A 113735-nucleotide genomic window follows, 5' to 3' on the forward strand; every position below is an offset into this window, starting at 1 on the left:
TCCCGACCCCTCGCAACTTCTCGAGGGGAGCCGCACATGATAGCGCGGATTTGGTTTCTGTCAACACCTCGTGAGGGTGACTTTTTCCGTTTCGCTTCCCATTCAGTCGGTGACCGTCCGGGGAGCGAGCCGCACATTCTAGCGCCGAATTGAAGAACGTCAACACCTCGTGGGATATCTCGGTTCCTCTCCCGCTCAGGTCCGCCGGGCTAGGCCGGCCGCTCTCCGTTGCGGGCCGCGCATTGTGCCCAAGTTCGCCGGAAGAAGGAAGGGGCTGTTGCCGATCTCCCGCTGTCGGGCGGCCCCGCGCTTGACCCCCGTTGCAGCCATGGTTGATCGTTCCCGACTCACCATGAAGGAGTACCCCCCATGTTTTCACCGCGCTCCCTGTTCACCAGGCTTCTGCCTGTACTGGCACTCCTGCTTTCCAGCGGCTGTGCGAGCGGGGGCAACTGGGTGGAGGTTGGCGGCAAGCGCTTCACGGTGGAGATTGCCGCCAACGATGAAGAGCGCGCACGGGGACTGATGTTTCGCGACCAGCTCCCGGCTGGCGCCGGAATGCTGTTCATCCATGACCGGGAAGAGCCCCAGGCGTACTGGATGAGGAACACGCTGATCGCGCTGGACATCCTGTATTTCGATCGCGACCGCCGGCTGGTGTCGCAGCAGCGCGATGTACCGCCGTGCTCGGCCGACTTGCGCTGCCCGTCCTACCCCAGCCGGGCGCCCGCGCTCTATGTGCTTGAACTCAACGCCGGCGAAGCCGCACGGCTGCAGCTGGAGGAGGGTGCGCACATGCGCTTTGGGCCGGGCATCCCGGTTGCGGACTGAACCGTTGCACCTCGCATCCTTGTGCGCGCCCAGCCGCGGTCCCAGTCTTTGATGCATGAGTACTGACCTTCTCCTGCCGGGCTGGAACGCGCTGGCCACGCTGGATGACGCCGACATCCCCCTGTTGGGCACGGCGCTGCTGATTGCGCGCGACGAGTATCCGGATCTTGAGCCGCAGTATTACGAACAGATGCTGGCGCACCACGTGGAGCAGCTGCGTCCACGGATCGAGCCGGTCGAACCCTGGCCGATGCGGATGCTGGCCATCAACGCGTACCTGTTCGACGAGCTTGGCTACAGCGGCAACCACGACGAGTACTACGACCCGCGCAACAGCTACCTCAACGAAGTGTTCGAGCGCCGACTGGGCATTCCGATCTCTCTGGCAGTGGTGCAGATCGAAGTGGCGCGGCGGCTGGACATGCCGCTGGAGGGCATCTCCTTCCCCGGTCACTTCCTGGTCCGCTTGCCGGTTGATGACGGCATGCTGGTCATGGACCCCTTCAACCGGGGTCGCCCCCTGGACGCGGAGGAGCTGCGCGAACGGATCCAGCCTCATCTTGCCGGAATGCAGATCGACGACCAGGCCCTGCACCAGGTCCTGAACCCGGCATCGCACAGGAGCATCCTGGTCCGCATGCTGCGCAACCTGCATGGCCTGTATGCGCAGGATGGCGACTGGGCGCGCGCGGTCCGAAGCGCCGATCGGATACTGAAGCTGACTCCGGACAATCCCCCGGCGCTGCGCGATCGCGGCATGGGATACCTGCACCTGGGCCATCGCCACGGTGCGCGTGCGGACCTGGGCCGCTATCTGCTGCTGGACCCGAACGCGGACGATGCCCGCCAGGTATATGAATCGCTGGCCGAGGCCAGCAGCGGCAGCGCCCGGCTGAATTGAGCCACCGGGCGGCCGCGGGAAGATTGGCGCGTCAGACCGCCATCATCTCGAAATCGTCCTTGGTCACGCCGCAGTCGGGGCAGGTCCAGTCCTCGGGCACGTCCTCCCAGCGCGTTCCTGCTGCGATGCCTTCTTCGGGCATGCCGACGGCCTCGTCATAGATGAATCCGCAAACCACGCACATCCAGGTCTGGTAGGCAGTCTGCGTGGCGGTGGCGTTCATCTGATAATGGGTCCTGTTGCGGCTGGAGAAGCGGACATTGTCCCACCGCTTGCCGCGCCACGGAAACCGCCACATGAATGACAAGTCAGCCGCCGCGCGCGGCCTTTACCTGATCACGCCGGATGAATGCGATACCCCGCGACTGCTGGAGCGCGTCCGCGAGGTGATCGACCTGGCCACTTGGCTGCAGTACCGCAACAAGGCAGCCGATGCCGGGTTGCGCGGTACCCAGGCCGCTGCGCTGAGAGTGCTGTGCACCGAAGCGGGCGTTCCGCTGATCATCAACGATGACCCCGAACTCGCCCGGGCGTGCGGCGCCGACGGTGTGCACCTGGGTGAAGACGATGGCGGAATCGCGGCCGCGCGGGCTCTGTTGGGGGACTCGTCCATCATCGGCATCTCCTGCTACGACGACCTGGAGCGGGCGCAGCGCATGGCCACTACGGGCGCCGATTACGTGGCATTTGGCGCATTTTTCCTCAGCACCAGCAAGACCACCAGCCGCCGCGCCACCCCGGAGCTGCTGCGTGAAGCCGGCGCGCTGGGCCTGCCGCGAGTGGCGATCGGCGGGATCAACGCCGACAATGCTCCAGCACTGGTGGCCGCCGGTGCGGACCTGATTGCGGTGATCGGCGCGGTTTTTGACGCCCCCGACCCGCGCGCTTCCGCGCAGTCCCTACGCCAGGCATTCGGTGCCTGACCACTCGCCGCTGCCGGCCACCCGATTCCGCCGCAAGGCGCCCTCCCCCATTACCCAGGAACCCTCTCCATGAAGCACGACAAATCCCAGGCCCTGTTCTCCCGTGCCAAGCGCCTGCTCCCGGGCGGCGTCAACTCGCCGGTGCGCGCATTCAACTCGGTGGGCGGCGAACCATTCTTCGTGGAACGTGCCGACGGTGCCTACCTGTATGACGTGGACGGCAACCGCTACATCGACTACGTAGGCTCGTGGGGGCCGATGATCGTTGGCCACAACCACCCGAAGGTGCGCGAGGCGGTGGCGGAAGCGATCGGCAACGGCCTTTCCTTCGGCACGCCCTGCCCGGCCGAGGTGACCATGGCCGAGACCATCACCCGGCTGGTGCCGTCCTGCGAGATGGTGCGGATGGTCAACTCCGGCACCGAGGCCACCCTGTCGGCGATCCGCCTGGCGCGCGGGGCCACCGGGCGCCAGCGCATCGTCAAGTTCGAAGGCTGCTACCACGGCCACGGCGACTCATTCCTGGTCAAGGCCGGCAGCGGCATGCTGACCCTGGGCGTACCCACTTCACCGGGCGTGCCTGCGGGACTGAGCGAACTGACCTCGACCATCAGTTACAACGATTTTGAAGGCGCGACGAAGCTGTTCGATGAAATTGGCAGCGAGGTGGCCGCGGTGATCATTGAGCCGGTCGTGGGCAACGCCAACTGCCTGCCGCCGCGGGAAGGCTACCTGCAGCACCTGCGCGAGCTGTGCACCAAGCACGGCGCACTGCTGATTTTCGACGAGGTGATGACCGGTTTCCGGGTGGCGCTGGGGGGCGCACAAGCGCGTTATGGGGTGACCCCGGACCTGTCGACCTTCGGCAAGATCATCGGCGGCGGCATGCCGGTGGGCGCCTATGGCGGCCGCCGCGACCTGATGGAGCAGATCTCACCGGCCGGGCCGATCTACCAGGCGGGTACGCTCAGCGGCAATCCGGTGGCGATGGCCGCAGGGCTGGCGATGCTGGAACTGGTGCAGGAGCCGGGTTTCCACGACCGCCTGGAAGCCACTGCCAACGCGCTGTGCGACGGTTTTGAAGCCGCCGCGCGCGAGGCCGGCGTGCCGCTGACCACCACCCGCGTTGGCGCGATGTACGGCCTGTTCTTCAGCAGCGAAAAGGTGGACACCTACGCCGGTGCGACCGCGTGTGACATCGATGCGTTCAAGCGCTTCTTCCACGCCATGCTGGAGCGCGGCGTATTTGTGGCGCCTTCGGCGTACGAGGCCGGCTTTATCTCGAGCGCCCACGATGCGGCCGTAGTGGAGGCCACGCTGGACGCCGCACGCGAGGCCTTCAAGGTGGTCGCGGCCGGGTGAAGCACCCCTTCAGGCGAGGGCGACCAACGCCTGGCGCAGCCGCGCCAGGCCATCGGCCAACTCGCCGTCGTTGATGGTCAGGGCCGGCACGAAGCGCAGCACGTCCGGCCCGGCCTGCAGCAGCAGCACGCCGCTGGCAGCTGCCAGATCCAGGATTTCGCCCGCGCGGCCGGCATGGGCCGGGGTCAGCTGGGCGCCGAGCATCAGCCCGCGCCCACGAACCTGCGAGAACAGCCCGAGATCCGCGTTGATCGCTTCCAGTCCCGCGCGCAGCGCCGCCGACTGGCGCGATACGTTGCTGGCGATCTCACGCGAGGCCAGCTTGCGCAACGCCACCCTGGCCACCGCGGCCGCCAGCGGGTTGCCACCGAACGTGCTGCCATGGGCACCGAACTGCATCGCCTCGGCCACTTTTGGGCCGGCCAGCATCGCGCCCACCGGGAAGCCGCCACCCAGCGCCTTGGCCAGGGTGACAACGTCGGGCACCACCTGGTCATGCCAGTGGGCGAACAGGGTGCCGGTGCGCCCCATCCCGCACTGGATTTCATCCAGCACCAGCAGCGCGCGGTGGTGGTCGCACAGCTCGCGCAGTCCGCGCAGGTACCCGGGCGCGGCCGGCGTGACTCCACCTTCGCCCTGCACCGGCTCCACCAGCACCGCGGCCACGTCGCCGGCGGCCATGGCGATCTCCGCCTGCACCAGGTCATTGAAATCAACGTAGCGGAAGCCTCCCGGCAGGGGCTCGAAACCGGCCTGGTAGGCGGGCTGGGCGGTAGCAGTCACCGTGGCCAGCGTGCGGCCATGGAAACCACCGCGGAAGGTGAGGATGACCCGCCGCTCCGGTGGACGGCCTTCGCCCGCGGCCCATTTGCGTACGAGCTTGATCGCAGCTTCGTTGGCCTCTGCGCCGGAGTTGCACAGGAACACCCGGGAGGCGAAACGGGAAGCCTCGACCAGTTCCTGCGCCAGCCGCAACGGCGGCTCACTGTGGAACACATTGCTGGTATGCCAGAGTTTGCCGGCCTGTTCGGTCAGCGCCCCAAGCAGGTCAGGATCACCGTGGCCCAGGCTGCACACGGCGATGCCGGCGGCCAGGTCGACATAGTCACGCCCCGCGTTGTCCCACAGCCTGGCTCCCTGCCCCCGCTCAAGCACCACTTCGCGCTGGCGATACACCGGCAGGTAGTAGCTGGACAGGGGCAGCAGATCATCAGGGGTCTGGTTCATGGCGCGATCGGGCAGGTGGGAACTGGCCACATTCTCGCCCATCCCGCACCGGTTGGTGCCAGCGGTTCAGGGGTCGAGGAAGAGGTCCGGCAGCAACGGCTGGGTCGGGTCAACCGCGTAGCCGGAGAGGTCCGTCACGCCGGCTTCGGCCAACACCTCGTCATCGATCAGGAACCGTCCTGAGAATCCTGCGGCTTCGCGCACCAGCACCGCGTGTGCAGCGTCGGCAAGAATGTCGGGAGTGCGGCAGCGGGCCGCATCCACGCCCGGAATCATGCGGATGGCATCGGTAGCGATCACCGTGCGCGGCCACAGCGCGTTGACTGCCACGCCGCGCTGACCGAATTCGGCCGCCAGCCCGATGGTCACGAAGCTCATGCCCATCTTGGCCAGGGTGTAGCCGGTGTGCGGACCCCACCACTTGGGGTCCAGCGATGGCGGCGGGGCCAAGGTGAGGATGTGCGGATTGGCGGCCTCCAGCAGGTGCGGCAGGCAGGCCTGGGCGCACAGGAAGGTGCCTCGCGAGTTGACCTGTTGCATCAGGTCGAACCGCTTCATCGGTGTATCCAGCGTGCCGCGCAGCCAGATCGCGCTGGCGTTGTTGACCAGGACGTCCAGCCCGCCGAATTCGGCCACGGTGGCTGCAACCGCCTCGCGGACCTGGTCTTCCTCGCGGATATCGCACTGGATCGCCAGCGCGCGGCCGCCCACGGCCTGCACTTCCGCAGCCACGGTATGAATGGTGCCGGGCAGCTTGGGATTGGGCACCCCGGACTTGGCCACGATGGCGACGTTGGCGCCATCGCGCGCGGCGCGCAGGGCAATGGCCCGGCCGATGCCGCGCGAGGCGCCGGTGATGAACAGCGTTTTGCCCTTGAGCGTGGTCATGTTGCGTTCTCCTGCCCGCTGCGGGCTGTCATGGCAGACGGTCATGGCTTGGGGCCCTGGCCCTCGTTGTCTTCCCACTTGAGGATCCGGCGGGTGATGAAGCGGTACACCGGCTTGCCGGTGCGGAACCACAGGTCACGCACCCAGGAATGCCGCTTGAGTACGCGCTTCTCCACCGGCGTCAGGTGCTCGCGGCAATACATGCGTTTGTGCTTGAGCAGATGGCGCAGGTCTTCGCGGGCCAGCAGCCGCATCCAGCGCGAGCGCGGTTTGCCGACCACCGCCAGCTGGAAGTCGATGATCCCCGGACCGCCGTCTTCCAGCACCAGCCAGTTGGCCTCCTTGGCCAGGTCGTTGTGGGCCAAGCCGCGGCGGTGCAGCTCCTGCAGCTTGCGGCGGGCAGCGCGGAAATATGCCAGGTCGCCACGCGGCGGGCGTTGGTACATGGCCGCACCGGCCATGTAGCTGCGGTCCAACCGCCGTCCATCCCATTCCAGCAGCTGGGGCACATCAGCCATGCCGCGCACCTGCTCCAGCCCGCGCGCCTCGCGCCGGGCCAGCCACCACGCGGGCAGCCGCAGCCACAGCGGCACGTGACGCAGGTCGCGCCGCACGAATACGCCGTGCGATCCGCGCATCAGCGAAATACGGCCGAAGCTGTCGGCTTTGAGCGCCTGGATTTCGATCGCGGCTTCTTCCTTCATCCAATCATTGTAAGGTCGCGCTGCGGGTAGCGCGGCGTTGCAAGTAGCGCTGCCATAATTGCGCGATGAATGAAGCCTGGCTCGACAGCCTGCTGACCTGGATCAGCGCCCACCCCGTGGCTGCAGGCGCGGTGATCTTCCTCATCGCCTTCCTGGATTCACTGGTGATCGTGGGCATCGTGGTGCCGGCCATGCCGCTGCTGTTTGCGGTGGGCACGTTGATCGGGCTCGGCCATATCGATGGCTCCTACGCGATCGCCTGCGCCGCGGCCGGGGCGTTCAGTGCCGACGCACTCAGCTACTGGGTCGGTCGCCGCTGGGGACCGCAGATGCGGGAGCTGTGGGCATTCCGACGCTACCCGCAGCTGCTCGACCGCGGTGAGAACCTGTTCCGCCGCCACGATGTCAAAAGCATCCTGGTGGCGCGGTTCGTGGGTGCGGTGCGGCCGTTCGTTCCGGCCATTGCCGGCATGCTGCGGATGCAGCTGCGGCGCTTTGTTCCATTCAGCGCGCTTGCCGCGGTGGCATGGGCAGCGGTGTTCCTGGCGCCGGGCTGGATCTTTGGGGCTTCCTACGAGGCCGTGGCCGCAGTCGCAGACCGCCTGGCGCTGGTACTGGTGGCCCTGCTGGCAGCGTTGGCGCTGGTATGGGCCTGCGTGCTCTACACCTGGCGCTGGTTCGATGGCCGCACCAGTGAACTGCTGGCGCGTGCGCTGCGCTGGAGCCGTTCGCGCCCGCGGCTGGGCCGCTACGCCGAGGCCTTGATCGACCCGCGCCGGCCAGAATCACCCTCGCTGGCGATCCTGGCGGTGCTGCTGATCGGCATCGGCTGGGCGTGGTTCGCACTGCTCACCACCGTGTTGATGAAGGGCGAGCCGCTGGCGATCGACCAGAGCGTGCACGCCTTCATGACCACGCTGCGCAACCCGTTGGCCGACCGCCTGATGGCCGGCCTGGCCTCGATCGGAAATGCAGAAGTACTGGTGCCCGCGGCGGCGCTGGCCATGATCTGGCTGGCATGGCGGCGGCGCTGGATGGCGATGGCGCACTGGACGGCGGCCATCGGCTTCGGCGTTGTATTGACCGGGCTGTTGGAGGCGGCCATCAGCATGCCGCCACCGCCAAGGGCCCACGGCAGCTTCGGCTTTCCGTCCATGAGCGTGACCATGACCACCATCACCTTCGGCTTCTTCGCCGTGCTCATTGCGCGGGAACTGCCGGGGCGTTCACGGGTGTGGCCCTACCTGGTCTCGGGAATCGTCGCCACGCTGCTTGGCTTCGCCCGCATCTACCTGGGCGCGCACTGGTTGAGTGACGTTGTCGGCGGGATGCTGCTGGGAATCGTGTGGCTGCTGGTGCTGGGCCTGGCCTATCGCAGCCATGTGAACCGCTCGTTCTGGATGCGCCCGCTGGCGGCCATCTTCTATATGACCTTCGCCGTGGCCGCGCTCTGGCACGCCCCGCGCGCCATCGACCCGATGTTGGCCAGCCTGTCCCCACCACCGCCGGCCGCGACGATGTCCGCGCAACAGTGGTGGCAGGAAGGTTGGCGTACGCTTCCGCCGCAGCGCAACGAGCGTGACCATGAGCTCCGCTGGCCCTTGGACGTGCAGATAGCCGGGCCACTGCAGCCATTGCAGGCAGAGCTGGAAACCCGGGGCTGGGTGGCCCAGCCACAGGCGGACTGGATCGCGACGCTCGGCCTGCTTGACGATGATCTGGCCCCGGCCGAACAGCCGGTCCTGCCCGCCACCCTGGATACCGAAGCCGAAACCCTGCTTCTGCGCAGGGACGCCGGCCCGGATCGGGCCCAGGTGTTGCGCCTCTGGCGTGCTCCGGCCGCGCTGACCGATGGCACGCCGCTTTGGGTGGGCACGGTGCAGACGCTGCACTACACGCGCCCTTTCAACCTGTTCGGACTGTGGCAGCCCCGTGCTGATGAACATGGCGCCTGGGATCAACTGCGCGAAGCGGTGGAAGGTCTCGACACCCGGGTGGAACCGCACCCGCAATCACAGCTGCCGGTGCTGCGTATCCGGATTGCCCCGGACTGATCAGGGCTCGGCTTCGGAGACGAACTCCAGGATCCACTGCAGCCGCGCGTGCGGGTCCCGCTCCTGCAGAAGACCCTGCCGCTGGTCGTCAACCAGCGGCAGCAACTCAGCCAGTCGCCAGCCGATCCATGCGGCTTCCTGCAGCCGCGGCTTGGCGATGGCGTTCAGATCGGAGCCTATCTGCTCCAGGATCCGCACCAGCAATTCGCCCAGCAATGCGTGCTCGGGGCGCAAGGGGGCCGACGCGTCCTCTTCGACCCAGGCGATGTCGGCCATGACCAGACCGTTGTCGCGCACCCGGGTACGTTGCACCTGAAACCGCCGCGCCCCGCGGACCCGCAGCGCCAGCAGGCCGTCCGGCCCCTGGTCGAAATCTTCGATCAGCGCCTCGGTGCCCCATGCCGCTGGCGTGGCCGCGACGCCGGCCTCGCTACCCTCCACGATCATGCACACACCGAAACCGCCACCGCTGCGCCCGACCTCGCGCACCAGGTCCAGGTAGCGGGGTTCAAACACCCGTATCCCCAGCGCCGCGCCCGGCACCAGCACCGTATGCAGCGGAAACAACGGCAGGCTTGCCTGTGTCGTCATCACCAACCTCCGGATCCGCCGCTGCGGTACTCCGGCGGCGCCGCCGCGCCGGACACGGGCGCCGACATCAACAGGTCCAGGCCCAGCCGCCGCGACAGGAACTGGGTGGCCAGCTGTCCGCGCACGCTGTTGCCCGCCTCATCCAGCGGCGGGGCGAAAGTGCCCATGCCACCCTTGCCTGGCGAAATGGTCACGATGCCGCCACCGATGCCGCTCTTGCCCGGCAGCCCGACTTCGTAGAACCAGTCGCCCGAGGTTTCGTACAGCCCGGCGGTCACCATCACCGCCAGCGCGTAGTGGCAGGTGCGCGGCTTGACCACCTGCTCGTTGGTCAACGGATTCATGCCGCCGGCGGCCAGGGTGGCGCCCATCACGGCCATATCGCGAGCGGTCACGTCCAGGCAGCATTGGCGGGTATACAGCTCCACCGCCTCTGTCGGGTCGCAATAGATAGCGCCCTTGCTGCGCAGCAGCCAGGCAATGCTGCGATTGCGGTAATTGGTGTCGCTGGCAGATGCATAGACTTCCTGGTTCAGCGTCAGCTCGCGGCCCGCAAAGCGCGACATCCCCTGCTGGATGAAGCGCCACTTCTCCTCGATGCCGCCGCCCGGCACCAGGCTGGTGGTGGCAATCGCGCCGGCGTTGACCATGGGATTGGAGCGACCGTCCACACCGCGCTCTATCGGTGCAAGCGAGTCAAATGCCTGTCCGGTGGCGTTTGCCCCCAGTCTCCTGCGCGCGGCCTTGGGGCCGATCAGATCGCAGATCAGTGCAAACACGAACGGCTTGGACACGCTCATGGCGGTGAACGGGCGTTCCGCATCCCCCACCGCAATCACCCGCCCGTTCGCGCTCACCACGCAAATCCCGAACAGGTCATGCGGCATCTGCGCCAAGGCGGGATAGACCTGGGACATCCCGCCGCGATCAACCCGTGAGAAACGCCGGTGCGCCTGCTGCAGCAGATGGGTGACGCGATCAACCGGCGGCAGATTGCCGGTTGAAACAAACATGTCATCGCGCTCGAGAATCCCGGTATCCATCATCCAGTTCCTGCACGGGCCCCCTGCAGGACGGTGAAGAACCGCCGGGGCGCATCGTCAAAACCACCGTTGGACATGAACACCACACGGTCGCCCGGGCCCACCAGATCCAGCAGGTTGGCGATCAGCGCATCCACATCGGCCACTGCGACAGCCTGCCCGCGCACGGCCGCCACTACCCTGGCGGCATCCCAGGCCAGTTCCGGCCGGTGCAGGAACACCACCGCGTCGGCATCATCAAATGCGGGGGCCAAGGCATCGGCGTGCGCCCCCAGGCGCATCGAATTGCTGCGCGGCTCCATCGCCACCACGATCCGTCCCGCGGGAGCACTGGCCCGCAGCCCGGCGAGGGTGGTGGCGATCGCCGTCGGGTGATGGGCGAAGTCGTCGTACACCACGATGTCGTCTACTTCGCCAATCCGCTCCATGCGCCGCTTGACGCTGTTGAAGCGAGCCAGCGCGGGGATCACCAGGGCCGGCTCCACGCCCACGGCCGCACACGCGGCGATCGCGCCGAGCGCGTTCATGACGTTGTGCCGCCCAAGCAGCGGCCAGCGCACCGTGCCCTGCGGGACACCATCGCGCAGGACCTCAAACACGCTGCCATCGGCTTCCACCAGGCGCGCATTCCAGTCGAACCCGCCGTCTATCCCGAACCGCTCCACCGGCGTCCAGCAGCCCATGTCCAGCACCCGCGCGAGGTTGGCGTCTTCACCGTTGACCACCAGCCGGCCGCCGCCGGGGACGGTCCGCACCAGATGGTGGAACTGGCGTTCGATCGCGGCCAGGTCCGGAAAGATATCGGCGTGGTCGAATTCCAGGTTGTTCAGCACCGCCACCCTGGGCCGGTAATGCACGAACTTGCTGCGCTTGTCGAAGAAGGCCGTGTCGTATTCATCGGCTTCCACCACAAACACCGGGTCGCTGCCCAGACGGGCGGAGACCCCGAAGTCATCCGGAACGCCACCGATCAGGAACCCCGCATCGCGCCCGGCTGCCTGCAGCAGCCATGCCAGGATGGTGCTGGTGGTGGTCTTGCCGTGGGTGCCGGCCACCGCGATGGTGGTGCGACCGGGCAGCACGTGCTCGGCCAGCCACTGCGCGCCGGAGGTGTAGTCGCGGCCGGAATCAAGCAGGGCCTCCACCGCCGGATTGCCGCGCGACAGGGCGTTGCCGACGATTACCTGGTCGGCATCGGCGCTGATGTGTTCCGACCGGTAGCCCTGGCGCAGGGCGATGCCCAGGCGTTCGAGCTGGGTGGACATGGGCGGATAGACCGCCTGGTCACTGCCTTCGACTTCAGTGCCGGATTCGCGCGCCAGCGCGGCAACGCCACCCATGAAAGTCCCGGCAATGCCGAGGATGTGGATCTTCAAGAGATTAGGTTTCCTTGGAACTTGGGAGCCGGAATTCACTCTACCCGAGACGTATCGTGGCATCGGCGCCACTGTTTACCTCAGCCACCGGAGGGGAGTCCGCGACGGCCCGCGCCAGCACGGCTTCGGCCAGCAGCAGCGCCAGCGCCAGGCCAAGGAGCAGGGCGCCTGCCACGGCAGGCGTGGTCCGAAGCGCCTGTTGCCACAGGGCAAGGTAACACCGCACCAGCCAGGCCATGGCCACCACCGTAGCGAGCCCCAACGGAACAAACAGCGCCAGGATCATGCCGGCCCCTGCCCGTTCCCCGCTCAGAAAAAGCAGTGCCACCACGGGGGCCAGCACCAGGTTGCGCAGCCCGGCCAATACGCCGGTTGCCTGCAGTGCCTGGGACAGCAGGTGGCGCCTTCGGGCAACCAGCATGACCGCAGCTACCAGTAGCGCCTCTATCGCCAGAGCGGACACGAACGCAGCCGGCGCCTGGCCAGGCGGTACGCCTACCGACACGCTCCAGGTCAGGCCCAGCGCAAACAGCCAGGCCAGCACCGCAGGAAGCGACCGGCCCGGCAGGATTTCAAGCGGTCCAGCCCCCCGCAGCCAGCGCCACCAGCGACTGGCCACCGGGCCCGGCACGACTCAGGCGGCGGTCTTGCCGGCGCCGATCGCGGCCATGATGCGGTCGAACACCTCATCCAGCCCGCCCACGCCATCGACCACGGTCAGCTGCCCGTGCTCGCGGTAGAACTCGATCACCGGCGCGGTCTGCTCGTCATACACCGTCAGGCGCTTGCGCACCGATTCGGGATTGTCGTCAGAACGACCCTCGGCCTTGGCCCGGCCGGCCAGGCGATCGATCAGCAGTTCGTTGTCCACTTCCAGCTGCACGGCGGCATCAAACGGCTGGCCCAGCCGCTCCAGCAGGTCGCCCAGCGCCGCGGCCTGGGCCAGATTGCGCGGGTAGCCATCCAGGATGAAGCCGTTGCGCACATCGTCGCGCGCCAGGCGGTCTTCCAGCATGCCCAGCAGGATGTCATCAGACACCAGATCGCCCCGGGCCATCACCTCCTTGGCCTGCAGTCCCAGCGTGCTGCCGGCGGCTACTTCGGCCCGCAGCAGGTCGCCAGTGGAGATGTGCGGAACACCCAGCTGCTCCTTGAGGCGCGCAGCCTGCGTTCCCTTGCCCGACCCCGGGGCTCCCAAAAGTACCAGTCGCATCTTGTCGCTCCTCGATCTGTTCGAATGCGTGAATTCCGACGGCACGACGGTAGCGATAAACTGCTTCCGGGCGCCTGCGGGCGCCAGTTTACTGCATCGGCCGGACCTCTCCGGCCGCTCTCACCATGGATACTGACTTCATATGCCCAAGGGAACGCTGCTTTACGCCCAATCGGGCGGCGTCACCGCCGTCATCAACGCCACTGCCTCGGCCGTCATTTCCACGGCCCGCTCACACCGGATCAAGGTGCTCGCCGGCCGCAACGGCATCCTGGGCGTGCTGCGTGAGGAACTGATCGATACCGGGCGTGAAAGCGCAGCGGCGATCCGCGCCCTGGCTCATACCCCGGGCGGTGCGTTCGGATCCTGTCGCTACAAGCTCGGCAGCCTGGAAGACCACCGCGCGAATTACGAGCGTCTGATCGACGTGCTGCGCGCCCATGACGTGCGCTGGTTCCTCTACAACGGCGGCAACGACTCGGCAGATACCGCACTCAAGCTGTCGCAGCTGGCCGCCGAATTCGACTATCCGCTCACCTGTGTTGGCGTGCCCAAGACCGTCGACAACGACCTGGCGCTGACCGACTGCTGCCCCGGCTTCGGCTCCGCCGCCAAATACACCGCCGTCTCCGTGCGCGAAGCCGCCCTGGACGTCGCCGCCATGGCCGACACCTCCACCAAGGTATTCGTATACGAAGCCATGGGCCGACACGCCGGCTGGCTGGCCGCCGCCGCCGGCCTGGCCGGCAACGGCCCCGACCAGGCCCCGCACATCATCCTTTTCCCCGAACGTACCTACGACGAAGCCGACTTCCTCGCCCGCGTGCAGCAGGTGGTGGACCGCGTGGGCTGGTGCGTCGTGGTAGCCAGCGAAGGTATCCGCACCGCCGACGGCAGCTTCGTCGCCGATGCCGGCGGTGGCAAGGATTCCTTCGGCCACACGCAGCTCGGCGGCGTCGCTCCGTACCTTGCCGGCCGGGTCCAAAACAAGCTGGGGTTGAAAGTCCACTGGGCCATGCCCGACTACCTGCAGCGCTCCGCCCGCCACATCGCCTCGCAGACCGACCTGGATCAGGCCATGGCAGTCGGCAAGGCTGCGGTGGAGATGGCGCTGGCTGGCCAGAATGCCGCCATGCCGGTGATCAAGCGCACCTCCGACAGCCCCTATCGCTGGAAGATCGAAGCGGCGCCGCTCAGCCGGATCGCCAACCGTGAGAAAAAGGTGCCTGCGCGGTTTGTGAGCAAGGACGGGTACGGCATTACCGCGGCTGCGCGCAGGTATCTCGAGCCGCTGATACGGGGGGAGGCGTATCCGCCGTATGGGCGAGATGGGGTGCCGAAGTACGTGGAGCTGAAGAATGTGCTGGTGGAGAAGAGGCTGGAGGGTTGGGACGGCTGAGGTTGCGGTTGCGGTTGCGGTTGCGCATCTCAGCCAACCAGCCCAAACGCTCCTCAGCGCAGCTCGGGGGGGTTGATCCACGAGTCGATGCTGTAGGGATCGTCAGGGGAAACTTTGTTGACGTCCTCGATCTCCGCTGGCCAGCGCGGCATCCTGCTGGTGCGCATGACCACCCAGCGGACCAGCGATTGCAGGAAGAAGAAGGGCCACAGGATGGCTCTGAACATATCGGCGACCGGATGGTCATAACGGAGCTCCGACATGATCACCTCGTACCCGGACCGGAACGACTCACGCTTCCCGTCCACCGGCATCGCGTGGCGAACATAGCCCGCCACCGACTCAGGACCTTCGGCCATGTAGCGGCGGAAGAACTCCCAGTGCGCATGAAGCAGGCGGAGTCCACCGGCACTCACATCCCCGCTCATGCCGAGCGCGAACGTCTCCAGCACCGTTTCCCGATCCTCGGCCAAGACGTGGCCGTGAATATGCCAGAAACGGAAATAGCTGAAATCGTAATCAAGGGTGAAATAAAGATCGGCCCAAGGCACGCTCAACACGCTGCCGTCCTTGCGGAATACGTGCACCATCTGGGTCTTGTAATTGAGACGAATGGGGTAATGCGTGTAGCCACGCCATTCGACACGGCCAAACCAGATTACCCCTATTCCGAACAAAATCGACGCCCCCCCCATGCCGACCCCAAAATTAATATGAGCCTGATCTGGCTCAATCTGGACGATCTCGTCCACCACAGTTGAAAAAACCGCCCCCCCAAACACAAAGACCATGATAGAGAACGCCAACACCATCAAAGATAGAAATCCTTTTCCCTGAAAATACTTGTCCACAACTTCTACATAGGTCGAGTTGAGCTTGATCACCATCAGGTCCGGATAGGGCTTTACATCCAAGCGTCTGTCCTGATCCAGATGAAAATTACGATCCTGATTGTTCAGCGGCCGATTGACGGCGAACTTCTTTATCAACCCGGTGTACCCAGACATCAAACAGCCCTCAGCGCGATTTCATAATTTTCCATCTCAACGCCGATGTCTAGATAGCGCTGACGCTCAAGCCCACCCCACAAACAACGCTCGAGCCAATCATGGCCCGGAGTGTCCTGGTGCCAGAGAATAAATACGGATGCCAATATTAGAAATACAAATGCAATGATTCCGATGAAGATCGCACTCGCGACGATGGCAAAAGCTAGGACGAGCCCAGAAAAACCCGAGACAGTGTAGGCGGCCGAGATGGAGTGGTTCTTCTCCTTAAACTCACTCCAGCCTCTAATAAAATCAAACATTGCCATCACCACACCCGCCACCACACCCACAGCCCTTCCGCCTATTTTCATAAACCTCCACAGAGTAGAGTGCCTCGCGTACCGCGGACTGAGATCACTCAAGTTATCAAGCGCGGTCCCGGCGGCCTCAACCGCCGCCGCCACTGAGCCGGTCGCAGTGGCAGCAAGGCGAGCCCATGACTCCACCCGCTGATGTCGCATGCCGGTCGTGGCATCCCGGTACAGCTGAAACAGAGCCATCGATGACAACAGGCTTGCGCCGACACCGGTCCTCACGCTGGTATCCATCGTAGTGCGCCAATTGAGCAGCTTTGCCTCCAAGAAATTACTCCGTTTGGCGCTCAATTGGGCACGAGTGATCAGCGTCCCATCTGTCTGCAGGCCAATGAATCCCGTAGTGATCTTCTGTCTGGAGTCGACCCCGTAGATCTGCAGCCGACGCAGCTCGGAGCGCACCGCACTGGACCCTTGCCGAAAACCAAGTTCGCGCTGAAATGCGAGCATCACCGAGCGCACGATCTTGTCGCTCGTTCCCTCTATCGGTACCCACTCCAGCGGCAAGTCTGCCGCCATCCCCCAAGCTGCAAGGCCGTACAGCCTGGGCTGGCCATCGACGACCTTGGACATCGCTTTCGCGGCCGGCGCCAACGTCTCCCGCACCAGGACCGCCATGAACGCGTCCAGCGTATCTGCACCAAGCTGCTTGGATGCCTCTCTGTACAACGAGAACAGCTTGTCCCACGGCAGCGTCGCGGCTTTCAGATTGCCGGTGGTTTCAGCCGCCGCAGCCACCTCGTCTGCGATCCTGTCCTGATTGAGAGAGAGTGCCCGTAGCAGCATATTGTTGCGATTTTTAGGCGTCCCTTCGAACCATTCCTCGTACAGCTTCGCCTGCGGCTCCTTGTCCGTGGTGCTGACGATGCATGACAACACTGCCCCCAGATACCCGGCACCACTTTGAATGTCATCAGGATCGTAGTTGCAGTTCAGATGAACCTGCAGTTTTTCGCTCTTCAGCAGGGCGACATGGGCGTCCGCCAAAGGCTTGATCACTGCCTGGTCCAGCGCCCTGAGCTCGCTCTCGTTTGTCTGTTGCCATTTCTTGCGCTGATCTTCGTCATATTTCGCAAGGTACCCGCCGTTCTCCCACGCATCCTGCCGCACCCGATCCAGGTCGGCAGGCGTCAACTCCAGCCCAGCTGTCGCAAGAGCGCCTGCCCCGGCCCCCCCGCGCATGTCCGCATAAGCCGAAATTCTGTCACTGGTGCGGCTCGCCGCATCCGAGGCAGCCAGGGCCGCCTGATGCTCAACGGTGTCACGAAGCTGTTGAATCGCCGCAGAAACCGCCATCGGGCGAATGCGATCCGGCTCGTGCAGGAAATCTTCCAAGCGCCAGTTCATCATTGCAGTGAGTTCAGCCGTGACGCCCACCGGGTCATCCAGCGCCACCATCAGCGGCGGCGGACCCGACACCGGCACCGGCACCGGATCATCCGGGCCCCTGCCCCAGAGCACGCCAGTGAAGTCTGAGCGCGCCCCGTACTCCAGGCTGTAAGGAGTAAATTCGAACGCAATGGAAGCTCGCACCGCCCGCACGGCGGCCATCGCACCCGACCCTATCCAGGTTTTGGCTACTTGGGCCGCTTCATGGTCACGATAGTGCGCCTCCGGTGCCTTCAGCGAATACTCCGGCAGCTGGCTCAGAATATCGGTGAGTGGACGCACATGGGCCTGCGCTGTCTTGCCGCTGCTCTGCACCCAGTCGGAGACATCAATGCAGCGCATATGTTTGCGCCGGTATATTTCGTTGTCATGTCGAGCCTTGACCGCACGCGTCCATCGGGTGTCACTGAACGCTATCCAGACCCGGGTTGCGCTCCCCGCATTTCGGATCTGGATGCAATTGGCCAGTGAGAGCGGTGCATTGCGGCTGCACATGGCCGGAGCATCCGGGCTTTCGCTGTCCAGCGGACCGTCGTCGATGTCGAATCGATCAAGCCGGCCAGCTCCATTGACCATGTACGCCGACCACTGCTGGCTCGCCTCTTCGTATACGTACAGATAACCACCTCGCAATCTACGAAGTGTGTAAGACGCATTATTGGTCCCCAGCTCTGGATAACTCGATGCGTCAAAAGGGGCCACGATCTGCGGAGCACGCTCGCTTTCCGGCACATCGTCTTCTGCCCACGCCACACCGTAGCGCAGCGGCATGATGGGCAATCCGATTACTGTGCAGACAGGACAGCGATGTTGCTTCTCCGACCCTTCGGACTGTTCTGACGAAGTGTTCATGCGTGCTCCTCCATGTGCTCTGCGCCGGCGCGCATACGTTGTTGCAATCCGGCGTCCTCCAATTCCTTCAGCCCGGCAGCCAGTGTCTGAATACCCTCCGCCGCGGCGCTCACCGCTCGTATGGCGAGCGGGTGCCTGACCCAGGCATCACCATGGCGCTCGGCCATCACCGCAAACCGGGACAGGTCGGCGGAGTCAGTCAGGCCGGCGGCAGCTGCCCGACACAGGTGGGCGTCAATACGTTCAACCAGATTTTTCAATGGATCATCCAGCGGCGGACGAAGATCCAGCTCCTTCATGCAACGGTTGACCAACAGCTGGCGATCAAGACGACCCCACTGACTCGCGCTCAGCGTAAGCCGCCGCGGTTCCATCACGAGCGGACATTCCAGCACGTGCCAGCTTGCATCTCTGGATTCGTACCACGCCCAGCTCTGAACGTGTCCCAGCAGGCACGCACGCTGATCCGGGTCCAGCCACCACGCCAGCGCGCTGAATACCCTCGGGTCGTGAAAACGAAGCCACACGGTTTCCCCTCTGCGCTTGGCAAGCAGCATTTTGGCACCAAGATGGCATGCCAGTGAGGGGGCACTCGCCTGGCTCTTAAGCAGCGCTGCGAACATCGGCTGCCCGGTTTCCACGGACTGGCAATCGTTGCGCTCGAGCAGTTCAACCTGTTGCTTATCGTCGACTGCTGCCAGCGGCAGCAGTCGGGGCACAAGGTGTGGCTGAGCGTCGAATTTCGGTTCTCGCAGCGGCAGGACCGGCAGATCCCGCCACCAGTCCTGGCGCACCCGCATTGGATTGATCAGTGCGAAGTCGTGATCGAACAGCTCTCGGTGACCCAGATCGTGGAGTTGCTCCAGCGCCATAATCAATTCATCGGCACAGTGGCGGCGCCGTCAGCCTCGGCCTGACGGGCGGTGTAGTCACAGAACTTGGGCTCCGCCTCACCGAATGCTGACGCCTGTCCGTTGGCCGTGACCGGCGTCGTCAACTCCCGCCTCGCAGCCTTGAACTCGATCGTCCCCGGCGCCCCCAGCTCGATATCCCCACCCTCCAACTTCAGATAAGCACCCTGCGCCGTCAGCAGCACATGCTTGCTCGGCGCCGCGATTTCCACATCCGCCTGGGTGCTGGCAATGGTGACGCTCTGTTTGGCAGCAACCTTCGCCTCGTTCCTGTGCGCCCGCGCGCTCACCTTGCCCTGCGCCGCGTGCAGGGCGATGCCCGTCTCCTGGTTCGGCTTGCCCGCCGGGCCGTCGCTGCCCTGGGTGAACAGGGCGATGCCGCCGCCGGCGGCAATCACCGTCTCGCCCTGACTCGCCCAGTCCAGGTCCGCGCCGGCCAGCAGGCTGGTCTGCGTGCCGGATACCCATGTCTGGTCGGCCGGGGTCAGGCTCATCAAACCGTCGGGACTGGAGGCCACCAGATGCGGGGCGCTCCAAGCAGACACTTCACCCTCACCGCCGCCGATGGCCGCTTCACCACCGCCCCCGGCTGCGCTGCCCTGTCGGGTCGCCTTCAAATGCTCTTGCACCTGCTGCAGAGACTGCTGGGCAGGCAGGGTTTCGGGATCGGCGGGCAAGGCGGCCTCTTGACTCCTTGCGGTATCCGCCAAGACCTGCAGCAGCTGCTCACCCTCGACCAGCTGGGACAGCGCCCCGCCCGCCTCCAGCTGTTGCTGGCCATGTTCAGTGGTCAAGAACAGGCCGCTGCCGGCGCGGATGGCGCCGCTGGCCTGGGTACCCAGTTCCGCACCAAAGCCGCGCTCGGCACCGCGCACGTTGTCCTGTCCACCCTTCAGGTGCCCCAGGGTCAGGGTGGTGGCGTGTTGGGTTGTAGCGGCCTGGGCGCGTCCCTGTCCCGGCGTGTCGTCCAGCCGCAGCAGCTGGTAGCCGCCGCTGCCGTCCTGACTGTTGGCGAGTGCCTGGCTCTTGAAGCCGGTGTAGACCGCGGCATGGTCGTTGCCGTCGAACCAGGCCGCTGCGTTGCCGGTCGCACCCACTCCGCCGCCGGCCACCTGGTTGTGCTGGGCATCGTCCTGCCCGCGACCGTTGTAGACGGTGCCGATCACCACCGGCCGGTCGATATCGCCTTCAAGGAAGGCCACCATTACTTCCTGTCCCCGCCGCGGAACCGCCACGCCACCCCAGTTGTCGCCGGCCCATGGCGTGGCTACCCGGACCCAGGTCCATGCGCCGCCATCTCCGGGCGCGTTGTCGTCCCCGCCCGGATGTGCGGTGCCGCTGCTCGCATCCGCACCGCGCTGCCAGGGGAACTGCACCTTGATCCGGTGGTCGCGATCAGTCAGTAGCGGACCGCCGTCGCTCACCACGACGGCGCTCTGGGTGCCATGCACGGTGGGTTTTGGATGCAGCCGGATGCCATGACCGTCAGCGGTGGTGGGCCGGTAGGACACCTCAGCCGGAATCACCGTGAAGCGGTTGCGATAGAAATCCGTATCCACCCCTGCTTCCAACCGTCGACGCACAGGATCCATGCTGTCCGCTGACAGCTCCGCCGGAAGCTCGGCCCCGGCCTTGGCTGCCGGACCCAACGTCTGCTCCAGCGCATCAAGCACTTCGGCGCCTAGGTTGTTGCGGGCCTGGTGGATGACTTCCAGGCACACGAACTCCCGGTCGTCGCTGTCACGCAAGGCGTGATGCTGGGTCAGTTCGAACGCCAGCCCCGGGGCCAGCCGGCGCCACGTGCCCTGTCCGCTGACTACGTGCGACCGCACCTGCAGCGCCTCCATCTGCCGCCGCGCGCGCAGTTCGCCCTGCGCGCCGTCCACCCAGGCACAGGGGCCGGCGGCATCCTGGTCGCCGGGCACCACGTTTCCGTGTGCCTGGCCCTCGGCCGAAGCCGGGCGCAGTCCACGGCTGCGGTAATCCCAACTCGCCCGCTCAATGCGTCCGGTCTGCAACCGGCGCGTGCGCATCCACTGCTGGATAGAATCCTCGCGCTCGGTGGCGTCGGCACGGTGGAAACGCACCGCCCCGCCATCGGCAAACGAATCGGAGTGATCACACAGCACCAGGGTGTGGCCGCCCAGCGTGGCGTCATCCGCGGCACCGGCGTGTTCGAACCAGTAGAAAATTCCTTCGTCCGCCAGCAGCCGGTGCAGGAAAGCGAAGTCGCTCTCTTCGTACTGGGTGGTCAGGCTGCGCTTGCGATACAGCGCGCGGTCGGCCAGTTCCCAGCGCCACGCTGGGGCGAGCGCACCGGCCTGCGCATAGTCAGCGAACAGGTCCTCGACGATCTCGATGACCGTCATGTCCTGGAAGGCGTAGCTGTCAAAGCGCTGGCCAAGGAACGCCAGCCACGGCTCGACCACCAGCCGGTAGCGCGCCAGGCCGCCGTTGCCGCCAAGCAGTTCGCAGTCGGTGACGTGGCCGTGGAAGGGGCGTAGATCGACGCCGGAATCAGCCGTCAGCAACTCCACCAGCACCGGCTGGCCGATCAGGTCGTCAAGAGACAGGTGCGCATCAACCGACAGCGCGGTCAGCTCAAGGCGGAAGCCGCCCTGATCGAAAGATTCGCGTGCCCCCAGGGTCTCGGCAACCAGAACGTCGCCGCCCAGCGGGGTGTGCAGCCGCAACAGCCGGTCATGCTGGCCCGGGGCGGCCAGCGCCGCCATCGCGATGGCGAGTACGTCCATGTCGTGCTCCTTGATGATCCATCATCAAACGCGCGGACAGCCGAGTATGCCGCAAGGGCGGCCGGGCTCAAAGTACCGTCATTGCTGTTCGAGCATGGGCGGCAGCGGGCAGTGCAGTACGCCGCAGATCATGCGCAGCAGCTCGGCTTCGGCCACCGTGACCCGGCCGTCGTGCATGGCGGCGGCGGTGAGCGCCTCCACCATCAGCTGCTTGGCCAGTGGATCCAGCCGGTCCAGCGGACCCCACACCTCGTCCAGCGCCAGCACGCCGCGCACCGGGGGCTCGTAGGGCATGTGATCGCGCGGCAGCACCCGCTGCAGGCCGGCAAGGTAGGCGCGCCGGGCCTCGTCCGGATCGCGGTGGCCGGCCTGGGCCACCACCGCCAGCAGGATCGAGAACTCGCGCTTCACCGCCACAGGCTTGCGCCGGCCGAAGCGCGCATGCGCGGCGGGGTTGAGCGATTCACGCACCTGGGTTTCCAGCAGCTGCCCCAGGCAGTACTCGAACAGGGACACGTGGTTATCGGTGTGGACCACCGCGTGCACCGTATCTAGGAACGACTCCAGCTCCGGCCGCGGCCGCAGGCGCAGCACCGGGAAGGCCAGCGAAGCCAGCGGCAGCCGGTGCATCGGGTGCAGGGCCAACAATGGGCCGGCGCGCAGCGACTCGGCCGCGTCGGCCATGGGCGCGCCTAGCCGGGCCCCGATTTCATCGTGCTGATGGCCGCGCACCGTGGCGTCCTCATCGTCCAGCAGCAGGCCCAGCAGCAGCGCCATCACCGAATCACGGTGCCGGGCCAGCTCACGCAGCTCGGTGGGCATGGTCGAAACGATGGTGTCCGCCCGCCGGTAGTCGTCATCGCGCGGGTTGGCTACCTGGGCCGCGACCATCGGCGGGGTCACGTCGAGCTCGATACGTGCATCCGGCAGCAGCGATTCCCCGGTCGGGGCCAGGCCCATCTGCAGGTCTTCCTGCAGGCCGTTGGGCGGCGCGCTGAGCCACTGCTTCTGCAGCCGCTCCAGCTGCTCGGAACGGAACCCGGGCTCCAGCACCTGGATGCGCTGCAGGATCGGCGGATGGGTGGCGAACAGCCCGGACAGCCCCACGCCGTCGCCGAACAGCATGTGACTGACTTCCTCCACCTCGCCCCGCTGGGCGAACTGCGAACCTTCCTGCACGCCGGCAATCTTCTTCAGCGCGCCGGCGATGCCGCTGGTCTGGCGGGTGAACTGCACCGCCGAAGCGTCGGCCAGCACCTCGCGCGAGCGGCTCACCCCGGCCTTGATCATGCGCCCGAAGAAGATCCCGATGTAGCCGATCACGATGGCCGCCAGCGCCGCGACCAGGATCGCTGCGGCACCGCGCTCGCGCGAGCGACCGCCGTACAGCATGATCTTGCGGCCGATCAGGCCCAGCATGAGGATGCCGAACAACACGCCCATCAGACGGATATTCAGGCGCATGTCGCCGTTGAGGATATGGCTGTACTCGTGGGCGATCACGCCCTGCAGCTCATCGCGGTTGAGCTTGTCCAGCGCACCGCGGGTTACCGCCACCGCCGCGTCCGAAGGCGAGTAGCCGGCGGCGAAGGCGTTGATCGCCGCCTCGTTTTCCATCACGTAGATCTGTGGCACGGGTACGCCGGAGGCGATCGACATCTCCTCCACCACGTTGCGCAGCCGCCGCAGGTGCGGATCCAGCGTGTCCTCGGGTACCAGCACGCCGCCCATCTGGGTGGCCACCGCGCCACCGCCGCTGCCGAGCGAGGAGATCCGGTACAGCGATCCCAGCCCGATGATGCCGCCGGTGATGATCGCCGTGCCGGCCAGTACGCCCGGATCGGGCCCAACGACTATGGCAACGGCCACGCAGGCCGCCACCACCATTCCGACCACTGCCAGTGCGAACAGCACGATCAGCCGCGTGGTGTTGCGGCGTGCCTGGTTCTGGCGTTCGAAGAAGTTCATGGGTGAGCCACGACCCCGGCTCGTCAGAACTGCACCTTGGGCGCCTCACGCACCTCGGCGCGATCGGCCGGGATATCAAGCAACGCCGCCGCGGCGAAATTGAACATACCGGCGACCACACTGGAGGGAAACACTTCGCGCTTGTTGTTGTAGGCCATCACCGAATCGTTATAGGCCTGACGCGCAAACGCGACCCGGTTCTCGGTGCTGGTCAGCTCTTCGGTCAGCTGCATCATGTTCTGGTTGGCCTTCAGGTCCGGGTAGGCCTCGGCCACCATCATCAGCCGGCCAAGCACGCCGTTGAGCTGGCCCTGGGTGGCGGCCAGGGTAGCCATGGCTTCCGGATCGCCCGGGTTCGCCTTGGCTGCGGCCAGGCCCGACTGCGCCGCGGTGCGGGCGGCGGTCACCGCCTCCAGCGTCTCGCGCTCATGACCCATGTAGGCGCGCGCGGTTTCCACCAGGTTGGGGATCAGGTCAAACCGGCGCTGCAGCTGCACATCAATCTGGGCGAAGGCGTTCTTAAATGCGTTGCGGGCGGTCACCAGGCCGTTGTAGATGCCCACACCCCACAGGACAACCACTGCGATCGCGCCAAGTAATACCAGGATAATCAATGTGCTACCCATCAAAGCTCCCCTTATTCATGCAAATGGATTTTGACGCGCTTATGATCGTTCTGCAGGCAAGCATACGCAGGGGATAGACCCGATGAAAGTGAAGACACGCCGGAACCGCTGGTCCGCCCATTCGGCCTGGCAGCTGGGACTGATCGGCATGTTGATGCCGCTCGCGCTTGGCACCGCCGCGCAGACGCCGGTGGAGAGCGTCGCGCCATTTCCGGAAACCATGTCGGCCTTCCCGGCTCCGACCGATGGCCGGCCCGCGCAGATGCCGCCGCCTGAAGAGCGCCTGCCACTGGCGGAAGGTTTCGACGTACGCGAGTTCGAAGCCATGGCCGACGCCCTGGTCGAGGGCCAGCGCGTACCCGGTCTGGCGATGGCCATCGTCCACAACGGGCAAGTATTGAGCGCGCGCGGCTACGGCATTACCGATGTCAAGGCGGCCGAGCCTGTGGATTCACACACCGTATTCCGCCTGGCTTCGCTGTCCAAGTCCTTTGCCGGCACCATCGCCGGCATGCTGGTGTCCGAGGGCGCGATGCGCTGGGACAGCCGGGTGGTGGACTACCTGCCCGGCCTGCGCATGTCCAACCCCGGCGCGGCCGAGAAGATCACCGTGGCCGATGTGCTCAGCCACCGGGTCGGCCTCGGCCGGCATACCTATGATCGCGACATCGAACGCGGCGCCGAATACAACGCCCTGGTACAGAAGCTGTCGCAGGCTCCGATGACCTGCGAGCCCGGCGACTGCTATGGCTATCAGAACGTCGCCTTCAGCCTGGTGGGCGATGTGGTGTTTGCCACCTCGGGCCAGTTCTTCAGCGAAGCGGTTTCGCGCCGGCTGTTCAAGCCGCTCGGCATGCACGATGCCAGCTATGGCCTGGACGGGATCCAGAACAGTCCGCGCTGGGCCAAGCCTCACGTGCGTGCAGGCCGCGGCTGGACCTCACTCACGCCCAAACCCACCTATTACCGGGTGGCTCCGGCGGCGGGTGTCAACGCCAGCATTTCAGACATGGCCCAGTGGCTGATCGCCCACATGGGCTACCGGCCCGACGTACTCCCGGCCCCGCTGCTGTCCACCCTGCATGCGCCCATCGTTGGCACCCCGGGTGAAATGCGCGGGCGCAGCGGTTCCTGGCGCCAGCAGCGGCTCAACGCCGCCGGCTACGGCCTGGGCTGGCGGATCTACGATTACTCCGGCCATCGCATGGTGTTCCACGGCGGTGCGGTGCAGGGTTACCGCGGGGCGATGGCGATCCTGCCGGAGCGCGACATCGGGGTGGTGATCCTGTGGAACAGCGGCAGCTCGCTGCCCTCGGGCCTGATGCCAACCATCCTGGATCGCGCCATCGGCCTGTCCAACCAGCGCTGGCTGGCGATCGACTACGACTACGATCCCGACGCTGACGCCGATACGGATACCCGCTACGGCAGCGAAGATCCGCAGTCGGGTGGCGGCGCTTCCGCCACGGTCTCACACGCCGAGCCTTACTGATCATCCGGCTGTTCACCGGCTTCGTCTGGTGATGCTGCCCATCCCGCACCCATAAAAAAGCTCCCTCTCCGCCTGGGTATGCGGAGAGGGAGCTTGAGCGCGTCCCGCCCGACCGCAGCCCTTACATCAAGGGCTTGGGCGCGTCCTGGATTACGCGCGGCGGCGAAACCGCCTTCTTGGCAGCGCGGGCCGGTCCGGCTTTCTTCACTGCCTTTTTAGCGACTTTCTTCGCAACCTTTGTCGTCGCCTTCTTGGCCGCGGCCTTCTTGGCAACCTTGCTCACGGCTTTGCTGGCCGCCTTCTTCGCCGCCTTCTTGGCTACCTTTTTCGTCGCAGCCTTCCTGGCGACTTTTTTGGTGGCCTTCTTGGCAGCTGCCTTCTTGGCGACCTTCCTGGTTGCAGCCTTCTTCGCGACCTTCTTCGCGACCTTCTTGGCTACCTTCTTCGTCGCTTTCTTTGCGACCTTTTTTGCGACCTTCTTTGCCGCTGCCTTCTTGGCGACCTTCTTTGCCGCTGCCTTCTTGGCGACCTTCTTCACGACCTTCTTTGCAGCAACCTTTTTGGCGACCTTCTTCGTTGCTTTCTTGGCCGCGACCTTCTTGGCTGCGACCTTCTTGGTTGCCACCTTCCTGGCTACTTTCTTCGCCGCTTTCTTGGCAGTGCTCTTCTTGGCGACAGCCTTCTTGGCGACAGCCTTCTTGGCTACGGCCTTCTTGGCCACTTTTTTGGCTGCAGTCTTCTTCGCCACCTTCCTGGCAACCTTGCTGGCCGCCTTCTTGGCGACCGCACTCTTCGCCGTTACTTTCTTGGCCGCCTTTTTGGTGGCGGCGCGCTTCTTTGCAGCTTTCTTCGTGGCCATGTGATGGCTCTCCTCGTCGTTGAACTTCGCCTTGCTACCTGCGGCCCAGTTGCTGGGTGCCTTGGAACTGACTGCCGACAATCCGGCATGCGGATGCAGAATGAAAAACACCCGCAGCGCAATACGCCACGGGTGTGATGCAGATCAGGAAATGGTCCTTGAGGGAGACGAAGCCCGCTCCCACCGATTTGAAGCTGATGGCGGAAGGTCTGACTGTCCCGGCTCCGTTCGCGTTGATGCCTGTCACTCGTCTGTTGCAGCCATTGCCTGCTTGGGCGAAACCTAATCACGGCCATTTCGACTGTCAACACCTGCAAGCATCAACGATGATGAAAGGCAGGCGGCAAAGGAGTGCACAAGGCCTCAGCAAGGGATGCATGCTGCTCATTCCACTTGAGCACGGCACCTGCAGCATCAACGACGTCACATCACAAAAGCCTTGTTTACAAGGTGTTTTTGAAGACACCCGCCTTCGCCATCGCCAACCCTGGTCGCTGCCTGCCCAGGCCATGGACGCGTGTGTGCATCGGTGACATGGGCACGCATTGGCGGTTGCCATGCGGTCACGTTCAACGGCCGGTTCCTGCATTGCACAAGCCGGTTTGCGCCGCAATTGCGCGAACCCCGAAGACGCGAATGCCGGCACTTGGCCGGCATTCGCAGGAACTTTGGCTGGCTGCCTTGGCAGCTGCCTGATATGGAAGACTGCTGCTCAGTCGTCCAGCTGAGCAGTGTAGGCATCCGGATCAAGCATCTCTTTGATCGGGTCCAGGCTGTCCGCCTGGACCACGAAGATCCAGCCATTGCCAAAGGCGTCCTCGTTGATGGTCTCGGGCTTGTCGGAGAGGTCTTCGTTGACCGCCACGATGGTGCCGGACACCGGCGTGTAGATGTCGGAGGCGGCCTTGACCGACTCCACAACGGCTACGGCGCCGCCGGCCTCGACGGTGTCACCAACTTCGGGCAGGTCGACGTACACCAGATCACCCAGCGACTCCTGCGCGTGCTCTGAAATGCCAACCGTGACCTTGCCGCCTTCTTCGACGCGTGCCCACTCGTGGGACTTGAGGAATTTCAGATCGCCTGGGATCTCGCTCATGGTTGGCTCCGGATCGGTTTGTGTGTGGGAAAAGGAACGGGTCTAGTGTAGCCCCGAGCCGCCCTGCCGGGCAGCGGGGCCGTGCGCATTACTGCTCGATGCCGGGCTGGACTTTGCCTTCCCGGACGAATGGAAAACGGACGGTGCGCACCGGGACTTCACGTCCGCGCAGGTCGACGTGCACCTGGCCCGGCTCGCCGGCGGGCACGCGCGCGAACGCAATGGCCTTGCCGATGGTGGGAGAGAACGTCCCGGACAGGATCAGTCCCTCGCCCGCTTCGGTCAGCACGCGCTGTCCGTGGCGCAGTACGCCGCGATCGTCCATCACCAAGCCGATCAGCTGCTGCGGCACGCCCTGCGACTGCTGCTCCTCGAGCGCCTTGCGGCCGATGAAGTCACGCCCTTCATCCAGCGAGACGGTCCAGCCGAGCCCGGCCACGTACGGGGTCACTTCCTCGTCCATGTCCTGGCCGTAGAGGTTCATGCCAGCTTCCAGGCGCAGCGTGTCGCGGGCAGCCAGGCCGGCCGGCTTCACCCCGGCTTCCACCAGTGCGCTCCAGAACGCCACTGCGTCGTCCTCGGGCAGCATCACTTCAAAGCCGTCCTCGCCGGTGTAACCGGTGCGGGCGATGAACAACCGCGCACCGCTGAGCGCGGTGGCCTCAAGCGCCGCGAAACGGCCGAGCCCGGTGATGGCCTCACGGTCGGCCTCGGCCAGCAGGCCGATAACGGCATCACGTGCCTGCGGACCCTGCACGGCGATCACCGCCAGCTCGGTACGCTCGCGCACCTCCACGTCCAGGCCCTGCACCTGCTTGCCGATCCAGGCCAGGTCCTTGTCGCGGGTGCTGGCGTTGGCCACCATCCGGTAGCGGTTGTCGTCCAGCAGGTACACGATCACGTCGTCGATCACCCCGCCCTGCTCGTTGAGCATGCAGGTGTACAGCGCGCGGCCCGACTTCTTCAGCTTGTTGATCGAGTTGGCAAACAGGCGTTCCAGGAATTCGCGCGCCTGCGGCCCGAACAGGTCGATCACCGCCATGTGGCTGACATCGAACATGCCGGCCGCGCGGCGCACCTGGTGGTGCTCCTCGATCTGCGAGCCGTAGTTGAGCGGCATGTCCCAACCGCCGAAGTCGACCATTTTCGCGCCGAGGGCGCGGTGGGTTTGGTTGAGGACGGTCTTGCGGAGCATGGCGCACCTGTTGTTGTGTGGGCGGAGCCCGGCATTATCCCAGATACGCCGCCGCCGGGCGGCCCTGGCCCCCATCGGGGGCCTTTACCCGGCCGCGTGTTCCGCCGGCTCCACCTGCAGGCCCACTCCATCGGTGCCCACTACGCGCACGGCCACGCCCGCGGGCAGATCCGGGCCTTCCACCACCCAGAATGCATCGCCGATCTTGACCCTGCCGCGGCCGGCCACGATGCCCGTCTCCAGCGCTACCACCCGGCCCACGTGCTGGGCGGCACGCCGGTTGAGCGTGGGCCGATCGCTCTCGCGCGCCCGGTGCCGGAACCACTTCCGGTAGATCTGGATCGAAACGAAGCTCAGCACCACGAAGGCAGCCACCTGGGCCAGCAGGGGAATGCCTGGCACCACCAGCACCGCTACGAATACCGCAGCGGCGGCGAACCCCATCCACAGCATGAAGGCGCCCGGCGCCAGGGCCTCGGCGGCAAACAGCAGCAGGGCCACCGCGCCCCAGACCATCACCTCCCAGCGCACGGTCAGCCTTCCCGCCGCGTGGCAACCCGCGCCTGGGTCGCGTCCTGCTGCTTGCCCAGCGCCTCGCGCGCAATCTCGGCGATACCGGCGATCGAGCCGATGATTCCGGAGGCCTCCATCGGCATCAGCACGAATTTCTGGTTGGGCGCAGTGGCCAGCTTCTCGAAAGCTTCCACGTATTTCTGGGCAATGAAATAGTTGATCGCCTGTACATCGCCCTGGGCGATCGCGTCGGAAACCAGCTGCGTCGCCCTGGCTTCCGCTTCCGCCAGCCGCTCGCGCGCCTCGGCTTCGCGGAACGAGGATTCCTTCTGGCCTTCAGCCTCCAGGATCGCGGCCTGCTTCTCACCCTCGGCGCGCAGGATTTCGGACTGGCGGTGGCCTTCGGCCTCCAGGATCACCGCGCGGCGCTCGCGCTCGGCCTTCATCTGCCTGGCCATCGAATCCACAAGGTCGCGCGGCGGCTGGATGTCCCGGATTTCGATGCGGGTGACCTTGATGCCCCAGGGGTTGGTGGCGTGGTCCACCACGTCCAGCAGCTGGGCGTTGATCTTTTCGCGGTTGGAGAGCGACTCGTCCAGATCCATTGAGCCGATCACCGTACGGATGTTGGTCTGCACCAGGGCGATCGTGGCTATTTCCAGGTTGGCCACCTCGTAGGCGGCCTTGGCTGCGTCCAGCACCTGGAAAAATACCACCCCGTCCACCCGCACCACCGCGTTGTCCTTGGTGATCACGTCCTGGCTGGGAACGTCCAGCACCTGCTCCATCATGTTGATCTTGCGGCCGACTCCGTACACGACCGGGATCAGGAAGTGCAGCCCCGGGTCCATGGTGTGGGTGTATTTGCCGAAGCGCTCGACGGTCCACTCATAGCCCTGCGGCACCATGCGCACGGTCTTGAACAGCACAATGACGCCGGCCACCAACAGCACGACCGCCAAGAATCCGGTTGCCCCCATCGATTCTTCTCCCCTTGTTTCCGCCCCGCTGGCGGTCGTCGGAGTATAGGGCGAGTCGACGGCCCGTCACCGCGCAGCCGACTGATCGCCGGCGGGCGCGCTGGCCGGCTCCACCCATTCGGAGAACTCGGCGTCGATCTGGCCGTCGTCGATCCGCTCGCCTGCAACGACGCGCTCGGCCTGCTCGAACAGCGGGATGATCATCTCCATGCCGTCCACCCCGGTCTTCATCCGCAATCCCGGCGGCTGCGACAGCAGCGCGTCCCAGCGCGCGCGCACCCGGGCCCAGTAGCCGCTGGTGGCGTCCCAGTATTCGCGTGCCGGACTGAAATCGACCTCCTCCGTCGAGCGGTAATCATTGAATCCCACCTCGCGCGCCAGCGTGCGCGTGCTGCCGTCGGCCGCGCGCACCACCTTGGTGTTGTCCTGCTCATGGGTCCAGCCGCCGGGCACGATGGTGTGGCGGTTCTCGACGTTGAGCGCGTTGTAGTCATCGCGTTTGGTGTACTCGCGCCGCGGCAGCGGACGCCAGGTCCGGTCCGAGGTCCAGGTGGATACGCCGTAGCGGTGGTTCCAGCGCCCGGTGCCGCAGTAGCGCGGCGCGTCGTTGACCTCGTACACGCACTGGGTCCAGGCGCCATCGGTGGCCTCCGCCGGGATGTCCCGGACTTCCCAGGTCTGGTCAGCGGTGAACTCGAAGCGTTGCGGCGCCTCGTAGATCCAGTCCTGGCGCCAATGCTTGGTGACGTGGCCGCTGCGCGGATCAACCAGCAGGTGCTGCAGCATTACTTTCCCTGGCGTGTCTTCGATCACATACACCACTTCGCTGCCGCCGCTGCGCTGCGGCTCCATGCGTTCGTAGCCGTCGGCCAGCAGCACCGTTTCGTCAAAGGCGAAGCTCACCTTGTATTCGCCCTGCATGGCGACGATCGCTTCGTGGTCGCGCACCGGATCAGGCGGCAGGGGTTCGGAGGCAACGGCCATGCCGCAGAAAAGCAGCGGCAGCAGCGCCAGTTTGAACATGGATTCGGGTCTCATTGAAAAATTCCTCGTGGGGTTGGATGGCATGAGGTCAAAGCTCCACCGATACGCTGACCGCAAAACTGCGGCCCGGTGAGGTGAAGCGATCGAGTACGCCGCTGGTCGCCAGGGCCAGCGGCAGGTCTCCGGTCGACCAGTACCTGCGGTCGGCCAGGTTGCGCACACCGGCGTCCACGCGCAGGCCGGGGGCGAAATTCCAATGGGCGTAGAGGTCGAGCACGGCGTGGCCCGGGGTTCGGTACAGCTGTGGGTCGGAGACGCGGTCCTTGCGGGCCACCATCCGCGCTGCCAGTTCCGCACCCCACGGCTCGCGCTCATACCCGACACCGACGGAGGCGGTGGCGGGATCTATCGAATCCAGCGGCACGCCGGCGGTGCGGTCCTCGCCGCGCGACCAGGCCGCCGCACCGCGCAGGGTCCAGCCCTGCCACGCCGGCGACAGCGCACCGAAGTCCACGCCGGCCTTGATTTCCACGCCGCGTATCCGCGCCTCGGATACATTCTGCGACTGGAACACCATCAGGCCCTCGTCGTTGAAGCCGACGAAGCGGAACGATTCGATGAAGTCCTCATAGCGGTTGTGATAGCCGGTCAATCCGGCGTAGACGGCCTGGCCCGCATAGCGGACACCGGCCTCGAAACCATCGCTGGTCTCCGGCCTCAGGTCCGGGTTGGCGATCGCGGTGTAGCCGAACATGACGTTGGTGAAGCCGATATTGACGTCGCTGTAGGGCGGCGCCCGAAAGCCCCCCGCATAGCTGGCAAAGAGCGACCAGCCAGCCGCCGGCTTCCATACGGCGCCCAGCTTGGGTGACACCTGGGTACGCGTCAGACCGCTGACCTGCACCCCGGGGTTGTCACCGGCAAAGATCGCGTCGACTTCCGGGCGCAGTTCGTAGTGGTCAACCCGCAGCCCGGGCACCAGGCGGAATCCACCGGCGCCGAAGATGATTTCATCCTGGGCGTACAGCGCGTACGTGGTCGTGGTGCTGGGCGGGAAGTCACGCACCGGAAACACGTCCGGCAACATGGCGTTGCTGGTGCTCCCGGTGGCGAGGTTGGTCACCAGGCCGTCGCGTTTCTGCCGGGTGTGGGTACGCGACACTTCGATGCCCCAGGCCAGCTCGTGACTCGAGCCGACGCCTGCAACCGATTTCCTGAAATTGGCCTGCAGCCCGTACGCCCGCTGGTCGAAATTGAAGCTGCGATCCCGCCGTTCCGACACCCCGCCGGCCGTGATCCGCTCCTCCACGGTGTCCTGGGTGGTTTCGCTGTCCTGGCGGTAGATCTGCCAATCCAGCGCGTCGGCGAACGCCGCACCGGGCAGGTCCACCTCGTGTGCCAGGGCGACCCGGGCGCGGGTCTGGTGGTCATTGGCACGAACGGCAACGTTGTCCGCGCCGGTGAGGCCCTGCACTCCCTGCATGCTGAGCATGTTGGTGTCGGCAGCGTCTTCATTGCCTTCCACGGTGAGCCGGAAACGCTGGCCTGCACCCGGCTCGAACACCAGCTTGCCAAGCACGCTGCGCCCATCGCGATGCTGCGGATTGGGCGCGGTGCGGGCAGGGCCACTGCTCTCGTCCTCGCCCATGTTGTCCGTCTCCCGACCCTGGCGGTGGCCCATCACCAACAGTCCGGACCAGCGCTCTCCTCCCAGTGCGGCGGTGGCGCCGGCAGAGAAGCCATCCCAGTCGCTCTCCGCCCCGAGCCTGAAACCAAGGTGTGCATCCCTGCCTGGCTGCAGGTAATCAGCTGGGTCCCGGGTCACGAATGCCACCACCCCGCCCAGCGCATCCGAGCCGTACAGCGAACTGCCCGGCCCACGCACCACTTCGACCCGCTTGAGCGTGTCCATGTCGACGAAGTTGCGGTTGGCGTTGGAAAAACTGCCGATCTCGAACGCGTCTGGCACCGGCACGCCGTCGGTGAGGATCCGGACCCGGTTTCCTCCCAGGCCGCGGATGCGGATGTCACCGATGCCGAAGCGGCCGTATGAACCGGTCACCGTCACCCCGGGTTCGTAGCGGAACAGATCCCTCAGGTCGCGCACCATCTGCGCGTCCATGCGTTCGCGATCGATCACGTCAACGGTATTGGGCACGTCGGCGATTGCGCGCGCGGTGCGGGTAGCGGTTACCACCACCCGGTGGAAATCGGTGGCCACGGCGGCCGCGGCCGCGTCGGCCCCGCCTTCGGGCTCAACGGCGGCGGCAGACGCGGACAGGACCGCGCAAAAGGCAAGGAACAGACGACTCGGACGCATTGCAGGCTCGCATGGATCAATCGCGGGCGGCAGCTGGCGTCCGGGGAAACCGGAGGGCGGGCGGGCCTTGGAATCGGGGCACCGGAGCGGTGCCCCGCGGTTACTTGGTCAGGATCAACTTGTCGTTACGGGTATGGCGCAAGCGGTAGCACTCGCCGCCATGGCGGATGAGCACTTCGCGCTGGCCCTGCAGCAGACGGGCGCTGTCGAGCTCGGACGCGCCCGGGGCGGCGTGGGAGGGGCTGCGCGCGTCGGCTCCGGTGGAGCCGGAACCCGGGTTTTCGTCACATGAGGGGACGGAAAGCATCGGACAGTTCCAGTGGGCTGGGGCAAGTGATGGTAATGATTCTCATTTGCCTGTCAACCCGTGTGCTGACGCCGAATCTTGTCGCGCTATGCTCCGCGGGGGAAAGGGAGCTGCATCGGCATGCGCGATATGGCCAAAGCGCCATCCAGGATCATCAGCGAGCTGCTGGCACGACCGGACCAGCTCGCGCTGGAAATGGGCGCCGACGGGGAACTGCTGGTGGCCCGGGTGCGGGCGATCGGCTGTGCGATTGCGCTGCTGCTGCCTGCGCTGCTGCTGCTTGGCGGCGGCACCGTGCACGAAGCGATGATCGGCTTGGCCGCGGCCGTAGTGGCCAACATTTTTGCCCAGGTGTGGCTGGCCCTGGCCCGCAACGCGCGCCGGCACCGCTGGCTGCCCCTGGCCAGCAGCATCTGGGATGTCACCGCCACCAGCTGCGTCCTGGCCGCCCTCGCGTTCCGCGATCCGGTGGCTGGCACGGGCAGTCTGGTGGTGTGGTGCTTCTATGTCATTGCGATCCTGCTCACCGCGCTGCGCCATGACGGCCGCCTGACGCTGTACATCGGCGCCCTGGCCACGGTGCAGTACGCGCTGCTGGCCGGGCTGATCTTTGCCGTGACCCCGGCCGAGCTGCTGGTGTCGGTGGACTACGGCACCGCATCCATCGGCGGTCAGATGCAGCGGGTGGTCCTGCTGCTGCTGGTGACCGTGGTCATCGCCACCATCGTCTACCGCATGCAGCGGCTGGTGGAGATGTCCGGCCGTGACGGGCTGACCGGACTGCCCAACCGCGCGTGGCTGTTGCAGAGCATGCCGCGGATCTTCGAATCGGCCCGCGGCAGCGGCGCTTCGCTTAGCCTGGCCCTGCTGGACCTGGACAGCTTCCGCCGCATCAACGACGAAGCCGGGCACCAGAGCGGCGACCGCGCGATCCGCCAGGTCGCCGCCCAGCTTGAGCAGATGCTGGAGGAAAACGAGCACCTGGCCCGGATCGGAGGCCAGGAGTTCGTGCTGCTGCTCGCCTCGCCGATCGGCAGCGCATGGGAGCGGCTGGACCGCATGCGGCTTCAGCTCAATGAACGTCCATTCCTGTCTGGACGCGGCACGGATCCGCATTGGCTCTCGTTCAGCGCGGGGCTGGCGGCCTGGCCCCAGGACGGGGCCTCCACCTCGGCCCTGCTGCGTTCGGCGGATCGGCGACTGCAGCAGGCCAAGCTGGCCGGACGCAACCGGGTACTGGCCCGCGACGGCTGAATTCCAGTCTTTCCGGCAATGGTCGATATTGCCGTGCTGCCCTCCCTCGCCTAACCTGCCCGATTGACTGCGTGCCCAGGGGCAACGATGGAAGGTTTGATGCGGGTCGGCTTCGGCCTGGTGGGGCTGGCTGTGCTGGTGGGAATCACCTGGCTGTTCTCCGACAACAAGCGCCGGGTGTCGTGGTCGCTGGTGGGCACCGGGCTGGTGCTGCAGATCGTGTTCGCCACCCTGGTGCTGCTGGGCGACAGGTTCCTCGGCTGGCTCGGTTCGGTCAGCCCCGCGCTGTTGCTGTGGCTGCCGCGGCTGGCGGTTGCGGCCTGGGTCATCACCGCGGCGCTGATCCTGGCAGCATCCATCACCCGCCGTACCGGTGGTGCGCCCGACAGCGTGGTCCGCATCGGCCGGACCGCGCTGCCGGTGGCAGCGGTCGCCACGGTCCTGTCTGCGCCCTACTTCGGCGCGGTGATCGGGGCGATTTCCCGCGGTTTCGTCGGCTTGTTGGCTTTCACCGGCGAGGGCGCGAGCTTTATTTTCGGCGATTTCACCGACACCTCGCGCTTCGGCTTCATCTTCGCCTTCCAGGTGCTGCCGACCATCATCTTCTTTGCCAGCCTGATGAGCGTGCTCTACCACGTCGGGGTCATGCAGAAAATCGTGGAGGCCATGTCCTGGGGCATGACCAGGCTGATGCGGGTGTCGGGTGCGGAAACCCTGGCGGTCAGTGCCAATACATTCGTCGGCCAGACCGAAGCGCCGCTGGTGATCCGCCCCTACGTGCCGCAGATGACCCAGTCCGAGCTGCTCACCGTGATGGTGTCGGGCATGGCCACCATTGCCGGCGGGGTGCTGGGCGCCTTCGTGATCCTGCTCGGCGGTGACGATCCGGTGCAGCAGGCCTATTTCGCCCGTCACCTGATCACCGCCAGCGTGATGGCGGCGCCGGCCACCATCGTGATCGCCAAGATCCTCAAGCCCGAGACCGAAACTCCGCTGACCATGGGCTCGGTACGAATCGAGGTGGAGCACACGACTGCCAACGTGATCGACGCCGCTGCCACCGGCGCCGCCGAGGGCCTGAAGCTCGCCTTGAACGTGGGCGCAATGCTGCTGGCCTTCATTGCCCTGATTGCCCTGCTCAACGCGCCGCTGGTGTGGCTGGGACAGGCCACCGGCCTTGAACAGGTGATGGGCCGACCGACCGACCTGTCCGCCCTGCTGGGCGTCCTCCTCTCGCCGCTGGCCTGGATCATCGGCGTGCCGTGGCACGAGGCCTCGACGGTTGGCGGACTGATCGGCACGAAAGTGGTGCTCAACGAATTCGTCGCCTATGTGCAGCTGAGCGAGATCCTGCGCGGCAACGTGGATGGCGTGAGCCTGGGACCGCAGGGAACCCTGATCGCCACCTACGCGCTGTGCGGCTTTGCCAACTTCAGCTCGATCGCGATCCAGATCGGAGGCATCGGCGGCATCGCACCGACCCGCCGCGCCGAACTGGCCAAGTTGGGACTGCGCGCGGTACTCGGCGGTTCCATCGTGACCATGATGACCGCCACCATTGCCGGCGTTCTGACCAACCTGGCCTGAGCCTGGGGATTGCATGAGCAGCGCCCGCGTCACCGTCGTCGGTTCCTTCAACGTCGATCACGTCTGGCATGCGCCGCGCCTGCCGCGGCCGGGCGAGACCCTGGCGGGTGAATACACCACCGGGCCAGGCGGCAAGGGCTTCAACCAGGCCGTGGCAGCGCGGCGTGCGGGCGCTGCCACCAGCTTCATCTGCGCCCTGGGCGACGATGCCGGCGGGACCATGGCCAGGGACCTGGCGGCGACCGACGGGATCGACCTGCACGTGCTGCAGGCCGACGCGCCCACCGGTACGGCCGGGATCTATACCGATGTCGCGGGTCGCAACTCGATCGTGATGGGCCCCGGCGCCAACGCCGCGCTGGATGTTTCGTTCGTGCGCGCACAGGATGCGATCCTGCGCTCCGCGCGCGTGGTACTTGCCCAGCTCGAATCCCCCCCCGCGTCGATCCTTGCGGCCCTGCTGGGCGTCCGTGCAGGCGGCGGCTTGGCGATGCTCAACCCCGCGCCCGCCAACGCCCCGGTGAGCGCAGAGCTGTTGGCCGCCTCCGACCTCATCACCCCCAACGAAACCGAGTTCTCCGCGTTGCTGCAGGCGCACGGCCATGGCGCTGTCGAGCCGGACAGCATCGCCGGGCTGCAGCCCGCGGCTCTACATGCCCTGTGCCGGGCCCTGCTGCCGCACGGCAGCGTGGTGGTGACCCTGGGCGAGATGGGCGCCTTCGTTTCACACCCGCCGGGCCGCCTGCACGGCGACGTGGACAGCCACTACCTGGTGCCGGCCCAGCGCGTCGCCACCGTGGACACCACCGGTGCCGGCGACGCCTTCAACGGGTCGCTGGCCGCGGGGCTGGCCAGCAGCGACGGGCAGCCTTTCGCCGTCCACGTGCGCTTTGCCGCGTGCTTCGCCGCCCTGTCCACCGAGCGTGCCGGAGCCGCCGCTGCCATGCCTGCGGCCGAGCAGGTACGACAGCGCTTCCCCACGCACGCCGCCTGACCGGACCCTCTCCAACCTGGCCACGGCCCGCGGCCGGATCGGCGACAATTCCACCATGCAGATCGGAAGCCACCGCATTGCACCCCGGCTGATCCTCGCCCCGATGGCGGGGGTCACCGACAAGCCGTTCCGGCAGCTGTGCAAGCAGCTGGGGGCCGGGTTGGCGGTGTCGGAAATGACCACCAGCGATCCGCGCCTCTGGCATACGGAAAAATCCCTGCGGCGCATGGACCACGCCGGCGAGCCGGATCCGGTGAGCGTGCAGATCGCCGGCACCCAGCCCCAGGTGATGGCCGAGGCAGCGCGGCACAACGCCGGTCAGGGCGCGCAGATCATCGATATCAACATGGGCTGTCCGGCCAAGAAGGTGTGCAGCGCCTGGGCCGGATCGGCGCTGATGCGCGATGAGGCGCTGGTGGCCGGCATTCTGGAGGCCGTGGTGGGCGCGGTTGATGTGCCGGTGACGCTGAAGATCCGCACCGGCTGGGACACGGAACATCGCAACGCGCCGCAGATTGCGCGAATCGCGCAGGACAGTGGCATTGCCGCGCTGGCAGTGCACGGGCGCACCCGCGACCAGCACTACAAAGGCGAGGCCGAATACGACACCATCGCTGCGATCAGGCAGGACCTTTCAATCCCGGTGATCGCCAACGGCGACATCGACTCGCCGGAGAAAGCGGCGCTGGTACTTCGGAGCACCGGCACCGACGCGCTGATGATCGGCCGCGCGGCCCAGGGCCGCCCGTGGATCTTCCGCGAGATCGCCCACTACCTGGCCACCGGAGAGCGCCTGCCCGAGCCATCGCTGCAGGAAGTGCGCGACGTGCTGATCGGGCATCTGCAGGCCCTGCACGCCTTCTACGGAGAACATTCCGGGGTCCGGATCGCCCGCAAGCACCTGGGCTGGTATGCCAAGGACCGTCCGGAGAACCGCGCCTTCCGCGCAGTGGTCAACCAGGCTGAAACCGCGGAGGCTCAGATCCGCCTGACCCGCGACTATTTCGACGCGCTGGCCGCCGGGGTCGCTCCGGGGTTGTCAGCGGTTGCCTGAGCTTCCCGCGGCGCCTCCCCGTCCCGCGCCATCACGGGATCCGACCGAGCCGGATCATTCCAGATCCGCTCCCAGAGTCCGGAGAGGCCTCCCTGCGGCAGCTGCATGGGCAGCTGTTCGGGGTGGATCGCACGCCAGTTTCCGCCATCCCGTTCGGCAACGACGAAGGTGAAGCTGTAGTCCGGCTCGGCTCCCATGCGCAGGTCGCTCAATAGCAGCCGGTCATCTTCGATCCGCGCCTTCATGAAGCCATGGTTGAACCACGCCAGCCGCTGCACGGCCGGCAGCCCGGCAGCGGTCGCCAGCTCGCGGTTGTCGGAAGGGTAATGGTGGAACCTGATCGGGCCGCTGTCAGCCACCAGCGAGCGCTCGCCTTCAACGAAACCGTCCGGGGTCAGTGCAACCACCCGCCACAGCAACGTATTGAGTGGCATCGGCACGGAGAACCGGGGCGCGTCCTGCAGGCCGATCGCCGCCAGTGAGCGCTCGGCTTCGCGCTCCACCAGGCTCTTGGCCAGCAGCGACCAGCCCAGGTAGACCGTACTCAGGGCCAGGCCCAACACCAGCGCCCGCTGCCCCAGCGCGCGCGGTCCGACGTACAGGGCCACCACGGCGCCGAGCAGCAGCCAGAGCGTGTAAGCGGGATCGATGATGAACAGCGTCGACCACATCACCGGGCGTGCCGGCAGCGGCCACCACAGCTGGGTGCCGTAGACGGTGAAGGCATCCAACAGTGGATGGGTTACCAGCGCCAGCTGGATGGCCCAGAACCAGCGCTGCGGCGCCTGTGCAACGCGACCGCCGCGACGCCGGAAGAACCACCAGATCGCCCAGGCCACGAACGGCAGCACCAGCAGCGAATGGCTGGCGCCGCGATGCAATGTCATCAGCGCGACCGGGTTGTCGGTCAACAGCAGCAGCGGCAGTGAATCCAGATCGGGCAGCGTGCCGAGCACCGCGCCTGCGGTCATCGCCACCCTGCGGTGCGCCGCCGGCACCACCGCGGCGGCAACCGATGCGCCAAGCAATATCTGGGTCAGGGAATCCATGCCCTAATTGTAGGACGGCACCCGCCGGGGCCGGCTCAATGCACGCTGGCGCCGCAGCACTTCTTCCACTTCTGTCCGCTGCCGCAGGGGCAGGGATCGTTGCGGCCGGGCTGCGCCTTGCCCTGCACTGGCACCTGTGCTTCCTGCAATTGCGCAAGATGGAGGTCCTGCAGCAGGGCGGGGACGGAAGAAAGCAGGTCCCAGCGCTCATCGAAGTCGAAACGGTCTTCCCAATCCAGGCCCAGCTCGCCGGCCTGGACCGGATCGATCAGGGTCAGGCGGGCCAGGTCTTCAAGATCGCGGGCCAGATCCTCATCGTCCGCGGCCCACGCCGACCAGCCTTCCGCGCGCAGGGCAACGCCCTGGAGGAAACCGGACGCCCACAGCGCACCGAGCGGAAAATCCTGCGGCACCGAGGCCAGCGGGTCATCGTCAGGCCCCAGTTCGCCATGTTCCGGCGCGGGAAGCCCGAGGAAGGGCAGCAGCTCGAAATCCCGCTGCATCGCCTCTTCCGACTCGTCGTCCTCATCGGCAAGCGGCTGCGCTACCCGCCACTTCACATGGCTCCACAGCTGGGCCAGCAGCGCATGTGCCTGCTGCAGGGCTTCGGCGCCCAGGCGCGCATCGCCCATCGCCAGCGGCAGGTAGTCTCCCGGCCCCGCGGCCGGAGCGGGGCCGACCATGAGCGCGGAGAACAAGCCGTCCAGCGCCTCCAGCGGCATGCCGCCATGGTCCATGGCCCAGCTTTCGGCAAGCGTTTCCAGCGCCGCCAGGTCTTCCTCTTCGATCGGTACGCAACCGTCTTCCATCTGTGCCATCGTTGTTTTTGCCTGATCAGTTGAGCCGCAGTTTAACGCCGCCGTCCAATCAGCAGGCAATCATGCAAAGCAGGGACGCGAAGAGTATCATTCGCGGCCATCTTTCCATCCGAATACAGGGATACAGCCGATGTCGAGCTACCTCTTCACCTCTGAGTCGGTATCTGAAGGCCACCCGGACAAGGTCGCCGACCAGATTTCCGACGCCGTTCTGGACGCCATGCTGGCCCAGGACAAGGGCGCCCGCGTGGCCTGCGAGACCCTGATCAAGACCGGCGTGGCAATCGTCGCCGGCGAGGTCACGACCTCGGCCTGGGTGGACCTGGAGGCGCTGGTGCGCAAGGTCATCACCGATATCGGCTATGACAGCTCCGACGTCGGCTTCGATGGCGACACCTGCGGCGTACTCAACCTGATCGGCAAGCAGTCCCAGCACATCGCCCAGGGCGTGGACCGCAAGGACCCGGAAATGCAGGGCGCCGGCGACCAGGGCCTGATGTTCGGCTATGCCTGCAACGAGGCGCCCGAGTACATGCCCGCGCCGATCTACTACAGCCACCGGCTGGTCGAACAGCAGGCCAAGGTGCGCAAGAAGCGCAATTCGCCGCTGCCGTGGCTGCGCCCGGACGCCAAGAGCCAGGTGACCCTGCGCTACGACGGCAACGAGATCGTGGGTCTGGATGCGGTGGTGCTCTCCACCCAGCACGCCCCGGGCGTGAAGCAGAAGGACCTGGTGGAGGCCGTGCGCGAGCACATCCTCAAGCCGGTGCTGCCCAAAGCGTGGCTGGATGCGCTGCCGAAGAAGGCGCTGCACATCAACCCGACCGGCAAGTTCGAGATCGGCGGGCCGGTGGGCGACGCCGGCCTGACCGGACGCAAGATCATCGTCGACACCTACGGCGGCATGGCCCGCCACGGTGGCGGCGCGTTCTCGGGCAAGGACCCGTCCAAGGTTGACCGTTCGGCTGCCTACGCCGCCCGCTACGTGGCCAAGAACGTGGTCGCCGCCGGCCTGGCCGACAGGTGCGAGGTGCAGGTGAGCTATGCCATCGGCGTGGCCGAGCCCACCTCCATCTCGGTCACCACCTTTGGCACCGGCAGGATCCCGGATGAGCAGATCGAAAAGCTGATCCGCGCCCACTTCGACCTGCGTCCCTACGGCATCATCAAGATGCTCGACCTGATCCACCCGATCTACCAGCCCACCGCCGCCTACGGCCACTTCGGCCGCAAGCCGTACCAGCACACCTATCGCTGGGAAGAGACGGTGAACGGCAAGGTGGAAAAGCATTCCTCGACCGCGACCGCCTTCTCCTGGGAGAAGACCGACCGCGCCGAGGAGCTGCGCAAGGCCGCGAAGCTGAAATAACCGGATCGGGCCGCCCGGCGGTTACGTCCGTTCGGCCCCTCGTCCGGTTGATTCCGCCGTCCATAGGAGCGCGCCATGCGCGCGAAGCCGCGTGAATCCGGACCGTGCGGTGTGGCGTCGGTCACGATCCGGTGACCGATGCCACGTTGTGATGCCATGTGTCACGCGGCTTCGCGGGCGTGGCCCGCTCCTACAACAACGCGGATTCATGCATGAAAAAAGGCCGCCCAGTGGGCGGCCTTCCTGTATCTGCACAGCTGGCTGGAAGATCAGCCGTTGAGCAGCTTGGCGATCGCCGGGCCGAGGTCGCCAGGCGACTTGACCGTGGTCACGCCGGCCTTTTCCAGCGCGGCGAACTTGCCTTCGGCCGTGCCCGAACCGCCCGATGCGATCGCACCGGCGTGGCCCATGCGCTTGCCCGGAGGGGCGCTGGCGCCGGCGATGAAGCCGACCACCGGCTTGGTCACGTGCTCGGCGATGTACTCGGCCGCTTCTTCCTCGGCACTGCCGCCGATCTCGCCGACCATGATGATGCCTTCGGTCTGCTCGTCGTCCTGGAACAGCTTCAGGCAGTCGATGAAGCTCAGGCCGTGGATCGGGTCGCCGCCGATGCCGATCACCGTCGACTGGCCCAGGCCCGCGTCGGTGGTCTGCTTCACGGCTTCATAGGTCAGCGTGCCCGAACGCGACACGATGGCCACCTTGCCGGCCTGGTGGATGTGGCCCGGCATGATGCCGATCTTGCACTCGCCCGGAGTGATGATGCCGGGGCAGTTCGGCCCCACCAGCACGGTGTCCGGGTAGGTCAGGTTCAGGGTCTGCTTGACCCGCAGCATGTCCAGCACCGGGATGCCTTCGGTGATGCACACGATCACCTGGATGCCGGCTTCAGCGGCCTCCAGGATGGCGTCGGCCGCGAACGGCGGCGGCACGTAGATCACCGAAGCGTTGGCGCCGGTTTCCTCGACCGCATCGATCACGGTGTTGAACACGGGCAGGCCCAGGTGCTCGCTGCCGCCCTTGCCCGGGGTCACGCCGCCGACAACCTTGGTGCCGTACTCGAGCATCTGCTCAGCGTGGAAGGTGCCCTGCTGGCCGGTAAAGCCCTGCACGATCACCTTGGTGTTTTTATTGACGAGAACGCTCATTGCGATTGGATCCTTGGAAGTGGGGTCAGGCAGCCTTGGCTGCGGCGACGGCCTTGCGGGCACCGTCGTTGATGTCGTCGGCCGGGGTGATCGCCAGGCCGGAGTTCTTCAACATCTCCTTGCCCGCGTCCACGTTGGTCCCCTCCAGGCGCACGATCACCGGCACCTTGACGTCCACTTCCTTGACCGCGGCAATGATGCCCTCGGCGATCATGTCGCAGCGCACGATGCCGCCGAAGATGTTGACGAAGATCGCCTTCACATCGTCGGACGACAGGATCAGCTTGAACGCCTCGGTCACCCGCTCCTTGGTGGCGCCGCCGCCGACATCGAGGAAGTTGGCCGGCGAGCCGCCCTCCAGCTGGATCACGTCCATGGTGGCCATGGCCAGGCCTGCGCCGTTGACCATGCAGCCGATGTTGCCGTCCATGGTCACGTAGTTCAGGTCGTGCTGGCTGGCGGCGACCTCGGTCTCGTCTTCCTGGCGGATGTCGCGCATGGCCACCAGGTCCGGGTGGCGGTAGGCGGCGTTGTCGTCAGAGTCGACCTTGCCGTCGAGCACCGCCAGGCTGCCGTCGGTGAGGATGGCCAGCGGGTTCAGTTCAACCAGCGCCAGGTCCTTCTCGTTGAACAGCTTGTACAGCCCCATCATGATCTTCGACAGCTGGCCGACCTGCTTGGCGTTCAGGCCGAGCGCGAAGCCCAGGTCGCGGCATTGGTACGGCTGCAAACCCTGGATGTAGTTGACGTTGAGGGTCTGGATCTTCTCCGGCGTCTCGGCGGCCACCTGCTCGATGTCCATGCCGCCTTCGCTGGAAGCGATGAAGGTGATCGACTGGGTCGAACGGTCCACCAGCACCGACAGGTACAGCTCCTTGGCGATATCGGTGCCTTCGGAGATCAGCACCGAATCGATCGGCAGCTCGACGCCGGCGGTCTGGTAGGTCGCCATCTTCGTGCCGAGCATCGCCTTGGCGTATTCGCGCACTTCATCGTGGGTCTTGGCCAGCTTCACGCCGCCTGCCTTGCCGCGGCCACCCGCGTGGATCTGCGCCTTGACCACCCACAGATTGCCGGGGATAGCCTTGGCGGCCTCGACGGCCTCTTCGGGAGAGCGCGCGATGCGCCCCGCGGGAACTGCGATGCCGTAATCGGCAAACAGTTGTTTTGCCTGGTATTCGTGGAAATTCATGTGGGATCCATGCGTGGGAGGGGTCAAATGCGCCCCGGAGGTCCGCACGGACCCGGGGCGCCGCACCGCGCATGCCGCGCGCGGCCGGTCCACATATTCTCGCCGATGCGGCTGGCGCGGGCAAAACACCCCTCGCCGGGGCGTCGCCGGAGCCCTCACCGGCGAGCCTATACTCGGCCCCTGGATCCTGACGGCCGCATCACTTGCCCTCGATTTTCGCTCCACCCGCCTATACCCAGCGCGTCCTGCGGCGCGAGCTGTACCTGTTCGCGCTCTACCGCCTGCTTGAAGCCAGCCTGCTCGCCCTGATGGTATTTGGGCCTTGGGAGTTTTTGAGCGGCGAGCCGCGCAATATCGCGCTGGCCACCGCCGCGTGCCTGGCCTACCTGCCGGCCGCGATGCTGCTGTTCTTCTGGTCGCGCCGCACCGACACGCGGATGTCGGAAGTAGCGCTGGTGGGGGTATGCACCGACATCATCGTTGCCGCGCTGGTCACCCATGCCATTCCCCAGGCAGGACCGGGCGTGGCCCTGATGCTGGTGTTCAACCTGGGCGCGGCGGCGCTGTTCCTGCGCCTGCAGGCTGGACTGGCCATGGCCGCCTTCGCCGCGGCGGCGCTGGTGGTGGAGTTCGTGTGGAGCAGGCTGGATGGCAGCGCAGGCGATCGCCCGCTGGCCGAGCTGCTGATGTTCACCTTCAGCTTCTTTGCCATGGTGACGCTGACTTTCCTGCTGGGACAGCGCCTGCGCACCAGCCAGGACCTGGCGGACCGGCGCGGCGCCGAGGCCGAGAACCTGGCCGGGATCAACGAGCTGATCATCCGCCGCATGCGCACCGGGGTGCTGATGGTCGACGCCACCCGGCGCGTGCGCCTGGCCAATGAAGCGGCGACGCAGCTGTATGGCGAAACCGAACAGGGCCTGGAGGGGCGCGCGCTGTCGGATCTGTCGCCCGAGCTGACCGACCGGCTCAAGGAATGGCTGCGCACGGGCGCGCTGGACGACACCCCGATGGGTTACGGCAGCGAGCGGCTGGAAGTGCAGCCGCGCTTCACCCGCCTGCTCAACGACAGTGACACCGTCCTTGTGTTCCTCGACGACGCCTCGCTGGTCTCGCGCCGGGCGGAATCGCTGACCCTGTCTGCAATGGGCCGCTTTTCCGCCAGCCTGGCCCATGAAATCCGCAACCCGCTGGCGGCGATCAACTACGCAGTCCAGCTGCTGGAGGAATCCACCAGCCTGCCGGACACCGACCGTCGCCTGCTCGAGATCATCCACCAGCAGTGCCAACGTACCAACGGCATTGTGGAAAGCGTACTGGGTCTGGCGCGGCGCGAGCGGGCCATGGGCGAGCAGCTGGAGCTGGTGGCCTTCTCACGCCGCTTCGTCGACGAATTCTCCCGCACCATGACACCGGAAAACGGCGTCCTGCAGGTCAACGACCGCCAGAAGCCGCTGATCGGAGTGTTCGATCCCGGCCACCTGCAGCAGATCCTCACCATCCTGGTGCAGAACGCGATCAACTACGGCCGCCTGCCGGGCGAAGCCGCCCGGGTCACCATCGCGGTGAGTGAACTGGACGGACGGCCGGTGATCGAAGTGCTGGACCGTGGGCCCGGCGTGCCGGACGCGATCGCCGCGCAGCTGGGGCGTCCGTTCTTCACCACCTCCGAACACGGCACCGGCCTTGGCCTCTATATCGCCCGTGAGCTGAGCCGCTCCAACGGCGCCAGCCTGGATTACGTATCGGTGCCGGGCGGCGGTGCCTGCTTCCGCATCGTCCTCGCCGGACGCAATCCGCTGCTGGCCACGCAGCTGCCCTGACAGGGGCATAAAAGCGCTGAAAAAGGGCACCTCCCGCCCCATATCGTTACTTTGGTCCTGCCCCAAGGCACAATGGATGCCGAATCCGCACTGCCAGGCCCGTCCATGAGTGAAAACAGCAGCGTTCTGATCGTCGATGACGAGCATGACATCCGCGAGCTGCTGGTCCTGACCCTGGGACGCATGGGTCTGCGCACCGATACCGCTGCCAACCTCACCGCCGCCCGGCAGCTGCTCAGCGCCAATACGTACGACCTGTGCCTGACCGACATGCGCCTGCCGGACGGCTCGGGGCTGGAGCTGGTGACCGAGATCGCCACCCATTTCCCCGACACGCCGGTTGCAATGATCACGGCCTACGGCAACGTCGAAGCCGCCGTGGAGGCACTCAAGGCCGGCGCGTTCGACTTTGTCAGCAAGCCGGTGGACGTACACATGCTCCGCGGCCTGGTGCGCCAGGCGCTGGACCTGTCGCAGAACAGCCAGCAGCAGCCGGAAGAGGCCAATCGCCTGTTTGGCGAATCCGAAGCGATGATCACCCTGCGCCGGACCATTTCCAAAGTCGCGCGCAGCCAGGCACCGGTGCACATCAGCGGCGAATCCGGCACCGGCAAGGAGCTGGTGGCGCGCACCATCCATGCCCAGGGCGCGCGCTCAGCCGGCCCCTTCGTGCCGGTCAACTGCGGCGCGATTCCCAACGAACTGATGGAAAGCGAGTTCTTCGGCCACAGGAAGGGCAGCTTCACCGGCGCCCATGCCGACAAACCCGGACTGTTCCAGAGCGCCGATGACGGCACCCTGTTCCTGGACGAAGTGGCCGAGCTGCCGCTGTCGATGCAGGTCAAGCTGCTGCGTGCGATCCAGGAAAAAAAGGTGCGGCCGGTCGGCGCGCAGACCGAGGTGGACGTGGATGTGCGCATCCTCTCGGCCACCCACAAGGACCTGGCTGCGCTGGTCGAGGACGGCAGCTTCCGCCACGACCTGTACTACCGCATCAACGTGATCGGCCTGCACGTGCCGCCGCTGCGCGAGCGCACCGGCGACCTGCCGCTGCTGTCCACGGCCATCCTGCAGCGCCTGGCCCCGGCCATGAACCGCAGCGTGCCCCAGCTCTCGCCCCAGGCATCCGCTGCGCTGGAGGAATACGGCTTCCCCGGCAACGTACGCGAGCTGGAGAACATCCTCGAGCGCGCCATGGCCCTGGCCGACGGCGACGCCATCGAGGTCGAGGACCTGCAGCTGCCCCGGCACGAGCCGCGCCCCCCGCAGTCGCCCGCCGCCGGGCAGGGCGTGGACCCCTCCCGCCTCAGCCCCTATGACACCGCCTCCAGCGCCCTGCCTTCGTACATCGAGGAAATCGAGCGCGCCGCCATCCAGCAGGCGCTGCAGGAAAACCGCTACAACAAGACCAGGACCGCCGCCGCGCTGGGCATCACCTTCCGCGCCCTGCGCTACAAGCTCAAGAAGCTCGGTATCGACTGAACCGCCACCCGGGCGGGCCAGCGCGGCACGTCAGCCGCTGCGGCGCCGGAACAGCAGGAACGAGATCGTCAGCATCAGCACCGGTGGCAACAGGTAGGCGATGCGGAAGTCGAACTGGTACACGCCCGCCAGGCGCACGAACTGGTTCTGCAGCAGCCAGAACCCGAGTCCGAACACCACCCCGATGAACAACCTGCGGCCCTGCCCGCCGCTGCGCAGGCTGCCGAAGGCGAACGGGATCGCCGCCAGGCACAGCGCCAGCACGTTGAGCGGATAGAACCAGCGGCCCCAGTAATGCTCCTCGTACTCGCTGGCATCCAGTCCGTTGCGCTGGCGGTAATCGATGCCCCGGCGCAGGTCCGACGTGGTCTGGTAACGGGGCCGCCACAGGTTGCCGGCGGTGGCCAACGCGGCCGCATCCAGCTGCGAGGTCCAGCGCTCCTCCATCACCTCGGTCTCGGAGACCGAGCGCTCCTCGAACCACACCCGGCGCACCCCCTGCAGCAGCCAGCCATCACCGTCATGCGCGGCGCTGGCCGCCCTGGCCACCGACGCCAGGCGGCCCTCTTCGTCGAATTCGAACAGGCGCACGTCGCTCAGTTCCAGCCATTGCCGATCGCCCTCGCGCCGCTCTTCGCCGCCCTGGGCGTTGAGGAAGGTATCGCCCTCGCGCGCCCACAGGCCCGAATAGCGGGCCACGATCAGGTCGCTGGATTTGGCCGCAGCCTTCATGTTGTCCGCGCTGCGCTGGGCCCACGGCGCCAGGGTTTCGGCGTTGAGGATCATGACCACGGTGATCAGCAGCAGCGGCACTGCCACCGACGCGCTCAGCCTCTTGCGCGACAGCCCCACCGCCCGCAGCGCGGTCAGCTCCGAGCTGGCGGCCAGCACGCCCAGCCCCATCAGCGTGCCGATCACCGCCCCGGTCGGGAACATCATGTAGGCCCGGCGCGGGAGGGTGTAGATGACATAGGTGAGCGCCGGGACGAAGCCGTAATCGCCCTCGCCGATATCATCGATCTCCGCCAGCAGGCCGCTGATCATCAGGTCCAGCCCGGTGAGCACCGCCCAGGTCAACAGCACGCTGGTCAATACCACGCGCGCCACGTACAGGTCGTGGATTTTTGGCAACATCTTCATGCCCGTCGCCTCCACGGAGCGCGGCGCAAGCGGCCGTCGTCAAAATACATCCATAGCCCGAGCGCCAGGACCGGCAGCACCAGCCACCACAGCCCCAATCCCAGCGGAATGGTGCCTTCGGCCAGCCAGTCCTGGCCCAGGATCATCAGGTTGACGCTGACGAAGTACCCGAGGAAAGCAAGCATGGTGCGGCCGTAGCGCGATTGCCGGGGCGGGCTGCGCGCCAGCGGCACTGCCAGCAGCCCGAAACCCAGCGCCAGCAGCGGCGGCGCCAGGCGGAAGTGCAACTCGGCCCGCGCCTCCGGGCGCTCATCGCCCAGCAGCGCCAGGGTGGGCATCAGCTCCGGGTCTTCCTCGTCCCGGCTGTGGTCAGCCGGGGGCAGGCGCAGCTCATTGCTGGCAAACCGCATCAGGCGGAAATCCAGCCCGTCTTCCTGCGGCCCTTCCACGCGGAAACCATCATCAAGGACCAGGTAGCGCTCGCCGTCGGGCTCCACGTTCAGCCGCCCGGTCGTCGAGGTGGTCACGTCCATGCGCGCACCTTCCTGCTGGTAGACGAACACCCGCGTCATCTGGGTGCCATCCCCCGACATGCCGCCCACGTAGACCACCCCGCCACCGCCTGGAATCTCCACGAACCGGCCCGCCTCCAGCCCGGCCACCATCATGCTGCGGCTGCCGGCTTCCACCATGCGCGCGGAATAGTCGCGCGCCCAGGGCCCCAGCCATATCGAGCACACCGCCACCAGCAGTACCATCGGCACGATCAGCATCAGCACCGGCCGCAGCAGCCGCCGCGGCCCCACGCCGGTGGCGGTGAGCACCGGCATCTCCGAATCCCGGTACAGCCGGCCCACCGACAGCAGCAGGCCCAGCAGCAGGCCCAGCGGCAGGATCAGCGGCAGGTAGTTGAGCACCTGCAGGCCGAGCTGGGACAGCATCATCCCCGCCGGCACCCGGCCGCGGGCGATATTGCCCAGCACGTCGGCGAACACGCCGCCAAGGCTGACCACCATCAGCACGACCATCACGGCAAAGGTGGCCTGGGCGAATTCGCGGAACAGATAGCTGTCGAGTTTGGGCATCAAAAGGGTGCTTGCTTTAGACTTGGGGATTCACTTTTGTTCTTTACAGCATGCTTTCACGCCGCCCGCGAAGGCGCAGGCTGGCCGATCCGCAGAGCCGGATCCGGGCGTGGATTGTCCGATTGTAAGGAACTGGACACGGAATCTCGTTGATGACCCTGGAATTCACCCTGAATCATGCTCCCGCCGCGACCGCCGACACCGGCTGCGTTGTGGTGGGCCTCTTCGCCGACAAGGCCCTGACCCCCGCCGCTGCGGTGCTGGACGAGGCCAGCGGTGGCCGTCTGTCGCGCCTTGTCGCGCGTGGCGACCTGCCCGGCAAGCCCGGCAGCGCCGTGCTGCTGCACGAACTGGAAGGTATCACCGCGCCACGGGTGCTGGTGGTTGGCCTGGGCGAGCGCGACCGGTTTGACGCCGCGCGCTACCAGCAGGCGGTGGCCACCGCGGCGCGTACGCTCAAGACCGGAGCCACGGATTCCGCGCTGCTGACCCTGACCGAGGTGCTGGTGAAGGACCGCGACGCGGCCTGGAACATCCGCCAGGCGGTGATCACCACCGACCACGCGACCTACCGCTATACCGCCACCCTGGGCGAGAAGAACAAGAAGCGCGAGCACACCGGCCTGACCTCGGTGGCCGTGGCCGGCGACGATGCCCAGGCCCTGGCCCAGGGCAGGGCGATCGCCGCAGGCGTGAAGTTCGCCCGCGAGCTGGGCAACCTGCCGCCGAACATCTGCAACCCGGCCTACCTGGCCGACCAGGCCCGCGATTTTGCCAGCCGCTTTGAAAAAGCCGGCTGCACGGTGCTCGAAGAAGAACAGATGGAAGAGCTCGGCATGGGCTCGCTGCTGTCGGTGGCGCGCGGCTCGGCCAACCGCCCGCGGCTGATCGTGCTGGAGTGGAACAACGGTGGCGATGCCAAGCCCTACGTGCTGGTCGGCAAGGGCATCACCTTTGATACCGGCGGGATCAACCTCAAGACCCAGGGCGGCATCGAGGAGATGAAGTACGACATGTGCGGCGCCGCCACGGTGCTGGGCACGTTCGTGTCCGCGGTGGGCCTGGAACTGCCGATCAACCTGCGCGTGGTGGTACCGGCGGTGGAGAACGCCATCGACGGCGACAGCTACCGCCCGTCCGACGTCATCACCAGCATGTCCGGCAAGACGATTGAAGTGGGCAACACCGACGCCGAAGGCCGCCTGATCCTGTGCGATGCGCTCACCTATGCCGAGCGCTTCGAGCCCGAGGCGCTGGTGGACGTGGCCACCCTCACCGGTGCCTGCATGGTCGCGCTTGGCCGCCAGGCTTCGGGCCTGATGAGCAAGCACGACGACCTGGCCAACGAGCTGCTGGCCGCCGGCGAGACCGTGTTCGACCGCGCATGGCGCCTGCCGCTGTGGGATGAATACCAGTCGATGCTCGATTCCAACTTCGCCGACATCTACAACATCGGCGGACGCTGGGCGGGCGCGATCACCGCAGGCTGCTTCCTCTCGCGCTTCACCGAGGGCCAGCGCTGGGCGCACATCGACATCGCCGGCAGCGCCAGCGGCGACGGCAAGATGGGCATGGCTTCCGGACGCCCGGTGGGCCTGCTCAGCCAGTGGCTGCTGGACCGCGTCTGAGGCCTGGCAGTGCGCGCCGACTTCTACCTGATCGCCAAGCCGCGGTTCCGCGACGAACCGCTGCGCCTGGTGTGTGAGCTGGTGCGCAAGGCGCACGCCGCCAACCTGCCCACCCTGGTGCTGGCGCGCGACCGCACCCAGGCCGAGCTGCTGGACGACCTGCTGTGGGACATGGGCGACGACGCCTTCATCCCGCACCAGATCGCCGGGCTTGACCCGGATGAAGACGGCGAAACGCCGGTGCTGATCGCCGGCCCGGAGTACGACGCGCCAATGCGCCCGCTGGTGATCAACCTGCGCGATGCGGCGGTGGAAGGCGGCTTTGAGCGGGTGCTGGAAGTGGTACCCGCCGACCCTGCGGCGCGCGATCCCCTGCGCGAGCGCTGGAAGCAATACCGGGCCCGCGGGCTGCAGGTAACCAAGCACGATATGTGAGAGCAGCAGACCATGTCCCTGGCCCCCAGTTACAACCCCGGCAGCTTCGAATCCCGCCTGTACGCCGAGTGGGAGTCATCGGGCGCGTTCGCGCCGCGCGGTGACGGCCCCGCCTACACCATCCTGCTGCCGCCGCCCAACGTCACCGGCACCCTGCACATGGGCCACGCGTTCCAGCACACCCTGCAGGATGCGCTGGTGCGCTACCACCGCATGCGCGGCTACCGCACCCTGTGGCAGATGGGCAGCGACCACGCCGGCATCGCCACCGAGATGGTGGTGACCCGCAACCTGGCTGCCGAAGGCAATGGCGAGACCCGCGACTCGCTGGGCCGCGACGGCTTTATCGCCAAGGTCTGGGAGTGGAAGCAGCAGTCCGGCGACACCATCGAGCGCCAGATGCGCCGCATGGGCGTGTCCGGGGACTGGTCGCGCAAGGTCTTCACCATGGATGACGGCCCCTCGGCTGCCGTGGTGGAAGCCTTCGTGCGCTTGCACGAGCAGGGGCTGATCTACCGCGGCAAGCGCCTGGTCAACTGGGATCCGGTGCTGCAGACCGCGGTGTCCGACCTGGAAGTGGTCAGCGAGGAAGAGAACGGCCATCTGTGGTCGATCCGCTATCCGCTGGCCGGCGACGCCACCTACGAACACATCGAACAGGACGCCGACGGCAACGAGCTGCGCGAGACCCGCGACTACCTGGTAGTGGCCACCACCCGGCCGGAAACCATGCTCGGCGACAGCGCGGTGATGGTGCATCCGGAAGACGCGCGCTATGCCGGCCTGATTGGCAAGGCAGTGACGCTGCCGCTCACCGGGCGCGAGATCCCGGTGATCGCCGACGACTACGTCGACCGCGACTTCGGCACCGGCGTGGTCAAGGTCACTCCCGCGCACGATTTCAACGACAACGCGGTGGGCCAGCGCCACAACCTGCCGCTGATCAACATCTTCACCGCCACCGCCTGCATCAACGACGAAGCGCCGGAGCAGTACCGCGGCCTGGACCGTTTCGACGCCCGCAAGGCGGTGCTGGCGGACCTGGAGGCCGAGGGCCTGCTGGTTGAAACCAAACCCCACAAGCTGCAGGTGCCCCGCGGCGACCGCAGCGGCCAGGTGATCGAGCCGTACCTGACCGACCAGTGGTTCGTGCGCATGGACGGGATGGGCAAGCGCGGCCTGGAGCTGGTTGAAGGCGCTGATGGCAAGCCGGGCGCGGTCAAGTTCGTACCGCCGAACTGGATCAACACCTATCGCCACTGGCTGGGCAACATCCAGGACTGGACCATCAGCCGCCAGCTGTGGTGGGGCCACCGCATTCCGGCCTGGTTCGACGATCAGGGCAACGCCTATGTAGGTCGCGACGAGGCCGATGCGCGGGCGCGCGCCGGTCTGGGCACCGATGTGCCACTGCGTCAGGACAGCGACGTGCTGGAAACCTGGTTCTCCTCCGCGTTGTGGCCGTTCAGCACCATGGGCTGGCCGGACGAGGCCGCCATGGCCGAGCGCGGCTTTGGCGACTTCCTGCCTTCAAGCGTGCTGGTGACCGGCTTTGACATCATTTTCTTCTGGGTAGCCCGGATGATCATGATGACCGAGCAGCTGACCGGCCAGGTGCCGTTCCGCGATGTCTACATCACCGGCCTGGTGCGCGACCGCGACGGGCAGAAGATGTCCAAGTCCAAGGGCAACATCCTCGACCCGCTGGACATCATCGACGGCATTGGTCTGGACGAGCTGGTGGCCAAGCGCACCACCGGCCTGATGCAGCCGCAGATGGAGGCACGGATCGACAAGGCCACCCGCAGGGAATTTCCCGACGGCATCGATGCGCACGGCGCCGATCCGCTGCGCTTCACCATGGCCGCGCTGGCCGGCCCGGGCCGCGACATCAAGTTCGACCTGGGGCGCGCCGAGGGCTACAAGAATTTCTGCAACAAGCTGTGGAACGCCACCCGTTTTGTGCTGATGAACACTGAAGGGGTGGATGCCAGCGGTGCCTACGAGCCGGTGACCGACGCCGAGAAGTGGATCCTGGCGCGCCTGGCGGCCACCGCCGCCGAGGCAGAGGCCCATTTCGCCAGCTACCGTTTCGACCTGCTCGCGCAGACGCTGTACGAGTTCACCTGGGACGAGTTCTGCGACTGGTTCCTGGAGCTGGCCAAGCCCGCGCTCAACGGCACCGACACCGCGGCCGCCGACAGCACCCGCCGCACCCTGCTGCACGTGCTGGAGGCGCTACTGCGAATGCTGCATCCGCTGATCCCGTTCGTGACCGAGGAGCTGTGGCGCCATGTGGCTCCGCGCCTTGGCATGCAGGCAGACACCATCAGCCTGCAGCGCTATCCGCAGGCCACCGACTTCGACAGCGGCGCCTATGCACAGGCCGAGTCGGACGTGGAGTGGCTCAAGCAGATGGTGTCCGCCCTGCGCCGGATCCGCAGCGAGCTCGGCGTTTCCCCGAACCGGAAGGTTCCCCTGCTGGTGCAGGGCGGCAGCGCCGACGACACCGCCCGACTGCAGCGCTTTGATTCACAGCTGCGCTTCCTGCTGCGCCTGGACGGGATAGAAGCCGTCGAAGGCGATCCGCCGCCTTCCGCCACCGGCCTGGCCGGGGAGCTGAAGCTGTTCGTGCCGCTGGAAGGCCTGGTGGACCTGGACGCCGAACGCGCGCGTCTGGACAAGGAGATCACCCGGGTCTCTGCCGAGAAGGACAAGAGCAGCGCCAAGCTGGCGAAGTTCAGTGACAAAGTGCCGGCCGCCGTGGTCGAGCAGGAGCGCAAGCGCCTGGCTGACTGGACTGCCCAGTTGGACAACCTCAGCGCGCAGCGCGCGCGCCTGTAAGGCTTGCCGGGGCTGTTGCAGACAGCCTCGGTGGCAGCGCCTCAATCGCCGAACAGCTCCCGCGCCATCACCAGCGCGTCTTCGCGACCTTCGTGGTCCGGGTAGTAGCGCGGACGCCGGCCGATCTCGTTGAAGCCTTCGTCGTGATAGAGCGCCACCGCGTGCTCATTCGAAGGCCGGACCTCCAGGTACATCCGCTCCGCGCCTTGCTGGTGGGCGATCTTCAGCAGCGCGTGCAGCAGACGGCGGCCGTGCCCGTGACTCTGCAGTCGCGGATCCACGCAGATGTTGAGCAGGTGCGCCTCGCCCGCCGCCACGCTCACCACCCCGTATCCGCACAGTCCCTCCTCTTGGTGCAGCACCCACGCCTGGTAGCCCGCCCGCAGGCAGTCGCGGAAGATGCCCGCGGCCCAGGGGAAGGGATAGGCGCGAAGCTCGATCTCCATGACGGACTCGACGTCCGCCTCGCGCATCGGCCGCATTGCCGGGCGCGATGCCGGCAGCCCGGCGGCCGGGGCGTTCACGCCGGCGGCTGTCCGCGCATCGCCCGCAGCCGCGGCCAAAGGGCACGTTTTGCCGCCGGATCGCGCAGCTGGGTCAGTGGCGACCAGGAACGATACAGCGCGCCGGCATCGGCCGAATTCCGGTCACGCCCGGCAGCCTGCAGCAGTGCGTCAAGCAGCGGATCGTCCGGCAGTTCAACTGCCTGCGGATCAATCCGCTGCCACAGCGGATAGCCCAGCGCTTCCAGCGTTTCGCGCTGCAACCCGTCCCAGCTCATGCGGCTGCCTCTGCCGGCCTCCAGCGGCGCCAGAGCCAGGTCGCCGGCCCGGACAGGGCGTACAGCAGCGAAGCGGCAAGCAGGGTTTTGGGGGGATCGATCCACAGCGCGATCAGCAGCCCGACGGCAATCAGCAGCGCCACGAACGGCACCCGGTCCGAACGCGGTCCGCTGCCACTGCCCTTGAAGCTGGAATAACGGATGCGGCTGACCATCAACAATCCGGAAACCACGGTCACCGCGATCGCCGCGAAGCGCATTTCATAGCCGCCCATGCCCAGCGAGTGCGCGGTCCACACGAAGCTGGCCATCAGCCCCGCCGCGGCCGGGCTGGCCAGGCCCACGAACCAGCGCTTGTCCACCTGCGACACCTGGCTGTTGAACCGCGCCAGCCGCAGCGCGGCGCAGGCGGCATACAGGAACGCCGCCAGCCAACCCACCCGGCCCAGGGTGACGCCATCCAGCCGCAGCTCCAGCAGTGCCCAGTGATACATCACCAGGGCAGGCGCCATGCCGAAACTGATCAGGTCGGCCAGGGAGTCGTACTGCACGCCGAACTCGCTCTGGGTGTTGGTCAGGCGCGCTACGCGCCCGTCGATCCCGTCCAGGATCGCAGCCACGAAAATGGCCGCGCAAGCCGGACCAAACCTTCCCTGGGAGGCGGCGATGATGGCAAAAAATCCTGCGAACAGCCCCCCTGTGGTGAACAGGTTCGGTAGCAGGTAGATGCCGCGGGGTCGGGTGCGGGCGGCCGGGGTTTGCTGATCATCCATGCCCGCAGTTTACGGCCCCGGAGCGGAATCCGCAGTTTTCCTTCTTTGCATCCCGATGCGGCGACTTGCGCCCCCGGCAAGGGAGTGCTGCAATCGCTGCCATTCCCAGTCCAGCCGGAGTCTCCATGCGCCTCGCGATTGTCTGTGCAGTTCTTTTCTTGGCCGCAGCCACCGCAGGTGCCAGCGACATCTACCAGTGGACCGACGTCCGTGGCGTTACCCACTACTCCGAAAGCCCTCCCCCGGCTGGCACCCAGTACCAGGTGCGCCGGATCACCGATTCCGGCGCCGGTCTGCGCACCGAGCAGCCCGCCAGCGCCGCACCCGAAGTCAATCCCCAGTGCACCGCCGCGCAGGCCAATATCGAGGTCCTGCAGAGCGAGGGCCCGGTGTTCCAGGAGGATGACAGCGGCGAACGCGTTGCCCTGAGCGACGACGACCGCAGCCGCCAGCTGGAATTGGCCCAGGCCGCGGTACGGGCCTACTGCAGCAGCGCCAGCTGAGTTTCAGCAGCCGCCCAGCCGGCCCGCCGGCACGGACCATGGCGGCCCGCGGCCACCCGCACGGCACATGGCACAATGCCCGGCTCTCCTTTGCCGAAGCCTGATCCATGCGCCTGTCGCGATTCCACCTGCACACCACCCGTGAAGTCCCCGCCGACGCCGAGATCGCCAGCCACCGGCTGATGCTGCGCTCCGGTCTGATCCGGCGCCTGGCCGCGGGCCTGTACACCTGGTCGCCGCTCGGCCTGCGCGTGCTGCGCAAGGTGGAGGCCGTGGTGCGCGAGGAAATGGATGCCGCCGGCGCAATCGAACTGCTGATGCCGGCCGTGCAGCCGCGCGAGCTGTGGGAGGAAAGCGGCCGCTGGGAGGAATTCGGCGGCCAGCTGCTGAAGCTGCAGGACCGCAAGCAGGCCTGGTATTGCGTCGGCCCGACCCACGAGGAAGTGATTACCGACTTCGCCCGCAACGAACTGTCCAGCTACAAACATCTGCCGGTCAATTTTTACCAGATCCAGACCAAGTTCCGTGACGAGATCCGGCCGCGCTTCGGGGTCATGCGTTCGCGCGAATTCCTGATGAAGGATGCGTATTCGTTCCATATCGATGCCAGTGGCCTGGCGGACGAATACGCCAATATGCACGCGGCCTATACCCGCATCTTTACCCGCCTGGGCTTGGACTTCCGCGCCGTGCAGGCCGATTCCGGGGCCATTGGCGGGGATTCCTCGCAGGAATTCCATGTGATGGCCGAATCGGGCGAGGACGCCATCGCTTTCTCCGATGGCTCCGATTACGCGGCCAACGTGGAAACCGCGACGGCGGCGGAACCGGGCCCGCGCCCGGCCGCAGCCGAAGAAATGCGAAAAGTGGAAACCCCGTCACAGAAAACCTGCGCGGCGGTGGCGGAACTGCTGGATATTCCCCTGCAGCGCACCGTCAAATCGGTGGCGACGATGACCGACAACGGTTTCGTGCTGGTGCTGGTCCGCGGCGATCACGAGGCAAACCCGGTGAAACTGGCCAAGGCCGCCGGAATGGCCGATTACCGCATGGCCACCGAAGACGAAATCATCGAACACCTGGGCAGCGAGCCTGGCTTCATCGGCCCGGTCAATCCACGCGCGGCGATCCGGGTGATCGCCGACCGCGAAGTCGCCGCCATGGCGGATTTCGTGGTGGGCGCCAACGAGGCCGGTTATCACCTCACCGGAGTCAATTGGGGCCGCGACCTGCCCGAGCCCGACATCGTGGCCGATGTGCGCAGCGTGCTTGCGGGCGACCGTGCCGCCGACGGCGGCGTCCTGCAGATCGCCCGCGGTATCGAAGTGGGCCACATTTTCCAGCTGGGCCGCAAATACAGCGAATCGATGGATTTCACCGTGCTGGACGAGAATGGCAGCTCGGCCCATCCGTGGATGGGCTGTTACGGCATCGGCGTATCGCGCATTGTTGCCGCGGCAGTCGAGCAGAACCACGACGAGGCGGGAATCATCTGGCCCGAGCGGCTGGCGCCGTGGCGGGTGGCGGTGTGCATCATCAACCCGAAGAAGAATCCCGAGGTGGATACCGCCGCCGCGGAGCTTTACGCGGAGCTGGCCGCTGCCGGCATCGATGTGCTCCTGGACGACCGTGGCCTGCGGCCCGGGCCGATGTTTGCCGATATGGAGCTGATCGGCATTCCCCATCGGGTGGTGGTATCGGAACGCGGCCTGGCCGCACAGACCTATGAATACCGCGCCCGGACCTCCGAAGCCTCCGAAAACCTGGACCGCGAGGCCCTGCTGGCACGCATCGGCTGAACAGCGCGTCGGTATCCACGGGTCCGTGCGGCGTGCAATACGCCGCCGGGGTTTGTAAGTCATTAACCCGATCGATTACCATCGCGGTTCCAGCGGCGGGCGCCCTCGCGCCTTCCGCATAATCCTCCAATAACAAGGAGCGCTTCAATGGCAATCGACCTCAATGAACTGACCCCGAAAGAACTCGGCAGCCTGATCACGCGGGCCAAGCGGCGCCAGGTCATCCTGAAGAAGCGCAAGCCCATCGCGACCGTTCGCAACAGGCTCATCACCCAGGCGGAAGCCGAGGGTTACACGATCGAAGACCTGTTTGGCGTCGTGGCAACGAAGAAGACCGCGACCCGCAAGACGACCAAAACCACCACCAAGGGCCGCAAGGTGCCGCCGAAATACCGCAACCCGGAAAACCCGGAGGAAACCTGGACCGGTCGTGGCAAGCAGCCGCGCTGGATGGTGAGGGAAATCGGAACCGGCAAGCAGGTGGAGGATTTCCTGATCAAGTGATCGGGCCCCACCCTGCCTGTGAAACGCCGGCTATCCGCCGGCGTTTCCATTTCAGGCAAACCCGCTCAGAGATTCTTGCGCGCCGGCAATATCAGGTTGCCGAACAGCAGCCCGGCGATCAGGGCGAGAATGATGTTCATCACTGCCATCATGGCCTCCTGGCCCACAGCCATGTTCTGCTGCTGGATCAGGTCCATCAATCCGCGCAGGCTGGCCGTTCCAGGCACCAGCATGATGATCCCCGGCACCCGCACGATCGCGCCGGGACGGTTGGCCCAGCGCGCGTACCCGTTGCCGGCCGCGGTCACCACCAGTGCCGCCAGGAACAGCCCGACCGATACACCCCAGGCCAGGCCTGCGTAGCGGGAGATCAGGTAGCCGGTTGCCGCGGCCGCCATCACCAGCGGCACATCCCGCAGGCGGGCACGGAACAGCACCGCGAACGCCGCCGCAGCCACCACCAGACCCGCCCACTCCACCCAGTCGGGCTGGGGGCGCCAGGCACGCACCTGGGGCTCGATGCCCATCATCTGGGCCAGGGTCAGGGCGATCATGGTGCCCACGGTGAGCTTGAGTACGGTGGCAATGGCACCGGAAAACCGCGCCGTGCCTGACACCAGGTGCTGGCTGGTGAGCTCATTCACCGCATTGGTGAGCGCCATACCGGGCAGCAGCACCAGCAGGGAGGCGATCATCACCGTGTTGAGGTTGAGCGGGCCCACCGTGCTGGCCACCGCGATCGCGGCCGCGGCCGCCACCATGCCGGCGATCGCCTCGAACGCCTCCTTCAGGCGGTCGCCGTTGCGGGTCACCATGTCCAGCAGGCCCACCAGCAGGCCGATGCCCGCGGCGGTGGCGATATCCAGCCATGGCAGCCGCCACAGGCTGGCAACGCCCGCGGCGATCAGCACAAAGCCCAACGCGTGCAGGATCTTTCCGCCGCGGCTGGGCCTGCGCCGGTCCAGATCAAGCAGGGCCGCATGGCCTTCGGACAGATCCAGCGTGCCCGCCAGGACTTCTTCGGCGATCCGGTCCGCCTCGCTCAGCTTGTAGAGATCCACCTCGCCCAGGCCCATGCGCAGCACCCGGGTGGTATCGCTTTCACCCGGGGGACATTGGGGATCACTGAAAGAAAACAGCATGCCCGTGGGCGACACCCTGGGCTCGCAATCCAGTCCAAGCTGCTGGGCCACGCCGATCACCGCGCCCTCAAGCCGCTGCGCGGTGGTGCCATAGGCGTGCAGGTGCTCGGCCAGTTCCACCACGAAGGCGATCCGGGCTGCATAGCTGTAGGTAAGGGGAGGCAATCGGGTCATCACAACAGCATGGCATGGGGCCCGCCGGACGGACAGGCCCGACGCACCGGTGCCCCGTGGCGAGGCGCATTTCACTCCCTTGCGACACGATCTCGTACTCTATTGCCTCCCCAGGCCCCTGGCACTCCAGACAGCTGCATGCCGCTTCCTCCCGCTCCGCCGACCGCCCACAGCGATTCCAATGACCCGGCCCGCCTGCGTCTGGAAGGCCGATGGACCCTGCGTCACACCGGACTGATCGGCGAGGTGCTGGCCGAGGCGCCGGATCATGTGGCGAGCATCGACGCCACCGGGGTGGAGCGGCTGGATACCCTGGGCGTGCTGCAGCTCATCCGTTTCGCACGTAGGCACGAGCTGGACTTCTCCGCGATCGACTTCCACCAGGACCACCACGCCCTGGTCGCCGCCATCGAGGATGTGCAGGACGACCGGCCGGAACGCCAGCGCGAATACGGCTTCGGGGCCGCACTGGGCAGGCTGGGTTACGCAGTCCACAACAATCTGAAGGAAGCCACCTCGCTGGTCAGCTTCCTGGGCGAGAACCTGGTCAAGCTGGTGCGCCTGGTCAAGGAGCCCACGCGCTTCCGGCTCACCTCCACGGTGCACCACATGGAGCAGGTGGGACTGGACGCGGCACCGCTGGTGATCCTGCTCTCCTACCTGGTGGGCGCGGTGATCGCTTTCCTGGGCGCGACCATCCTTGCGGACTTCGGCGCAGAGATCTTCGTGGTCGAACTGGTCAGCATCGCCTTCCTGCGCGAGTTCGGCGTGCTACTGACCGCAATCATCCTGGCCGGACGCACTGCGAGCGCGTTCACTGCCCAGATCGGCGCCATGGTCAGCCGCGAGGAAGTCGATGCCATCCGCACCCTGGGCCTGGATCCGATCGATCTGCTGGTGCTGCCGCGACTGCTGGCCCTGTTGGTGATGCTGCCGCTGCTGACTTTCCTGGCGATGATCGCGGGCCTGGCCGGCGGTCTGAGCGTTGGCGTATTCAGTCTGGACGTGCCGCCGCAGGCCTATCTGGCGCGGATGCAGGACACCTTCGAGATGCAGCACATGGTGATCGGCCTGTCGAAGGCTCCGCTGTTTGCCCTGCTGATCGGGCTCATCGGCTGTCTGGAGGGCCTGCGGGTCACCGGCACCGCCCAGTCGGTGGGCGAGCGCACTACATCCAGCGTGGTGCAGGCGATCTCGCTGGTGATCGTGATCGACGCATTTGCGGCGATCTGGTTCATGCACATGGGCTGGTGATGACGATGGCTTCAGAAGACAGGGACGAGCCGATCATCCGCATCCGCGGGCTTGAGAGTCGCTTCGGCGAGCAGGTGGTGCATGAGGACCTGGACCTGGACGTGCGCCGGGGCGAGATCCTCGGCGTGGTCGGCGGCTCGGGCAGCGGCAAGTCGGTGCTGATGCGCACCATCATCGGCCTGCGCCGGCCCAATGCCGGCAGCATCCAGGTGCTGGGCCAGGATGCGCTCAGCGATGACCGCCGCGCGCGCCACCACATCGAGCGCAACATCGGCGTGCTGTTCCAGGACGGCGCGCTGTTCTCCTCGCTGACCGTGGGCGAGAACGTGCAGGTGCCCCTCAAGGAGTACTACCCGGACCTGGGCGACTCGCTGCGCTATGAGCTGTCGCTGCTCAAGGTGAAGCTGGCCGGCCTGCCCGCCGATGCGATCGACAAGCTGCCCTCGCAGCTGTCGGGCGGCATGCGCAAGCGCGCGGGCGTGGCACGTGCGCTGGCGCTGGATCCGCCGCTGATGTTCCTGGATGAACCCACCGCCGGACTCGACCCGATCGGCGCGGCGGCGTTCGACCAGCTGATCCGCACCCTGCAGCAGGCCCTGGGCCTGACCGTGTTTCTGATCACCCATGATCTGGATACGCTGTACACCATCTGCGATCGGGTCGCCGTCCTGGCCGAGTGCAAGGTATTGGCCACCGCGCCGATCCAGGAAGCGGAGCAGATCGACCATCCGTGGGTGCAGGAATATTTCCACGGTCCGCGCGCACGCGCTGCACGCACCGCGCGCGACGGCACCCCCCCACACGACACACCGCTGGAAGCCTGACCATGGAAACCAGAGCCAACTACGTCCTGATCGGCGCCTTCACCATTGCGGTGGCGGTCTTCGGCCTGCTGTTCGCCTTGTGGGCTGCCAAGTTCGCCTCCGATCGCAGCTGGCAAACCTACGCGGTGGTGTTCAACGAGCCGGTCACCGGCCTGTCCGAAGGCAGCAGCGTGCAGTACAACGGCATCGCGGTGGGCACCGTGCAGGGCCTGCAGCTGTCGCCCGACGACCCCCGCCAGGTGGTGGCCAGGTTGCGCATCGACGCCCGCGCGCCGGTCAAGTCGGATACCCAGGCCCGCCTGTCGATGACCAGCCTGACCGGTCCGCCGATCATCCAGCTCACCGGCGGCAGTCCCGAAGCTCCACGTCTGGTCGACACCACTACCCGCGACGTGCCGATCATCCCGACCGCACCTTCGGCCCTGCAGAACATCACCGACACTGCCAACCGCCTCGTCGAACGGCTCGACGGCCTGCTCAGCGAGGAAAACATCGCCAGCATCGAAAGTACCCTGGCCAACATCGAGAACGCCACCGCAGCGTTTGGCGACCGGCGCGAGGACATCTCCGCCCTGCTGCGCAGCGCACGTGATGCCAGCGATCAGCTCGAACAGACCCTGGCCACTGCCAACAGCACGATCAAAGATTTCGACCGCAACTTCGTGCAGGAGCTACCGCCGCTGATGGAGCGGCTGGACGGCACCATGGTCCGGCTCGACTCGGCCGCCGACGGCGCCGACGCGATCCTCAACGAGAACCGCGCCGCGATCAACAGCTTTGCCAACGAAGGGCTGTCCCAGCTCGGCCCGACCCTGGGCGAACTGCGCGGTCTGGTGCGTGATCTTCGCCGGATCAGCGACCGTCTCGACAACAATCCCGTCCGCTATCTGCTGGGCCGCGACACGCCCACGGAGTTCGAACCCGAATGAGCATCCATCACATCCCCGGCTTCCGCGTCGCTGCCATCGGCGGTCTGGCCCTGCTGCTTGCCGGCTGCAGCCTGCTCGGTGACAGCGGTCCGCGCGAGCGCGGTGCAATCTATTCACCCGACGTGCGCGTGCAGGCCGATCCTTCCTGGCCCAAGGTGGACTGGCAGCTGTCAATCGGAAGCGCCACCGCCGCACGCATGGTCGACAGCCCGCGTATCTCGGTCCGCCCTGCCCCGTCGCAGCTGCAGGTCTATGCCGGCGCTTCCTGGGCACAGCCGTCAACCGACCTGCTGGAAACCACGGTGCTGCGTGCGTTCGAGGATTCCGGCCGGATCGACGCGGTTGCCCGCAGCGAAGTGGGCATCCGCCCTGACTACAAGCTGGTGATGGACATCCGCCGGTTCGAAGCGGACTACGCCGGCCAGGCGACCCCCAGCGCCACCATCGAAGTAGCTGCCAAGCTGCTCTACAACCGCGACCAGCGGGTGGTGGCTTCGCGCACCTTCCTTGAAGCCGTGCCTTCCCCCGGCACGGCCGTGCCGGAGGTGGTCACCGCGTTCGAACAGGCCCTTGCTGCGATCAGCACCGACCTGGTGGGCTGGACTCTGTCCAGCGGCCAGGCCGATGCACAAAGGGCGGACGCACCCCTGCCCTAGCCCGGCCCCGCTTCCGGATCATTCCGGATCAGGGCGCGAAAAGAACAGCGTGGCCACCACGCCCTGGCTCTCACCCGGCACCACCCGCACGTTCCAGCCGTACAGGTCGCACAGCCGCCGTACGATCGACAGGCCGATTCCGCCGCCCTGCGAATGCTCGGCGTGGGTACCACGGTAGCCGCGCTCGAACAGCTTGGCCGCCTCTTCGCCCCCCAGGCCCGGCCCTGAATCGATCACTTCGGCCGCGCCGGGCAGGATCCGCACAATCACCTCGCCCGCGCTGGTGTACTTGACCGCATTGCCGATCAGGTTGCCCAGCGCGACCGAGACCGCCGACTCCGGCGCATCGACCACGAGCTCGGCCCCGGTTTCCATCCGCAGCTCCAGCGGCTTGTTGCCTACCTGCGCGCGGTGCGCGTCGAGCAGCTGTTCGGCCACCTTTCCCACGTCGGTATTGCCGTGGCCACGTTCGCTGCGTGAGAGCAGCAACAGGGCGCTGATGAGGTCGGTGCATTGCTGCTCTGCGCGCTGGATCCGCAGCAGCCTGGTACGGGTCCGCTCATCAAGCTCCGGGTGCGAGAGCAGCAGCTCGACAGCCCCGCGGATCACCGCCAGCGGCGTGCGCAACTCATGGCTGACGTCGGCGTTGAACTCCCGGTCGCGCTGCACCACCTCGGTGAGCCGGGCGGCGTAGTCGTCCAGGGCACCAGCCAGCTGCCCCACTTCGTCGTCGGGAAAGTGCACCGCGAGCTCTTCGGGCCGGTCACCGCCCGACTGGCGCAACCGGTTGGCAAGCTCGGAGACAGGGCTCATCACCCGGGACGCCGACCACCATCCCAGCAGCACCGACATCAGGGCCACCACCAGCACCACGCCCAGGATGGCGCGCTGGAACTGGGCTTCACCGCGCGTGGCCTGGGTCATGTCATAGGCCAGGAAAAACCACTCGTCCGGGGTCTTGCGCACGGCCAACTTGTAGGCGAACGGCTCGCCATACTCGTCCACGCCGCTGAGGGTGTGGTTGCCATTGGGCAGGTCGTACCAGTCCGGCTCTTCCGCCCTCAGGGCCTCGAACCGCCCGCTCTTGACCACCCGGCCGACCATCTGCTGCACCGGCAGGTCGGGATTCTGGCTGGGATCGGTGTAGTACCGGCGTGCGTACTCGTCGATGTTCTGGTTCATCACGTCCTCCACCAGGTCGTTCTCGACCCGGTTGCGCGCTTCCTGGGCGAGGAAGGCGAACAGCACCGTCAACCCGAAGCCGAGCAGGACGAAGGACACGATGATGCGGCTGCGCAGGCGCCGCCGGTACCGCCTGCGCCTGCGCGCAGGCGTGCTTTCCAGGTCAGCTGCCGCCATCTGGCTGGGCGATCCGGTATCCGATGCCGTGTCTGGTCTGGATCATCGGCGTGGGGAACGGCTTGTCCACCATCGCGCGCAGGCCGTGGATATGCACCCGCAGCGAATCCGAATCCGGCAGTTCCTCACCCCAGACCCGGGTTTCCAGCTCCTGGCGGGTGACCACGGCCGGCGATGCCTCCATCAGCGACTGCAGGATTTTCAGCGCGGTGGGATTGAGCTGCAGCAGCTTGCCTTCGCGGCGCACTTCCAGCGTATCGAGGTTGTACTCCAGGTCGCCCACTTCCAGCACCCGGGTCTGCACCCCGCGGCCGCGGCGCTGCAGCGCGTTGAGCCGCACCTCCACCTCCTGCAGGGCAAAGGGCTTGATCAGGTAGTCATCGGCGCCGGAATCAAACCCGGCCAGCTTGTTGTCCAGGCTGTCGCGTGCAGTGAGCATGAGCACCGGGGTCTGCTTGCGCGCCTCGGTGCGCAGCTTGCGGCAGACCTCCAGCCCGTCCATGCCCGGCAGGTTGAGATCCAGCACGATGGCATCGAAATCGTGCACCACCGCAAGATGCAGCCCGGTCACGCCATCGGCGGCGAAGTCTACGGTGTGGCCACGATCTTCAAGATAATCGCCCAGGTTGGCGGCGATATCCTGATTGTCCTCTATGACGAGTATGCGCATCGGCGGTGATCCATCTCGGTAGTCGACTCCGGATTCTGGCACATCCCCGTGTAAAGCCGCGTGGCCTCAACGCGTGCCCACAAGTTGAGGGAGCAGACACAAAAGACCCGGGCTATGCCCGGGCCAAGAGATCAACCACCCCATTTGCCGCAACCTGATCAAGGAGAGAGATTCCTGCGGTGTGATCACCCTACGCCCGTAGCGATTAAACGTCTGTTAAGTAGTGCGTAGGGCCCTGTTAAACACGAACGCGCCGCGCTCGCCTGGACCGCTCACCCACCCCGGCGTGGACGTGATCGACGATGGCCCCGGCAATGTCCACCCCGGACACTGCTTCCACGCCCTCCAGCCCGGGCGAGGCATTGACCTCAAGCACCAGCGGGCCACGCCCGGAATGGACCAGGTCCACCCCCGCCACCCCGAGACCCAGCACCTGGGCCGCACGCACCGCCAGCTCCAGCTCATCGGCAGTGGGTTCGGCACGGCTGCCGCTGCCACCACGGTGCAGGTTGGCGCGGAAGTCGCCTTCCGGGGCCTCACGCTGCATCGCCGCCACCACCCGGTCGCCCACCACCAGGCACCGCAGGTCGCGGCCCTGGGATTCGGCCACGTACTCCTGCACCAGGAAAGTGGCGTGCAGACCGCGCAGCGCTTCCACCACGCTGCGTGAGGAAGACAGTTTCTCGGTCAGCATCACACCTGACCCCTGGGCGCCTTCGTTGAGCTTGATCACATGCGGCGCCGGACCCAGCATCGACAGCAGGTCGCTGGTGTCGTCGGGGTTGTCGCCAAACACCGTCGCCGGCATGTCGATGCCCTCGGCGGCCAGCAGCTGGTGACAGCGCAGCTTGTCGCGCGCCCGCACGATGGCCGCCGAAGGGTTGGGCGTGTGGCAACCCATCAGCTCAAACTGGTGCAGCACTGCATTGCCATAGCGGGAAATGGACGTGCCGATGCGGGGGATGACCGCGTCATAGCCGGTCAGCGGCTTGCCCTTGTAATGCATGGCAAACCCTTCGCGGGCGATCCGCATATAGCACCGCAATGGATCCAGCACCCGCACGCTGTGACCACGCACGCGCGCGGCCTCGATCAGGCGCCGGGTGGAATACAGCCGGCTGTTGCGGGACAGGATGGCGAGTTTCATCGGCAAGCAGGTGGCTGGCGGCGGGGATTCCTTATATCAGCAGTCCCGGCCCGTGCTCATAAAACCCCGCGCCTTTGGGCCAGGGTGGGCGCCTGCCAACCCCGTGTTTGCGCCATTGGCGCACCCCAGGCCCTGTGCCATAGTCGGCAGGCTGCCAATTATCGGGCGCATTTTCGATGCATCACTCTGGGAGGGGTTTCATGCTCGAGCAATATGGTCTTTGGCTGGCGCTTGGATGCGCCATCATCGCGATTCTCTATGGCGTCATCGCGGCGCAGTGGATCAACCGGCAACCGGCCGGCAACGAACGCATGCAGGAGATCGCCGGGGCGATCCAGGAAGGCGCGCGTGCCTATCTGAACCGGCAATACCTGACAATCTCGATTGTCGGCGCGGTGCTTTTCGTGCTGGTTGGACTGTTCCTGAACTGGCCCACGGCCATCGGCTTCCTGCTGGGTGCAGTGCTGTCCGGCGCGGCCGGCTATATCGGCATGAACGTATCGGTACGCGCCAACGTGCGCACCGCCGAAGCGGCCCGCAACGGCATCAGCGCGGCGATGGAGGTGGCCTTCAAGGGCGGTGCGATCACCGGCATGCTGGTGGTCGGCTTGGGCCTGCTTGGCGTGGCCGGATACTGGGCGGTGCTCAACCTCATGGGCATGCCGACCGAGGACGTGTTGCACGCGCTGCTGGGCCTGGCGTTCGGCTCCTCGCTGATCTCCATCTTCGCCCGCCTGGGCGGCGGCATTTTCACCAAGGGCGCCGACGTGGGCGCGGATCTGGTGGGCAAGGTCGAGGCCGGCATTCCGGAAGACGACCCGCGCAATCCCGCGGTGATCGCCGACAACGTGGGCGACAACGTTGGTGACTGCGCCGGCATGGCCGCCGACCTGTTCGAAACCTACGCGGTTACCGTGATCGCGACCATGCTGCTGGGCTTCCTGATGGTGGCCGAGGTCGGCAGCAACGGCGTGCTGTACCCGCTGGTGCTGGGCGGCGCCTCGATCATCGCTTCGATCATCGGCGCGATGTTCGTCAAGGTGAAGCCGGGCGGCTCGATCATGGGCGCGCTGTACAAGGGCGTGATCGTGTCCGGCGTGCTGGCTGCGGTGGCCTTCTACCCGATCACCACCGCGCTGATGGCCGACAACGTCCACGGTGCCAACGCCATCTTCGCCTGCGCCATCATCGGCCTGGTGCTGACCGGGGCGATCGTATGGGTGACCGAGTACTACACCGGCACCCAGTACAAGCCGGTGCAGCACATCGCGGCTGCCTCCACCACCGGCCACGGCACCAACATCATCGCCGGCCTCGGGATCTCGATGAAGGCCACGGCGCTGCCGGTCATCGCGGTGTGTATCGCGATCTGGGCGTGCTTCGAGCTCGGCGGGCTGTACGGGATTGCGATCGCGGCCACCGCGATGCTGTCGATGACCGGCATGATCGTGGCCCTGGACGCCTACGGCCCGATCACCGACAACGCCGGCGGCATCGCCGAGATGGCGGACATGCCGCCGGAGGTGCGCGCGGTCACCGACCCGCTGGACGCGGTCGGCAACACCACCAAGGCCGTCACCAAGGGCTATGCGATCGGCTCAGCCGCGCTGGCGGCGCTGGTGCTGTTCTCCGACTACACCCACAACCTTGAGACGCACCTGGGCGTGGAGACCACGTTCGACCTGTCCAACCACATGGTGATCATCGGCCTGCTGATCGGCGGCCTGATCCCGTATCTGTTCGGGGCGATGGCGATGGAGGCCGTGGGCCGCGCCGCGGGCTCGGTGGTGGAAGAGGTGCGGCGCCAGTTCCGCGAGATCCCCGGAATCATGCAGGGGACCGCCAAGCCGGACTACAGCCGCGCCGTGGACATGCTGACCAAATCGGCGATCAAGGAAATGATCATCCCGTCGCTGTTGCCCGTGGCGGTGCCGATCGTGGTCGGCCTGCTGCTCGGTCCGCAGGCGCTGGGCGGGCTGCTGATCGGCACGATCGTCACCGGCGTGTTCGTGGCGATCTCGATGACCGCCGGCGGCGGGGCGTGGGACAACGCCAAGAAGTACATCGAGGACGGCAACCACGGCGGCAAGGGCAGCGAGGCCCACAAGGCCGCGGTCACCGGCGACACCGTGGGCGATCCCTACAAGGACACCGCCGGCCCGGCGATCAACCCGCTGATCAAGATCATCAACATCGTCGCGCTGCTGATGGTGCCGCTGCTCTGAGCGCACCGGCTACAGCCTGACCATACAAAGCGGCGGCCCCAGGGCCGCCGTTTCTGTCACACCCGTCCGCGATGGACCCTGCGGCGCAGCGGAAAAACCGGGCAGCGCCGATCAGTCCGCAAATGCCCCGCTGCGGGTATCAAACCACGGCGTGCACAGCAGCTGCTGGCTGCCGGCAAGCGTGAACGATGCCTGCCAGACCTCGATGCCCGCACCCTGCTCCGGGGAGCGGAACAGCTCGTCATCAAACGGGGCAACCCCGAGGCACCAGCGGACCCGGTCCGGCTGGTCGCCCACCAGCGGTGCGAAGCTGAAGTCACCCTCCAGCACGCCATCGGCAGCAAGCCGGGCCGCCAGCGGAACCGGCGGCAGAGTGGGGCTGGGCTCCGGCAGCGGCAGGGCCTTGTGGCTGAGCGTCAGGCCGCCGTCTTCCTCATGGAACACGGGGTCGCCCACTTCACCAACCGGCAGGCGCCTGGTCAGCACTGCATGGCGGTTGCCGCGGTCGAACACCGCCAGGTCCGCGCTGCCGGTGTTGTGCACCCGGTAACGCACCTGAAGCGGCCCTCCGGCCGCGGCTTCAAACGCAACCTCCAGACGAACGTCGTTACCTTCAACCGTGGTGGTGGCGCTGGGCATTGCTGCTGTCTCCGTCGCTTCGTTGGCCTGATCGTAACCGGCAGACTGGCCCTGCGCACAAGCAGTGCTGGCTCCTGCTGCAATCGCCAGGGCAAGCACTGTGCGGGCTGCTGCAGCGGTGGAAAAACTGGATGTCATGCGATGTCACCTCGGGGTTCGGAACGATCTACCGGAGCATAAAAAAAGCGGGCAGTCTGTTGAACAGACTGCCCGCCCTCTCCGTCCCTGGAGAAGCAACCACTGCCTTCCGGCAGAAGGTTACAGCCTGTAGCTGGGGCGATCGGGCAGCCCCATTTCCCGACGGATTCCGTTCTCCGTCAGATGGATCGGATTGTGGGTGGTGGGCGGGGTGGACGGATCACCGTCGTAATCAAAGGGATCGTTGGAGGTTTCCAGACCCACCGCCTGGCGCTCGGCATTGGAGATGCCGTTATCGGGTCCACCACCGGTGTAGTTGCCCGGCTGGAACGTGCCGGTCACACCGTTGAATGCGTGCGAGAGCTCGTGGAACAGGACCACGTTGGAGGAGGGAAACGCGTCCATGTGGAATGAGGGGTTGTAGCTCACCAGCACGTCGGAGCCGCTGCCGGCCTCACCGTTGCGGATCTCGGCATTGCGGCGATCCATGGTCTGGGCGAAGCCATTCTGCTCATTGGCCAGTTCGCGGATGGTCACCACGTTGCCCTTTTCGGCCGCGGCATCCAGTTCGGCCAGCATCTGCTGGCCTGCCGGCGAGGCGCGCAGGAAATCAAGCTCTGCCTCCATGCGCTCGCGGAAGGTATCCGAACCCGTCACTTCGATACTGCGGCCCAGCTCCGGATCGATCTCCACGTTGATCACAGTCGGCGCAGCCATGCCCGCGGTGTTGATCAGGTCGCTGGCCTTGGCGTAGACGGTATCCCCCGCCCCGGCCCCGTTCACCGTACTCGTACCCGCGCCAGCGTAAACGGTGTTGGCGTCTCCGCCCACGAGGTTGATTTCGTCATTGCCGCCGCCGGCGGAAATGATGTTCTGACCGCCACCGCCGTGGATGACGTCATCACCGCGGCCGCCGTCGATGTAGTTGAATCCGCCACCGGCGTGGACCTGGTCGTTGCCGCGTCCGCCATAGACCACGTCGGCGCCGTCGCCGGTGTGGATCACGTCGTCACCGCTGCCGCCGTCGATGTCGTTGCGCCCGCCGATGGTCTGGATGAAGTCATTGCCATCACCGCCGAGAATGCGGTCGTCACCCATGCCGGTCACGATGTGGTCATCGCCGGCACCGGCGTCCACCACCATGTTCACGGTCACGTTGGGCGCGGCCTCGATGACGTCGTTACCGGCGCCGGTGCGGATGGTCAGCTCCTGGCGCTCGGTCAGGCGCACTTCGTACGACTCACCGTTGACGTCGATGTCCAGGGTGCCGTCATCGCGCTGGCTGACCCGCACATGCGCGTCGCCCTGGGTGTTGGTTGTGAAGACCACCTGGTCGCTGGTAATGCTGGTGGAAAAAAGCCCGGCCTGGGTCTGCTCACGGGTCACCGTGGCCTGCTCACCCTGGTGCAGCTGGGCGTTGCGGATGTTCTTGCCGTCGGGGGTCTGCTTGCCGGGCAGGCTGCTGCCCGCGTCGGTGCCGCTGATGGTGACGGCGCCGTCCGTGGCACTGTCATTGGAAGTCTCGACCGGCGCGCTCATGTCGCTGCGCAGCGGTGCCTCTGCAAACTTTTCACCACCGCCCACGGAGGTATCCCAGTACTGCTGCTGGGCCTGCACAAGGGAAGCGGAACTGGCTGTGGGATCAAGATTCAGCGACATGGGACCGTCCTGGTCAGTGTTGTACGGGGGAGGTATTGGGGCTCAACAGCCGGCGCGGGCCAAGCTGGGGCCGACCCTGGGAACGGCTGCACAGTCCGCTCCGGGTCAGATCACGCGATAAAACGCCTGTCAGAAATCGTTGTAGCTCGGGCGCAGGTCCAGCCCCATTTCCTCGCGGATCCCGTTCTCGGTCAGCGGGAACGGGTTGGTGTTGGTGATCCGGCCGTTGCCAAAGTCGAAATCGGGATGGCTCGTGGGCAGACCGACGGCCTGGCGCTCAGGATGGATCAGCCCGAAATCGGGATGGCTCATGCCCTGCTCCCCGCCGTCGTACTCACCCGGCATGAAGGTGCCGGTGACCGCGTTGAAGCCGTGCGCCATCTCGTGATACAGGATCACCGACGGTGCCGGCAGCCCTTCCACGAAGAACGACGGGTTGTAGGCGATGGTCACGTTTGAACCGGGGGCGGCTTCACCATTGCGGATGTAACCGATCTGCATGCTGGCGTAGCCGTTCTGCTCGTTCTGCAGCTCCATGATGGTCACGCTCTTGCCGTTGCCATGGGCCGCATCGAACTCGGCCAGCATCTGCTGTCCGTATGGCGAGTTCTGCATCATGGCGATGTCGGCCTGCACGCGGCTGACGAACTCCTCCGAGCCCTCGATCACCAGGCTCTGGCCCAGCGCCGGATCCAGGACCACGTTGACCACGGTATTGCTGGCGCCGTCATCCGCGCTGATGCGATCTGAAATCGCATCCGGTGCGTAGATCACGTCGGCGCCACCATTGTTGACCACGCTGGTGTCATTGCCGGCATACACGCGTGAATCACCGGTCCCGGTGTGGATCACGTTGCTGCCCAGGCTGCCGACCAGGATGTTCTGCCCGGCCACGCCATCGATCCTGTCGTCACCGGCACCTGCGTCGATGTAATCGATGCCCTGGCCGCCGCTGATGTTGTCATTGCCATCGCCGCCGTAGAGCACGTTGCGGCCCTCGCCCAGCACGCTGATGCTGTCGTCGCCGGCGCCGCCGTAGACATAGTTGTTGCCGGTGCCGACCTGGATGGTGTCGTCACCCTCGTTGCCGAAGATGCGGTTGTCACCGCTGCCCAGGGCCTCGATGGTGTCGTTGCCCTCGCCGCCCTCGATGACGAAATTCACCGTCACCCCGGAATCCACCTTGATCACATCATCCCCACCCTGGGCGCGGATGGTGATCTCCTGGCCCCGGGCCAGACTGGTTTCGAAGGTCTCGCCGTTGACGTCGAAGTTGACCGCGCCATTGGCGCCCTGGGTGACCTGGATGTTGTCGTCACCGTCACCGGCGGTAAACACCAGCTGGTCACTGATGATGTACCAGACTTGGTTGCCATCCTCGTCCTGCCCTTCGGTCAGCGTCCGTTCGCGGCTGATGGACACTCCGGCGGTCTGGTGCAGCGGATCGCTCAGGATCGGGTTGCCGGTGGTGGTTTCGGCCTGCGTCTGGGCGCCGGAGTTGGTGGCATTGCCATCGATCCGGGTCGCGCCGAACTCCGCGCTGCGACTCTGCGGCTCGCGCACCTGGCCCGCTTCATCGGCACGCGGTGCATTCGCCACTTCCTGGGGGCTGACCCGGGTGAGATGGTCGGTCGACGGATTCCAAACCTCCATCTGGCCGCGCTGGGCTGTATCGATCGGGGTCTGCGACGGGAGTTGGACGGACATTTCGGGTGCCTCCGTGGATACGATGGGGACATAGATACGCCCCCGTATGGACCTGTCCAAGCTGGGGCGTTCCCCAGCTGGGGTTTTCCCGAGGTGGTCGGCGGGGTGCACAATGCCCCGCCAGGCACGGCATGCTGCGTCGCAGCAGAAACCCGTTAAAATAGGGGCCCTTTCCAAACCCCCTGTGCGCTGCCGCGCGCATGTCGGAGACCTTTTATGGCCCCCCTGCACCTGATCCGGACCGGCGACAACCCGCCGGATGAAATCAACGTCGTCATCGAGATCCCCAAGGACTCGGAGCCGGTGAAGTACGAAGTCGACAAGGACAGCGGCGCGATCTTCGTCGACCGCGTGTTGTCCACGCCGATGCGCTATCCCTGCAACTACGGCTATGTGCCCAACACCATCTGCGGCGACGGCGACCCGGCCGACGTGATGGTGATCCTGCCGCTGCCGCTGGTTCCCGCTTCCGTAATCCGCTGCCGTCCGGTGGGCGTGCTGAAGATGTCTGACGAGGCAGGCGCCGATGAGAAGCTGCTGGCCGTGCCGGTACCCGAGGTGTTCGCCGGCTATGCCCACGTCACCGACATCGGGCACGTCTCCCCGCACTGGCTTGAACGTATCGGCCACTTCTTCCAGCACTACAAGGACCTGGAAGAAGAAAAGTGGGTGAAGCTGGAAGGCTGGGGCGACGCCGAGGAAGCCAAGCGCCTGCTGGTTGACGCCATGGAACGCTACAAGGCGGGCTGAGCCCCTAGGGTCGGCACCAGATAGGCCTCGCGGGGATGGCGCCTTAGGCTTGGCGCCATCTTCCTTGATGCCGGCCTGCCATGAACCCCATCAACGCGTCTTCACCGCTCCCGCTGCTGGATGCGGCCTCTGCGCTCCCCCATTCCCGCCTTGACGCCCACGCGTTTGCGTTGCATGCCGCAAGCGCCGGGCCGGACCTTGCCGGTCACCTGGCCGACCTCGCAGCCGAGGGCACGCTGGGCGAATTCCTGGACCAGACCCGGGCCGCAGTCGGCCTGGCTGACCAGACCCCATTTCTTGCCGAGCGGCTTGACCCTGCCCTGACCGTCATCCGTGATGCGCTGGCCGGGCTGGACACCAGCGACCTGCCGCGCACCGGGCGCGATGCGGTGGCTGACACCCTGGCCCTGCTCGACGCCCATCTGGAAAACACGGACATCGACACCGGCATCCAGGTGCCCGGAGGCGGGCTGCAGGCGCATGAAGACGCTGGCGGCCACCTGATCGACCGTCATGTGGGCAAGAGCGAGCAGTGGCTGGTGGACCGGGTGCGCAATGACAACATCAGCGCTGCCTCCAGCTTTCGCGACCTGCCCGAGGCGGAATACTTCGTGGCCCAGACCCTGGGTGAGCACTCCGGGGATATCGAAGCCTGGCTGGACGGCAAGGGTGGCAACCGTCTGGTGGTGGATGCACGCTTTGATGCCACCACGGGCATTTCCGTGGCCCGCGGTCAGGACCATGCCGAGGACGTGTTCTCGGTCAGGGTAGTGCTGGAGCGCTCGGACCGACTGGACATCGGCTATAGAATCATCACCGGTTACCCTTCCGCACCCTGATCGGCTGGATGATTACGCATGAGCGATTTCCCCACCCTGCAGAACCTGTTTTCCGCCTACTTCCACCAGGACTGGTCGCTTGAGCATGACAGCGCCGATGCAGTCGTGGACGCCTGGCGCGAGGGCGAGGGCGATGAATACATCGCCCGTGCCCGGGAAGAGCTGGACCGTCTGCTGGCACGCGATCTGGACGACGCTGCCCTGGGCGCCGCCGTGCGGGCGCTGGGCAGCGAGTATGACCCGACCCGCGACGGGTCCCGCACTGATGGCGGCTGGCGCGACTGGTTGACCTCCGTCCAGCGGCGGCTGCACCCCTGACCCCGGCGTGGAGCCGGGCCGCGCCTACATCGGCGGCGCGGCCATTCCCGCACGATGCGGGTAGCGGGAAAAGATCTCCCCGATCGTCTGGCTGATCCGCGCCTCGCGGTTCTCCGCATTGACGTTGGCGACCCTGCCCACCGCAATTCCTTCCCAGACCAGCCGGTTCTGGGCCGAATCCACCAGGTCCACGTTCATGGTGCCCTCGGTGTAACGGCTGACGTGGGTACGATCGTGCCAGTACGGCACCGCTACATAGCGGCGCGCACGGTAGTGGTAGTAGTAGCCGTAATCCACCGTGGGAATGGAACTCACATCGGTGCGCCGCTGCATATAGGCGTTGACGTTGACCCGCAGGTCCGGATTGGCCTGATCAAAAACATAGCCGCGCGCCTGCATCTCGCGTTCGACCGAGCGCTTGACGATCTCGCTGGTAGCGGTTTCATAGCCATAGGCTTCCACCGCCAACGGCTCATAGAAGGCCCAGGTCCGGTACGAAGAGAAGTCGGCGCGCGGATCAGCTTCGGTGCTGATGCGGGGGCCGGTGGCGCAGCCGGCAAGCATCAGCACCGCACACAGGGTTGCAACCCAAGCGGTACTCCAGACTGTCGTTCGGCGGATGGCGTGCATGGCGGTTCTCCGGAGGGGCGTGCCAAGGGCGTGCTTGGCACGCCCGCTGATATCCATATACGCCCGACGGCGTCGAACCGGCGCGACGACCGCATGAAGCATTTATTCACGCTGGTAGAGCAGCCCCCCGCCGGCGCGGAACTGCTCCGCCTTTTCCGCCAACCCGGCCTCCAGCGCCGCAGTGCCGTCCATCTGCCGGCCCGCGGCGTAGTCGCGCACGTCCTGGGTGATCTTCATGCTGCAGAAGTGTGGTCCGCACATGGAACAGAAGTGGGCGAGCTTGTGCGCCTCCTTCGGCATGGTTTCATCATGCATCGACTGCGCTTTTTCCGGGTCCAGGCCGAGGTGGAACTGGTCCTGCCAGCGGAACTCGAAGCGCGCCTTGCTCAGCGCGTTGTCGCGCACCTGGGCACCCGGATGGCCCTTGGCCAGGTCCGCGGCGTGGGCGGCGATGCGGTAGGCCATGATCCCGTCGCGTACATCCTCGCGGTTGGGCAGGCCCAGATGCTCCTTGGGCGTCACGTAGCACAGCATGGCGGTGCCGAACCAGCCGATCATGGCCGCGCCGATGGCACTGGTGATGTGATCGTAGCCGGGAGCGATATCCGTGGTCAGCGGGCCCAGGGTGTAGAACGGCGCCTCGCCGCAGGCAGCCAGCTGGCGGTCCACGTTCTCCCTGATCAGCTGCATGGGCACGTGGCCGGGCCCCTCGATCATCGTCTGCACGTCGTGCTTCCAGGCGATCCTGGTCAGCTCGCCCAGGGTGTCCAGCTCGGCAAACTGGGCTGCGTCATTGGCGTCTGCGATGGAGCCCGGGCGCAGCCCGTCGCCGAGGCTGAAGGCCACGTCGTAGGCCTTCATGATTTCGCAGATGTCCTCGAAGTGCTCGTACAGGAAGCTCTCGCGGTGATGGGCCAGGCACCACTTGGCCATGATCGAGCCGCCACGGCTGACGATCCCGGTCACGCGCAGGGCGGTCAGCGGCACGTGCTGCAACCGCACGCCGGCATGGATGGTGAAGTAGTCCACGCCCTGCTCGGCCTGTTCGATGAGGGTGTCGCGGAAGATGTCCCAAGTCAGCTCCTCCGCCCGGCCGTCCACCTTTTCCAGCGCCTGGTAGATCGGCACGGTGCCGATCGGCACCGGCGAATTGCGGATGATCCACTCGCGGGTTTCATGGATGTGTTTGCCGGTGGACAGGTCCATCACGTTGTCCGCGCCCCAGCGGATCGCCCACACCAGTTTCTCGACCTCCTCGGCGATGCCGGAACTCACTGCGCTGTTGCCGATGTTGGCATTGACCTTGGTGAGGAAGTTGCGGCCGATGATCATCGGCTCGCTCTCAGGATGGTTGATGTTGCAGGGCAGGATGGCGCGGCCGCGGGCAATTTCGTCGCGCACGAATTCCGGGCTGACGACCTGGGGTATCGCGGCCCCGAACGATTCGCCCGGGTGCTGCGCCAGCAAGCCGGCATCGCGCACCGCTTCCAGCCGCTGGTTCTCCCGGATCGCCACGAATTCCATCTCCGGCGTGATGATGCCCCGGCGCGCGTAATGCATCTGGGTGACGTTGCCGCCGGCCAGCGCGCGACGCGGCGGACGGCGGCTGGGGAAGCGCACGGAGTCGAGCCTGGCATCCGTCTCGCGGTCACGACCGAACCGCGAACTCACCCCCGGCAGCACCCCGGTGTCGCCGCGCTCCTCGATCCAGCCGGCGCGCAGTGGAGGAAGGCCCCGGGCGAGGTCGATCGTCGCGTCCGGATCGGTATAGGGACCCGAGGTGTCGTAGACGGTCAGCGGAGGATTGTCCTCGCCTCCAAACAGCGTGGGCGTCGGGGTCAGCGCGATCTCGCGCATGGGCACGCGCAGGTCCGGGCGCGACCCCGGTACGTGGATTTTCTGCGATCCCGGAATCGGGCGGGTGACGGATCCGGAGAGTTCTCCGGCCTGCTGCAACAGGGTGGGAATGGCGCTTGCGTTCATCGGCATCGTCCTGGAATGGAGGGGACGAAGCGGCGGCGCATGCTGTGCACGCATCGCCCCCGGCAAACCGCGGGCGATACGGCACTTCTGCGAAGCTTCCCTACGCCGGTATTAACCGGATCAGGTTCGAAGGGTCTGTCTCAACCGCGCCAGCAGCGCGCGGTACCCCCGCTTCAGCGGCCATTGGAGCATGAAGCCGCGGCGCGGGCCAACAGGCCGCTATGATCGTCGCTCATGCACGCCACCCCCTCCCGCACCGCCACCGCATTCGCCCCGGCCAGCGTCGGCAACATCGGCGTCGGCTTCGACCTGCTCGGCCATGTGGTCGAAGGACCGGGCGACACCGCCACGGTACGACGCCTGCAGGAACCGCTCGTGCGCGTGGCGCGGGTGACCGGCCAGGCACCGGGCATCGGATCAATTCCACTGGAAGCGCGCGCCAATACTGCAGGAAGCGCCCTGATCGCACTGCGTGAGGCGTTGGCCCTGCCGTTCGGGTTTGAAGTGGAGCTGGAAAAAGGGATCCCGCTTGGCTCCGGCATGGGCGGCTCAGCCGCTTCCTGCGTGGCCGCGCTGGTCGCCGCCAACGCGCTGCTGGAAACGCCACTCGACCGCGACGCGCTGTATCCATTCGCACTGGACGGGGAATCGGTGGCCAGCAACAGCCGCCAGGGCGACAACGTCGCGCCGATGCTGCTCGGTGGAGTGGTGCTGGCCACGGCCGAGCGCATGATCCGCCTCTCGGCTCCCGACTGGCTGCATTGCGTGCTGGTCCATCCCGACCAGGTGCTGGAAACCCGGCGCGCACGCGAAGTACTTGCCGATCCCTACCCGCTGGCCACCATCGTTGCCCACAGCGCCCACCTGGCCCAGCTCCTGCTTGGGCTGGAGCGCGCTGATCCCGGACTGATTCGGGCCGGACTGCATGACGTGCTGGTGGAGCCGCGCCGCGCCGCGCTGATCCCCGGCTTTGACCGGGTGAAAGCTGCCGCCCTGGATGGCGGCGCGCTGGGCGCCAGCATTTCCGGCGCCGGGCCCGCAGTGTTTGCCTGGTTTGATTCGCGCACGGCGGCGGAAACTGCAGCGCCCGCCATGCGCACGGGCTTCATCGATGCCGGCTTCGACGCCACGGCCTGGGTCTCGCCCGTGGCCGCCACCGGTGCCCGGCTCCTTTCCCCCACTTCGCAGATCCCCCGCCCATGACCCTGCTCATCATCTACGTTGCCACTGCGCTGGGCGTGTCCTTCCTGTGCTCGATCCTGGAGGCGTCGCTGCTGACCATCACCCCCACCCAGATCGAGGCCGGCAAGAACGACAACCAGCGCTGGGCGCAGGTGTACGGGGAAATGAAGGCGGACGTTGACCGGCCGCTGGCCGCGATCCTCACCCTCAACACCGTGGCCCATACCATGGGCGCGGCTGGGGCCGGGGCGCAGTACGCGCGGGTATTCGGCTACGGCAGCGAAGCCCTGTTCGCCGTGGCCCTGACCGCGGCGGTGCTGATCCTGACCGAGATCATCCCCAAGACCATCGGCGCCCGCTACGCGGTCGGCGTGGCGCCGTTCGTGGCCCGGGTGCTGCCCGTGCTGGTGGTGGGGCTGGCGCCGCTGGTGTGGTTCTCCCAGCAGCTGACCCGCGTGATCACCCGCGGCCGTCCGGCCCCACTGCCCAAGCATCGCGATGAACTTCTGACGGTGGCGCGCATGGGCGAGGATTCGGGACAGCTGCTGCCCGGCGAAAGCCGCGTGCTGCGCAACGTGCTGCAGCTGGACGCGGTGAAAGCCGGCGACATCATGACCCCGCGCACCGTCGTCTTCGCCCTGCCCCAGGACACACCGCTGCAGGAGTTCGTGGCCGCGGTGGAAGAGTCGCCGTTCACCCGCATTCCGGTCTACGAAGGCGACGATCGGGCGGACATCACCGGCTTCGTGCTCAAGAGCGAAGCGCTGATGCGCCATATCCAGACCCGCGACAACCCCGCCCCGACGACCCTGGCCGATCTCGCCCGCCCCCTTGCTTCCACACTGGACAAGATGCCGGTTGACCGATTATTCCGGCACTTCATCAGCGAAGGCCATCACATCCTGCTGGTAGTGGACGAATACGGCACCGCCGTAGGCATCGTGACCCTGGAAGACGTGGTGGAAACGGTATTCGGTTTCGAGATCGTGGATGAGCTGGACACCATCCCCGACCTGCGCGTCTACGCCCGGGAGCTGTGGTTGAAGCGTGCGCAACGCAGCGGCGTGAAGGATGCAGCGAGCCAGCGCTACTGACTCACAGCTGCGCCCTGACCTCCAGCATTACTGAACCTCCCGGTTCAGCATATTTACAGAACTGACAGGTATCATATTGCCGGTGATGATGCCCTCCAGCACCAAGAAAGCCGCCCGGCCCACTGCCAGCCCGGGGCGCCCCAAAGACCTGGCCAAGCGCGCCGCCATTCTCGAGGCGGCTGAACGGCTGTTCCTGCAGCATGGCTTTGAAGGCGTGAGCATGGACCAGATCGCCGCCACGGCGGACGTTTCCAAGCTCACCGTCTACAGCCATTTCGGCGACAAGGACACCCTGTTCACCGAAGCTGCAAAGGCCTATTGCGAACAGCAGATGCCAGGCTCGGTGTTCGAACCTGCGCCCGGGGTGCCGGTGCGCGAGCGCCTGCTGGATATTGCCCGCAGTTTTTTCTCCATGATCAGCGCGCCCGAGGCGGTGGCCGGGCATCGCCTGCTGTGTTCGCCGCAGATGGTGGAAAAGCGGCTGGCCGAGCTGTTCTGGGAAGCCGGCCCCGGACGGGTGCAGAAAGAGTTCGCGCATTTCCTGAGGCGCCGCATTTCGGCTGGCGACCTGGAGATCGACGACGTTACCCGTGCGTCGGCCCAGTTTTTTGCGCTGGTTCGCGGAGAACTGCACATGCGCATGGTGTTTGACTGTCACCACCACCCCGAAATGGCCCAGGCCGAACAGGAGCGCGCCCATCTTGAGGCTTGCGCGGACATGTTCTTGCGCGCCTACGGCACTTCGAAGGCCCGGGCTTGAGCCCGCCGTACCAGGTTGCCCTGCCCAGCGGCCCGGTGACTTTCGGCACTCAGTGCCGGACAACCGCTGCAGCGATGCTGTTTCCAGCGCAATTGCGCCCATCCCCCGGTAAACTTGCGTTCCCCGCGATCGAGACCGCCAAAGATGACAATTGATTACGCCCAAACCCGCGATGCCATGGTCGAACAGCAGGTTCGTCCCTGGGATGTGCTGGATGCGCGCGTGCTCGAGGTGTTGGGCACGTTGCCGCGCGAGGAGTTCGTGCCCGCGCCCTACCGTTCGGTGGCCTACGGAGATCTTGAGATCCCACTCGGCCATGGCCAGCGGATGCTCAAGCCGGTGCTTGCCGGACGTGCGCTGCAGGCGCTGCGCCCGCAGCCGGGCGAAGAAGTGCTGGAGATCGGCACCGGCAGCGGCTACGTCACTGCCGGCCTGGGTCTCATGGCCCGCGAAGTGCTGAGCCTGGAGCGCGAGGCCACCCTGGCCGACGCCGCCCGCCAGCGCCTGGTGACCCTTGGCGCCAGCAACGTGTCGGTGGAACAGGCCGACGTTTTCAGCTGGAACACGGAACGCCGCTTTGACGTGATCTGCGTGAACGCAGCCGTCGCCGAGGTCCCCGCCCGTTTCATCCAGTGGCTGCGTCCGGGTGGACGCATGTTCATTGTCCACGGGCGCGCCCCGGTGATGGAAGCGGTGGTGATCCATCGTGATGGCGACGATGTCAACGCCACGCGCACCGAATCGTTGTTTGATACCGAGCTCGACTATCTGGCAGGCGCCGAACCGGTGCCTGCGTTCCACCTGTAACCGCGGACCGTACCCGGGCCATGCCCCCGCACGGCCCTCCGGAACCCACAAGGATTTCTACATGCTGCGTCCTCTCGCCCTAGCCCTGTCCCTCGCCCTGCTCCCGGCCGCCGCCCAGGCCGCGGACCTGATGACCACCTATGAGATGGCCCGCACCGGCGACCGCCAGCTGTCCATCTCCGAGTCCAGCCGCGATATCGCCCGCGAGGGACGCGTCCAGGCCCGGGCCAACCTGCTGCCATCGGTCAGCGGCAGTGGGTCGATCGGCCGCAACTACGTGGCCGGCCAGTCCGGTGACAACCGCAGCCGCACCTGGGGCATCGGCCTGCAGCAGACCGTGTTCGACCTCGGCCAGATCGCCAATTACCGTGCGCAAAAAGAGCTGGACACCGCCGCAGGGTTCGATCTGAACGCCGCCAACAGCGAACTGATCACCCGCACCTCGGCCTCGTACTTCGACGTGCTGGTGGCGATCGAAACCCTGGCAGCCGCCATTGCCGCGGAAGAAGCGCTGCAGAAGCAGTACGACTTCGCCGACCGGCGCCTTGAGGTCGGTCTGGCACCGATCACCGACGTGCACGAAGCCCGCGCCCAGTACGACACCGCCCGTGCGAATGTCCTGCTGGCCCGCAATGCGCTGGAAGACGCCTACCAGGCCCTGGCCGAGATCACCGGCGTACCGGTGCGCGACCTGCGTGCGCTGCCGGAGGACTTCCAGCCGTCCTTGCCCACCGATGGCGGCGTAGAGCAGTGGGTTGCCAGCGCCTTTGCGCAGAACCCCAACCTGCAGGCCGCCGAATATGACGCGCGCGCTGCCGAACACGGCGTGACTGCCGCCCGTTCCCAGCACCTTCCGCGGGTCACCCTGGGCGCCGACTACAGCAACCGCGCCGGCTGGGGTGATTTCGGCAACCCGGACGTGCCGGGCCAGCCGCGCAACAGTGAAAACGAAGGTTACGGCGTGGGTCTCAACCTGACCGTGCCGCTGTTCGCCGGCGGCGCCATCCGTTCCGGCGTGCGCGAGGCGATCTCGCGCCGCGACATCTCCCACGACAACCTGGAACTGACCCGCCGGGCGCTGGAGCGCAGCACCCGCGCCGCCTACAACGCGGTAGTGGCCGGAGTGAGCGAAGTCGAGGCCAGGCGCCAGGCGGTGGTCTCGGCGCGCAGCGCGTACGAAGCATCGCAGGTGGGCCTGGAAGTCGGGACCCGTACGGTGGTGGACGTGCTGATCAACCAGCAGAACCTGTTCAACGCCGAAAGCAACCTGGCGGACGCGCGCTACCGCTTCCTGCAGAGCCGTCTGCTGCTGGCCCAGGCCGCCGGCACCCTGGACATTTCCGACCTGCGGGAAATCAATGCCCTGCTGACCGTGTCCGCTGAAGCCCAGCTTCCGTCCTCGGTCGAGTAACCCGGCAACGTATTCCGGCGGGCCTGCTCAGGGCCCGCCCTGCCCCGCGGCTGGCGGCCCCGCAGCTGGGGGCATGTCCGCCCTGATCACTTCCAGCGTGCGCTGCACCGCCCCGCGCCCGTCCTCCACCAGCTGGGCGGCGGCCCCGGCCATCTGGCTGCGCCGCTGCGGATCCTCCAGCAGCCTCTCAAGCTCGGCGCCAACCGCCTCGGCATCGCGGCCGACGCACAGCGCGTCCACCTCCCTGAGCCGACGGGCGATGTCGGCAAAGTTGTGCAGGTGCGGACCGGTGACTATCGCGGTGCCGGTGGAGGCCGGCTCCAACAGATTGTGTCCTCCCACGTCCTGCAGGCTGCCGCCGACAAACGCCACGTCGGCGCAGGCATAGAAGCTGGTCAGTTCACCCAGGGTATCGATCACGAACACCGCATCGGCGGAGTCCGGCTCGCGGGTGAGGGTGCGGGTGGCGGTGCGCATCCCGGCTTCAACGGCCTGCTGGGTGACCGCACGGAAGCGCTCCGGATGCCGCGGCGCCCACAGCAGCAGCAGATCCGGCCAGCGCTTGCTCAGCCGGGCGTGGATGGCCAGCACCGCGGCCTCTTCATCCACATGGGTACTGGCGGCGATCCATGTCGGCCGCTCACCGGCCCGCTGGCGGAACTGGCGGGCGAACTCGGCCAGTCCGGGATCAACCTCCATGTCGTATTTCAGGTTGCCGGTCACGGTCACCTGCTGCTCCAGCGCGCCGAGGCGGCGGAAGCGGCGCCCGTCCTCCACCGACTGCGCAGCGATCACGCGCACCGTGCGCAACGCACGCGAGACCAGCGGCCGCAGGGTCCGATAGCCCCGCAGCGAACGCGCTGACAGACGCGCATTGACGATGTACAGCGGCACGCCGTAGTCACGGCAGCAGAACAGCAGGTTCGGCCACAGCTCGGTCTCCACGATCAGGCCCAGCTGTGGCTGGAAGTGATCCAGGAACCGATGCACCGCCCCGGACAGGTCATAGGGCAGATACACGTGTTCAACCCGCTCACCCCACAGCTTGCCCACCCGCGCCGAGCCGGTCGGGGTGATGGTGGTCACCAGCAGGCGCATGCCCGGGCGCAGCTCAAGCAGCGCGTCCACCAGCGGCGCGGCGGCATTGACCTCGCCCACCGATACGGCATGCACCCACAGCGTGGCCCGGTGTGGTTCGTCCGAATAGGACGCATAGCGCTCGCCCCAGCGCTGGAAATATTCCGCCTGGCGGAAGCCCCGCCAGATCAGGTGGTACACCGTCACCGGCACCAGCACATACAACATGGCCGAATACAGGGCGCGCAGCAGGCGTTCAACGATGGTTTCGCGCATTGAACAAGGATAGCCGTTCATCAAAGGCATGGAGCCCTACAATCTGCATATGTCGAACAAAGACCCCCTGCCCCGCCCGCCACTGTCTCCCCGCCACTGGCCCACCTGGCTTGGAATTGGCCTGGCGGCTGCGCTGGCCCGCTTGCCATGGTCGCTGCAGCGCGCGCTCGGCCGGGCGCTCGGGGCAACGCTGCGCCTGGCCCTGCGCAGCCGCCGCGCGGTGGCTGCCCGCAACCTGGAACTGTGCTTCCCCGAGCTGGATGCCAGCGCGCGCGAACGCCTGCTGCGCGAACACTTCGCTTCACTCGGCATCGCCCTGTTTGAATTCGCGCGCGCATGGTGGGGCTCGGTCGCCCCGCTGCGTCGCGGTCTGGTGGTGGAAGGCCTGGAGCACATGGACGCCGCACGCGCGCAGGGTCGCGGGGTGATCGTGGTGTCGGGCCACTTCACCACGCTGGAGGTCTGCGGACGCCTGATGTGTGAGTACGCGCCGCTGGCGGGAATGTATCGCCCGCACGCGCAGCCGGTGATGGAGTGGGCGGTGCGCCGCGGGCGTGCGCGCTATGCGGCGGCCATGTTCCCCAAGCAGGATGTCCGCGGCACGTTGCGCCACCTCAAGCGTGGCGGCCTGCTCTGGTACGCACCCGACCAGGATCCCAGCCGCGGCGATGCGGTTTACGTTCCGTTCTTCGGCCAGCCTGCCCACAGCCTGACCTCCACCCATCAGCTGGCGCGGATGTCGGGGGCGGCGGTGCTGCTGTTCCAGCATGAGCGCCGCAGCGATGGCGGCTACACGCTGCGCCTGCGGCCGGTCGATGACTTTCCCTCCCGGGACGCGACGGCGGACACCGCCCGGATCATTGGCGGGATCGAAGAGATGGCCCGCGCGGCACCGGCGCAGTACCTGTGGATCCATCGCCGCTTCAAGCGCCGTCCGGACGGCAAAGACGTCTATTCCAACTGACTCCGGCGGATTCAGCGGGCTTCTTCGGACCCGGCCGGCGGCTCGTCGCTGCCAAGCAGGCTGCCGGCATAGAGGGCCGCCAGCATCAGGGTCAGCCCACCCCAGAAGGTCGAATAGAACGCCAGATGGGTGTTGAGCGGAAACACGGTGACCGCCAGCGCAAGCATGGCGGGGCGCGCCCGGTTGCGCGCATCACCATCGGCATAGCGCCACGCACGCCAGGCCAGGGCCGCCCCGGCCAGCCACAGCAGCAGGCCGATGATCCCGGTTTCACTGAGCACCTCCAGCACGATCTGGTGGGCATGGAAGGCAGGCCCGTCACCCCAGGCCGCCAGGTGTTCCGGATCAGGATCGCAATCCGGATAGGCGGCGCGGAAGCCGCGCACGCCCACGCCATTGAACGGACTCTGGCGAACCATGCACAGCGCCGCGCTCCAGATGCGCAGCCGCCCCGACAGCGCCACGTCCACCCCGGACTCATCAGCGGTGGCCAGCTGCGCCGTGCGCTCCACCCGCTCCTGCACCTGCGGGGACACCAGCGCCAGGGCAACAAGCGTCGCCGCCCCGCCGGCAAACACCACCAGCATCCGCTTCCAGCCCAGCAGGTTCCAGCCGGAAAAGACCAGCACCAGCGCATAGGTGATCCACGAGGCACGCGCCCCGGCCAGCAACACCACCAGCCCCAGCGCAACGGCCGCCACGACCCAGCCGCCGATGCCGAACCGCTGCGCCGCCGGGAACAGCAGGAACGGAGCCAGGCTGGCCAGCACCAGGCCCAGCTTCAGGTTGCATGGACCCAGCACGCCGCCCAGCCGGTCGGCGGCCATCACCTGCTCCGCCGTGCACATGGGCCGGTCGCTGAGCAGCTGCTTGATGCCATCGATGCCGAAGAACAGCGGGCTGGTACCAAAGAATGCTTCCACCAAACCGTCCACGCTCCACAGCGCAACGATCACCGCCAGGCCGCCGAAGGTGATCTTACGGCCGCGGCCATTGGCCACTGCCGATGCCACCAGCCACAGGAACGGCAGGTAGCGCAGGTCCACCAGCGCCTCGCGCAGGGATCGCTGCACATCCACCGCATCGATCGCGGAGATCAGCTCAGGCACCCAGTAGGCGCAGAACAGCACACTGGTCAACGCCCAGGCCTGCGGACTCAGCAGCGCGGTGCCGTGGGCGAAACGCGCCATCAGCAGCCGTGAGATCGCCACCAGCGCGCCCAGCACCATCACACCCTCGGCATAGCCGGGTGCGGGCCACAGGGCCACGAAGGCGAGGACGAAATGGGGCGACCAGCGCCATCCCGGCGCGGCCGCAGCCTGGTCAGCGGTCGTAGAGTTCGTCATACACGGAAAGCGTGGCGTCCTGCATCGCGGACAGGGTATACGGGATGGTACCCGGAGGGTCGGGTGGCGCATCAAGCAGTGTGCAGGCACTCGCGATCAGGGCCTGGATGTCGAACGGCGCCACGGCTCCGTCCGGCGCCAGCTCGCGCAGCACCTCGCCCACGCCGCCGTGCTCCCACCCCAGCACCGGACGACCCACCGACAGCGCCTCCAGCACGGTGCGCCCGAACGCCTCCGGCTTGCGCGAGAGCTGCAGGACCAGGTCGCTGGCAGCGTAGGCTTGGGCAATGGCGGATGTGGGCGGCGTCATCGCCACCGCATCCCCGATGCCGAGTGCGACGGCTTCGCGCTCCAGCTCGGCCAGATAACGCTCACGCCCGGGCTCACGCATACCCGGCATCCACAGCCGCGCATCCATTCCCCCGGCACGCAGTCCGGCCAGGAGCGCCAGCGCATCGGCATGCCCCTTCAGCCGTGTGCCGCGCCCCGGCAGCAGCAGCAGCGGACCATCCCCGGTCAGGGCCGGGAACTCCGCCGCCACTTCGGCCCGGGCGCCCCGATCGGGAGACCGGCGCCGCGGGAAGGCTGCCGGATCGATTCCGCGCGGAATCACCCGCAGCTTCTCCGGTCCGATCTGCGGGTAGTGGCGGCACACATAATCACGCACCGTGTGCGATACGCAGATCACCCGCTCGCCGCTGGCCATGATCGCGCTGTAGCGCGAGGGAGAGTTGAGCCCGTGGACGGTAGTGACCCAGCGCGGCCGCAGCTCGGGAGGCAGGCCGCGCAGCGCGCGCCAGCCCAGCCAGGCCGGCAGCCGGGACCGCGCATGGACGATATCGGCGCCCGCATCCTGCAGCATCCGCCGCAGCGCTGGAACGTGGCGCAGGGTCAGCAGTGATTTGCGGCCGATATCCAGTTGCAGGTGCACCGCTCCCACGGCTTCGAGCGCGGGCACAAGGCGTCCGCCTGCGGAAACCACCAGCGCACGGTGTCCGGCGCGCACCAGCGCCTGGGCAATTTCAATAGTGGAGCGCTCGACGCCACCGGACTCAAGCGCCGGCAGCAGTTGGACTACCGTCAGGCGTTTTCGAGCGGACACGGGGGCGGCGTGCCTGCGGCCGCGGCCTCAGTCAACCAGCACGAAGTGTGCGCTGCAGTACGGGCAGTTGGTCTCGCCACCGTCGTCCTCGATCGGCAGATATACGCGCGGATGCGAATTCCACACGGCCATGGACGGAAGGGGGCAGCTCAGCGGCAGCTCGCTGCGACGGACCTCATAGGTCTGCCGCGCATTGGCCTGTTCGGAAGATGTGGTGGCTGCTGTCATGGCAAATGGAATGCATCAAATGGACCGGCGCCCAGTTTAACCTGTCCCCGCGTGGGCGACCGCGGCAGGCACCGGCTCAGCTGATCCAACCGCGTTTCGCCGCCCGCCGCGCGTACCAGACCAGGGCTGTGGCGATCCCGATCAGCAGCACCGCCATGGGCAGCCCGGCCGCACCGGAGACCTGCCAGGCCGGCGTGAATATGTAAACCCCGGCCATCTGCAGGGTCACCGCCAGCAGCGAAAGAGCGAAGGCCGGCACCGCCCAGGCCCGCCGCAGCAGCAGCCCGAACGATCCGGCGACACCGGCAAATACGGCCACAGCGTAAGCAATCGTCAGCCAATCCGGCATGGCCTCGTACACCAGCCGGCGTCCTGGCGCCATGGCTTCAACCTGCTCCGGGGTGATGCCGGTCTGCATGATGAACATCACCACCCCGACGATGTTCCAGAACAGGGCAAGCCAGCCGATCACCCGCAGGCTGGCGGATACTTTCAAATTGCTCATGGGTCTGTCCCCTGTGGTCTGGCAGCAGTGTATGCCGGCACGTCGCCGACTACAGCCAGCCCTTCTGTCGTGCCAGGCGATAGGCCTCGATGCGGTTGCCCACGCCCAGCTTGCCGATCGCCTCGGAGAGGTAGTTGCGCACCGTGCCCTGCGACAGGTGCAGCTGCGCCGCGATGTCCCCGGCGGACCGTCCTTCGCCGGCCAGGCGCAGCACCTGGCGTTCGCGGTCGCTGAGCGGGTCGGCCTCGGACCAGGCTTCCAGCGCCAGCTGCGGGTCGATCGCGCGCCCGCCGCCGTGCACCTTGCGCAGCGCCGCGGCCAGCTCCTCGGCCGGCGCGTCCTTGAGCAGGTAGCCGGACACGCCCGCATCCAGCGCCCGGCGCAGATAGCCGGAGCGCGCAAAAGTGGTGACGATGACCACCTTGATCGGCAGCTCATGGCGCCGGATCCGCTGGGCAAGCTCCAGCCCGGTCAGGCCCGGCATCTCGATATCGGTCACCAGCAGATCTGGCTGCAGCCGCTGCAGCTCGCGCCATGCGCTTTCGCCGTCGGCGCAGGCGCCAAGCACTTCGATATCGGGCTCAAGGCCCAGCAGTGCGGAAAGCGCGCCGCGCACCATGGCCTGGTCCTCGGCCAGCAGGATCCTGATCATCCGCGCACGCTACCAGACCCACGCGGCTTCGCGCGCATGGCGCGCTCCTACGGCCCAACGTTGGCGGCGAGCGGGAGGCGGGCCTCGAGGCGGGTGCCGCCGCGCGTGCCCGGCCCGATGCGCAGGCTGCCGCGCGCGCCCTCCAGCCGCTCGCGCATGCCCGCCAGTCCGTTGCCGGGAACGATCGCGCCTCCGCGGCCATCGTCCTCGATCAGCAGCACCGCATCCCCGCCCTCCACCGAGAACCTCACATTCGCTATGCCAGCCCGGGCATGGCGCTGGATGTTGGTCACCGCTTCGCGCACCGTCAGCGCAAGGATCGACTCGACGCCCGGCGGCAGTGCGAGCCCCTCCCCGCCCGCGTCGAACTCGTAGCCGAAATCCACCCCATCGGTCTCCAGCAGCAGCCGGGCGGAGGCAAGCTCGCCGGCCAGTTCCGCGGCGCGGATGCCACTGACCGCGCGACGCACCTGGTCCAGCGCCTGCCGCGCGCCGGCAGCGACCTCCTCTATCTCGCGTTGGGCTGCAGAGGGATCGCGCCTGATCAGGCGCGCGGCCAGGTCCGATTTCAGCGCCACCATCGACAGGGTCTGGCCGAGCAGATCATGCAGGTCACGGCCGATGCGCTCGCGCTCGGCGGTTGATGCCAGCCGCCGGATCTCTTCATGGGACAGCTTGAGCGCGGCATCCTTGCGCTGGTTGGCGCGTTCGACATGGATCAGGGGCCCGACGATCAGCACCACCAGCGGCATCCACACCACCGCCTGCCATGGGTAACCGAGCCACAGCGCGTAGCCGACAAAGCCCGCGCCGAGCAGCAACAGCCGCGCCAACGTCGCGGGCAGGGAACGATTGCCGTGGACGTGCAGGTACACGCAGCCGAACACGAAGTAGCTCATGCCTGCCGGGTACCACCGCAGCAGCACCAGGCACAGCACGATCATGGCCACTGCCGGTCGCCACGCGTTGCGTTCGGGTACCGTCACCGCCCGCCCGAACAGGACCAGGAACAGCGGATATGACACCAGCGTCAGGGCCAGCCATTGCGAGTTGTAGCCGCCCGGGGTGAACGCCGGGGTGATGAATACCCACGCCGTCCACATCAGATGCACCAGCTCGGTCCAGGCCGCCCTGTCCTGACGCATGGCACAGCCGACCAGCGAATCCGGGGCCGGCGCGAACCAGCGCGCGATGACACCGGTGCCGGACATCAGCCGCCCTCCCCGGGGCCGCAGGTCCGCGCGGCGGCGCACAGCGCGGCGTCAGGGCAGCTCGACATGATCGAGGGAAAATTCAAATGACCCGGCCGGCTGGCCGGCGGTGAAGGCGATGCCACGAACCAGCGACAGGTCTGCCCCCGGGAAGTCGGCCAGCGCCAGCCGCACCTCAGCCCACTCCGAACCGGCCTGGAAGGTCAGCGTGCTCGGCATGCCCTGCACGGACGGGCCGGAGAACAGCATGGCGTTGTAGCTGCGGCCATCGCCGCGGACCTGGAACACCAGCTCGCTGCGGGTGGACAGGTCCACCGGCTGCATCGGCTCGGCGGCTGGGAAGAACATCACTCCGGCCCACGGGAACGGGAAACCCGGGCGGATTTCACCGGTCACCTCAAGCGCGCCTGGTGAACTATTGGCACCGCCTGGCACCAGCCGGTGCTCGACCGTCGAAGCGCCACCGGCCATCTGGTCCGTGGTGGGCTGCCAGCTCCCGAACGCTGCGCTGACAGAGTCTGAATCGAAGTCGCTGATCAGGGTCTGCTCCGGAGCCGCCTGCGCGGCAGGCGCCGCGGCCGATGGATCGCGCCCGATCCGATAGCCGTTCTTCCAGACCCCCACGATCGCGCGAGTTGCGGTGATGTCGGTCCGCGGATCGCCGTCCACCAGCAGCAGGTCGGCGCGCATGCCGGGCGCAATGCGACCGCGGTCCCCGATCCCGAAGCGTCGGGCCGGGAGCGCCGTGGCGGCGGCCAGTGCCTGCGCCGGCTCCAGACCGGCGCGGACCAGCAGCTCGAGCTCGCCATGCATGCTCACCCCATGCGCGGTGCCGGGGTTGGGAGCGTCGGTGCCGGCCAGGATGGTGACCCCCGCAGCATGCAGGGCGCGCACGCTGGCAAGCGCCTGCTCAAGCCGGTCACTGCGTGGAACGCCCGGGATCACCGCGCCAAGCGTCGCACGTTGCTCGCCAGTCAGCGTCGGACCAAGGCGGGGGTCCGCTGCCAGCGCGGCGCCCTCGCCCGCCCCGGAGAACGAGGCCAGGACCGACAGCGTTGGCACCACGAATGCATCGCCTGCCAGGGCTGCATCGATGAAACCCTGGTCGACCGGCTGGTCAGCGAAGATATGCACCAGCCCGTCCGCCCCGGCGTCGATTGCATGGCGGGAGTCACGCAGCGTCGAGGCATGCACCACGGCGAGACGGTCCGCGGCGTGGGCCGCGCCGATCACCGCCGTCACCTGGTCCGGTGTGAGTGTCGGCAGCGACGGCGCGCCCGGATAGGCGCTCATGTCTTCCACGATCAGCTTGATGAAATCGACACCCTCATCCAGCCGCTCGCCGATGAAGGCCTCAACGTTGGTATTGGCATCGATCGCAGGCACCGGGAATCCGTACTGGGTGCCGTGCCCGCCCGGCGCGGTGACCGCGTAGCCGGACGCCCACAGGTCAGCCAGGCCGGTATCGGCCAGCGATTCGCGCTGCTGGCGAAGTTGCGGCAGGCGATCGACCATCCCGTGCATGTCGAAGGCGGTGGTGACGCCAAACCGCACCGCGTCGCGCCGCGCGTCTCCCCAGGCATGCACGTGGGCATCGATCAGTCCGGGGAGCAGGGTCCTGCCGGTGCCATCGATCACCGGCAGCCCCTCAGGCACTGCGATATCGGCACCTACCGACTCGATCAATCCGTCGCGCACCACCACGGTGGCAATGCCGATGTCACCCTCGCCGTCGAACACGCGCGCATCGCGGATCGCGAAGCTGTTGCCCGGCGCCTCTGCCTCTGCTTCTCCATCGCTGCCAGTGCGATCACCGGCGTTGCCCTGCAGCGCCACCGCGAGGCCGAGCACCCCCGCCAGGGCCGCGAAGGCCAGGATTTCCGGAAGTCGTTTCATGGGTCGATTCTCCTGGGACACTGTGGACAGGACACTCAGACGGCGGCCGCCAACCGGCGCTGCGCAAGGATGAAGAACACGCCGGTGACCACCCCCAGCACGCCCAGATGCAGCCACAGGCTGCCACCGGCATCGTGGCCCACGACCTTCATCGCAGCCTGGCCCAGATGGTACGCCGGCCACACCGGTGCCAGGCGGTTGAAGACCTCCGGCAGCACCGACAGCGGCATCCACAGGCCGGACAGGAACGCCATCGGCAGGAACAGGATATTGACCACGGCCACGGCGGCGTTGCCACCCACCAGACTGCCGATATACAGCCCAAGCGCGCAGAACGGCAGCACACCCAGCACGTTGACCACAAACAGCAACAGCCATTGCCAGGGCGCCAGCACCACGCCGCCCAGGGTGGCTGCAAGCACCGCCAGCAGCAGCGAGATCACCGCCGCGAACGCCATCGCCGCTGCCATCTTCGCCAGCAGCCATGCACCTGGCGGGGCCGGCAGCGCGCGCTTGAGCCGCAACAATCCCCGCTCGCGCTCATGCGCGATACCCGCGCCAAACCCGAACAGGGCCGCGCCCATGATCCCGAACACGCCGTAGCCGGCCAGCATGTATTCCGCGTTGGCCGCGCTGCGCGACAACATGACCCCGAACAGCAGGTAGAAGGCGGTGGGAAACAGCAGCGTGGGAAGCACGAAAGCCGGCTCGCGCAGCTGCCGCAGCAGCTCGTACCTGGCTTCAAGCAGGTAGCAGCGCCAGGGCGAAAAAGATCGGGAGTGGGCGATGGCGGCCATCATGCGGCTTCCTGTTCACGGGTGAGGTGGATGAATGCATCGGCGAGGCCGGCGCGCAGCACTTCCAGGTCCTGCAGTGCCGGATCGGCCTCGAGCAGGCGGCGGACCACCGGCTCGGCCGTAGCGGCCACGATCTCCAGCCGGTCGCTGTCACGGCTGGCAGACAGCACCTGCGGCCAGGTGGATATCAGCGCTGCATCGAGCGTCGAGACGCAGCGGATGCGCCGCTGGGCAACGTGCGAGCGGATCTCGCCCACGCTGCCCGCGGCCACGACCCGACCGCGATCAAGCACCACCACCCGGTCGGACAGCGCCTCGGCTTCTTCCAGGTAATGGGTGGTCAGCAGCACGCCGCAGCCTTCGGCGACGAGCGCGCGCACCGCCTGCCACAGCTGCTGGCGGGCCTGGATATCCAGTCCCGTGGTCGGCTCGTCCAGGAACAGCAGCCGCGGGTTACCGCACACGGCCAGCGCGAACTGGACCCGGCGCTGCTGCCCTCCCGACAGCTTGTCGTAGCGACGGTCGAGCAGTCCCTGCAGTCCGGCAAGGGCCGCGCAGTCGTCAATGCTGCGCGGCTGCGGATAGTAGCTGCAGGTCAGCCGCAGCAGCTCCTGCACCTTGAGATCGCCGTGGACCCCGCCCTCCTGCAGCATCACCCCGGTGCGCCTGCGCGCCTGCATGGATCCCGGCGGGCCGTCGAACAACGCCACTTCGCCGGCGTCGGCCCTGAGCAGGCCCAGCAGCAATCCGATCGCGGTGCTCTTGCCGGCGCCGTTGGCGCCAAGCACCGAAACGACCTCCCCCGCGTGCACCTGGAGATCGACGCCGTCCAGTGCGATGACGTCGCCGTAGCGTTTGCGGGCGGCCTGCAGCCGGGCAAGGGGAAGCGGGTGGTGGTGGGTGATCATGTCCATGGCGCCCATCGTCCACGCCTGCAGCCGGCGGCGACAGTCGCAACGGTCAGCCAGCGGAGATGACAGGTGTCACGTGACTCGGCCCCACGCGACGTTTAGGCGACAATCGGGACATCCGCACCAACGGCAGAGCCGATGAACACCAAAGCAGACCTGCTCAGGGAACTCCGTATCGACCGCACGCCTGCTCCACCGCCATCGCGCCGATGGAAGTGGATCGTGCTTGCCGTAGTCGCCGCACTGGTGCTGATACTGGCCGCATCGGCGCTGCTCGGCCGCGACGCGCCGGTAGAGGTGCGGGTGGCGCCGGTGGTCGTGGGCGGTGCCGGTGCGGCCCCGACATCGGTGCTGGATGCCAGCGGCTACGTGGTCGCACGGCGCATGGCCACGGTGTCAGCAAAGATCACCGGCCGGGTGCGCGAGGTGCTGATCGAGGAAGGCATGGCGGTCGAAGAAGGCCAGGTGATGGCCACCCTCGACCCGATCGATGCCGACGCCCAGCGCAATCTCTCCGCCGCGCAGCTCGCCGCCGTACGTACCCAGGTGGCGAACGTCGAGGCCCAGCTCAAGGAAGCCGAGGCCAACGCCGGACGGCTGCTGTCCCTGGTGGACCAGCAGCTGGTGTCCCGCGCGCAGTACGAACAGGCCGTGGCCCAGCGCGATTCACTGCGCGCCCAGCTGGCTTCCACACAGCGCCAGGTCGACGTGGCTGCCGACCAGCTGCACATCGCCGACCTCGGCGTGGACAACACCATCGTGCGCGCGCCGTTCGCCGGCGTGGTCATCGCCAAGGCGGCGCAGCCTGGCGAAATCGTTTCGCCGCTGTCTGCCGGCGGCGGCTTCACCCGCACCGGCATCGGCACGGTGGTGGACATGGACTCGCTGGAGGTGGAGGTCGACGTGGGCGAGGCCTACATCGGCCGGGTGCAGCCGAAGATGCCGGTCCAAGCCACTCTCAATGCCTACCCGGACTGGAAGATCCCGGCCGAGGTGATTGCCATCATTCCCGCCGCAGATCGCGGCAAGGCCACGGTCAAGGTGCGCATCGCATTGCTGGAAAAAGACGCGCGGATCGTGCCGGACATGGGCGCATCGGTGAGCTTCCTGGAGCAGGCGCCCGAGCTGGAGGACGGCGAGGCGCCGAGCCTGCGGATCCCCGCCGAAGCGGTGGTCGATCGCGATGGCGCCACGGTTGCATTCACGGTCGACACTGAAGGCCGCGTGCAGCAGCAGGCGCTTGAGCTGGGGGACACCGTTGGCGCTCAGCGCGAGGTCAACTCGGGACTTTCAGCCGGCGACCGCGTCGTCCTCGATCCACCCTCAGGCCTGGCCGACGGCGACCGGGTGCAGGTGCTGCAGTGAACCGCACTCCGCCGCCGCTTGTCTCGGTCCGCAACCTGGGCAAGTCCTACCAGCGCGGTCCGGAGAAGGTCGAAGTGCTCCAGGGCCTGGACCTGGAGATCGCCGAGGGCGATTTCGTCGCGCTGATGGGTCCGTCCGGCTCCGGCAAATCGACCCTGCTGAACCTGATCGGCGGACTCGACACGCCCAGTGCCGGCGAGATCGAGGTGGCCGGCGAGCGCATCGACCAGATGGGACCCGGCCAGCTCGCCACCTGGCGCAGCCGCCACGTCGGCTACATCTTCCAGTTCTACAACCTGATGCCCGCGCTGAGCGCGCAGAAGAACGTGGAGCTGCCGCTGCTGCTGACCAACCTCAGCGCCGCCCGGCGCCGGCGCAACGCGGAAATCGCCCTCGCCCTGGTGGATCTGGCCGATCGCACCCGGCACAAGCCCAACGAGCTGTCCGGTGGCCAGCAGCAACGGGTGGCAATCGCCCGGGCCATCGTTTCCGACCCCACCCTGCTGATCTGCGACGAGCCCACCGGCGACCTGGACCGGCAGTCCGCGGAGGAGATCCTCGGCCTGCTGCAGGAACTCAACCGCGAATACGGCAAGACCATCGTGATGGTCACCCACGATCCCAAGGCCGCCGAGCACGCCTCGCACACCCTGCACCTGGACAAGGGCGTGCTGGTCGAACAGCCCGCGCAAGCGGTGTGACCGGGGCGCGGGCATGAAGTACATGCACCTGATCTGGGCCGCCCTGTTCCGGCGCAAGGCGCGGACGTTCCTGACCCTGGCCTCGATCATGGCCGCGTTCCTGCTGTTCGGCCTGCTCGACGGCATCCGCACCGCATTCGTGCAGATCGGACAGAGCGCCCAGGGCGCCCAGCGCCTGCAGACCAGCTCGCGGCTGTCGTTCATGGACACCCTGCCGCTGGCGCTGCGCCCGCGCATCGCGCAGGTGGACGGCGTGGCTGACGTGTCCTGGGCCAACTGGTTCCTGGCCACCTACCAGAGCCCGCGCAACCAGATATTCGCCTTCGCGGTGGCCGGCAACTACCTGGACCTCTACCCCGAATACGAGGCCTCGCGGGAAGCCCGTGAGGGGTTCGCACGCACCCGCAGCGGGATCCTGGTCGGCCAGGAAACCGCGGACCGGTTCGACTGGAAGGTGGGTGACCGCATTCCGTTGCTGTCATCGATCTATCCCAACAGCGACGGCAGCATGGACTGGGAGTTCGACGTGGTCGGCATCCTCAGCGAAGCCGGCAACAACGACTATCCGCTGGCCAACGTGGTCATCCTGATGCGCTACGACTACTTCGAAGAGTCCACGCCCTACGTCAACGGCGACGTGGGCTGGTACATCGCAAGGGTGGCCGACGTGCACCAGTCAGACCGGATCGCCCGCGACATCGATGCCCTGTCGGCCAACTCGCGCCACGAAACCCGCAGCATGAGCGAGCAGGCGGCGATGGCCTCCCAAGTGCGGCAGATGGCCGACGTCGGGCTGATCGTGGGCTCGATCATGGGCGCGGTGTTCTTCACCCTGCTGCTGCTGACCGGCAACACCATGGCCCAGGCGGTGCGTGAGCGGACCTCGGAGATCGGCGTGCTGAAGACGCTCGGCTTCACCAGCACCAGCGTGCTGCTGATGATCCTGGCCGAGTCGGTGCTGCTGGTGCTGATCGGCGGGGTGGCCGGCCTGGGGCTGGCGATGCTGGCCGGTCCCGCGGTCGGCCAGGCCAGCGGCGGCATGATCACCCTGCCCCCGGTGGGCCTGCAGAGCTGGCTGCTTGGGCTGGCGCTGATGGTCACCATCGGCGTGGTGATCGGCGTGCTGCCGGCGGTGCGCGGCATGCGCCTGTCCATCGTTGACGCGCTGGCCGGGCGCTGAGGGAGAGACCGGGATGAAACTCCGCTCCATGCTCCAGGGTCTTGCACTGGGCGCGGTCGTGTTGGTCGGCCTGGTCGCGTGGATTGCCCTGCCCTGGCCGGTGCTGCTGGCCCTGGCAATCGCGTTTTCCGGCTGGATGCTGGGCACCCGCAGCGGCCGCCAGGCCGGTTCCGTCACCCGGGTGGGCGTGAGCACGCTGCCCCAGCGGCTGGGCGCATCCTCGGTGGTAGTGGTCGGCATCGCCGGCGTGGTGGCGGTGCTGGTGGCGCTGCTGGCAATGGCCGAGGGCTATCGGCAGACGGTTGCTTCGACCGGCGACGAAGGCACCGCCATCGTGCTGCGCGGAGGGTCCGGGGCGGAGGTTCTTTCGGTGCTCTCGCGCGAAAATCTGGTCACCATCGCACAGGCGCCGCAGGTCGCGCGCAATGCCGACAACGTGCCGCTGGCTTCGGCCGAACTGGTCGTGGCCGCCAGCCTCACCCGGCGCGGCGCCGCCGCGGAGGACGGCAGCGTGCAGCTGCGCGGCGTGGATCCGGTGGCTTGGGAAGTGCGCCCGGCGATGCGCATCATCGAAGGCCGCGCGCTGGAGTCCGGGCGCCGCGAGCTGGTGGTCGGGCGCGGCGCGAGGCAGCAGTTCGCCGGCCTGGATCCCGGCGGCGAGATCCGTCTGGGGCCCGACCTGTGGCGGATCGTGGGCGTGTTCGAATCCGGCGACGCGATGGAATCGGAAATCTGGGGCGACGCGGGAATCGTTGCTACCACCTACCGGCGCGGCAGCAGCCGCAATTCGTTGACCGCGCGCCTGACCGGTCCTGACGCGTTCGCGGCGTTCGCGGCCGCGCTCGAGGCTGACCCACGGGTGGAGGTGAAAGTGGAAACCACCGCGGATTATTTTGCGCGCCAGTCCGAGGGCATGACCCTGGTGCTGCGCATTATCGGGCTCGTGGTCGGCTCGATCATGGCCATCGGCGCGGTGTTCGGCGCGCTCAACACCATGTTCGCCACCGTCGCCGCGCGGGCACGCGAGATCGCCACCCTGCGCGCGATCGGCTTCCGCGGCCTGCCGGTGGTGGTGGCGGTGATGCTTGAGACCATGCTGCTTGCGGCCATTGGCGGCGCGCTTGGCGGGCTGATTGCATGGCTGGTGTTCAACGGCTATACCGCCTCCACCCTGGCCGGCGGCGTGGGCCAGCTGACCTTCGAGTTCAGGGTCACGCCGCAGCTGCTGTGGAACGGCCTGAAGTGGGCATTGGCGATCGGCTTCGTCGGCGGCCTGTTTCCGGCGGTGCGTGCCGCGCAGCTCCCGGTAACGACGGCGCTGAGGGCGGCATGAGCGGCAAGCGCGCAGTTACGGACACTTCGTCGGCAGCGCTGCGGCGCCTTTCCGGCAGCGAACTGGACGCGCTCTACGAACAATTCCATCGCCGGGTGTTTGCCTTCTACGACGGCATCGACGACCTGCCCGAGGCCAAGCGGGGGGCCGCGCAGGTGCGCGCCCGGAACCTGGCCGAACCGCTGATCGACCAGGCCCGGGCAGTGCATGCCGAACGCGTGCGCCGGCTGCGGCTGAAGGCGCGGCGCTGGTGGATCGCCACCGTGGCCGTGGCAGTGGCCGGAAGCGCGGTGATCGCCTGGCTCGCCGTGCGCTGAAGCGCCCGCGGCTTCGCGCGCATGGCGCGCTCCTACACCACAGGCTCCTACACGACGGGGGCGACCGCGCGGCGGCGGGCGCGCAGCAGGCCGTCGGTGGCGAAGATTGCCAGCGCGATCCAGATGAAGCCGAAGCCGATGGCCCGGTCGCGGCCAAACGGTTCGCCCAGAATCAGCACGCCGCACAGCAGCTGCAGGGTCGGGGCGATGTACTGGATCAGCCCGATCAGCGTGAACGGGATCCGCCGCACCGCGTAGGCGAAGCCGATCAGCGGCAAGGCGCTCAGCGCGCCTGCCAGCACCAGCATCAGCGCCACCGGCGCGCCCCATGCGAACAGTCCCCCGCCTCCCGGGGCACCTGCCGTCAAAGCCAGCAGCACCAGCGCCACCGGCAGCATGTACAGGCTCTCCACTCCCAGCCCGCGCACCGGCCCGACGCTGAGCTGGCGGCGGATCAACCCGTACAGGGAAAACGAGCCCGCCAGGGCCAGCGCAATCCACGGGAAGCTGCCGTAGTTGAAGGTCAGCCACAGCACGCCACCCCCTGCGATGGCCACCGAGATCCACTGCACCCGGTTCAAGCGCTCGCGCAGCAGCACCACGCCGATCAGCACGTTGAACAGGGGATTGACGAAGTAGCCCAGGCTGCTTTCGACCACGTGCCCGGCGTTGACCGCCCAGATGTACAGCCCCCAGTTGAACGCGATCAGCACCCCGCTCAGGGCCAGCATCCAGGCCGCGCGGGGCTGGGACAGCGTCTCCCGCAGCCAGCCGCGGCCGTATTTGTAGAACAGCCATGCGGCCACCAGCACCGCACCCCACAGGACGCGGTGCAGCACGATCTGCAGCGAGGGCACCGCCTTGAGCAGGTGCCAGTACAGCGGCATCAGTCCCCACAGGACGAACGCCGCCACGGCGGTCCACAGGCCGCGGCGATCAACGCCGCCGGCCGATCCGGAATTCACGGGAACTGTTCCTTCGGGTGACGGTCAGCCGGGCCTGCTCAGCGGGCCCAGCTTCCAGGGCGGGTCGATTCGGGCAGTACCTGCGCCGAGATCACGCGATCGCTGTCCAGCAGGCGCATGGCATCGGCCAGGATCGCCGCGGCTTCGTCCCGCTGCGGATCCGGACGCTCCTCCGCGGCCTTCACCCGGGCGGTGTCGACCAGGATGTCGCGTTCGTTGGCGTGCAGGCCGTCATCGCGATCCTCGGCCAGCGGATCCAGCGGCAGGCCCAGTTCGCGACGGATCTCCTGGCGCTCGCGGCGCTTGCGGTCCTGACGGTCACGCTCGGCTCGGCGCTCGGCCTCGTTGAGCACCACGTACTTCTTTTCCCGCTCGGCGCGCGACTCGGCCACGTCTTCCAGGAACCACTGGAACTCATGGTGCTCCTCCACCCGCGCCTCATGCAGCGCGGTCAGGCGCGGCAGGATCGGCTTGAAGTCACCGTAGCGGGTGTGTGGCACCTCCGCGATCCGATTCCACGGCAGCGCGTTGTCGTAGGTGCTCTCACCGAATTCGGTCGCGTCCACCGTCACCGGGAACAGGATGTCCGGCACCACGCCGCGGTTCTGGGTGCTGCTGCCCCCGGGAAGGTAGAACTGGGCGACGGTCAGCTTGACCGAGCCATAACGCTGGTCCTCGCCAGAAGGCATCCGGTCCAGGTCGATCAGGTTCTGCACCGTGCCCTTGCCGAAGGTGGTCTCACCAATCACCAGGCCACGACCGTAATCCTGGATGGCGCCGGCCACGATCTCCGAGGCCGATGCCGAACCGCGGTTGATCAGCACCGCCAGCGGCCCTTCCCACGCCACGCCAGGCGTACGCACGCCTTCAACGTTCACCCGCCCGCCGGATTCGCGCACCTGGACCACCGGGCCGGTGTCGATGAACAGCCCGGTCAGTTCGACCGCCTCATTGAGCGATCCGCCACCGTTGCCGCGCAGGTCGAGCACCACGCCGTCGACGCCGTCACCCTTGAACGTTTCCAGGATACGGCCCACGTCACGGGTGGCCGAGGTGTAGTCACCGTCGCGATTACGGCGGCCCTGGAAGTCCTGGTAGAACGCCGGCAGCTCGATCACGCCGATCCGCTTGTCGGCCTCGCCGTCGGCGCCGTTGACCTCGATCACTTCGGACTTGGCCGCCTGCTCCTCCAGCTGCACCCGCGCGCGGGTCAGCACGATATACACCGGCTCGCTGTCCAGGCCCGAACCCGCCGGAATCACCTCCAGGCGCACCTGGGTGTCCTTGGGACCCTTGATCTTCTCGACCACGTCGTCGATGCGCCAGCCCACCACGTCCTCAACCGGGCCGTCAGTGCCCTGACCCACGCCGGTGATCCGGTCGCCGGGGCGGAACTTGCCGCTCATCGCCGCGGGGCCACCAGCAATCAGCTCGCGGATCACGACCACGTCGTCCTGCTTCTGCAACTGGGCGCCGATGCCCTCCAACGACAGCGACATGCTCTGGTTGAACAGGTCCGTGCTGCGCGGATTGAAGTAATCGGTGTGCGGATCAATCGACGCGGTGTAGGCGTTGAGGAAGGTCTGGAACGCGTCCTCGCCCCCCAGCTGGGCCACGTTGTTGGCCAGGTTCTGGTAGCGGCGGTCCAGCGTCGTGCGGATCTCGTCACCCTCGCGTCCGGCCAGCACCAGCCGCAGCCAGTCGTTGCGCACCGACTGGCGCCACACCTCTTCCAGTTCCTCAGTGGTGGCCCACTCGGCGTCCTTGCGGTCGTATTCCCAGCGATCGTCGCCGGTGAAGTCGAAGATGTCCTGCTCCAGCAGGCTGCGCGCGTACTCCACCCGCTCGTTCACCCGCTCCTTGTACAGGGCGAAGATGGCGTAGGCCGGCTCAAGCTTGCCCATGCGCACGGCGGCGCCCATCTGCGGGCGGTAGGGCTCGAACTGCTCCACGTCGTCCGCGGTGAGGAACATCCTGTTGCCGTCCAGCGACTTCAGGTAGCCATCGAAGATGTCCGAGGACATCTCCGCGTCCATCGCCCGTGGCCGGTAGACGAAGCGGCTGTCGGAGAGCAGGCCATATACCAGCCTGGAAGTACGCACCTGGTCCAGGCTGGCCGAATCGGGAATCGCTTCGCCGTCGGCGCGCGCCATCAGGGCCAGCGGCACCGACAGGGTCAGCGCGATCAGCGCGGTGGAGATCAGGCGGGAGGCTTTCATGCGGCGACTCATTACCTCGTGGGAGCCAGCGTGCAGGCTGGCAGATTGAATATGGGAGTGGACTTGGACGCGGTCACAGTGCCGAAAGTTTCACCCGGCCCGGATGCGCCCTGCTGGTCGTGGTTTCCACTCTAACCGCCGCTCGTGGCCTTGGAGTGAACGGGACTTGCGCCCCGCTCAGGACAGGCCGGGATCCGCCTGGACCGGTCAGGCAGCGACGCCGGCTTCCATCGCCTGGCGGTCGGCGTGGTAGGACGAGCGCACCAGCGGGCCGGAGGCCACGTGAGTGAAGCCCAGTTCCATGCCGTATTCCTCCAGCGCCTTGAACTCCTCCGGCGTCCAGTAGCGCAGCACCGGGTGGTGGTGCGCACTGGGCTGCAGATACTGGCCGATGGTGACCATGTCCACGTCGTGGGCACGCATGTCGCGCAGGGTGGCCTGTACCTGTTCCATCGTCTCGCCCAGGCCGAGCATGATCCCGGACTTGGTCGGCAGGTGCGGATGCTGCGCCTTGAACTTCTGCAGCAGGGTCAGTGACCACTGGTAATCCGCACCCGGACGCACATTGCGGTACAGGTCGGGCACGGTTTCCACGTTGTGGTTGAACACGTCCGGCGGGTTGACGGCCAGGATCTCCAGCGCGCGGTCCATGCGGCCGCGGCCGCGGAAATCCGGGGTCAGGATCTCGACCTTGGTGTTCGGGGTCTGCTCGCGGATGGCGGTGATGCAGTCGACGAAATGCTGGGCGCCGCCGTCGCGCAGGTCGTCGCGGTCCACGCTGGTGACCACGACGTACTTCAGGCCCATGTCGGCGACGGTTTCCGCCAGGCGCCGGGGCTCATCGGCATCCGGGGGCTTGGGCCGGCCGTGAGCCACATCGCAGAAGCTGCAGCGCCGGGTGCACACGTCGCCCAGGATCATGAAGGTGGCGGTGCCGTGGCCGAAGCATTCGTGGATGTTGGGGCAGCTCGCGTCCTCGCACACGGTCACCAGGCGGTTCTCGCGCAGCTTCGACTTGAGCGCGGCGACGGCGCCGTTGGACGGGATGCGTACGCGGATCCAGGACGGCTTGCGCAGCACCGGGGCTTCCACGAATTCCACCGGCGAACGGCCGATCTTGTCACCAGCCACTTGGCGCTCACCCGGGCGCAGGGAACCCTGGGCCGGGGGCGGCGTAACCACCTGCATCGGGATCGACTTGTCTGCAGAACTCATGGCGTACCGGAAGGCTGTTGCACGGGCCAAGCATTGTAGACCACGGGGATGGCGCGTTCCGGCGCCGGGCGGAACGCTGCGGCGCACGGCAACAACGCTCCCGCACGGCCGCGACGCGCTGGTATCAGGCGTCCGGCCGCCTCACGCCGCAGCCAGCTGCTCCGGCAGTCCGCCGGCAGGCTCCAGCGCCAGGCCGAACTGCCGGGCCATCTCTTCCACCAGCACGGCGCTCACCGCCGCCATGCCCGACGGCCCGCCCACGTCACCCACCGAGGTGACCTGCATGCCCGCGTAGCCACAGGGATTGATGCGCGAGAACGGCTCCAGGTCCATGGCGATGTTGAAGGCCAGTCCGTGGAAGGTGCATCCGCGCCGCACGCGGATGCCCAGCGCCGCCACCTTGGCTCCGGCAACGTACACTCCGGGCGCGCCCTCGCGGCGTCCAGCGCCGATGTTCCATTCGGCCAGGGTGTCGATCACGGCCTGCTCCATCCGCTCCACGTACTCGCGCACGCCCAGCTTCAGCCGGCGCAGGTCCAGCAGCGGGTAGGCCACGATCTGGCCCGGGCCGTGGTAGGTCACCTGCCCCCCGCGATCCACCTGCAGCACCGGGATGTCACCGGCACCGAGCACGTGCTCAACCTTGCCCGCCTGGCCCAGGGTGAACACGGGATCGTGCTCCACCAGCCAGATTTCATCGGCGGTGCCGGCATCGCGCACATCGGTGAACTGCTGCATGGCCCGCCAGACCGGCTCATACGGCTGGCGGCCAAGCTCCCTCACCAGGGCGGCCAGGCCGCTTGGGGACATGCTTCCAGAACCGGCTTCCGGAATCACAGCGTCCACTTCACCTGCGGGTGCTCACGCAGGGCGGTATGCGCGGTTTCATATTCCTCGCGCGATGCGGCGCGGAAGCTCAGCCGGACGGACACGTACTTGCCGCCGCTGGAGCCGCGCGTGGCCACGGTCTCGTGCAGCACCGTGATGCCGGCAGCGATCAGCAGCTTCGGTATTTCGGTGTCCAGGGCCGCTTCCGCCGGCCCCATGGCGGTGATCTCGAACTCACCGGGGAACTGGAACCCGTGATCGGGGTTGTCGGATTTGATTTCCATCGACCGATTATGAGGGCCGCTGGCATCATTCCCAAGGGGTGGATCGCCGGGTACCCTCCATTGCTCTCGCCGGCAAGGAGCCACCGCGGTGTCGATCTACCTGCTCAAAGGACGGTTCCAGGACCTGCTGCGGCCGGGCGTACGCGCGCTCGAGCGCATGGGCGCCACCGCCAACCAGGTCACCGTTGCCGCAGGGCTGCTTTCACTGGCGGTCGCCGCGATGGTGTTTGCCTGGGCCCCCGCCCGCCCGCTGCTCTACCTGCTGCTGCCGGCGTGGATGTTGGCCCGCATGGCGCTCAACGCCGTTGATGGAATGCTGGCGCGTGAATTCGGGCAGAAGTCCCCGCTGGGCGCCTACCTCAACGAACTGTGTGACGCGGTATCCGACGCCGCCCTGTATCTGGCCCTGCTGGGTGTGCCGGGCGCCGCGCCCCTCTGGCTCTGGGCGATGGTGCTGTTCGCCCTGCTGACCGAATATGCGGGCGTGCTGGGGCTGATGGTTGGGGCCAACCGCCGGTATGACGGGCCAATGGGCAAGAGCGACCGGGCGTTCACCGTCGGCGCCGTGGGCATGCTGCTGGCCGGAGACTGGATCGGGGGAAGCGCAGTGAATGCAGTGGCGATCGGCGTGACCGCGCTGTGTGCCCTGACCGTGGTGCGGCGGGTCCGCGCGGGGGTGGCGGAGGCGCGCCTGGCTCCCTGATCACCGGGGAAGAAGCAACGGATCCGGAGGGAGCCGAAGCTTCACATTCGATTTGCTGGCCTTTGCAGGGGAGAAAGATGCTGGATGGATTGATTGCCCGGGGCTTCAGCGGCGCTATCCGCGCCTTGACCGGCGCGCGTGCGCTGTGGGAAGGCTGCACGCCATCGGCGGAGCGGCGGGTGTATTTCGGCAACCATGCCAGCCACGGCGACTTCGTGATGATCTGGTCTGCACTGCCCGCTGCGCTGCGGCGGCAGGTGCGCCCGGTGGCCGGGGCCGACTACTGGAACCGGGGAAGGCTGCGCCGCTACCTGATCCACCGCGTGTTCCAGGGCGTGCTGATTGAACGGAACCCGACCGCCCGCACCAGCGACCCCATCCAGACCCTGTGCGAGGCAACCGATGCCGGCGCCTCGCTGATCCTTTTCCCCGAGGGCACCCGCAACACCGGCGATGGATTGCTGCCCTTCAAGAGCGGCATCTATCACCTGGCCCGGCAGCGGCCGGAGCTCGAGTTCGTGCCGGTGTGGCTGGACAACCTGCACCGGGTGATGCCCAAGGGCCGGCTGCTGCCCTTGCCGCTGCTGTGCACCGCCCGGTTCGGCACTCCCCTGCGCCTGGGGCCCGGTGAAGACAAGCAGGCCTTCCTGGAACGCGCCGGCGCGTCGCTGCTTGCACTGGCCGGCGACGAAACGGCGGCACTGGAGGCGAAACAATGAAGGAAGTGTTGCGCGACATTCCGGATACCACCCTGCTGTTCGTGGGGATCGGCGGAGTGCTCCTGCTGGCGACCGCCATCGCCGAAATCCTGCGCTGGCGTGCCGCCGGTCCCAGCGCGGTGCTGGACAACCTGGTGGCGCGCATCCGCGCGTGGTGGGTGATGGCGGCAGTAGTGGGTCTGGCCTTCCTGGGCGGACGCACCGGGGTGACGGTGCTGTTCGCGCTGATCTCGCTGTTTGCCCTGCGCGAGTTCATCACCCTCACCCCGACCCGGCGCGGCGACTACTGGGCCCTGGTGGTGGCGTTCTACGTGGTGCTTCCCTACCAGTACTGGCTGGTCTACAGCGACTGGTATGGCATGTACACACTGCTGATCCCGGTGTACGCGTTCCTGTTCCTGCCGATCCTGTCGACCATTGGCGGGGACACCACCCGCTATCTGGAACGTTCGGCCAAGGTGCAGTGGGGACTGATGGTGAGCGTGTTCTGTATTTCGCACGTGCCGGCACTGCTCAACCTGCAGATCGCCGGCTACGAGGGCCGCAACCTGCTGTTGATCGCCTTCCTGGTGATCGTGGTGCAGTCCTCCGATGTGCTCCAGTACGTGTGGGGCAAGCTGTTCGGGCGCCGCTTGATCGCCCCCAACCTGTCGCCTTCCAAGACGGTGGAAGGATTCATCGGCGGCGTGGCATCCGCCTCGGTACTGGGAGCGGGGCTGTGGTGGATCACGCCCTTCGCGCCGTGGCAGGCGGCCCTGCTGGCCCTGGCGATCAACCTCATGGGCTTCTTTGGCGGACTGGTGATGTCGGCCATCAAGCGCGACCGCGGCATCAAGGACTGGGGCCACATGATCGAGGGGCACGGCGGCATGCTCGACCGCCTGGATTCGGTGTGCTTTGCCGCTCCGGTGTTTTTCCACCTGGTCCGCTACTGGTGGGTGTGAGCGAGGCAGCGGACCGGCGCGTGCCTGCCCGGTAATGCTGTGCAGCAGAGCCTGTCCCTCAAAGGGGTCGAACGGCGTTATAGGGGGTATCCCTTCGCCACCGAAACTGCTCGCCATGACAACACTGCTCAAAGTTTCCCTTCCGCTGGCCCTGCTTGGTGGCCTTCTGTGCACGGGCCCCGCGGAAGCACAGCGCGCCCAGGCTGAACGTGCCCAACGCACGGCGGAGATCCCCATGTGCAGCCGCAATCTCGGCGCCATAGCCGTGGACGAACCGCCCGGCCGCAACTGGTGGACCGGGCAGCAGCTGTCCTCCCCATCGGCGCTGATCAAGCTGTTCGTCAACCGCTCGCGCTGCTTTACCCTGGTGGACCGCGGGCGCGGCATGGAGCGCATGCAGGCCGAACGCAACCTGGCCTCCTCGGGCGACCTGCGCGGCGGCTCCAACATCGGCCGGGGTCAGGTACGTGCGGCTGACTACGTGCTCGTTCCGGACCTGATTTCGCAGAACGCCAATTCCAGCGGCAACCGCATCGGCGGCCTGCTCGGCGGAATGATCGGCAACCGCACAGCAGCCGCGGTGCTCGGCGGTATCGACATCAAGCGCAGGACCGCCGACGTGCTGCTGACCGTCACCGACATGCGCTCGTCCGAGCAGGTGGCCATGGCCGAGGGCCATTCCACCCATACCGACCTGGGCTGGAGCGGCGGCGCTGCAGTGTTCCGCGGCGGGCTGGCCGGCGGCGGCGCCACGGGCTACGCCGACACCGAGATCGGCCAGGTCATCACCCTCGCCTACCTGCAGGCCTATACCGACCTGGTCGCCCAGCTTGGCGGCCTGCCCGGCGACGCCTCGGCCGCCAACCACCAGCAGGCCGTGACCATGCAAAAGCCCGGTCGCCTGCTCCGCAGTGCCGATGGCAGCGGCGGCGCGGTGCGCGACCTGGACGTTGGCATGATGCTCTACCCCACCGGCAACCGCGCCGAACTGATGTGGGAAGTCGACGACGAGCTTGGTAACCGGGGCTGGGTCAACTCGACGCTATTTGGGCTGTCACGCTGAGCAAGCAGGCCCGGGCCGTTGCTTCCGGCCCGGACCCGCGCGCTTCGTCCGGTCAATTGGCGCGTGCGTGCTTTTAAATCGCGCCAGGTCGCAAACGTAGCGAATCGACCAGCTGATCCCAGAAAGTGGTGGCAGCCTTCAGGTCGGCAAAGTCTCTCCCGAGGCCAACGGCGCCCGGCTCCAGTGACAACGCAAGCTTGAGGAAAGGAGCGGCCAGAGAATCGGGCGTGCCCCGGAACTCCCACATGAACTCGTAGCTGTGCTCTCCGCCATCGTTCCCCAGCATTAACAGCTCAGCCCCCTGCAACCCCGCTGCCGCCCGCTCCGCCCGCCGCAACGCAAAACTGCCCTCGCCCACCGACTCCGGCCTGACCTCCGAAATTGACCGGGAGCGCTCCAACAGGGACGGCTCGGGATTGCGGGTCACAAAACTGGTGAAGGCCAGCTGCGTCCCGGGCGCTCCCCGCAGCTCAATTCCTGCCTCGACTTCCTCGCGGTTGAGCCTGCTTCCGGTCACGAAGCCCCTTTCGATGCAGAAACCGGTCTGTTCCGGCACCTCATCCACGCCCCGCACCCGCATCAATGACGAGAAGCGCTCCTGAGCCTCGCGTGCCGTTGCCCTAGCCTGCTGCGTGGCCGTTCCCTCGCCATCAAAGCGGAACAGGATCTGCTGATCCGGAAAATGCTGGAACTCCTCGTACCGGTACACGCGCCGGCTGGCTGAACTTGCCCAGGAAACAAGCACCTCGTGGAGTGGCGTTAGGGCATACCGTTCAACGAGCATCGGACCGCCTTCGGCATGCGACGCGGACTGCAGTTCCGCATGCCGCTTGCCCACGCGCGCCTCGAAGCCTTCATGACTCACGCCTACATCGGTGAACACACGCGTACCCGCAGTGATGTAACTCGCACGGACACGCGCGCCCTGCGGCACCACCATGAGGAAACGCCCAAGGCAGATGGTTCTAACTGAACGATGCACGGCGGAGACTCCCTGTCAGATGCGAATGATGAGCGTCATCCATGATCAACCCCAGTCTGCACCCTGGGCCAGCTTCACAAGAGAGAACAATGATGCCCACCTTGCACGATTATCGTTATAGGCATCTTGGTGCTCGTAGCCTTTGACCCGGCGCCCCTTGATGTCCATGACACGCTTCCCCGTGGCGTCGCTTTCTCCCTCATCACCAATTGCGAAGAAGGCCTCGACCCCAGTCCACGCAAGCGGTGAAGCCGCCGAGACATAAGGAACTGTCTCGTCCCCCACTCCGGACTTTGCTGCTGTAGCGGCCACTACGTCTGTTGGCGTAGGGGGCGCGTAGGACGTAATGACCACCTCATCAAGCAGGATACCCGGCTCGTCAGGAAGATAGGAGACAGGATCGGGAGACTGGGCTGGCACATTCGCCTTCAGCCCGAGAACCACCTTTCCATTGAGACTGTCCCCCCAGATGCCGTTGCGGTTGGCTGCCTCCAAGGTAAACCCAGCTCCCAGCTGGTTGCTCAGGTTGGTACGGAACACGTTGAGAATCTCCGCGGCATGGCGTCGATGCTCCACGGACTGTGTCCTTGAAGCCTGCATCCACTCGGGAATGAACTGTTGCTCCAAGCCCAATACCGTAGGTGAGGAGTATTCTTTGAAACTGTTCGTGACGTGCAACTTGGCCTTGAATCGTGGACCGCGAACGAAGAGTCCACCGAAGCTCACTGGCTCGGCACTGCCGACACTCCAGGCAACTTCGTCATAGGCCAGACAGTCCTTGTCGCCATCAGCGCCTACGTGCACATAGGCAGGCGAAGGACATTTTCCTTCGATCTGACCGTGGAACCTCTCGACCTCATCGATTTTCCTGTCGAACCCGGCGAACGGTTCCAGCCCACCGGTACGACTGTCGTATCCCGCAGCGTTCTGCGTGCCAGCCATATCCAGAGCTACGCCATTTCGTTCGGGAACAAGGCCATACCACTCACGGCTGCGATAAATTTCAGCGTACGGGTCCGAATCACGCGGCAAGTAATCGTCATTTTTACTTTTTCCGGCGCCCGGCCTGCGTGCACGCAACCATCCATTTCCGTCGCCTCCGTAGCGGGAGGTTGGGAGAAGCTCCAGACCACCGTTGGAATTGCTCAGCTGTGCAACCAGATGGATCGCCGTATTGCCTTGGGCAATCAGCTTCATAGCCATGCTGTCGGCGCCGGTACGCATCATCTTGTACGTCAGAGCAGCCCCTTCTGCCGGCATTGCACCGATTACGCTCCCGGCCACCCGCCCATAGTTGTGGATAGCGGAGATGGACCTAGCCACCAGACCACCCATCGAATGCGTCATCAGCAACACCTTCATGCTGGCAACTTCGGACTCGCCCAGCGTTTCGCGGTAATGCCCCATGACCTCGCTTTCAATAAATTCGATGATTTCGGCGCCGCTGTCAGCGTTGGAACGGATCCAGTTATATCCACCCGCCCAGAATTCGAACCGATAATTCGCTGCCTGCCTGATCTCTACCTCACTGAGCCGGACCGCGCCCTTTTTCTCGCCATATTCGGCAGGATCAGTGAGCATCCCGAACATATCGTTGCCGTGGGTCCACGCCTCTGAGACTTCTCCTCCCTGGACCATGCGATTGAGCACCGTCTCCAGATTCACCATTACCGGCTGGTAGGCAGACTGCATCAACGCGCCGAACCCACGGTGCCTGGCCTCTTTCTCGCTGATGGCTAGGTGCTTCCAGTCCAGCTTGAAGAGCGTGAAGTCCCGAAGATTCGGGAGTCTCAGACGGAGCCTCCGCTTTTCCTCCAGCTTTCCGGGCATGTTTTCCATGTCTACGCGGTAGTAGACCTTCCCCCTTGGGTCTACTTCTGTAGTCTCAGGATCCAGCCATCGGCGACGTTCCGCCGCCGTAGCTAGGAAAAAATCCTTCGCCCAGCCCACCTCCTTCCAGTTGCCGGAACCGTAGGTGAAAGAGTCTTTATTCAACGGCCGCCAGACACGCTTTCCGGTGTACTTGTTGCGTAAGTTCGTGCCCATGATCCCGGGGAGGAACACCACCGGAATCACAGGCCTGGGATCTGCCAAGACCACCATTTCCTGGGCGGTGGAGGCGGGACTCATTACGGTCTGGGCCGCCGTGGTAGCCCCTTCATCTTGCTGCCCCATCACTATCCGCCACTCGGTCATCGTCCCTGACCTCCATCGCTCTTGCGCAGCACCCTGACTTGCAGCCTTTCAAGCGCTTGGCCTTTCTGCACGGGCAGGCGCCCTTCGCCATCAGTCATGAGCCGGATACGCGCGCCATCCGCGCGCACGACCTCGACAGGCCAGTTACGAATTGGCTCGCCCGAATGCTCATAGCGGATGACATGCCCCTGATCGAACCTGGTTTCCGGCCAAGTGTTCATTTCCCTGCTCAGCTGAGTTGGTCCGGTGAAACTGTGCTTGCCCGCATGCACTTTGATCTCCCCCGGACAGGCAATAACGATGTTTCCGCCTTCGATCGTCAGGCTGGCGCCACCGCTGGTTGCCAGGTGCACGACCTTGCCGGCGGCCAGGTCCACCTCGGCGTTGGCGCTGACCACCTTGAGCTGGTCGCGGCTGCGGATGCGGATCTGGTTGTTCTGGGATTGCAGGTCGAGTTCGCCTTCGCCGGTCACGAGGCTGAGGGCTGTTTCTTCCGTCTGGCCTTCAACCGCTGCGGCCAGCATTCCGATGGCCTGGCCGCTGTGCAGACGCAGGTTTCCAGCAACGGCCACGTTGCTGGACTGGCCGCTGGCAAGAGTGAGCGTTTCGCCCGCCGACCAGGTCAGGCTCTGGCCTGCCACGAAGCCGATGCCAGCCGGGGCGGCCAGGCCCAGCAGGGCGTCGCCGGTGTGGGGCACGCGATCTTCCCCGGCCGCGGCGCTGCGTTCTTCGACCGCAGCCTGGGCGTCTTCCCAGGCTGCCTCCGGCACTGTGGCCCGGGCACTGGCAAGCAGGGCTTCCAAGGGGGCCTGGGCATCCACCAGCCTGGATGAACCGGCACTTTCCGCGCCTTCGTGTGCGGCCAGCTTCACGGTCTGATGGGTGGTGGCCGCCTTGGAAAACACTTCTCCCAGGCTACGCAGCTGGGTCAGCAGCGCGGCCGGGCCCACGGCATCGCCGGCGGGCGTGTCACCGGGCTTGGCGTAGGCGCTCAGCCACAGACCGGATTCGGCACGCACCGCACCCCATGCATCGGTACGCAGTTCGAAGCCCTCGCCACGAAAGCTGCCCCGATAGTTGTCGGCCTGGTGGATCAAGTGCCCGAGGTTGAGCTGGCTCGCCGCCTGGGTGGTCGCCAGCTGCAGGCGCAGTTGGCCGTCGCTGTCGTCGAATACCAGCCGGCTGTGGCCCTCGCCGCCCCACTCCTTCGACTGGATGCCCCACAGGGCACCCGCGTTGCGGTGCGCTTCCTCGCCCGCGCCCATTCCGTGCCATGCCGGGGCGTTGCCCCCGGCCAGGTTGGCCTGGGCGCTGGGCGCGTAGTCGCCGGCCAGGGCGTATGCCGACAGGTCCTGCTCCGCCGATTCGCCACCCGGCGTGGCTGCAGTGCCGGCTTCCCCCCGGCCGTTGTACAGGGCGCCAGTCACCAGCGGCCGGTCGATATCGCCTTCAAGGAAAGCCACCAGCACCTCCTGGCCGATCCGCGGCAGGAACTGGCTGCCCACGCCGGGACCGGCGTAGCGCTGGGCCACGCGCAGCCAGCAGCTGTCACGATCCTCGGCAGCGTGGCCCTGCTGCCAGTGGAATTTCACCCGCACCCGGCCCAGCTCGTCACTGTGCAGCTCCTGATGGCCCGAAGGGCTGGACTGCCCGTCCTGCCCGACCACAATCGCAGTCTGGTAGCCCGGTGCCGTGGGCCGTGGATTGAGGCGCTTGCCGGTGCCGTCATGCAGCACCGGGCGCCAGGGGCGGCTGCGGTCCACCGCCACAAAGGCATTGGCGTAACCCACTGCCTTGGCCTGGGGAAGCAGGTTCTGCCCCGCCACTTCTTCGCAAGCTTTCCCTTCCCAATCAGGCGCTTCACCCAGCTCCGCCTCCACGGACTCGCGCAGATCTACCGGAAGGTTGTTCACACCCAGATGGTGCAGGCGGGTCACCAGCAGCTCGGGCGGCGGCGAACCGGTCCCTGCCGCCGGAGCCTGCGTCAGCCGGAACCAGGTGCCGGTGCGCAGGGTTCGCGCCGTGCCGTGGCCCAGCCACTGTTCCCGCCCGGCCTCCGCGGCCTGCGCCATCA

General features: G+C 66.6%; 100 protein-coding genes, 5 pseudogenes and 1 riboswitch (1 of these 106 running past the window's edge). Of the genes and pseudogenes, 46 read left to right on the forward strand and 59 right to left on the reverse strand.

Annotated features, from left to right (window positions below; all coding sequences use genetic code 11):
- Positions 1-369 precede the first annotated feature (369 nt).
- Positions 370-831 (forward strand): DUF192 domain-containing protein, encoded by a 462-nt coding sequence (locus ACW7G3_RS10580; protein WP_456982722.1) that lies wholly within the window; start codon positions 370-372, stop codon positions 829-831.
- A gap of 55 nt (positions 832-886) precedes the next feature.
- The gene (locus ACW7G3_RS10585; RefSeq protein WP_456982723.1) at positions 887-1732 is read left to right on the forward strand and encodes a SirB1 family protein; all 846 of its coding nucleotides are present in this window, start codon (positions 887-889) and stop codon (positions 1730-1732) included.
- A 31-nt stretch (positions 1733-1763) separates the two neighbouring features.
- On the opposite strand, the gene ACW7G3_RS10590 is transcribed toward ACW7G3_RS10585, so the two are convergent.
- Positions 1764-2030: a rubredoxin gene (locus ACW7G3_RS10590; protein WP_456982724.1), complete on the reverse strand. Its 267-nt coding sequence runs from the start codon at positions 2028-2030 to the stop codon at positions 1764-1766.
- Between ACW7G3_RS10590 and thiE the strand changes: the two genes are divergently transcribed.
- Entirely contained in the window at positions 2029-2655 is a 627-nt protein-coding gene (gene thiE, locus ACW7G3_RS10595) for a thiamine phosphate synthase (protein ID WP_456982725.1), read from the forward strand. The two genes, ACW7G3_RS10590 and thiE, sit on opposite strands and share 2 nt — an antisense overlap.
- Before the next feature lie 69 nt (positions 2656-2724).
- Complete coding sequence (gene hemL / locus ACW7G3_RS10600; RefSeq protein WP_456982726.1) at positions 2725-4017, forward strand: glutamate-1-semialdehyde 2,1-aminomutase; 1293 nt, start codon at positions 2725-2727, stop codon at positions 4015-4017.
- A 9-nt stretch (positions 4018-4026) separates the two neighbouring features.
- Here the strand turns inward: hemL and ACW7G3_RS10605 are convergent, their stop codons facing one another.
- The 3 genes from ACW7G3_RS10605 to ACW7G3_RS10615 form a co-directional block, all read right to left on the reverse strand.
- Complete coding sequence (locus ACW7G3_RS10605) at positions 4027-5244, reverse strand: acetylornithine transaminase (RefSeq protein WP_456982727.1); 1218 nt, start codon at positions 5242-5244, stop codon at positions 4027-4029.
- Between the two features lie 66 nt (positions 5245-5310).
- On the reverse strand, positions 5311-6132 hold the full coding sequence (locus ACW7G3_RS10610) for an SDR family oxidoreductase (protein WP_456982728.1): 822 nt from the start codon (positions 6130-6132) through the stop codon (positions 5311-5313).
- Positions 6133-6173: 41 nt separating this feature from the next.
- Positions 6174-6836 carry a serine/threonine protein kinase gene (locus tag ACW7G3_RS10615; protein ID WP_456982729.1) on the reverse strand — a complete coding sequence of 221 codons (663 nt, stop codon included), beginning with the start codon at positions 6834-6836 and terminating at the stop codon, positions 6174-6176.
- 65 nt (positions 6837-6901) lie between these two features.
- Between ACW7G3_RS10615 and ACW7G3_RS10620 the strand changes: the two genes are divergently transcribed.
- Positions 6902-8890, forward strand: a complete 1989-nt coding sequence (locus ACW7G3_RS10620) for a VTT domain-containing protein (protein WP_456982730.1) — start codon at positions 6902-6904, stop codon at positions 8888-8890.
- Here ACW7G3_RS10620 and ACW7G3_RS10625 read toward each other — a convergent pair whose 3' ends face one another.
- The 5 genes from ACW7G3_RS10625 to ACW7G3_RS10645 are packed head-to-tail and all read right to left on the reverse strand — an operon-like array spanning position 8891 to position 13113.
- Positions 8891-9481, reverse strand: coding sequence for an LON peptidase substrate-binding domain-containing protein (locus ACW7G3_RS10625; RefSeq protein WP_456973302.1), 591 nt, complete (start codon positions 9479-9481; stop codon positions 8891-8893).
- Positions 9481-10524 (reverse strand): glutaminase A, encoded by a 1044-nt coding sequence (gene glsA / locus ACW7G3_RS10630; protein ID WP_456982731.1) that lies wholly within the window; start codon positions 10522-10524, stop codon positions 9481-9483. The genes ACW7G3_RS10625 and glsA overlap by 1 nt, the downstream gene beginning before the upstream one ends.
- Positions 10524-11963, reverse strand: coding sequence for a UDP-N-acetylmuramate:L-alanyl-gamma-D-glutamyl-meso-diaminopimelate ligase (mpl, locus tag ACW7G3_RS10635; RefSeq protein WP_456982732.1), 1440 nt, complete (start codon positions 11961-11963; stop codon positions 10524-10526). Before mpl ends, glsA begins: the two co-directional genes overlap by 1 nt.
- A complete protein-coding gene (locus ACW7G3_RS10640) occupies positions 11941-12531 on the reverse strand; it encodes a hypothetical protein (RefSeq protein ID WP_456982733.1) in 591 nt (196 codons plus the stop codon). The genes mpl and ACW7G3_RS10640 overlap by 23 nt, the downstream gene beginning before the upstream one ends.
- A 3-nt stretch (positions 12532-12534) precedes the next feature.
- The gene (locus ACW7G3_RS10645) at positions 12535-13113 is read right to left on the reverse strand and encodes an adenylate kinase (protein ID WP_456982734.1); all 579 of its coding nucleotides are present in this window, start codon (positions 13111-13113) and stop codon (positions 12535-12537) included.
- Between the two features lie 142 nt (positions 13114-13255).
- On the opposite strand from ACW7G3_RS10645, the gene ACW7G3_RS10650 reads away from it, so the two are divergent.
- A complete protein-coding gene (locus tag ACW7G3_RS10650) occupies positions 13256-14512 on the forward strand; it encodes a 6-phosphofructokinase (protein WP_456982735.1) in 1257 nt (418 codons plus the stop codon).
- Between the two features lie 53 nt (positions 14513-14565).
- On the opposite strand, the gene ACW7G3_RS10655 is transcribed toward ACW7G3_RS10650, so the two are convergent.
- The 6 genes from ACW7G3_RS10655 to ACW7G3_RS10680 all read right to left on the reverse strand — a co-directional run bounded on the left by ACW7G3_RS10655 (position 14566) and on the right by ACW7G3_RS10680 (position 24374).
- The gene (locus ACW7G3_RS10655) at positions 14566-15519 is read right to left on the reverse strand and encodes a DUF6708 domain-containing protein (protein WP_456982736.1); all 954 of its coding nucleotides are present in this window, start codon (positions 15517-15519) and stop codon (positions 14566-14568) included.
- Positions 15519-18116 carry a T6SS effector BTH_I2691 family protein gene (locus tag ACW7G3_RS10660; RefSeq protein ID WP_456982737.1) on the reverse strand — a complete coding sequence of 866 codons (2598 nt, stop codon included), beginning with the start codon at positions 18114-18116 and terminating at the stop codon, positions 15519-15521. The genes ACW7G3_RS10655 and ACW7G3_RS10660 overlap by 1 nt, the downstream gene beginning before the upstream one ends.
- Positions 18113-18988: a DUF4123 domain-containing protein gene (locus tag ACW7G3_RS10665; RefSeq protein ID WP_456982738.1), complete on the reverse strand. Its 876-nt coding sequence runs from the start codon at positions 18986-18988 to the stop codon at positions 18113-18115. Before ACW7G3_RS10665 ends, ACW7G3_RS10660 begins: the two co-directional genes overlap by 4 nt.
- A 2-nt stretch (positions 18989-18990) precedes the next feature.
- Entirely contained in the window at positions 18991-21780 is a 2790-nt protein-coding gene (locus tag ACW7G3_RS10670) for a type VI secretion system Vgr family protein (protein ID WP_456982739.1), read from the reverse strand.
- 78 nt (positions 21781-21858) lie between these two features.
- Complete coding sequence (locus ACW7G3_RS10675) at positions 21859-23748, reverse strand: M48 family metallopeptidase (protein WP_456982740.1); 1890 nt, start codon at positions 23746-23748, stop codon at positions 21859-21861.
- A gap of 23 nt (positions 23749-23771) precedes the next feature.
- Positions 23772-24374, reverse strand: a complete 603-nt coding sequence (locus ACW7G3_RS10680) for a LemA family protein (RefSeq protein WP_456973278.1) — start codon at positions 24372-24374, stop codon at positions 23772-23774.
- Positions 24375-24456: 82 nt separating this feature from the next.
- Here ACW7G3_RS10680 and ACW7G3_RS10685 point away from each other — a divergent pair, with 82 nt between their 5' ends.
- Complete coding sequence (locus ACW7G3_RS10685; protein ID WP_456973276.1) at positions 24457-25866, forward strand: serine hydrolase domain-containing protein; 1410 nt, start codon at positions 24457-24459, stop codon at positions 25864-25866.
- Positions 25867-25987: 121 nt separating this feature from the next.
- On the opposite strand, the gene ACW7G3_RS10690 is transcribed toward ACW7G3_RS10685, so the two are convergent.
- Entirely contained in the window at positions 25988-26725 is a 738-nt protein-coding gene (locus tag ACW7G3_RS10690; protein WP_456982741.1) for a hypothetical protein, read from the reverse strand.
- 158 nt (positions 26726-26883) lie between these two features.
- On the opposite strand from ACW7G3_RS10690, the gene ACW7G3_RS10695 reads away from it, so the two are divergent.
- Complete coding sequence (locus ACW7G3_RS10695; RefSeq protein ID WP_456973272.1) at positions 26884-27258, forward strand: hypothetical protein; 375 nt, start codon at positions 26884-26886, stop codon at positions 27256-27258.
- A 179-nt stretch (positions 27259-27437) separates the two neighbouring features.
- Here the strand turns inward: ACW7G3_RS10695 and gcvH are convergent, their stop codons facing one another.
- The 7 genes and pseudogenes from gcvH to hemP all read right to left on the reverse strand — a co-directional run.
- A complete protein-coding gene (gcvH, locus tag ACW7G3_RS10700; RefSeq protein ID WP_456973270.1) occupies positions 27438-27824 on the reverse strand; it encodes a glycine cleavage system protein GcvH in 387 nt (128 codons plus the stop codon).
- A gap of 88 nt (positions 27825-27912) precedes the next feature.
- Entirely contained in the window at positions 27913-29019 is a 1107-nt protein-coding gene (gene gcvT / locus ACW7G3_RS10705; RefSeq protein ID WP_456973267.1) for a glycine cleavage system aminomethyltransferase GcvT, read from the reverse strand.
- 84 nt (positions 29020-29103) lie between these two features.
- A complete protein-coding gene (locus ACW7G3_RS10710; RefSeq protein ID WP_456973265.1) occupies positions 29104-29550 on the reverse strand; it encodes an NfeD family protein in 447 nt (148 codons plus the stop codon).
- Positions 29551-29552: 2 nt separating this feature from the next.
- Positions 29553-30512, reverse strand: a complete 960-nt coding sequence (locus ACW7G3_RS10715; protein WP_456982742.1) for an SPFH domain-containing protein — start codon at positions 30510-30512, stop codon at positions 29553-29555.
- 66 nt (positions 30513-30578) lie between these two features.
- On the reverse strand, positions 30579-31550 hold the full coding sequence (locus tag ACW7G3_RS10720) for a DUF6607 family protein (protein ID WP_456982743.1): 972 nt from the start codon (positions 31548-31550) through the stop codon (positions 30579-30581).
- Positions 31551-31584: 34 nt separating this feature from the next.
- Entirely contained in the window at positions 31585-33816 is a 2232-nt protein-coding gene (locus ACW7G3_RS10725) for a TonB-dependent hemoglobin/transferrin/lactoferrin family receptor (RefSeq protein WP_456982744.1), read from the reverse strand.
- A gap of 100 nt (positions 33817-33916) precedes the next feature.
- Positions 33917-34021 (reverse strand): annotated as a pseudogene (gene hemP / locus ACW7G3_RS10730) (hemin uptake protein HemP); the annotation flags it as partial.
- Positions 34022-34252: 231 nt separating this feature from the next.
- Here hemP and ACW7G3_RS10735 point away from each other — a divergent pair.
- The 5 genes and pseudogenes from ACW7G3_RS10735 (at position 34253) to dusB (ending at position 39012) form a co-directional block, all read left to right on the forward strand.
- Complete coding sequence (locus ACW7G3_RS10735) at positions 34253-35377, forward strand: GGDEF domain-containing protein (protein WP_456982745.1); 1125 nt, start codon at positions 34253-34255, stop codon at positions 35375-35377.
- 87 nt (positions 35378-35464) lie between these two features.
- A pseudogene (locus ACW7G3_RS10740) lies at positions 35465-35620 on the forward strand (Na+ dependent nucleoside transporter N-terminal domain-containing protein); the annotation flags it as partial.
- A 168-nt stretch (positions 35621-35788) separates the two neighbouring features.
- Positions 35789-36964, forward strand: a pseudogene (locus ACW7G3_RS10745) (NupC/NupG family nucleoside CNT transporter); the annotation flags it as partial.
- Positions 36965-36977: 13 nt separating this feature from the next.
- Positions 36978-37958, forward strand: coding sequence for a ribokinase (locus tag ACW7G3_RS10750; RefSeq protein WP_456982746.1), 981 nt, complete (start codon positions 36978-36980; stop codon positions 37956-37958).
- A 55-nt stretch (positions 37959-38013) separates the two neighbouring features.
- Positions 38014-39012, forward strand: a complete 999-nt coding sequence (gene dusB, locus ACW7G3_RS10755) for a tRNA dihydrouridine synthase DusB (RefSeq protein WP_456982747.1) — start codon at positions 38014-38016, stop codon at positions 39010-39012.
- On the opposite strand, the gene ACW7G3_RS10760 is transcribed toward dusB, so the two are convergent.
- Positions 38958-40061 (reverse strand): metal-dependent hydrolase, encoded by a 1104-nt coding sequence (locus ACW7G3_RS10760; RefSeq protein WP_456982748.1) that lies wholly within the window; start codon positions 40059-40061, stop codon positions 38958-38960. The two genes, dusB and ACW7G3_RS10760, sit on opposite strands and share 55 nt — an antisense overlap.
- A gap of 35 nt (positions 40062-40096) precedes the next feature.
- Positions 40097-40879: a UPF0149 family protein gene (locus ACW7G3_RS10765; RefSeq protein ID WP_456973249.1), complete on the reverse strand. Its 783-nt coding sequence runs from the start codon at positions 40877-40879 to the stop codon at positions 40097-40099.
- 130 nt (positions 40880-41009) lie between these two features.
- On the opposite strand from ACW7G3_RS10765, the gene metK reads away from it, so the two are divergent.
- Positions 41010-42248, forward strand: a complete 1239-nt coding sequence (gene metK / locus ACW7G3_RS10770) for a methionine adenosyltransferase (protein WP_456973247.1) — start codon at positions 41010-41012, stop codon at positions 42246-42248.
- Between the two features lie 269 nt (positions 42249-42517).
- Here the strand turns inward: metK and sucD are convergent, their stop codons facing one another.
- A complete protein-coding gene (gene sucD, locus ACW7G3_RS10775) occupies positions 42518-43396 on the reverse strand; it encodes a succinate--CoA ligase subunit alpha (RefSeq protein WP_456973242.1) in 879 nt (292 codons plus the stop codon).
- Positions 43397-43421: 25 nt separating this feature from the next.
- Positions 43422-44588 carry an ADP-forming succinate--CoA ligase subunit beta gene (gene sucC / locus ACW7G3_RS10780; protein ID WP_456982749.1) on the reverse strand — a complete coding sequence of 389 codons (1167 nt, stop codon included), beginning with the start codon at positions 44586-44588 and terminating at the stop codon, positions 43422-43424.
- 203 nt (positions 44589-44791) lie between these two features.
- On the opposite strand from sucC, the gene ACW7G3_RS10785 reads away from it, so the two are divergent.
- The 3 genes and pseudogenes from ACW7G3_RS10785 to ACW7G3_RS10795 form a co-directional block, all read left to right on the forward strand.
- A complete protein-coding gene (locus ACW7G3_RS10785) occupies positions 44792-46411 on the forward strand; it encodes a sensor histidine kinase (RefSeq protein ID WP_456982750.1) in 1620 nt (539 codons plus the stop codon).
- A gap of 105 nt (positions 46412-46516) precedes the next feature.
- A pseudogene (locus ACW7G3_RS10790) lies at positions 46517-47663 on the forward strand (sigma-54-dependent transcriptional regulator); the annotation flags it as partial.
- Between the two features lie 65 nt (positions 47664-47728).
- Positions 47729-47893: pseudogene (locus tag ACW7G3_RS10795) on the forward strand (helix-turn-helix domain-containing protein); the annotation flags it as partial.
- A gap of 30 nt (positions 47894-47923) precedes the next feature.
- On the opposite strand, the gene lptG reads toward ACW7G3_RS10795, so the two are convergent.
- Together lptG and lptF are read right to left on the reverse strand one after the other, a co-directional pair.
- Positions 47924-49033, reverse strand: coding sequence for an LPS export ABC transporter permease LptG (lptG, locus tag ACW7G3_RS10800; RefSeq protein WP_456973237.1), 1110 nt, complete (start codon positions 49031-49033; stop codon positions 47924-47926).
- On the reverse strand, positions 49030-50118 hold the full coding sequence (gene lptF / locus ACW7G3_RS10805) for an LPS export ABC transporter permease LptF (protein ID WP_456982751.1): 1089 nt from the start codon (positions 50116-50118) through the stop codon (positions 49030-49032). Before lptF ends, lptG begins: the two co-directional genes overlap by 4 nt.
- 152 nt (positions 50119-50270) lie before the next feature.
- Here lptF and ACW7G3_RS10810 point away from each other — a divergent pair, with 152 nt between their 5' ends.
- Genes ACW7G3_RS10810 through ACW7G3_RS10820 form a run of 3 tightly spaced genes read left to right on the forward strand, consistent with a single transcriptional unit; the run spans position 50271 to position 55025 of the window.
- Entirely contained in the window at positions 50271-51746 is a 1476-nt protein-coding gene (locus ACW7G3_RS10810; RefSeq protein ID WP_456973233.1) for a leucyl aminopeptidase, read from the forward strand.
- Positions 51747-51755: 9 nt separating this feature from the next.
- On the forward strand, positions 51756-52181 hold the full coding sequence (locus ACW7G3_RS10815; protein WP_456982752.1) for a DNA polymerase III subunit chi: 426 nt from the start codon (positions 51756-51758) through the stop codon (positions 52179-52181).
- A gap of 12 nt (positions 52182-52193) precedes the next feature.
- Entirely contained in the window at positions 52194-55025 is a 2832-nt protein-coding gene (locus ACW7G3_RS10820; protein ID WP_456982753.1) for a valine--tRNA ligase, read from the forward strand.
- A 41-nt stretch (positions 55026-55066) separates the two neighbouring features.
- Here the strand turns inward: ACW7G3_RS10820 and rimI are convergent, their stop codons facing one another.
- From rimI to pssA, 3 genes are read right to left on the reverse strand one after another with little or no spacing between them, the layout of a single operon-like run.
- Positions 55067-55507 carry a ribosomal protein S18-alanine N-acetyltransferase gene (gene rimI / locus ACW7G3_RS10825; RefSeq protein WP_456973334.1) on the reverse strand — a complete coding sequence of 147 codons (441 nt, stop codon included), beginning with the start codon at positions 55505-55507 and terminating at the stop codon, positions 55067-55069.
- Positions 55508-55545: 38 nt separating this feature from the next.
- A complete protein-coding gene (locus ACW7G3_RS10830) occupies positions 55546-55806 on the reverse strand; it encodes a hypothetical protein (protein WP_456973227.1) in 261 nt (86 codons plus the stop codon).
- Entirely contained in the window at positions 55803-56579 is a 777-nt protein-coding gene (gene pssA, locus ACW7G3_RS10835) for a CDP-diacylglycerol--serine O-phosphatidyltransferase (RefSeq protein ID WP_456982754.1), read from the reverse strand. Before pssA ends, ACW7G3_RS10830 begins: the two co-directional genes overlap by 4 nt.
- 125 nt (positions 56580-56704) lie before the next feature.
- Here pssA and ACW7G3_RS10840 point away from each other — a divergent pair, with 125 nt between their 5' ends.
- The 3 genes from ACW7G3_RS10840 (at position 56705) to ACW7G3_RS10850 (ending at position 59385) form a co-directional block, all read left to right on the forward strand.
- Entirely contained in the window at positions 56705-57082 is a 378-nt protein-coding gene (locus ACW7G3_RS10840) for a DUF4124 domain-containing protein (RefSeq protein ID WP_456982755.1), read from the forward strand.
- A gap of 107 nt (positions 57083-57189) precedes the next feature.
- Positions 57190-58881, forward strand: coding sequence for a proline--tRNA ligase (locus ACW7G3_RS10845; RefSeq protein WP_456982756.1), 1692 nt, complete (start codon positions 57190-57192; stop codon positions 58879-58881).
- Between the two features lie 147 nt (positions 58882-59028).
- The gene (locus tag ACW7G3_RS10850; protein ID WP_456973219.1) at positions 59029-59385 is read left to right on the forward strand and encodes an H-NS histone family protein; all 357 of its coding nucleotides are present in this window, start codon (positions 59029-59031) and stop codon (positions 59383-59385) included.
- Between the two features lie 65 nt (positions 59386-59450).
- On the opposite strand, the gene ACW7G3_RS10855 is transcribed toward ACW7G3_RS10850, so the two are convergent.
- A complete protein-coding gene (locus ACW7G3_RS10855; RefSeq protein ID WP_456982757.1) occupies positions 59451-60701 on the reverse strand; it encodes a threonine/serine ThrE exporter family protein in 1251 nt (416 codons plus the stop codon).
- 138 nt (positions 60702-60839) lie between these two features.
- Between ACW7G3_RS10855 and ACW7G3_RS10860 the strand changes: the two genes are divergently transcribed.
- Genes ACW7G3_RS10860 through ACW7G3_RS10875 form a run of 4 tightly spaced genes read left to right on the forward strand, consistent with a single transcriptional unit; the run spans position 60840 to position 64364 of the window.
- The gene (locus tag ACW7G3_RS10860) at positions 60840-61955 is read left to right on the forward strand and encodes an MlaE family ABC transporter permease (RefSeq protein ID WP_456982758.1); all 1116 of its coding nucleotides are present in this window, start codon (positions 60840-60842) and stop codon (positions 61953-61955) included.
- A 5-nt stretch (positions 61956-61960) separates the two neighbouring features.
- Positions 61961-62779 carry an ABC transporter ATP-binding protein gene (locus ACW7G3_RS10865; RefSeq protein WP_456982759.1) on the forward strand — a complete coding sequence of 273 codons (819 nt, stop codon included), beginning with the start codon at positions 61961-61963 and terminating at the stop codon, positions 62777-62779.
- A 2-nt stretch (positions 62780-62781) separates the two neighbouring features.
- A complete protein-coding gene (locus ACW7G3_RS10870; RefSeq protein WP_456982760.1) occupies positions 62782-63708 on the forward strand; it encodes an MlaD family protein in 927 nt (308 codons plus the stop codon).
- Positions 63705-64364: an ABC-type transport auxiliary lipoprotein family protein gene (locus ACW7G3_RS10875; protein WP_456982761.1), complete on the forward strand. Its 660-nt coding sequence runs from the start codon at positions 63705-63707 to the stop codon at positions 64362-64364. Before ACW7G3_RS10870 ends, ACW7G3_RS10875 begins: the two co-directional genes overlap by 4 nt.
- 18 nt (positions 64365-64382) lie before the next feature.
- Here the strand turns inward: ACW7G3_RS10875 and ACW7G3_RS10880 are convergent, their stop codons facing one another.
- The 3 genes from ACW7G3_RS10880 to rimK form a co-directional block, all read right to left on the reverse strand.
- Positions 64383-65723, reverse strand: a complete 1341-nt coding sequence (locus ACW7G3_RS10880; RefSeq protein ID WP_456982762.1) for a histidine kinase dimerization/phospho-acceptor domain-containing protein — start codon at positions 65721-65723, stop codon at positions 64383-64385.
- On the reverse strand, positions 65710-66393 hold the full coding sequence (locus ACW7G3_RS10885) for a response regulator transcription factor (protein ID WP_456973205.1): 684 nt from the start codon (positions 66391-66393) through the stop codon (positions 65710-65712). Before ACW7G3_RS10885 ends, ACW7G3_RS10880 begins: the two co-directional genes overlap by 14 nt.
- Positions 66394-66631: 238 nt before the next feature.
- Positions 66632-67540, reverse strand: a complete 909-nt coding sequence (gene rimK, locus ACW7G3_RS10890) for a 30S ribosomal protein S6--L-glutamate ligase (protein ID WP_456982763.1) — start codon at positions 67538-67540, stop codon at positions 66632-66634.
- 200 nt (positions 67541-67740) lie between these two features.
- Between rimK and ACW7G3_RS10895 the strand changes: the two genes are divergently transcribed.
- A complete protein-coding gene (locus ACW7G3_RS10895) occupies positions 67741-69765 on the forward strand; it encodes a sodium-translocating pyrophosphatase (protein WP_456982764.1) in 2025 nt (674 codons plus the stop codon).
- Positions 69766-69876: 111 nt separating this feature from the next.
- Here the strand turns inward: ACW7G3_RS10895 and ACW7G3_RS10900 are convergent, their stop codons facing one another.
- The 3 genes from ACW7G3_RS10900 to ACW7G3_RS10910 all read right to left on the reverse strand — a co-directional run bounded on the left by ACW7G3_RS10900 (position 69877) and on the right by ACW7G3_RS10910 (position 73908).
- Positions 69877-70404 (reverse strand): hypothetical protein, encoded by a 528-nt coding sequence (locus ACW7G3_RS10900; protein WP_456982765.1) that lies wholly within the window; start codon positions 70402-70404, stop codon positions 69877-69879.
- A 258-nt stretch (positions 70405-70662) separates the two neighbouring features.
- The gene (locus tag ACW7G3_RS10905; RefSeq protein ID WP_456982766.1) at positions 70663-72201 is read right to left on the reverse strand and encodes a M91 family zinc metallopeptidase; all 1539 of its coding nucleotides are present in this window, start codon (positions 72199-72201) and stop codon (positions 70663-70665) included.
- A gap of 129 nt (positions 72202-72330) precedes the next feature.
- Positions 72331-73908 carry a M91 family zinc metallopeptidase gene (locus tag ACW7G3_RS10910; protein WP_456982767.1) on the reverse strand — a complete coding sequence of 526 codons (1578 nt, stop codon included), beginning with the start codon at positions 73906-73908 and terminating at the stop codon, positions 72331-72333.
- Positions 73909-74124: 216 nt separating this feature from the next.
- Here ACW7G3_RS10910 and ppa point away from each other — a divergent pair, with 216 nt between their 5' ends.
- The 3 genes from ppa (at position 74125) to ACW7G3_RS10925 (ending at position 75815) form a co-directional block, all read left to right on the forward strand.
- Entirely contained in the window at positions 74125-74658 is a 534-nt protein-coding gene (gene ppa / locus ACW7G3_RS10915) for an inorganic diphosphatase (RefSeq protein ID WP_456973193.1), read from the forward strand.
- An 80-nt stretch (positions 74659-74738) separates the two neighbouring features.
- Positions 74739-75497 (forward strand): RNase A-like domain-containing protein, encoded by a 759-nt coding sequence (locus tag ACW7G3_RS10920; protein WP_456982768.1) that lies wholly within the window; start codon positions 74739-74741, stop codon positions 75495-75497.
- A gap of 18 nt (positions 75498-75515) precedes the next feature.
- Positions 75516-75815 carry a contact-dependent growth inhibition system immunity protein gene (locus ACW7G3_RS10925; protein WP_456982769.1) on the forward strand — a complete coding sequence of 100 codons (300 nt, stop codon included), beginning with the start codon at positions 75516-75518 and terminating at the stop codon, positions 75813-75815.
- 24 nt (positions 75816-75839) lie between these two features.
- Here the strand turns inward: ACW7G3_RS10925 and ACW7G3_RS10930 are convergent, their stop codons facing one another.
- Together ACW7G3_RS10930 and thiC are read right to left on the reverse strand one after the other, a co-directional pair.
- Positions 75840-76445 (reverse strand): DUF4136 domain-containing protein, encoded by a 606-nt coding sequence (locus ACW7G3_RS10930; protein WP_456982770.1) that lies wholly within the window; start codon positions 76443-76445, stop codon positions 75840-75842.
- A gap of 102 nt (positions 76446-76547) precedes the next feature.
- Complete coding sequence (gene thiC / locus ACW7G3_RS10935; protein WP_456982771.1) at positions 76548-78428, reverse strand: phosphomethylpyrimidine synthase ThiC; 1881 nt, start codon at positions 78426-78428, stop codon at positions 76548-76550.
- A gap of 79 nt (positions 78429-78507) precedes the next feature.
- Positions 78508-78608: riboswitch (TPP riboswitch) on the reverse strand.
- A 54-nt stretch (positions 78609-78662) separates the two neighbouring features.
- Between thiC and ACW7G3_RS10940 the strand changes: the two genes are divergently transcribed.
- From ACW7G3_RS10940 to ACW7G3_RS10960, 5 genes are all read left to right on the forward strand, one after another.
- Positions 78663-79631: a homoserine kinase gene (locus tag ACW7G3_RS10940; RefSeq protein ID WP_456982772.1), complete on the forward strand. Its 969-nt coding sequence runs from the start codon at positions 78663-78665 to the stop codon at positions 79629-79631.
- Entirely contained in the window at positions 79628-80704 is a 1077-nt protein-coding gene (locus tag ACW7G3_RS10945; RefSeq protein WP_456982773.1) for a CNNM domain-containing protein, read from the forward strand. The genes ACW7G3_RS10940 and ACW7G3_RS10945 overlap by 4 nt, the downstream gene beginning before the upstream one ends.
- A gap of 85 nt (positions 80705-80789) precedes the next feature.
- A complete protein-coding gene (locus tag ACW7G3_RS10950; protein ID WP_456982774.1) occupies positions 80790-81464 on the forward strand; it encodes a TetR/AcrR family transcriptional regulator in 675 nt (224 codons plus the stop codon).
- A gap of 144 nt (positions 81465-81608) precedes the next feature.
- Positions 81609-82271: a protein-L-isoaspartate O-methyltransferase family protein gene (locus ACW7G3_RS10955; protein WP_456973175.1), complete on the forward strand. Its 663-nt coding sequence runs from the start codon at positions 81609-81611 to the stop codon at positions 82269-82271.
- A gap of 61 nt (positions 82272-82332) precedes the next feature.
- Positions 82333-83682, forward strand: a complete 1350-nt coding sequence (locus ACW7G3_RS10960) for a TolC family outer membrane protein (RefSeq protein ID WP_456973173.1) — start codon at positions 82333-82335, stop codon at positions 83680-83682.
- Between the two features lie 27 nt (positions 83683-83709).
- Here ACW7G3_RS10960 and waaA read toward each other — a convergent pair whose 3' ends face one another.
- Positions 83710-85035 carry a lipid IV(A) 3-deoxy-D-manno-octulosonic acid transferase gene (waaA, locus tag ACW7G3_RS10965; protein ID WP_456982775.1) on the reverse strand — a complete coding sequence of 442 codons (1326 nt, stop codon included), beginning with the start codon at positions 85033-85035 and terminating at the stop codon, positions 83710-83712.
- A 49-nt stretch (positions 85036-85084) separates the two neighbouring features.
- Here waaA and lpxL point away from each other — a divergent pair, with 49 nt between their 5' ends.
- A complete protein-coding gene (lpxL, locus tag ACW7G3_RS10970; protein ID WP_456982776.1) occupies positions 85085-85999 on the forward strand; it encodes an LpxL/LpxP family Kdo(2)-lipid IV(A) lauroyl/palmitoleoyl acyltransferase in 915 nt (304 codons plus the stop codon).
- A gap of 11 nt (positions 86000-86010) precedes the next feature.
- On the opposite strand, the gene ACW7G3_RS10975 is transcribed toward lpxL, so the two are convergent.
- The 9 genes from ACW7G3_RS10975 to ACW7G3_RS11015 all read right to left on the reverse strand — a co-directional run bounded on the left by ACW7G3_RS10975 (position 86011) and on the right by ACW7G3_RS11015 (position 94641).
- Positions 86011-87345, reverse strand: coding sequence for an O-antigen ligase family protein (locus tag ACW7G3_RS10975; protein WP_456982777.1), 1335 nt, complete (start codon positions 87343-87345; stop codon positions 86011-86013).
- Complete coding sequence (locus tag ACW7G3_RS10980; protein WP_456982778.1) at positions 87323-88447, reverse strand: glycosyltransferase; 1125 nt, start codon at positions 88445-88447, stop codon at positions 87323-87325. Before ACW7G3_RS10980 ends, ACW7G3_RS10975 begins: the two co-directional genes overlap by 23 nt.
- Positions 88448-88474: 27 nt before the next feature.
- Positions 88475-88675 carry a zinc-finger domain-containing protein gene (locus ACW7G3_RS10985; RefSeq protein ID WP_456973165.1) on the reverse strand — a complete coding sequence of 67 codons (201 nt, stop codon included), beginning with the start codon at positions 88673-88675 and terminating at the stop codon, positions 88475-88477.
- Positions 88676-88751: 76 nt separating this feature from the next.
- A complete protein-coding gene (locus ACW7G3_RS10990; protein ID WP_456982779.1) occupies positions 88752-89180 on the reverse strand; it encodes a hypothetical protein in 429 nt (142 codons plus the stop codon).
- A 49-nt stretch (positions 89181-89229) separates the two neighbouring features.
- On the reverse strand, positions 89230-89832 hold the full coding sequence (locus tag ACW7G3_RS10995) for a response regulator transcription factor (protein ID WP_456973161.1): 603 nt from the start codon (positions 89830-89832) through the stop codon (positions 89230-89232).
- 47 nt (positions 89833-89879) lie between these two features.
- Positions 89880-91043 carry a sensor histidine kinase gene (locus ACW7G3_RS11000; protein WP_456982780.1) on the reverse strand — a complete coding sequence of 388 codons (1164 nt, stop codon included), beginning with the start codon at positions 91041-91043 and terminating at the stop codon, positions 89880-89882.
- 51 nt (positions 91044-91094) lie between these two features.
- Positions 91095-92939 carry a CIA30 family protein gene (locus ACW7G3_RS11005; RefSeq protein WP_456982781.1) on the reverse strand — a complete coding sequence of 615 codons (1845 nt, stop codon included), beginning with the start codon at positions 92937-92939 and terminating at the stop codon, positions 91095-91097.
- 35 nt (positions 92940-92974) lie between these two features.
- On the reverse strand, positions 92975-93739 hold the full coding sequence (locus ACW7G3_RS11010; RefSeq protein ID WP_456982782.1) for an ABC transporter permease: 765 nt from the start codon (positions 93737-93739) through the stop codon (positions 92975-92977).
- The gene (locus ACW7G3_RS11015; RefSeq protein ID WP_456982932.1) at positions 93736-94641 is read right to left on the reverse strand and encodes an ABC transporter ATP-binding protein; all 906 of its coding nucleotides are present in this window, start codon (positions 94639-94641) and stop codon (positions 93736-93738) included. The genes ACW7G3_RS11010 and ACW7G3_RS11015 overlap by 4 nt, the downstream gene beginning before the upstream one ends.
- A 144-nt stretch (positions 94642-94785) precedes the next feature.
- Between ACW7G3_RS11015 and ACW7G3_RS11020 the strand changes: the two genes are divergently transcribed.
- The 5 genes from ACW7G3_RS11020 to ACW7G3_RS11040 are packed head-to-tail and all read left to right on the forward strand — an operon-like array spanning position 94786 to position 99543.
- Positions 94786-96012, forward strand: a complete 1227-nt coding sequence (locus ACW7G3_RS11020; protein ID WP_456982783.1) for an efflux RND transporter periplasmic adaptor subunit — start codon at positions 94786-94788, stop codon at positions 96010-96012.
- A complete protein-coding gene (locus tag ACW7G3_RS11025) occupies positions 96009-96713 on the forward strand; it encodes an ABC transporter ATP-binding protein (RefSeq protein ID WP_456982784.1) in 705 nt (234 codons plus the stop codon). Before ACW7G3_RS11020 ends, ACW7G3_RS11025 begins: the two co-directional genes overlap by 4 nt.
- Positions 96714-96726: 13 nt before the next feature.
- A complete protein-coding gene (locus ACW7G3_RS11030) occupies positions 96727-97893 on the forward strand; it encodes an ABC transporter permease (RefSeq protein WP_456982785.1) in 1167 nt (388 codons plus the stop codon).
- Positions 97894-97906: 13 nt separating this feature from the next.
- Positions 97907-99226: an ABC transporter permease gene (locus tag ACW7G3_RS11035; RefSeq protein WP_456973148.1), complete on the forward strand. Its 1320-nt coding sequence runs from the start codon at positions 97907-97909 to the stop codon at positions 99224-99226.
- Entirely contained in the window at positions 99223-99543 is a 321-nt protein-coding gene (locus ACW7G3_RS11040) for a hypothetical protein (protein WP_456982786.1), read from the forward strand. The genes ACW7G3_RS11035 and ACW7G3_RS11040 overlap by 4 nt, the downstream gene beginning before the upstream one ends.
- Before the next feature lie 47 nt (positions 99544-99590).
- Here the strand turns inward: ACW7G3_RS11040 and rarD are convergent, their stop codons facing one another.
- The 5 genes from rarD to ACW7G3_RS11065 all read right to left on the reverse strand — a co-directional run bounded on the left by rarD (position 99591) and on the right by ACW7G3_RS11065 (position 105054).
- A complete protein-coding gene (gene rarD, locus ACW7G3_RS11045) occupies positions 99591-100508 on the reverse strand; it encodes an EamA family transporter RarD (RefSeq protein ID WP_456973144.1) in 918 nt (305 codons plus the stop codon).
- Between the two features lie 38 nt (positions 100509-100546).
- Positions 100547-102727, reverse strand: coding sequence for a carboxy terminal-processing peptidase (locus ACW7G3_RS11050; protein ID WP_456982787.1), 2181 nt, complete (start codon positions 102725-102727; stop codon positions 100547-100549).
- Between the two features lie 207 nt (positions 102728-102934).
- Positions 102935-103942, reverse strand: a complete 1008-nt coding sequence (gene lipA / locus ACW7G3_RS11055; RefSeq protein WP_456973140.1) for a lipoyl synthase — start codon at positions 103940-103942, stop codon at positions 102935-102937.
- Between the two features lie 141 nt (positions 103943-104083).
- Positions 104084-104752, reverse strand: a complete 669-nt coding sequence (gene lipB, locus ACW7G3_RS11060; protein ID WP_456982788.1) for a lipoyl(octanoyl) transferase LipB — start codon at positions 104750-104752, stop codon at positions 104084-104086.
- A 23-nt stretch (positions 104753-104775) separates the two neighbouring features.
- The gene (locus ACW7G3_RS11065; protein ID WP_456982789.1) at positions 104776-105054 is read right to left on the reverse strand and encodes a DUF493 family protein; all 279 of its coding nucleotides are present in this window, start codon (positions 105052-105054) and stop codon (positions 104776-104778) included.
- A gap of 88 nt (positions 105055-105142) precedes the next feature.
- On the opposite strand from ACW7G3_RS11065, the gene ACW7G3_RS11070 reads away from it, so the two are divergent.
- From ACW7G3_RS11070 to ACW7G3_RS11085, 4 genes are all read left to right on the forward strand, one after another.
- Complete coding sequence (locus ACW7G3_RS11070; protein ID WP_456982790.1) at positions 105143-105757, forward strand: CDP-alcohol phosphatidyltransferase family protein; 615 nt, start codon at positions 105143-105145, stop codon at positions 105755-105757.
- A 77-nt stretch (positions 105758-105834) separates the two neighbouring features.
- Positions 105835-106476 (forward strand): lysophospholipid acyltransferase family protein, encoded by a 642-nt coding sequence (locus tag ACW7G3_RS11075; protein WP_456982791.1) that lies wholly within the window; start codon positions 105835-105837, stop codon positions 106474-106476.
- Entirely contained in the window at positions 106473-107420 is a 948-nt protein-coding gene (locus ACW7G3_RS11080; RefSeq protein WP_456982792.1) for a phosphatidate cytidylyltransferase, read from the forward strand. The genes ACW7G3_RS11075 and ACW7G3_RS11080 overlap by 4 nt, the downstream gene beginning before the upstream one ends.
- A 235-nt stretch (positions 107421-107655) precedes the next feature.
- A complete protein-coding gene (locus ACW7G3_RS11085) occupies positions 107656-108483 on the forward strand; it encodes a CsgG/HfaB family protein (protein WP_456982793.1) in 828 nt (275 codons plus the stop codon).
- A 73-nt stretch (positions 108484-108556) separates the two neighbouring features.
- Here the strand turns inward: ACW7G3_RS11085 and ACW7G3_RS11090 are convergent, their stop codons facing one another.
- The 3 genes in view from ACW7G3_RS11090 to ACW7G3_RS11100 are tightly spaced (at most 45 nt apart) and all read right to left on the reverse strand, a layout consistent with a single transcriptional unit that may run on beyond the window.
- The gene (locus tag ACW7G3_RS11090) at positions 108557-109465 is read right to left on the reverse strand and encodes a T6SS immunity protein Tli4 family protein (RefSeq protein WP_456982794.1); all 909 of its coding nucleotides are present in this window, start codon (positions 109463-109465) and stop codon (positions 108557-108559) included.
- 45 nt (positions 109466-109510) lie between these two features.
- Complete coding sequence (locus ACW7G3_RS11095) at positions 109511-111661, reverse strand: hypothetical protein (RefSeq protein ID WP_456982795.1); 2151 nt, start codon at positions 111659-111661, stop codon at positions 109511-109513.
- On the reverse strand, positions 111658-113735 hold the 3' portion of the coding sequence (locus tag ACW7G3_RS11100; RefSeq protein WP_456982796.1) for a type VI secretion system Vgr family protein. Its footprint extends 907 nt past the window's final position; 2078 of the gene's 2985 nt are visible here — the last part of the coding sequence; its start codon lies beyond the right edge, outside the window; the stop codon is at positions 111658-111660. The genes ACW7G3_RS11095 and ACW7G3_RS11100 overlap by 4 nt, the downstream gene beginning before the upstream one ends.

It is taken from the genome of Luteimonas sp. A478 (assembly GCF_054052025.1).

Excerpts from the sequence above, each read along its gene's own strand:
- ACW7G3_RS10580 (WP_456982722.1), top strand. The coding sequence starts at position 370 with ATGTTTTCACCGCGCTCCCTGTTCACCAGGCTTCTGCCTGTACTGGCA.
- ACW7G3_RS10585 (WP_456982723.1), top strand. The coding sequence starts at position 887 with ATGAGTACTGACCTTCTCCTGCCGGGCTGGAACGCGCTGGCCACGCTG.
- thiE (WP_456982725.1), top strand. The coding sequence starts at position 2,029 with ATGAATGACAAGTCAGCCGCCGCGCGCGGCCTTTACCTGATCACGCCG.
- ACW7G3_RS10590 (WP_456982724.1), bottom strand. The coding sequence starts at position 2,030 with ATGTGGCGGTTTCCGTGGCGCGGCAAGCGGTGGGACAATGTCCGCTTC.
- hemL (WP_456982726.1), top strand. The coding sequence starts at position 2,725 with ATGAAGCACGACAAATCCCAGGCCCTGTTCTCCCGTGCCAAGCGCCTG.
- ACW7G3_RS10605 (WP_456982727.1), bottom strand. The coding sequence starts at position 5,244 with ATGAACCAGACCCCTGATGATCTGCTGCCCCTGTCCAGCTACTACCTG.
- ACW7G3_RS10610 (WP_456982728.1), bottom strand. The coding sequence starts at position 6,132 with ATGACCACGCTCAAGGGCAAAACGCTGTTCATCACCGGCGCCTCGCGC.
- ACW7G3_RS10615 (WP_456982729.1), bottom strand. The coding sequence starts at position 6,836 with ATGAAGGAAGAAGCCGCGATCGAAATCCAGGCGCTCAAAGCCGACAGC.
- ACW7G3_RS10620 (WP_456982730.1), top strand. The coding sequence starts at position 6,902 with ATGAATGAAGCCTGGCTCGACAGCCTGCTGACCTGGATCAGCGCCCAC.
- ACW7G3_RS10625 (WP_456973302.1), bottom strand. The coding sequence starts at position 9,481 with ATGACGACACAGGCAAGCCTGCCGTTGTTTCCGCTGCATACGGTGCTG.
- glsA (WP_456982731.1), bottom strand. The coding sequence starts at position 10,524 with ATGGATACCGGGATTCTCGAGCGCGATGACATGTTTGTTTCAACCGGC.
- mpl (WP_456982732.1), bottom strand. The coding sequence starts at position 11,963 with ATGCCACGATACGTCTCGGGTAGAGTGAATTCCGGCTCCCAAGTTCCA.
- ACW7G3_RS10645 (WP_456982734.1), bottom strand. The coding sequence starts at position 13,113 with ATGCGACTGGTACTTTTGGGAGCCCCGGGGTCGGGCAAGGGAACGCAG.
- ACW7G3_RS10650 (WP_456982735.1), top strand. The coding sequence starts at position 13,256 with ATGCCCAAGGGAACGCTGCTTTACGCCCAATCGGGCGGCGTCACCGCC.
- ACW7G3_RS10655 (WP_456982736.1), bottom strand. The coding sequence starts at position 15,519 with ATGTCTGGGTACACCGGGTTGATAAAGAAGTTCGCCGTCAATCGGCCG.
- ACW7G3_RS10660 (WP_456982737.1), bottom strand. The coding sequence starts at position 18,116 with ATGAACACTTCGTCAGAACAGTCCGAAGGGTCGGAGAAGCAACATCGC.
- ACW7G3_RS10665 (WP_456982738.1), bottom strand. The coding sequence starts at position 18,988 with ATGGCGCTGGAGCAACTCCACGATCTGGGTCACCGAGAGCTGTTCGAT.
- ACW7G3_RS10670 (WP_456982739.1), bottom strand. The coding sequence starts at position 21,780 with ATGGACGTACTCGCCATCGCGATGGCGGCGCTGGCCGCCCCGGGCCAG.
- ACW7G3_RS10675 (WP_456982740.1), bottom strand. The coding sequence starts at position 23,748 with ATGAACTTCTTCGAACGCCAGAACCAGGCACGCCGCAACACCACGCGG.
- ACW7G3_RS10680 (WP_456973278.1), bottom strand. The coding sequence starts at position 24,374 with ATGGGTAGCACATTGATTATCCTGGTATTACTTGGCGCGATCGCAGTG.
- ACW7G3_RS10685 (WP_456973276.1), top strand. The coding sequence starts at position 24,457 with ATGAAAGTGAAGACACGCCGGAACCGCTGGTCCGCCCATTCGGCCTGG.
- ACW7G3_RS10690 (WP_456982741.1), bottom strand. The coding sequence starts at position 26,725 with ATGGCCACGAAGAAAGCTGCAAAGAAGCGCGCCGCCACCAAAAAGGCG.
- gcvH (WP_456973270.1), bottom strand. The coding sequence starts at position 27,824 with ATGAGCGAGATCCCAGGCGATCTGAAATTCCTCAAGTCCCACGAGTGG.
- gcvT (WP_456973267.1), bottom strand. The coding sequence starts at position 29,019 with ATGCTCCGCAAGACCGTCCTCAACCAAACCCACCGCGCCCTCGGCGCG.
- ACW7G3_RS10715 (WP_456982742.1), bottom strand. The coding sequence starts at position 30,512 with ATGGGGGCAACCGGATTCTTGGCGGTCGTGCTGTTGGTGGCCGGCGTC.
- ACW7G3_RS10720 (WP_456982743.1), bottom strand. The coding sequence starts at position 31,550 with ATGAGACCCGAATCCATGTTCAAACTGGCGCTGCTGCCGCTGCTTTTC.
- ACW7G3_RS10725 (WP_456982744.1), bottom strand. The coding sequence starts at position 33,816 with ATGCGTCCGAGTCGTCTGTTCCTTGCCTTTTGCGCGGTCCTGTCCGCG.
- ACW7G3_RS10735 (WP_456982745.1), top strand. The coding sequence starts at position 34,253 with ATGGCCAAAGCGCCATCCAGGATCATCAGCGAGCTGCTGGCACGACCG.
- ACW7G3_RS10750 (WP_456982746.1), top strand. The coding sequence starts at position 36,978 with ATGAGCAGCGCCCGCGTCACCGTCGTCGGTTCCTTCAACGTCGATCAC.
- dusB (WP_456982747.1), top strand. The coding sequence starts at position 38,014 with ATGCAGATCGGAAGCCACCGCATTGCACCCCGGCTGATCCTCGCCCCG.
- ACW7G3_RS10760 (WP_456982748.1), bottom strand. The coding sequence starts at position 40,061 with ATGGATTCCCTGACCCAGATATTGCTTGGCGCATCGGTTGCCGCCGCG.
- ACW7G3_RS10765 (WP_456973249.1), bottom strand. The coding sequence starts at position 40,879 with ATGGCACAGATGGAAGACGGTTGCGTACCGATCGAAGAGGAAGACCTG.
- metK (WP_456973247.1), top strand. The coding sequence starts at position 41,010 with ATGTCGAGCTACCTCTTCACCTCTGAGTCGGTATCTGAAGGCCACCCG.
- sucD (WP_456973242.1), bottom strand. The coding sequence starts at position 43,396 with ATGAGCGTTCTCGTCAATAAAAACACCAAGGTGATCGTGCAGGGCTTT.
- sucC (WP_456982749.1), bottom strand. The coding sequence starts at position 44,588 with ATGAATTTCCACGAATACCAGGCAAAACAACTGTTTGCCGATTACGGC.
- lptG (WP_456973237.1), bottom strand. The coding sequence starts at position 49,033 with ATGAAGATGTTGCCAAAAATCCACGACCTGTACGTGGCGCGCGTGGTA.
- lptF (WP_456982751.1), bottom strand. The coding sequence starts at position 50,118 with ATGCCCAAACTCGACAGCTATCTGTTCCGCGAATTCGCCCAGGCCACC.
- ACW7G3_RS10810 (WP_456973233.1), top strand. The coding sequence starts at position 50,271 with ATGACCCTGGAATTCACCCTGAATCATGCTCCCGCCGCGACCGCCGAC.
- ACW7G3_RS10820 (WP_456982753.1), top strand. The coding sequence starts at position 52,194 with ATGTCCCTGGCCCCCAGTTACAACCCCGGCAGCTTCGAATCCCGCCTG.
- rimI (WP_456973334.1), bottom strand. The coding sequence starts at position 55,507 with ATGCGGCCGATGCGCGAGGCGGACGTCGAGTCCGTCATGGAGATCGAG.
- ACW7G3_RS10830 (WP_456973227.1), bottom strand. The coding sequence starts at position 55,806 with ATGAGCTGGGACGGGTTGCAGCGCGAAACGCTGGAAGCGCTGGGCTAT.
- pssA (WP_456982754.1), bottom strand. The coding sequence starts at position 56,579 with ATGGATGATCAGCAAACCCCGGCCGCCCGCACCCGACCCCGCGGCATC.
- ACW7G3_RS10840 (WP_456982755.1), top strand. The coding sequence starts at position 56,705 with ATGCGCCTCGCGATTGTCTGTGCAGTTCTTTTCTTGGCCGCAGCCACC.
- ACW7G3_RS10845 (WP_456982756.1), top strand. The coding sequence starts at position 57,190 with ATGCGCCTGTCGCGATTCCACCTGCACACCACCCGTGAAGTCCCCGCC.
- ACW7G3_RS10850 (WP_456973219.1), top strand. The coding sequence starts at position 59,029 with ATGGCAATCGACCTCAATGAACTGACCCCGAAAGAACTCGGCAGCCTG.
- ACW7G3_RS10855 (WP_456982757.1), bottom strand. The coding sequence starts at position 60,701 with ATGACCCGATTGCCTCCCCTTACCTACAGCTATGCAGCCCGGATCGCC.
- ACW7G3_RS10860 (WP_456982758.1), top strand. The coding sequence starts at position 60,840 with ATGCCGCTTCCTCCCGCTCCGCCGACCGCCCACAGCGATTCCAATGAC.
- ACW7G3_RS10865 (WP_456982759.1), top strand. The coding sequence starts at position 61,961 with ATGGCTTCAGAAGACAGGGACGAGCCGATCATCCGCATCCGCGGGCTT.
- ACW7G3_RS10870 (WP_456982760.1), top strand. The coding sequence starts at position 62,782 with ATGGAAACCAGAGCCAACTACGTCCTGATCGGCGCCTTCACCATTGCG.
- ACW7G3_RS10875 (WP_456982761.1), top strand. The coding sequence starts at position 63,705 with ATGAGCATCCATCACATCCCCGGCTTCCGCGTCGCTGCCATCGGCGGT.
- ACW7G3_RS10880 (WP_456982762.1), bottom strand. The coding sequence starts at position 65,723 with ATGGCGGCAGCTGACCTGGAAAGCACGCCTGCGCGCAGGCGCAGGCGG.
- ACW7G3_RS10885 (WP_456973205.1), bottom strand. The coding sequence starts at position 66,393 with ATGCGCATACTCGTCATAGAGGACAATCAGGATATCGCCGCCAACCTG.
- rimK (WP_456982763.1), bottom strand. The coding sequence starts at position 67,540 with ATGAAACTCGCCATCCTGTCCCGCAACAGCCGGCTGTATTCCACCCGG.
- ACW7G3_RS10895 (WP_456982764.1), top strand. The coding sequence starts at position 67,741 with ATGCTCGAGCAATATGGTCTTTGGCTGGCGCTTGGATGCGCCATCATC.
- ACW7G3_RS10900 (WP_456982765.1), bottom strand. The coding sequence starts at position 70,404 with ATGCCCAGCGCCACCACCACGGTTGAAGGTAACGACGTTCGTCTGGAG.
- ACW7G3_RS10905 (WP_456982766.1), bottom strand. The coding sequence starts at position 72,201 with ATGTCGCTGAATCTTGATCCCACAGCCAGTTCCGCTTCCCTTGTGCAG.
- ACW7G3_RS10910 (WP_456982767.1), bottom strand. The coding sequence starts at position 73,908 with ATGTCCGTCCAACTCCCGTCGCAGACCCCGATCGATACAGCCCAGCGC.
- ppa (WP_456973193.1), top strand. The coding sequence starts at position 74,125 with ATGGCCCCCCTGCACCTGATCCGGACCGGCGACAACCCGCCGGATGAA.
- ACW7G3_RS10920 (WP_456982768.1), top strand. The coding sequence starts at position 74,739 with ATGAACCCCATCAACGCGTCTTCACCGCTCCCGCTGCTGGATGCGGCC.
- ACW7G3_RS10925 (WP_456982769.1), top strand. The coding sequence starts at position 75,516 with ATGAGCGATTTCCCCACCCTGCAGAACCTGTTTTCCGCCTACTTCCAC.
- ACW7G3_RS10930 (WP_456982770.1), bottom strand. The coding sequence starts at position 76,445 with ATGCACGCCATCCGCCGAACGACAGTCTGGAGTACCGCTTGGGTTGCA.
- thiC (WP_456982771.1), bottom strand. The coding sequence starts at position 78,428 with ATGAACGCAAGCGCCATTCCCACCCTGTTGCAGCAGGCCGGAGAACTC.
- ACW7G3_RS10940 (WP_456982772.1), top strand. The coding sequence starts at position 78,663 with ATGCACGCCACCCCCTCCCGCACCGCCACCGCATTCGCCCCGGCCAGC.
- ACW7G3_RS10945 (WP_456982773.1), top strand. The coding sequence starts at position 79,628 with ATGACCCTGCTCATCATCTACGTTGCCACTGCGCTGGGCGTGTCCTTC.
- ACW7G3_RS10950 (WP_456982774.1), top strand. The coding sequence starts at position 80,790 with ATGATGCCCTCCAGCACCAAGAAAGCCGCCCGGCCCACTGCCAGCCCG.
- ACW7G3_RS10955 (WP_456973175.1), top strand. The coding sequence starts at position 81,609 with ATGACAATTGATTACGCCCAAACCCGCGATGCCATGGTCGAACAGCAG.
- ACW7G3_RS10960 (WP_456973173.1), top strand. The coding sequence starts at position 82,333 with ATGCTGCGTCCTCTCGCCCTAGCCCTGTCCCTCGCCCTGCTCCCGGCC.
- waaA (WP_456982775.1), bottom strand. The coding sequence starts at position 85,035 with ATGCGCGAAACCATCGTTGAACGCCTGCTGCGCGCCCTGTATTCGGCC.
- lpxL (WP_456982776.1), top strand. The coding sequence starts at position 85,085 with ATGTCGAACAAAGACCCCCTGCCCCGCCCGCCACTGTCTCCCCGCCAC.
- ACW7G3_RS10975 (WP_456982777.1), bottom strand. The coding sequence starts at position 87,345 with ATGACGAACTCTACGACCGCTGACCAGGCTGCGGCCGCGCCGGGATGG.
- ACW7G3_RS10985 (WP_456973165.1), bottom strand. The coding sequence starts at position 88,675 with ATGACAGCAGCCACCACATCTTCCGAACAGGCCAATGCGCGGCAGACC.
- ACW7G3_RS10990 (WP_456982779.1), bottom strand. The coding sequence starts at position 89,180 with ATGAGCAATTTGAAAGTATCCGCCAGCCTGCGGGTGATCGGCTGGCTT.
- ACW7G3_RS10995 (WP_456973161.1), bottom strand. The coding sequence starts at position 89,832 with ATGATCAGGATCCTGCTGGCCGAGGACCAGGCCATGGTGCGCGGCGCG.
- ACW7G3_RS11000 (WP_456982780.1), bottom strand. The coding sequence starts at position 91,043 with ATGTCCGGCACCGGTGTCATCGCGCGCTGGTTCGCGCCGGCCCCGGAT.
- ACW7G3_RS11005 (WP_456982781.1), bottom strand. The coding sequence starts at position 92,939 with ATGAAACGACTTCCGGAAATCCTGGCCTTCGCGGCCCTGGCGGGGGTG.
- ACW7G3_RS11010 (WP_456982782.1), bottom strand. The coding sequence starts at position 93,739 with ATGATGGCCGCCATCGCCCACTCCCGATCTTTTTCGCCCTGGCGCTGC.
- ACW7G3_RS11020 (WP_456982783.1), top strand. The coding sequence starts at position 94,786 with ATGAACACCAAAGCAGACCTGCTCAGGGAACTCCGTATCGACCGCACG.
- ACW7G3_RS11030 (WP_456982785.1), top strand. The coding sequence starts at position 96,727 with ATGAAGTACATGCACCTGATCTGGGCCGCCCTGTTCCGGCGCAAGGCG.
- ACW7G3_RS11035 (WP_456973148.1), top strand. The coding sequence starts at position 97,907 with ATGAAACTCCGCTCCATGCTCCAGGGTCTTGCACTGGGCGCGGTCGTG.
- ACW7G3_RS11040 (WP_456982786.1), top strand. The coding sequence starts at position 99,223 with ATGAGCGGCAAGCGCGCAGTTACGGACACTTCGTCGGCAGCGCTGCGG.
- ACW7G3_RS11050 (WP_456982787.1), bottom strand. The coding sequence starts at position 102,727 with ATGAAAGCCTCCCGCCTGATCTCCACCGCGCTGATCGCGCTGACCCTG.
- lipA (WP_456973140.1), bottom strand. The coding sequence starts at position 103,942 with ATGAGTTCTGCAGACAAGTCGATCCCGATGCAGGTGGTTACGCCGCCC.
- lipB (WP_456982788.1), bottom strand. The coding sequence starts at position 104,752 with ATGTCCCCAAGCGGCCTGGCCGCCCTGGTGAGGGAGCTTGGCCGCCAG.
- ACW7G3_RS11065 (WP_456982789.1), bottom strand. The coding sequence starts at position 105,054 with ATGGAAATCAAATCCGACAACCCCGATCACGGGTTCCAGTTCCCCGGT.
- ACW7G3_RS11075 (WP_456982791.1), top strand. The coding sequence starts at position 105,835 with ATGCTGGATGGATTGATTGCCCGGGGCTTCAGCGGCGCTATCCGCGCC.
- ACW7G3_RS11080 (WP_456982792.1), top strand. The coding sequence starts at position 106,473 with ATGAAGGAAGTGTTGCGCGACATTCCGGATACCACCCTGCTGTTCGTG.
- ACW7G3_RS11085 (WP_456982793.1), top strand. The coding sequence starts at position 107,656 with ATGTGCAGCCGCAATCTCGGCGCCATAGCCGTGGACGAACCGCCCGGC.
- ACW7G3_RS11095 (WP_456982795.1), bottom strand. The coding sequence starts at position 111,661 with ATGACCGAGTGGCGGATAGTGATGGGGCAGCAAGATGAAGGGGCTACC.